The sequence below is a fragment of the Lysinibacillus sp. NPDC096212 genome (genome assembly GCF_044763105.1).
Lineage (GTDB): Bacteria > Bacillota > Bacilli > Bacillales_A > Planococcaceae > Lysinibacillus.
In genome coordinates this window covers 288,591-372,898 of record NZ_JBIWFQ010000001.1, presented here as the reverse complement: position 1 = coordinate 372,898, position 84,308 = coordinate 288,591, and the positions used below count along the sequence as shown (strand labels likewise).

The 84,308-nt window shown below is 38.1% G+C and carries 82 protein-coding genes, 1 pseudogene and 1 other annotated feature (1 of these 84 only partly in view); of the genes and pseudogenes, 70 read left to right on the top strand and 13 right to left on the bottom strand.

From position 1 onward, the window contains the following. The 3 genes and pseudogenes from ACIQ7T_RS01760 to ACIQ7T_RS01750 form a co-directional block, all read left to right on the top strand. A partial coding sequence (locus ACIQ7T_RS01760) for an RNA-guided endonuclease InsQ/TnpB family protein (RefSeq protein WP_402868265.1) occupies positions 1-543 on the top strand: 543 nt, incomplete at its 5' end. A 203-nt stretch (positions 544-746) separates the two neighbouring features. Further along, positions 747-1,118, top strand: a pseudogene (locus ACIQ7T_RS01755) (NAD(P)H-dependent flavin oxidoreductase); the annotation flags it as partial. A gap of 20 nt (positions 1,119-1,138) precedes the next feature. Continuing rightward, on the top strand, positions 1,139-1,426 hold the full coding sequence (locus tag ACIQ7T_RS01750) for a UPF0223 family protein (protein WP_370083138.1): 288 nt from the start codon (positions 1,139-1,141) through the stop codon (positions 1,424-1,426). A gap of 293 nt (positions 1,427-1,719) precedes the next feature. Here the strand turns inward: ACIQ7T_RS01750 and ACIQ7T_RS01745 are convergent, their stop codons facing one another. Further along, a complete protein-coding gene (locus tag ACIQ7T_RS01745; protein WP_370083136.1) occupies positions 1,720-2,346 on the bottom strand; it encodes a YktB family protein in 627 nt (208 codons plus the stop codon). Positions 2,347-2,469: 123 nt separating this feature from the next. Here ACIQ7T_RS01745 and ACIQ7T_RS01740 point away from each other — a divergent pair, with 123 nt between their 5' ends. Together ACIQ7T_RS01740 and ACIQ7T_RS01735 are read left to right on the top strand one after the other, a co-directional pair. Beyond that, positions 2,470-2,667: a hypothetical protein gene (locus ACIQ7T_RS01740; RefSeq protein ID WP_370083134.1), complete on the top strand. Its 198-nt coding sequence runs from the start codon at positions 2,470-2,472 to the stop codon at positions 2,665-2,667. Between the two features lie 190 nt (positions 2,668-2,857). Further along, positions 2,858-3,652, top strand: coding sequence for an inositol monophosphatase family protein (locus ACIQ7T_RS01735; protein ID WP_370083132.1), 795 nt, complete (start codon positions 2,858-2,860; stop codon positions 3,650-3,652). Positions 3,653-3,709: 57 nt separating this feature from the next. Here ACIQ7T_RS01735 and ACIQ7T_RS01730 read toward each other — a convergent pair whose 3' ends face one another. Beyond that, positions 3,710-3,895 (bottom strand): DUF5325 family protein, encoded by a 186-nt coding sequence (locus ACIQ7T_RS01730; protein ID WP_370083130.1) that lies wholly within the window; start codon positions 3,893-3,895, stop codon positions 3,710-3,712. A 138-nt stretch (positions 3,896-4,033) separates the two neighbouring features. On the opposite strand from ACIQ7T_RS01730, the gene typA reads away from it, so the two are divergent. The 5 genes from typA (at position 4,034) to ACIQ7T_RS01705 (ending at position 9,117) form a co-directional block, all read left to right on the top strand. Continuing rightward, complete coding sequence (typA, locus tag ACIQ7T_RS01725; RefSeq protein WP_370083128.1) at positions 4,034-5,878, top strand: translational GTPase TypA; 1,845 nt, start codon at positions 4,034-4,036, stop codon at positions 5,876-5,878. Positions 5,879-5,908: 30 nt separating this feature from the next. After that, complete coding sequence (locus ACIQ7T_RS01720; RefSeq protein WP_370083126.1) at positions 5,909-6,307, top strand: YlaH-like family protein; 399 nt, start codon at positions 5,909-5,911, stop codon at positions 6,305-6,307. 261 nt (positions 6,308-6,568) lie between these two features. Beyond that, positions 6,569-7,561, top strand: coding sequence for an ABC transporter substrate-binding protein (locus ACIQ7T_RS01715; RefSeq protein WP_402868261.1), 993 nt, complete (start codon positions 6,569-6,571; stop codon positions 7,559-7,561). A gap of 1 nt (position 7,562) precedes the next feature. Further along, a complete protein-coding gene (locus ACIQ7T_RS01710; RefSeq protein ID WP_370083122.1) occupies positions 7,563-8,330 on the top strand; it encodes an ABC transporter ATP-binding protein in 768 nt (255 codons plus the stop codon). Further along, entirely contained in the window at positions 8,323-9,117 is a 795-nt protein-coding gene (locus tag ACIQ7T_RS01705; RefSeq protein ID WP_370083120.1) for an ABC transporter permease, read from the top strand. The genes ACIQ7T_RS01710 and ACIQ7T_RS01705 overlap by 8 nt, the downstream gene beginning before the upstream one ends. 721 nt (positions 9,118-9,838) lie before the next feature. Here ACIQ7T_RS01705 and ACIQ7T_RS01700 read toward each other — a convergent pair. Continuing rightward, complete coding sequence (locus ACIQ7T_RS01700; protein WP_053483434.1) at positions 9,839-10,042, bottom strand: YlaI family protein; 204 nt, start codon at positions 10,040-10,042, stop codon at positions 9,839-9,841. An 11-nt stretch (positions 10,043-10,053) separates the two neighbouring features. Then, complete coding sequence (locus ACIQ7T_RS01695) at positions 10,054-10,554, bottom strand: molybdopterin-binding protein (protein ID WP_370083118.1); 501 nt, start codon at positions 10,552-10,554, stop codon at positions 10,054-10,056. A gap of 182 nt (positions 10,555-10,736) precedes the next feature. Here ACIQ7T_RS01695 and ACIQ7T_RS01690 point away from each other — a divergent pair, with 182 nt between their 5' ends. Genes ACIQ7T_RS01690 through pyc form a run of 3 tightly spaced genes read left to right on the top strand, consistent with a single transcriptional unit; the run spans position 10,737 to position 15,710 of the window. Continuing rightward, positions 10,737-11,018, top strand: a complete 282-nt coding sequence (locus tag ACIQ7T_RS01690) for an Fpa/YlaN family protein (protein ID WP_049668302.1) — start codon at positions 10,737-10,739, stop codon at positions 11,016-11,018. Positions 11,019-11,078: 60 nt separating this feature from the next. Continuing rightward, entirely contained in the window at positions 11,079-12,263 is a 1,185-nt protein-coding gene (locus ACIQ7T_RS01685; RefSeq protein WP_402868258.1) for an FtsW/RodA/SpoVE family cell cycle protein, read from the top strand. A gap of 12 nt (positions 12,264-12,275) precedes the next feature. Next, a complete protein-coding gene (pyc, locus tag ACIQ7T_RS01680) occupies positions 12,276-15,710 on the top strand; it encodes a pyruvate carboxylase (protein ID WP_402868256.1) in 3,435 nt (1,144 codons plus the stop codon). Between the two features lie 607 nt (positions 15,711-16,317). On the opposite strand, the gene ACIQ7T_RS01675 is transcribed toward pyc, so the two are convergent. Continuing rightward, positions 16,318-17,241, bottom strand: a complete 924-nt coding sequence (locus ACIQ7T_RS01675) for a COX15/CtaA family protein (RefSeq protein ID WP_370083112.1) — start codon at positions 17,239-17,241, stop codon at positions 16,318-16,320. A gap of 336 nt (positions 17,242-17,577) precedes the next feature. Between ACIQ7T_RS01675 and cyoE the strand changes: the two genes are divergently transcribed. From cyoE to ACIQ7T_RS01650, 5 genes are all read left to right on the top strand, one after another. Further along, complete coding sequence (gene cyoE / locus ACIQ7T_RS01670) at positions 17,578-18,495, top strand: heme o synthase (protein WP_370083110.1); 918 nt, start codon at positions 17,578-17,580, stop codon at positions 18,493-18,495. Positions 18,496-18,596: 101 nt separating this feature from the next. Further along, entirely contained in the window at positions 18,597-19,685 is a 1,089-nt protein-coding gene (gene coxB / locus ACIQ7T_RS01665; protein ID WP_370083108.1) for a cytochrome c oxidase subunit II, read from the top strand. Between the two features lie 41 nt (positions 19,686-19,726). Further along, on the top strand, positions 19,727-21,610 hold the full coding sequence (gene ctaD / locus ACIQ7T_RS01660; RefSeq protein ID WP_370083106.1) for a cytochrome c oxidase subunit I: 1,884 nt from the start codon (positions 19,727-19,729) through the stop codon (positions 21,608-21,610). Continuing rightward, on the top strand, positions 21,610-22,236 hold the full coding sequence (locus tag ACIQ7T_RS01655; RefSeq protein WP_132357625.1) for a cytochrome c oxidase subunit 3: 627 nt from the start codon (positions 21,610-21,612) through the stop codon (positions 22,234-22,236). The genes ctaD and ACIQ7T_RS01655 overlap by 1 nt, the downstream gene beginning before the upstream one ends. Before the next feature lies 1 nt (position 22,237). Continuing rightward, positions 22,238-22,582 (top strand): cytochrome C oxidase subunit IV family protein, encoded by a 345-nt coding sequence (locus tag ACIQ7T_RS01650; protein ID WP_053594672.1) that lies wholly within the window; start codon positions 22,238-22,240, stop codon positions 22,580-22,582. Between the two features lie 697 nt (positions 22,583-23,279). Here the strand turns inward: ACIQ7T_RS01650 and ACIQ7T_RS01645 are convergent. Continuing rightward, positions 23,280-23,519: a hypothetical protein gene (locus tag ACIQ7T_RS01645; RefSeq protein ID WP_402868252.1), complete on the bottom strand. Its 240-nt coding sequence runs from the start codon at positions 23,517-23,519 to the stop codon at positions 23,280-23,282. A gap of 239 nt (positions 23,520-23,758) precedes the next feature. On the opposite strand from ACIQ7T_RS01645, the gene ctaG reads away from it, so the two are divergent. Further along, on the top strand, positions 23,759-24,691 hold the full coding sequence (gene ctaG, locus ACIQ7T_RS01640) for a cytochrome c oxidase assembly factor CtaG (protein ID WP_402868251.1): 933 nt from the start codon (positions 23,759-23,761) through the stop codon (positions 24,689-24,691). 34 nt (positions 24,692-24,725) lie between these two features. Continuing rightward, on the top strand, positions 24,726-25,187 hold the full coding sequence (locus tag ACIQ7T_RS01635; RefSeq protein ID WP_370083100.1) for a DUF420 domain-containing protein: 462 nt from the start codon (positions 24,726-24,728) through the stop codon (positions 25,185-25,187). 129 nt (positions 25,188-25,316) lie between these two features. Here the strand turns inward: ACIQ7T_RS01635 and ytvI are convergent, their stop codons facing one another. Together ytvI and ACIQ7T_RS01625 are read right to left on the bottom strand one after the other, a co-directional pair. Further along, positions 25,317-26,381 carry a sporulation integral membrane protein YtvI gene (ytvI, locus tag ACIQ7T_RS01630; protein WP_370083098.1) on the bottom strand — a complete coding sequence of 355 codons (1,065 nt, stop codon included), beginning with the start codon at positions 26,379-26,381 and terminating at the stop codon, positions 25,317-25,319. 211 nt (positions 26,382-26,592) lie between these two features. Beyond that, the gene (locus ACIQ7T_RS01625; RefSeq protein WP_370083096.1) at positions 26,593-26,958 is read right to left on the bottom strand and encodes a YugN family protein; all 366 of its coding nucleotides are present in this window, start codon (positions 26,956-26,958) and stop codon (positions 26,593-26,595) included. Between the two features lie 145 nt (positions 26,959-27,103). Between ACIQ7T_RS01625 and ACIQ7T_RS01620 the strand changes: the two genes are divergently transcribed. Continuing rightward, complete coding sequence (locus ACIQ7T_RS01620; protein WP_370083094.1) at positions 27,104-28,228, top strand: CAP domain-containing protein; 1,125 nt, start codon at positions 27,104-27,106, stop codon at positions 28,226-28,228. Between the two features lie 332 nt (positions 28,229-28,560). Next, entirely contained in the window at positions 28,561-30,036 is a 1,476-nt protein-coding gene (locus tag ACIQ7T_RS01615; RefSeq protein ID WP_370083092.1) for a UDP-N-acetylmuramoyl-L-alanyl-D-glutamate--2,6-diaminopimelate ligase, read from the top strand. On the opposite strand, the gene ACIQ7T_RS01610 is transcribed toward ACIQ7T_RS01615, so the two are convergent. Further along, complete coding sequence (locus tag ACIQ7T_RS01610) at positions 30,017-30,517, bottom strand: PaaI family thioesterase (RefSeq protein ID WP_370083090.1); 501 nt, start codon at positions 30,515-30,517, stop codon at positions 30,017-30,019. The genes ACIQ7T_RS01615 and ACIQ7T_RS01610 overlap by 20 nt on opposite strands. Positions 30,518-30,604: 87 nt before the next feature. On the opposite strand from ACIQ7T_RS01610, the gene ACIQ7T_RS01605 reads away from it, so the two are divergent. The 3 genes from ACIQ7T_RS01605 to ACIQ7T_RS01595 all read left to right on the top strand — a co-directional run bounded on the left by ACIQ7T_RS01605 (position 30,605) and on the right by ACIQ7T_RS01595 (position 33,551). Next, positions 30,605-31,051 (top strand): YlbF/YmcA family competence regulator, encoded by a 447-nt coding sequence (locus ACIQ7T_RS01605; RefSeq protein ID WP_370083088.1) that lies wholly within the window; start codon positions 30,605-30,607, stop codon positions 31,049-31,051. A gap of 168 nt (positions 31,052-31,219) precedes the next feature. After that, entirely contained in the window at positions 31,220-32,272 is a 1,053-nt protein-coding gene (locus ACIQ7T_RS01600; protein WP_370083086.1) for a tartrate dehydrogenase, read from the top strand. Between the two features lie 712 nt (positions 32,273-32,984). After that, entirely contained in the window at positions 32,985-33,551 is a 567-nt protein-coding gene (locus ACIQ7T_RS01595; protein WP_370083084.1) for a hypothetical protein, read from the top strand. 170 nt (positions 33,552-33,721) lie between these two features. Here ACIQ7T_RS01595 and ACIQ7T_RS01590 read toward each other — a convergent pair whose 3' ends face one another. Beyond that, complete coding sequence (locus tag ACIQ7T_RS01590; RefSeq protein WP_370083082.1) at positions 33,722-34,621, bottom strand: glycerophosphodiester phosphodiesterase family protein; 900 nt, start codon at positions 34,619-34,621, stop codon at positions 33,722-33,724. A gap of 308 nt (positions 34,622-34,929) precedes the next feature. Between ACIQ7T_RS01590 and ACIQ7T_RS01585 the strand changes: the two genes are divergently transcribed. Continuing rightward, on the top strand, positions 34,930-35,202 hold the full coding sequence (locus ACIQ7T_RS01585; protein ID WP_132357596.1) for a YlbG family protein: 273 nt from the start codon (positions 34,930-34,932) through the stop codon (positions 35,200-35,202). A 2-nt stretch (positions 35,203-35,204) separates the two neighbouring features. On the opposite strand, the gene ACIQ7T_RS01580 is transcribed toward ACIQ7T_RS01585, so the two are convergent. After that, positions 35,205-35,594 (bottom strand): DUF7147 family protein, encoded by a 390-nt coding sequence (locus tag ACIQ7T_RS01580; protein WP_370083080.1) that lies wholly within the window; start codon positions 35,592-35,594, stop codon positions 35,205-35,207. 56 nt (positions 35,595-35,650) lie between these two features. On the opposite strand from ACIQ7T_RS01580, the gene ACIQ7T_RS01575 reads away from it, so the two are divergent. From ACIQ7T_RS01575 to coaD, 3 genes are all read left to right on the top strand, one after another. Beyond that, entirely contained in the window at positions 35,651-37,078 is a 1,428-nt protein-coding gene (locus ACIQ7T_RS01575; RefSeq protein WP_370083078.1) for an RNA polymerase II, read from the top strand. Positions 37,079-37,449: 371 nt separating this feature from the next. Continuing rightward, positions 37,450-38,010: a 16S rRNA (guanine(966)-N(2))-methyltransferase RsmD gene (gene rsmD / locus ACIQ7T_RS01570; protein ID WP_370083076.1), complete on the top strand. Its 561-nt coding sequence runs from the start codon at positions 37,450-37,452 to the stop codon at positions 38,008-38,010. Between the two features lie 46 nt (positions 38,011-38,056). Next, entirely contained in the window at positions 38,057-38,548 is a 492-nt protein-coding gene (coaD, locus tag ACIQ7T_RS01565; RefSeq protein ID WP_370083074.1) for a pantetheine-phosphate adenylyltransferase, read from the top strand. Positions 38,549-38,859: 311 nt separating this feature from the next. On the opposite strand, the gene ACIQ7T_RS01560 is transcribed toward coaD, so the two are convergent. Continuing rightward, positions 38,860-39,759, bottom strand: coding sequence for a hypothetical protein (locus tag ACIQ7T_RS01560; protein WP_370083072.1), 900 nt, complete (start codon positions 39,757-39,759; stop codon positions 38,860-38,862). A 118-nt stretch (positions 39,760-39,877) separates the two neighbouring features. On the opposite strand from ACIQ7T_RS01560, the gene ACIQ7T_RS01555 reads away from it, so the two are divergent. Next, positions 39,878-40,924, top strand: a complete 1,047-nt coding sequence (locus tag ACIQ7T_RS01555; RefSeq protein WP_370083070.1) for a SepM family pheromone-processing serine protease — start codon at positions 39,878-39,880, stop codon at positions 40,922-40,924. Between the two features lie 758 nt (positions 40,925-41,682). On the opposite strand, the gene ACIQ7T_RS01550 is transcribed toward ACIQ7T_RS01555, so the two are convergent. After that, positions 41,683-42,894, bottom strand: a complete 1,212-nt coding sequence (locus tag ACIQ7T_RS01550) for a nucleotidyltransferase (protein WP_370075333.1) — start codon at positions 42,892-42,894, stop codon at positions 41,683-41,685. A 197-nt stretch (positions 42,895-43,091) separates the two neighbouring features. On the opposite strand from ACIQ7T_RS01550, the gene ACIQ7T_RS01545 reads away from it, so the two are divergent. The 40 genes from ACIQ7T_RS01545 to carB all read left to right on the top strand — a co-directional run. After that, complete coding sequence (locus ACIQ7T_RS01545) at positions 43,092-43,625, top strand: YceD family protein (protein ID WP_370075332.1); 534 nt, start codon at positions 43,092-43,094, stop codon at positions 43,623-43,625. A gap of 24 nt (positions 43,626-43,649) precedes the next feature. Continuing rightward, on the top strand, positions 43,650-43,823 hold the full coding sequence (rpmF, locus tag ACIQ7T_RS01540; protein ID WP_010858320.1) for a 50S ribosomal protein L32: 174 nt from the start codon (positions 43,650-43,652) through the stop codon (positions 43,821-43,823). A 163-nt stretch (positions 43,824-43,986) separates the two neighbouring features. Next, complete coding sequence (locus ACIQ7T_RS01535; protein ID WP_402868243.1) at positions 43,987-44,754, top strand: enoyl-CoA hydratase/isomerase family protein; 768 nt, start codon at positions 43,987-43,989, stop codon at positions 44,752-44,754. Positions 44,755-44,864: 110 nt separating this feature from the next. Continuing rightward, positions 44,865-45,242: a transcriptional regulator gene (locus ACIQ7T_RS01530; RefSeq protein WP_132357574.1), complete on the top strand. Its 378-nt coding sequence runs from the start codon at positions 44,865-44,867 to the stop codon at positions 45,240-45,242. Positions 45,243-46,014: 772 nt separating this feature from the next. Beyond that, positions 46,015-46,917, top strand: a complete 903-nt coding sequence (locus ACIQ7T_RS01525) for a ketopantoate reductase family protein (protein ID WP_402868241.1) — start codon at positions 46,015-46,017, stop codon at positions 46,915-46,917. Next, positions 46,914-47,309 (top strand): DUF3397 domain-containing protein, encoded by a 396-nt coding sequence (locus ACIQ7T_RS01520; protein ID WP_402868239.1) that lies wholly within the window; start codon positions 46,914-46,916, stop codon positions 47,307-47,309. Before ACIQ7T_RS01525 ends, ACIQ7T_RS01520 begins: the two co-directional genes overlap by 4 nt. A 283-nt stretch (positions 47,310-47,592) precedes the next feature. Next, positions 47,593-49,209 (top strand): bacillithiol biosynthesis cysteine-adding enzyme BshC, encoded by a 1,617-nt coding sequence (gene bshC / locus ACIQ7T_RS01515; RefSeq protein ID WP_402868237.1) that lies wholly within the window; start codon positions 47,593-47,595, stop codon positions 49,207-49,209. Between the two features lie 253 nt (positions 49,210-49,462). Further along, positions 49,463-49,894, top strand: coding sequence for a division/cell wall cluster transcriptional repressor MraZ (gene mraZ, locus ACIQ7T_RS01510; RefSeq protein ID WP_402868235.1), 432 nt, complete (start codon positions 49,463-49,465; stop codon positions 49,892-49,894). A 36-nt stretch (positions 49,895-49,930) separates the two neighbouring features. After that, on the top strand, positions 49,931-50,881 hold the full coding sequence (gene rsmH / locus ACIQ7T_RS01505; RefSeq protein WP_402868233.1) for a 16S rRNA (cytosine(1402)-N(4))-methyltransferase RsmH: 951 nt from the start codon (positions 49,931-49,933) through the stop codon (positions 50,879-50,881). After that, entirely contained in the window at positions 50,882-51,250 is a 369-nt protein-coding gene (gene ftsL2 / locus ACIQ7T_RS01500) for a cell division protein FtsL (RefSeq protein WP_370075325.1), read from the top strand. It abuts the gene before it with no gap. Further along, positions 51,247-53,460 carry a penicillin-binding protein gene (locus ACIQ7T_RS01495; protein WP_402868231.1) on the top strand — a complete coding sequence of 738 codons (2,214 nt, stop codon included), beginning with the start codon at positions 51,247-51,249 and terminating at the stop codon, positions 53,458-53,460. Before ftsL2 ends, ACIQ7T_RS01495 begins: the two co-directional genes overlap by 4 nt. Before the next feature lie 58 nt (positions 53,461-53,518). Beyond that, entirely contained in the window at positions 53,519-55,435 is a 1,917-nt protein-coding gene (locus ACIQ7T_RS01490) for a stage V sporulation protein D (RefSeq protein ID WP_402868229.1), read from the top strand. A gap of 125 nt (positions 55,436-55,560) precedes the next feature. After that, entirely contained in the window at positions 55,561-56,535 is a 975-nt protein-coding gene (mraY, locus tag ACIQ7T_RS01485; protein WP_402868227.1) for a phospho-N-acetylmuramoyl-pentapeptide-transferase, read from the top strand. Further along, positions 56,532-57,881 (top strand): UDP-N-acetylmuramoyl-L-alanine--D-glutamate ligase, encoded by a 1,350-nt coding sequence (murD, locus tag ACIQ7T_RS01480; RefSeq protein ID WP_402868225.1) that lies wholly within the window; start codon positions 56,532-56,534, stop codon positions 57,879-57,881. Before mraY ends, murD begins: the two co-directional genes overlap by 4 nt. Positions 57,882-57,921: 40 nt before the next feature. Further along, positions 57,922-59,001: a putative lipid II flippase FtsW gene (gene ftsW / locus ACIQ7T_RS01475; protein ID WP_370075320.1), complete on the top strand. Its 1,080-nt coding sequence runs from the start codon at positions 57,922-57,924 to the stop codon at positions 58,999-59,001. Between the two features lie 21 nt (positions 59,002-59,022). Further along, positions 59,023-59,844, top strand: coding sequence for a cell division protein FtsQ/DivIB (locus tag ACIQ7T_RS01470; protein ID WP_402868223.1), 822 nt, complete (start codon positions 59,023-59,025; stop codon positions 59,842-59,844). After that, the gene (locus ACIQ7T_RS01465; RefSeq protein ID WP_370075318.1) at positions 59,822-60,550 is read left to right on the top strand and encodes a DUF881 domain-containing protein; all 729 of its coding nucleotides are present in this window, start codon (positions 59,822-59,824) and stop codon (positions 60,548-60,550) included. Before ACIQ7T_RS01470 ends, ACIQ7T_RS01465 begins: the two co-directional genes overlap by 23 nt. A 130-nt stretch (positions 60,551-60,680) precedes the next feature. Continuing rightward, on the top strand, positions 60,681-61,400 hold the full coding sequence (locus ACIQ7T_RS01460; RefSeq protein ID WP_370075317.1) for a DUF881 domain-containing protein: 720 nt from the start codon (positions 60,681-60,683) through the stop codon (positions 61,398-61,400). A 3-nt stretch (positions 61,401-61,403) separates the two neighbouring features. Further along, a complete protein-coding gene (locus ACIQ7T_RS01455) occupies positions 61,404-61,775 on the top strand; it encodes a small basic family protein (protein ID WP_370075316.1) in 372 nt (123 codons plus the stop codon). 96 nt (positions 61,776-61,871) lie between these two features. Continuing rightward, complete coding sequence (gene ftsA, locus ACIQ7T_RS01450) at positions 61,872-63,155, top strand: cell division protein FtsA (protein WP_370075315.1); 1,284 nt, start codon at positions 61,872-61,874, stop codon at positions 63,153-63,155. A 246-nt stretch (positions 63,156-63,401) separates the two neighbouring features. After that, positions 63,402-64,559 (top strand): cell division protein FtsZ, encoded by a 1,158-nt coding sequence (ftsZ, locus tag ACIQ7T_RS01445; protein ID WP_370075314.1) that lies wholly within the window; start codon positions 63,402-63,404, stop codon positions 64,557-64,559. 175 nt (positions 64,560-64,734) lie between these two features. Next, positions 64,735-65,046: a hypothetical protein gene (locus tag ACIQ7T_RS01440; protein ID WP_370075313.1), complete on the top strand. Its 312-nt coding sequence runs from the start codon at positions 64,735-64,737 to the stop codon at positions 65,044-65,046. 386 nt (positions 65,047-65,432) lie between these two features. Next, the gene (locus tag ACIQ7T_RS01435) at positions 65,433-66,266 is read left to right on the top strand and encodes a sigma-E processing peptidase SpoIIGA (RefSeq protein WP_370075312.1); all 834 of its coding nucleotides are present in this window, start codon (positions 65,433-65,435) and stop codon (positions 66,264-66,266) included. Positions 66,267-66,279: 13 nt separating this feature from the next. Then, entirely contained in the window at positions 66,280-66,987 is a 708-nt protein-coding gene (sigE, locus tag ACIQ7T_RS01430) for an RNA polymerase sporulation sigma factor SigE (RefSeq protein ID WP_049668349.1), read from the top strand. 114 nt (positions 66,988-67,101) lie between these two features. After that, positions 67,102-67,875, top strand: a complete 774-nt coding sequence (gene sigG, locus ACIQ7T_RS01425) for an RNA polymerase sporulation sigma factor SigG (RefSeq protein ID WP_142507543.1) — start codon at positions 67,102-67,104, stop codon at positions 67,873-67,875. 825 nt (positions 67,876-68,700) lie between these two features. Continuing rightward, the gene (locus tag ACIQ7T_RS01420) at positions 68,701-68,937 is read left to right on the top strand and encodes a PRC-barrel domain-containing protein (protein ID WP_049668351.1); all 237 of its coding nucleotides are present in this window, start codon (positions 68,701-68,703) and stop codon (positions 68,935-68,937) included. Between the two features lie 151 nt (positions 68,938-69,088). Continuing rightward, a complete protein-coding gene (locus tag ACIQ7T_RS01415; protein WP_370075311.1) occupies positions 69,089-69,793 on the top strand; it encodes a YggS family pyridoxal phosphate-dependent enzyme in 705 nt (234 codons plus the stop codon). Beyond that, positions 69,777-70,274 (top strand): cell division protein SepF, encoded by a 498-nt coding sequence (locus ACIQ7T_RS01410; RefSeq protein ID WP_370075310.1) that lies wholly within the window; start codon positions 69,777-69,779, stop codon positions 70,272-70,274. The genes ACIQ7T_RS01415 and ACIQ7T_RS01410 overlap by 17 nt, the downstream gene beginning before the upstream one ends. 20 nt (positions 70,275-70,294) lie before the next feature. Beyond that, positions 70,295-70,573: a YggT family protein gene (locus ACIQ7T_RS01405; RefSeq protein ID WP_370075309.1), complete on the top strand. Its 279-nt coding sequence runs from the start codon at positions 70,295-70,297 to the stop codon at positions 70,571-70,573. Positions 70,574-70,801: 228 nt separating this feature from the next. Beyond that, positions 70,802-71,590 (top strand): YlmH family RNA-binding protein, encoded by a 789-nt coding sequence (locus ACIQ7T_RS01400; protein ID WP_370075308.1) that lies wholly within the window; start codon positions 70,802-70,804, stop codon positions 71,588-71,590. A 95-nt stretch (positions 71,591-71,685) separates the two neighbouring features. Further along, positions 71,686-72,210, top strand: coding sequence for a DivIVA domain-containing protein (locus tag ACIQ7T_RS01395; protein ID WP_142507538.1), 525 nt, complete (start codon positions 71,686-71,688; stop codon positions 72,208-72,210). A gap of 90 nt (positions 72,211-72,300) precedes the next feature. Continuing rightward, positions 72,301-72,523: a binding site (T-box leader), on the top strand. Between the two features lie 343 nt (positions 72,524-72,866). Then, entirely contained in the window at positions 72,867-75,635 is a 2,769-nt protein-coding gene (ileS, locus tag ACIQ7T_RS01390; RefSeq protein WP_402868218.1) for an isoleucine--tRNA ligase, read from the top strand. Positions 75,636-76,779: 1,144 nt separating this feature from the next. After that, complete coding sequence (lspA, locus tag ACIQ7T_RS01385) at positions 76,780-77,259, top strand: signal peptidase II (RefSeq protein ID WP_370075304.1); 480 nt, start codon at positions 76,780-76,782, stop codon at positions 77,257-77,259. Beyond that, positions 77,256-78,167 carry an RluA family pseudouridine synthase gene (locus tag ACIQ7T_RS01380; RefSeq protein WP_370075303.1) on the top strand — a complete coding sequence of 304 codons (912 nt, stop codon included), beginning with the start codon at positions 77,256-77,258 and terminating at the stop codon, positions 78,165-78,167. The genes lspA and ACIQ7T_RS01380 overlap by 4 nt, the downstream gene beginning before the upstream one ends. Before the next feature lie 203 nt (positions 78,168-78,370). Next, on the top strand, positions 78,371-78,949 hold the full coding sequence (gene pyrR, locus ACIQ7T_RS01375) for a bifunctional pyr operon transcriptional regulator/uracil phosphoribosyltransferase PyrR (protein WP_402868216.1): 579 nt from the start codon (positions 78,371-78,373) through the stop codon (positions 78,947-78,949). A gap of 20 nt (positions 78,950-78,969) precedes the next feature. Beyond that, complete coding sequence (locus tag ACIQ7T_RS01370) at positions 78,970-80,280, top strand: solute carrier family 23 protein (protein ID WP_370075301.1); 1,311 nt, start codon at positions 78,970-78,972, stop codon at positions 80,278-80,280. 326 nt (positions 80,281-80,606) lie between these two features. Beyond that, entirely contained in the window at positions 80,607-81,485 is an 879-nt protein-coding gene (locus ACIQ7T_RS01365) for an aspartate carbamoyltransferase catalytic subunit (RefSeq protein WP_370075300.1), read from the top strand. Position 81,486: 1 nt separating this feature from the next. Next, positions 81,487-82,764 (top strand): dihydroorotase, encoded by a 1,278-nt coding sequence (locus ACIQ7T_RS01360; protein ID WP_402868213.1) that lies wholly within the window; start codon positions 81,487-81,489, stop codon positions 82,762-82,764. Then, positions 82,764-83,864, top strand: coding sequence for a carbamoyl phosphate synthase small subunit (locus ACIQ7T_RS01355; RefSeq protein WP_049668365.1), 1,101 nt, complete (start codon positions 82,764-82,766; stop codon positions 83,862-83,864). The genes ACIQ7T_RS01360 and ACIQ7T_RS01355 overlap by 1 nt, the downstream gene beginning before the upstream one ends. Next, positions 83,857-84,308: the beginning of a carbamoyl-phosphate synthase large subunit gene (gene carB / locus ACIQ7T_RS01350; RefSeq protein ID WP_402868211.1), read on the top strand. 2,746 nt of this gene lie beyond the right edge of the window; only the first 452 of its 3,198 coding nucleotides appear in the window; it begins with the start codon at positions 83,857-83,859; the stop codon falls past the right edge of the window. The genes ACIQ7T_RS01355 and carB overlap by 8 nt, the downstream gene beginning before the upstream one ends.

The following is an 84,308-nucleotide window of genomic DNA, read 5'->3' as shown; positions in this document are numbered from 1 at the left end:
ACCAAAGAAGTCAAACGATTAGAGCAAAAGTTAAAACGAGAGCAACGAAAACAAGCTCGTAAGCTCGAAGCCAACACGAAAGAGTATACTAAAAAACGAAAGCCAATCTATAAAACACCTTTAAAGAATATGAAAAATATTCAAAAACAACACACTGCAATCCGTAATTTATATAAGCGACTTAACGACATCCGAACAAATCATTTACATCAGTGTTCTAATGAGATTGTGAAAACCAAACCATCTCGTATTGTAATGGAACATTTAAATGTAAAAGGTATGATGAAAAACAAACATCTGGCGAAGGCGGTAGCCGGGCAAAAGCTATATGAATTCAAACGGCAAATTCAATACAAATGTCAAAAATACAGAATTGAATTTGTTGAAGCCGACAGATGGTTTCCATCATCAAAAACTTGTTCTAGTTGTGGACAAATCAAAACCGATTTGAAATTGAAAGACAGATTATTTATCTGTTCTTGTGGATTAAAGTTGGATAGAGATTTGAACGCAAGCATTAACTTAGCAAATTACTCAATCTAAGGAATTTAACTGACACTTAACCTTAGATGTGTACGCAACGATACTGCGGAATTTAAGCCTTTGGAGAGTCATACTAAATGGCAGTAGCTTTGGCGAAACCAGACTCAGAGAATAAGGAAGACACAAAATACGAAAGTCGGAAGATATAAGTTGTGTCACAGTAGAGATGTCTACATTTTTTAAGAAATGTATATGTTTTTCGTATCGGCACTCGTTTTATAGCGACAAAGGAATGTGTTGATGCCTCTGAGGCTTATAAAGAAGCCTTAATCGGAAGCACCGAGGCAGATACGACTGTTATAAAACGCTCTATAGGCGCACCGGCAAGAGCGTTGAGCAGTGAATTTACGGAAAAGATATTAGAAATTGAGCGTACTACACCTACGTATGAGGCATTAAAAGATTATATTAGCGGGAAAGCAAATAAACGTTTTATTTATGATGGCGAAAAAGATGAAGGAATTGGCTGGGCTGGACAAGTTACAGGAATGATCCACGATATTCCAACAGTCGAGGAGCTAATCACTCGAATGCTTGCAGAAGCAGAAAGTATCCGGGTAAAATGGTGTCAGTAAGATAAAGGTGGTTATGTCCAATGGAATACTCTTATCCATTTTCAACTGATTGGTCAACTGAGGAAATTGTTGATGTTGTCCAATTTTTTGAAGGAATTGAACAAGCTTATGAAAAAGGCATTAAGCGTGAAGTAATGATGACGAAATATCGTCGTTTTAAAGAAATTGTTCCTTCACAGTCCGAGGAAAAAACAATTTTCCGTGAGTTTGAAGAAGCAAGTGGCTATGTCAGTTACCCTGTTGTGAAACAAGCAAAAGAAGGAACTGATGGCACGATTATTAAAGTTGCCCCGAAGCAACGTCGATAAAAATGTGGACGTGAGAAATACTCACGTCCACATTTTTTATCTGCTAGCTTTACACTATCCCTGTGTTAAAAATAAGCGTATTTCATATACTACATAAACAATATAAAACATCCCAATTTTTTGAAAAGAAGAGAAAAAATAAATAATTTCCTCAAACCCTCATCCATAAGAATATTCCTCAAATAAATTTTCAATAGCTAGGAATAATAACGAAAATTTTCCACAATATATAAATATCATTAAAATTGTTTTAGTTATTATGTCACAAAGCTTGAAGCACAATCCGTCAAACTTTATTTTCCAACAATGATGTTATAAATAGGGAGTAAATGGCTAAAGGTTTCTTCCGTTAATTGATGAAGTTGGCTAGCTGACAGCTTGACAGCTTGATCTTTTGGAATATGGCGACCTACTAAAAACTCGCCTTTTTTAACATCACGTAAACGGATAAGTAATTCATCTAGCTTGTCTTCCTTTGCATCTTGCATGGAAATGGCTGCTGGAGACATGTGGTCCCCAGAGACAATGAAATCCTCAGGAAGCTGCTGCAGCATTGCTCTGTTGGCAATTAAACGTTCTGCCATCACATTTTTTTGTGGAGCTTCATAAATAATAGCTAAGACGATGAATAAATGTGTGCTCCAAAGTCCAATCTGAAAGTGAGGTAATGATTTATAACCTCTTTTGTACGGAGCGAAAGCAACCCAGCTGTCGTTTGGGGGATTTACTGTTCTACGCGCATGCTTCGCAACATGAGGATAAAATTCTTCTCCGAGATGACTCGAAAAGAAGGAAGAAAAATCCTCTCCAAGCAATTGGAATTTTGGACGTACACATACATTTAAAGCATCCATTCTCTGTTCTAAACCGTCTATTTGAAAAACATTGAAGTCTTTGTTAGTCCACTTTATTTTCGGCATTTTTATTAACTCCTTTCGATTTATAAGGTTTATTTTATAAGGAAAATGGGAAAAAATCTTATAACAAGCATTTTATCGAATGTGACAAGTTTTGTGAAAAAATAAAAAAAGGAAGTGATTTTTATGAAACCAATCGTAAAAATTATACGTAAAGTCGACATTGAAAAGCAATATGAACACATTTTGCAATTAGAATTAGATTATGAATTAGCCTCGCTATTCTCGGCAATGAATGAAAAAAATGAAATTGAAATTGAAAAAAGTAAAAAACGTCTTGGTGAAATTCAGCTGGAACTTGAAAGCTTGCACGCCTATGCGTAATAAAAATAATATTCCGATTTGAAAAATCACTTGCTGAATATTCCGACAGCAGGTGATTTTTATTGCTATAAAGGGTAAAATAGACAGTATATCATAATGGAAAGTTATATTTTCAGGGAAGAATTATGTGCTGCTTATTAAGTAGGCTAAAAGCATAGGACCTTTTCTTATAATCGAAGGGTGGGTTTTTATGGATTTACAACAAATTGATCAATTTGCGAAAAGTATTATATATGAAGCGGGTAGCCGTATTCGAGAGGCCTTTTCGTACAATCTAGTTATCGAGACAAAATCAAGTGCAAACGACCTTGTCACAAATATTGACCGTGAAACAGAATTATTTTTTATCGAAAAAATACGAGGTTTCGATCCAACCCACAAAATTTTAGGGGAAGAGGGTATGGGAGAGAAAGTTGAGTCGTTAGATGGTGTTGTATGGATTATTGATCCAATCGATGGCACGATGAATTTTGTGAAACAACATCGTCATTTTATGATTTCTATCGGTATTTTTGTTAATGGGGTAGGCAAGCTTGGTTACATATTTGATGTAATGCGTGAAGATTTATTTTATGCTATTGCAGGTGAAGGGGCATGGTACAATGACTCACCATTACGTAAATTGCAGTCAGTCAAAATAGAAGAATCGGTCATTGGTATAAACGCACACTGGGTAGCACCAAATCGACATATTCACAATGAAAAAGTAATTGAAATGGTTCGGAAAATACGTGGAACGCGGTCATATGGTTCAGCCGCAATGGAAATAGCGTTTGTTGTCAGTGGTAAATTAGATGCTTATGTATCAATGCGACTATCGCCGTGGGATATAGCTGGAGGTACGATTATCGCCAAGGAAGTTGGTGCTATTACCACTAATTTACACGGAGAGGGCTTTGATTTCTTGCATCAGGATACGTTTATTATTGCCAATCCTTCTATACACAAAGAGTTATTAGAAAAATATATTGTGCCTTATGAATAAAAAAGGAGCTGTCTATTTTTTAGACAGGCTCCTTCTTACATTAGCAATCAACTCTTATTAAAGTAAACCTTGCTCACGTAGTTTACGTTTCATTTTAAAGGCTGTCATGAAAATGACACAAGTAGCAACAATGCCTGCTATTATACCTAATACACTGTCAATTGCCACTGAATATCCGATAGAACACATTGCTAAAACAGCTGCTAATGCGTAAATGGCCATTACGAATTTTGCACGATTCATAGCCGAGCCTCCTATATTAAAAATTTGTAAATAAAATATATTTTTTAGAATGAGGAAAATTCTAATAAGGACATTTCTATCCTTCTTGTGCTATAATATCACAGTTAAACATTCGAAAAAAGAATATGGAGTGGAATAATGACAAACTTACGTCAAGATCTTCGCAATATCGCAATAATCGCCCACGTTGACCATGGTAAAACTACTTTAGTCGACCAATTACTAAAACAATCAGGTACATTCCGTTCAAACGAACGTGTTGAAGAACGTGCAATGGACTCTAACGATATTGAACGCGAACGTGGTATTACGATTTTAGCTAAAAATACAGCAGTAAACTATGAAGGAACTCGTATCAACATCCTTGATACGCCTGGACACGCTGACTTCGGTGGTGAGGTAGAACGAATTTTAAAAATGGTAGATGGCGTTGTACTAGTTGTCGATGCGTATGAGGGTTGTATGCCACAAACACGTTTTGTGTTGAAAAAAGCATTAGAACAACGTTTAACACCAATCGTTGTTGTTAATAAAGTAGACAAAGATTCAGCTCGTCCACTAGAAGTAGTAGATGAAGTACTTGAATTATTCATTGAACTAGGTGCAGATGAAGATCAATTAGAGTTCCCTGTTGTCTATGCTTCAGGTGTAAATGGTACAGCTTCTTTAGACGCTGATCCATCTAAGCAAGAAGCGGATATGAAATGTCTATTTAAGAAAATTATCGAAGCTATTCCAGCACCAATTGATAACTCAGAAGAGCCATTACAATTCCAAGTAGCTTTACTTGACTATAATGACTTCGTTGGACGTATCGGTATTGGTCGCGTATTCCGCGGAACAATTTCTGTAGGTCAACAAGTATCTCTTATGAAGTTAGACGGAACAGTGAAAAACTTCCGTGTAACGAAAATCTTTGGTTTCTTCGGCTTAAAACGTGAAGAAGTTGAGACAGCAAAAGCTGGTGACTTAATCGCCGTTTCAGGTATGGAAGACATCAACGTTGGTGAAACAGTTTGCCCTGTTGAGCACCCAGAAGCGCTAACGCCATTACGTATTGATGAGCCAACTTTACAAATGACTTTCTTAGTAAACAATTCTCCATTCGCAGGTCGTGAAGGGAAATGGGTTACTTCTCGTAAAGTAGAAGAGCGTTTACGTGCTCAATTACAAACAGACGTATCTTTACGTGTTGAAGATACTGATTCTCCAGATGCTTGGACAGTTTCAGGTCGTGGAGAGCTTCACTTATCTATCCTTATCGAAAACATGCGTCGTGAAGGCTTCGAATTACAAGTTTCAAAACCACAAGTAATCGTGCGTGAAATCGACGGCGTGAAATGTGAACCTTTCGAACGCGTTCAAATCGATGTGCCTGAAGAAAATGTTGGTTCAATTATTGAATCAATTGGTACACGTAAAGGTGAAATGCTTGATATGGTGAACAACGGCAGTGGTCAAGTTCGTTTAACGTTCTTAGTACCAGCTCGTGGATTAATCGGTTATACAACTGAATTCATGTCGATGACAAAAGGTTTCGGTATTATCAACCATACGTTCGATTGCTATCAGCCATTATTACCAGGAAGAATTGGTGGCCGTCACCAAGGTGTACTAGTTTCAATGGAAACTGGTAAATCAACAACTTATGGTATGATGCAAATTGAAGACCGTGGTACACTGTTCTTGGAGCCAGGTACAGATATTTACGAAGGTATGATCGTTGGAGAAAATACTCGTGACGCTGATATCACTGTAAACATCACAAAAATGAAACAAAAAACAAACATCCGTTCAGCAAACAAAGACCAAACGAATGTTATTAAAAAGCCACGTATTCTATCACTAGAAGAAGCGCTTGAATACTTAGGTGATGACGAGTACTTAGAAATCACACCAGAATCTATTCGCCTTCGCAAACAAATTCTAGATAAAAACGAACGTGAGAAAGCAGCGAAAAAATTACGTAACGCAGAACAATAATTTTCCGCTGACATGAAAGGAAGAGGAGTCTTGGATATAAAGTCCGCTTTATTGGGTGAACTAAATGTTATTCAAGTTGCTGCATCAACAAATGCAGAGGAAACAACAAAGGTTTATGAGAGAATGGCTGGTATAACAAGATTTTTATATGAAAATTTACCGAGCTATGACATTGCAGGCTACGTTGTATTTCTTCTTGTATTTGTACTTTCTGCTATTGTCTATAAATTAGGCTTTGCAAAGAAGTTAAAGCTATCTCAAAATATTGCCATTTATGTATTCCTGTTCCTAGGATGTATTATGTTGACATTTTTCGCGTTGTTCCTACCTATGATTGAGGGTCTCATCGTAGCGGCGTTAATTTTGATTGTATATAAAACACGTATGTGGCGTGAAAAAAGAGAAGAGCAACAAGCTGCAAATCGATGAGGGTAGCTTGGCTCCTATACCGTGAAACTTGTATTGAGTTTTTAAGTAATAAAACAGCCTTAGCATTAATTTGCTAAGGCTGTTTTATTTGGTATAGTAAAAAATTTTATCGTTTTAAGCCATCTACATATAAACGATTGGCTACGGAACCCATTTTCAATCGATTGTGTCTCTCAAACCTAAATTGATTGGCACCGAAATCTTCTAGTGTGAATAAGTTAATGTCGATAGGCTTATTTCATCAATCAAGGAGGAAATGGAATGCGGTGGCTTAAAAAAGGTTTACTATTTAGTGTTATTGCTTTATTATTCCTTTCTTTGACGGCGTGCAATAAAACAGAGCTTGAAAAAGTCAAAGTTGGGGAAGTGACGCGCTCGATTTTCTATGCGCCGCAGTATGTAGCACTTGAAAAAGGGTACTTCAAGGATGAAGGGCTTTCCGTTGAGCTACAAACAATTGCAGGTGGCGATAAGACAATGACAGCGTTACTTTCTAATGGCATTGATATCGCCTTAGTTGGATCGGAAACTTCTATTTATGTAACGCTCCAAGGCGCCAATGACCCGATTCAAAATTTTGCGCAGTTAACTCAAACTGATGGCACATTTTTAGTGGCGCGTAAAAAGATGGATAATTTTTCATGGGATCAATTAAAAGGCTCTACATTTTTAGGACAACGTAAAGGTGGAATGCCACAAATGGCTGGTGAGTTTGTCCTGAAAAAACATGGCATTGACCCTGCGAATGATTTAAAGCTCATTCAAAACATTGATTTTGCTAATGTTTCTACAGCCTTTGCTTCTGGAACAGGGGACTATGTACAGTTATTTGAACCACAAGCTAGTATCTTTGAGAAAGAAGGTAAAGGCTATATTGTCGCTTCATTTGGTACTGAATCTGGGCAATTACCTTATACATCATTTATGGCGAAAAGCAGCTATTTAAAAGACAATGCGAAGACAGTTCAAGGCTTTACAAATGCATTGAAACGAGCACAGGATTTTGTACAAAAAGCGAGTCCGGCCGAAATAGCGAAAATTATTCAACCATACTTTGAAAATGTCGATGTTGGATTAATTGAAACAGTGGTTGAGCGTTATAAATCACAAGGTTCCTATGCTACAGATCCTATTTTGGATAAGGGGGAATGGGATAACTTGCAAAAGATCATGGAGGAAGCAGGTGAACTTCCTCAACGGGTGGATTATGAAAAGCTTGTGAATACAACCTTTGCTAAAAAGGCAGCTGAGTAATATGGAAATTTTAAAAGTAGAAAATATTCACCATAGCTATTTTTCAAAAACGCAGGCTAAGGAAGTTTTACGTGATATAAATTTAGATATTCGTGAAGGTGAGTTTGTTTCTTTTATAGGGCCTAGCGGATGTGGGAAAACGACGTTATTATCAATTATTGCGGGCTTATTTGCGTCTACAGAAGGTAAGGTATACATTGATGGTGAGGAAATTTCATCACACAATCAGTCTCTCATTGGTTACATGCTTCAGCAAGATTATTTATTTCCTTGGAAAACTATAGAGGAAAATGTCACGATTGGTTTGAAAATCATGGAGCGAAGCACTAAAACGCATAAAGTAACTGCAAATGCACTTTTGCGAGAAATTGGTTTACCGCACGTAGGGAATAACTATCCGAGAGAGTTATCAGGTGGCATGCGTCAACGAGTAGCACTGGCAAGAACTTTAGCGGTGGACCCTAAAATTTTATTGCTAGATGAACCGTTTTCGGCACTTGATTATCAGTCTAAATTAAAACTGGAGGATTTGGTTGTTGAAACGTTAAAGGCCTATCAAAAAACTGCAGTTCTTGTAACACATGATATTGGTGAAGCCATTGCGATGAGTGAACGGGTATTTCTATTCTCGGCAAATCCGGGTACATTGCATAGAGTTTTTGAAATACCTTCGGAGTTACAAGAGCTTTCACCTTTTGATGTTCGACAGCATCCAGCATATTCAGATATATTCCAAACTATTTGGAAGGAGCTGGAGAGTCTTGGATAATGCTTTATTTAAACAGTATCTGCAAATGCTAAAAAAAGAAAAGCGCTATGTTCGATTATATCAGCTTATTATCTTACTCGTATTTTTTTGTGGGTGGGAGCTTCTTTCAAGATTTGGATGGATTGACCGTTTAATTTTTAGTTCACCAACGCAGGTATGGCACACATTAGTAGAAAAAGTGAGTGATGGTACGTTAACACTGCACGTTGGTGTAACGTTAATGGAAACAATCATTGGCTTTATTGCTGGTACATTAATAGGTACTTTAATAGCAATCGTATTGTGGTGGTCACCGATGCTATCAAAGGTGCTGGATCCATATTTAGTAATTTTAAACGCCATGCCGAAAGTTGCCTTAGGGCCAATTTTAATAGTCGCTCTTGGTCCGGGGTATTTTTCAATTATAGCGATGGGTGCGTTGATTTCAATCATTATTACAACCATCGTAGTTTATACAGCTTTTAAAGGGGTAGATCCAAACTACAGCAAAGTATTACAAACTTTTGGGGCAACTAGATGGCAAATATTTAGGGCAGTTATTTTACCTGCTTCGTTCCCAACGATTATTTCTACTTTGAAAGTAAATGTAGGACTTTCTTGGGTAGGTGTCATTGTAGGTGAGTTTTTAGTTGCTTCCAAAGGGTTAGGTTATTTAATTATTTATGGCTTCCAGGTGTTTAATTTTAATCTTGTGCTTATGTCACTTCTCATCATTGCTTTCTTTGCTACGATTATGTATCAGGTTGTCGAGTTAATTGAGAAGGCGATTGTAAAAAATAATGATTAGACGACGAAGGAGGTGTCTCAAAAATAATGAGACACTTCCTTCAGTTGTTGAAAAACTCTTATATTAATGAAATTAAGGTTTCCCATTATATAAAGTATGGCTCTTCGGCAAAGTGCGGGGGTTGATTTCCGTTCCGACAGGGTGCTTTCGCGCAGAGCAAAGCTTCCTAGGGGCGTCCGATGAGCCGCTTCGCTTCGCTGCAGGGTCTCGGGCCAACATGTCTTTTGCGCGAAAGCGTAGTGCTAACGAAGCGTCAGCAAAAGGGTTTCATTCTGTGCGAAAGCGTAGTGCAACGAAGCGACAGCAACAGCACGATGTTGGTCACGAGGGCGTTATCACAGGACGTGATGCTTTTAGCCTTCGTTCCTCTTTTGCTAATCCCCTAGGAGTCACCCAGCCTCCACTCCAATCAACCACTTCACATAGCGCGTATCTTCTGGCATGTTGCTCTAATTTATAGTGATAAACCAAAATTTCAGCAGCAAATGTTTTCTGTGCGAAAGCGAAGCGTAAGCAACAAATGTTTTCTTCGATGAAATGAAGTGTCAGCGGCCCAGGGTTACGATCGTATCACTGTTATAAGTCTTTCCATTCGATTAGAGAGCCTGGAATCACCTTTATCTAAAGCACCGCAACATTCACAAAAATGTCCTTGACCATTTTATTTTTCAACACTATAAAGGAGGTGTCTCAAATAATGAGACACCTCCTTCAATTGCTGTTAAAATTCTTTATCCATTTGTGGTGAAGTACGATAAAAACGGAAATTTCCTGTTTCAATGCGTGCAACGGTATTTTCTTCAATACGATCATGGCATGTGCCACACATATACGTATGAATTGGTCGATTGCGTAATTTTTTTGCTAACGGTAAATTATCATCTAAATTGTTAATTGTATCGCAAATAACGCATTTTACGCGCATTGCATTCCCTCCTACTCAGCACGAATTGCTACTATATTTTTGATAGGGTTGTCTACATTTGAACCGTCTCTAAATAGCACATGAACAGGGCCATCTTCCATTAATGGCTTGCCATCTTGGCTATATTTTAAAATTAATGTGTAAGCTTCTTCAATTGTAAATGAATATTCTTTGCCATCTTCACATTCAATGACGATTGTTGTTGCTTCAGGTTTAATCTCAGCATTTTTCAAGAAGTGACTTAATTCAATCCCGAAAGTACCTGTTTCCATCCCTTTGCGGTCAAATTTTCGTTCTGATTTCAATGTTGGTGGGAAAGTAGCTCCTTCCATAATCTCACGCGACCAGTGAGCACCTACCTCACGCATATATTTAATATCCGAATCTTCCTCAACTTCTTTTGTATCGAAGTACGTTTTTAAATCTAATTTACGATCATCGAAAATCCAAACAGTGGGATCTAATGTTAGTTGGAATGTAACTGCGCCCTTGATAGGAATTATTGTTTCCATTATAGAAATCCTCCTCAAATCTTGTATATCCATGAAATAGTATAACGCTAATGACTAGAGATAATAAAGAAATATAATTCGATTTCTCTATTTTCCAATGTAGACACTTGCATTTTTAACGACTAAAAGATAAACTTTATTAAGATAGAATCGAAGAAATATCAGATAATGGGGGCGTCCTCATGGATACTAAATCACAAACTTCTTTTCAGGAGAAGGCTTTGGAGCTTTTAGTTGCTGATGCAGACAAAATTGCTCGCCTCATTCGAGTACAAATGGATCATTTAACAATGCCACAATGCCCTTTATATGAAGAAGTATTAGATACACAAATGTTCGGCCTTTCACGTGAAATTGACTTTGCTGTGAAGCTTGGACTCGTTGATCGCGAAAAAGGCAAAGAAATTCTCGATTCACTCGAGAAAGAGCTTTCTGTACTACATGACGCGTATACAGACAAATAAAAAGAAAAAACTCAAACGCAATTTGCGATTTGAGTTTTTTTTCTAGAATGAGGTTTTCCGATGAAACAATATTTAAAACGTTATGCACAAAATTTTGATTACCCATTATTTTTTACTGTCCTATTTTTATGCTTATTTGGATTAGTAATGATTTATAGTTCAAGTATGATGGTAGCGATTGCAATAAAAGAAAAGGCGCCAGATTATTATTACCACAAGCAAGTAATCAATTTATCTGTAGCTTTTCTTGGATTTTTAGCAGCGGCATTTTTCCCGTATAAGCATTATGCAAATAAAAAAGTTATGTTGATACTTACCGCTGTATTAGTTGTACTATTTACTTGGGTAAAAATTGCAGGTAATGGTGATGAAGTAGGAATAGGGTCTAAAAGTTGGATTCATGTCCCTGGTTTTGGGAACTTTCAGCCTTCTGAATATGCGAAGCTATTTATAATTTTATATTTTGCTGCTGCTTTTTATCGGAAAGGACAAAAATATACACTTGAAAAGCTACAACCAAAAGAAATATTTTATCCAATATTTATCTGGATTATGGTTGTTGCTGGCGTAGCATTTGAAACCGATTTGGGAGCAAGTATTATTTTATGTGGAATTGCTGTTTCTGTTGTAGCAGCGAGTGGCATTCCATTTAAAACGTTTTGGAAGTTTTTTGGGGTATTGGGTGCGTTTGGAGGAGTCATCTTTGGTATACTAATGCTGTTTAAAGGAAATATGTTAACGCCAAACCGTATGGGACGTCTTCATTCTTTCATAAACCCGTTTGAGTATGAGAGTGGTAGTGGTCACCAAGTTGTCAATAGTTATTATGCCATTGGCGGAGGCGGTCTAGAGGGAAGAGGTCTCGGTCAATCGATTCAAAAATTGGGGTATTTACCTGAACCACAAACCGATTTTATTATGGCGATTATTATGGAGGAACTAGGAATTTGGGGCGTTCTTATCGTTTTAGGTGGTATAGGATTTATTGTATATAAAGGATTTTCGATTGCGTTGCGCACGAAAGATCCACTAGCACGTATGATTACGGCTGGTATTGCGAGCTGGATTGGCTGGCAAACGTTTATCAATCTTGGGGGTCTAACTGGGTTAATCCCGTTAACCGGTGTAACGCTACCTTTTATTAGCTATGGCGGGACATCTATAATTATTCTATCTTTAGCAATGGGAATATTAATCAATGTTTCTATGTTTGAAAAGGTAGAAAGGAGAAAGACACAATCATAAAGGGGGATATCAATGGAGTCAATCAAAAAAATTCTCGTAGCCAATCGAGGAGAAATTGCAATTCGTATTTTCCGTGCATGTACGGAGTTGAATATCCAAACAGTAGCTATTTATTCGCGGGAGGACAGTGGGGCTTTCCATCGCTTTAAAGCAGATGAGGCCTATTTAGTAGGAGCTGGCAAGAAACCAATTGATGCTTATTTGGACATCGAGGGCATTATTTCGATTGCCAAAGATGCTAATGTTGATGCGATTCATCCGGGTTATGGTTTTTTATCGGAAAACGTAGAATTTGCACGTCGATGTGAAGAAGAGGGGATTGTCTTCATTGGGCCGACTTCTCAGCATTTAAATATGTTTGGAGATAAGGTGAAGGCGCGTGAACAAGCAATTGCTGCAGGCATTCCTGTTATTCCTGGAACAGATGGTCCAGTAGATAATTTAGCAGAGGTAAAGGCTTTTGCTAGCGCATATGACTATCCAATTATGATTAAGGCAGCATTAGGCGGCGGTGGTCGTGGAATGCGTCTTGTTCATACAGAAGAGGAGCTAGCTTCCTCCTATGAACGTGCAAAATCAGAGGCGAAGGCAGCATTTGGCTCTGATGAGGTATATGTAGAAAAGGCTATTATTAAGCCAAAGCATATTGAAGTCCAAATTATTGGCGACCAACAAGGTAATATCATTCATTTATATGAACGTGATTGCTCGATTCAACGTCGTCATCAAAAGGTTGTTGAAATTGCACCATCTAATTCAATTTCGGAAGATTTAAGAAACCGAATTTGTGATGCAGCGGTTCAATTAATGAAAAATGTCTCATACATAAATGCAGGGACAGTAGAGTTTTTAGTCGCAGGCGAGGATTTTTATTTCATCGAAGTCAACCCTCGTATTCAAGTAGAGCATACGATTACTGAAATGATTACGGGTGTTGATATTGTGCATGCCCAAATTAAAGTAGCAGCAGGCTACGGACTGCATAGTGAGGAAATCCACATTCCACAACAGGCAGATGTTCCAATGATTGGCTATGCTATTCAAGCACGTGTTACAACGGAAGACCCTGCTAATGACTTTATGCCAGATACAGGGAAGCTTATGGTGTATCGTTCAAGCGGTGGCTTCGGCGTTCGATTAGATGCCGGAAATGGCTTCCAAGGGGCTGTAGTAACACCGTTCTATGATTCATTGCTGGTGAAAATTTCAACGACAGGGATGACGTTTAAAGAAGCTGCAGCAAAAATGGATCGAAATTTAAAAGAGTTCCGTATTCGTGGGGTGAAAACGAATATCCCATTCTTAAATAATGTCGTGACGCACGAGAAATTTTTAACAGGTGCATTTGATACAAGCTTTATCGATACAACACCTGAGCTATTCATTTTCCCTGAGCGCAAGGACCGTGGGACAAAGCTCTTAAGCTATATTGGTAATGTGACGCTAAATGGCTTCCCTGGAGTAGAGCAGAAAGCGAAACCAATTTTTATACAGCCGAGCATTCCGAGAGTCGATAAACTAATCGTTCCTCCAGCGGGGACGAAGCAAATTTTAGATGCCCAAGGAGCAGACGGGCTTGTGAAATGGATTCTAGAGCAAGAGGACGTGCTATTAACGGATACAACTTTCCGAGATGCGCACCAATCACTTCTTGCGACACGTGTACGTTCACAGGATATGTTCGAAATTGCAGATGCAACAGCGCGTATGATGCATGATTTCTTCTCACTCGAAATGTGGGGAGGCGCGACGTTTGATGTGGCTTACCGTTTCTTAAAAGAAGACCCATGGGAGCGCCTTGCCAAGTTGCGCGAACAAGTACCGAATGTGCTATTCCAAATGTTATTACGTGGTGCGAATGCAGTTGGTTACACAAACTATCCAGACAATTTAATTCGTGAATTTATCGCTGAATCAGCGGCATCAGGCATTGATGTTTTCCGTATTTTCGATAGCTTGAACTGGATTAAAGGAATGGAAGTAGCCATTGATGCTGCACGTCAATCAGGTAAAATTGCTGAAGCTGCGATCTGTTACACAGGAGATATTTTTGATGAAACAAGAGCGAAATATTCAGTTCAATACTACAAGGAAATGGCAAAAGAGCTGGAAGCAGCAGGTGCCCATATTTTAGCGATAAAAGATATGGCTGGATTATTGAAACCAGAAGCAGCATATCGTTTAATTTCCGAGTTGAAAGAGACGACAAGCCTACCAATCCATCTGCATACGCATGATACAAGTGGCAATGGTATTTATTTATATGCCAAAGCGATCGAGGCGGGAGTGGACATCATTGATACGGCGCTCGGTTCGATGGCAGGTTTAACGTCCCAGCCAAGTGCAAATTCCTTGTACTATGCAATGAAGGGCAGTAAGCGTGGGGTTCGTGCCGATATTGATGCGCTTGAAAAGTTATCGTACTACTGGGAAGATGTGCGTAAATATTATAAGGATTTTGAAAGCGGCATGATTAGCCCGCATTCAGAAATTTATGTCCACGAAATGCCAGGAGGCCAATACAGTAACTTGCAGCAGCAGGCCAAAGCAGTGGGCCTTGGGGACAGATGGGAAGAAGTGAAGCACATGTATTCCCGTGTAAACCTTCTATTTGGCGATATTGTCAAAGTAACCCCATCATCGAAAGTTGTCGGTGATATGGCGTTATTTATGGTACAAAATGATTTAGATGAAAATTCTGTACTGACAAGAGGGCAAACTATCGACTTCCCAGATTCTGTGATTGAGTTCTTCCAGGGGTATTTAGGACAACCGCATGGCGGCTTCCCAGAGGCACTGCAAAAGGTTGTGTTAAAGGATCGTGAAGCAATTACTGTACGTCCTGGCGAGCTATTAGGGCCTGTGAATTTTGAGCAACTAGAGGCGGTACTCGAGGAAAAATTAAATCGTGCCGTGACGAAACAGGATGTGCTAGCGTTTGCTTTGTATCCAAAAGTGTTTGAAGAGTATGCCAAAACAGTGAACTCCTTCGGTAATATTTCGGTATTAGATACGCCAACATTCCTATATGGGTTAAAACTAGGCGAAGAAATCGAAGTCGAGATCGAAAAAGGAAAAACACTGATTATAAAACTTGTTTCCATTGGTGAACCACAGCACGATGGTACGCGTGTTATTTACTTTGAGCTAAACGGTCAATCCCGTGAACTAGTCATTCAAGATATGACTGTCGAAGTAGATGGTAGCTTGGCATTGAAAGCTGATCCAAGCAATCCAAATCAAATTGGTGCAACGATGCCAGGTACGGTCTTAAAGGTAGTCGTATCAAAAGGAAGCCATGTAAAACGTGGGGATCACTTATTGATTACTGAAGCAATGAAAATGGAAACGACCGTCCAAGCACCGAAAGATGGCATCGTGAAAGAAGTTTACGCAAGTGCGGGCGACGCCATTTCAACAGGTGATTTGTTAATTGAAATTGAATAATTGATAAAAAAGAAGGTTATTAGATGGCTTTTATAGCATACTAATAACCTTTTTCTTTGCTATATTGATTCATCAGCATAATGTAGGATTGCTTTCCCGGGGGCGTCGGGGCAACAAGTCTGTGCGAAAGCGAAGCGACAGCAACAAATGTTTTCTGTGCGAAAGCGAAGCGACAGCAACAGATGTTTTCTGTGCGAAAGCGAAGCGGCAGCAACAAATGTTTTCTGTGCGAAAGCGAAGCGGCAGCAACAGGATGTTGGTTTTATCGGAACACTTTCAGGAATTATCGACCAACTTTTGAATTTTATCTACTAACTTTTACGTTTTATCTACTAACTTTCACGTTTTATCACCCAACTTTTAAATTTTATCGACATCCACCTTCCAGAGAGCAAAAAAGATTCACACACAAAACTTTATTTTGTCGCAACTAACATTTTCATATGACACGTTTTAATAAATGCCATTCCCAACTTTTGATGATGTACCTATAAATATTACTATTGTTTAATAATAAACTTGTTGATTTTTTGACATATTATTGAGATAGAAGCGTTTGAAAATAAAAAGATTCGCCATCGAAAATATGGCGAATCTTTTTCTACTATTATTTGTTTTTTTCATTATAATTGCTACGTGCAACTAGCATTACCATATAGCAAAGTAGACCAAATAGAATTGAAATAAATAATGAATGAAGTAATGCGACTGTTAAATTCAATTTAGTTAGAACTACTAGCATACCAGCAATTACTTGTAAAATTACTATCGTAAAGGCAATAATCCAGCCGTAGTAAATAACACGTTGATGTTTATATTCTTTTACAACGTGCCACGTTATGTATGCAATCCAAATGAAAAAGATAAGAACAGCTAGACGATGTCCCATTTGCACCCATTCATACATATTATTAAAAGCTGCGAATGGTGTGTCGTTATAGCAAAATGGCCAGTCAGGACATATTAAGCTAGAATCTGTATGGCGAACAAGCGCCCCTGTATAAACGACTAAATAAGAATAAATTGTGACAGCAATCGTATGCCAACGCAATTTTTTTCCAATAAAAACGTTATCGGCATCAAATTTCCGATCGACTTCAAATACAATCATAGAAAGAAGGAGTACAGCAGCAAAGGAAATAAGAGAAATCCCAAAGTGGAGCGCTAATATGAAATCACCTTGTCCCCACAACACTTGAGCTGCTCCGATAAGAGCTTGTGCGATTAAGAAAAACATCGCTAAGAAACCTAATAATTTTACTTCGCGAATATGACCGAGTTTACGCCATGTCCAAACTGTTAACGCAAGAATTGAAATAGATACGACCCCAGTTACAAGACGATGTGAAAATTCAATTAAGACTGCTGATGTAATTTCTTTTGGAATAAGAGAACCATTGCAATCAGGCCAGTTTCGACCACAGCCTAAGCCACTATCTGTTTTGGTAACTAGTGCCCCACCTAGTAAAACAAGGAGCATTCCAACTGTAGCGGCAACAGCAAACCATTTCATATACCTGTTGTGTTGCATAAAATGAGTCACCTACTTTATCTATGGACATTACATGAAAGTAATGTTTCTGCTACTAGATAATATCGAAAATACAATTAAAATACAACTTGTAATGAGTAGGGAGTATTAGATGTCGATTCCATTTCACAAATTGTTCATAATTTCGTACTCTAACCTTCACAATTCATTTTAGAAAATGATTTACTATAGATATGTTGTTTTTAATATATTTCTAGACAAAGCTAATTTTTACAACTTCATCTAAATTTCACTTAATGTCTAGAAATCAATCGCAAATTTCGCTATAGTAATTGGTAGCGGAATATGCTTACAAAAATGAAAGGAGAAGGTATCATGTCAAACGGTCGTGCACTGACGGCTACTAGAAATAATGGACCAGCATCTACATCTGTTGTAAAAGATTTCTTAGCACTAATAAAAATTGGAATCGTTAACTCGAATCTTGTCACAACGTTTACAGGGATGTGGCTGGCATTTCAATTTTCTAGTAGACACTTCTTGCAAGAGCTTGATGTCATATTGTTCACCATGCTGGGTGCGGCATTAATTATAGGTGGCTCAGGCGCAATGAATAACTTTATTGATCAGGATATTGATCCAATCATGAAAAGAACAAAGGGTAGACCGACAGTAACGGGTAGATTTAAGCCGAATTTTGTATTGACTATTGCCCTCTCATTTTTAATTGTAGGTGAAATTTTGTTATTTGCGGCATCGTTTGCTGCCGGCATGTGGGGACTAGTAGGGATATTTGCTTATGTCGTTCTGTACTCAATGTGGTCAAAGAGGAAGCATGTTAGTAACACGGTTGTAGGAAGTATTTCAGGGGCGATCCCACCAGTTATTGGGTTTGCAGCAGTTGAACCTGCATTAGGTCCTGGAGCACTTGCCCTATTTCTTATTATGTTTGCATGGCAACCACCGCATTTTTATGCACTTGCTATGAAACGTACTGAGGAATATCGTGCAGCTAATATACCAATGCTACCTGTAGTAAAAGGATTTAAACGTACAAAGTACTCAATGTTTTTCTGGATTCTTTTATTATTACCATTACCATTCCTTTTACCAGAGCTTGGGGTTGGCTTCTTAATTCTTGCCACTGCATTGAACTTGGGCTGGTTGATTCTAGCTTGTAAAGGCTTTACCACAAAAGATGATATGAAATGGGCAAATAAAATGTTTATCTATTCTTTGAATCATATGACCATACTATTTGTATCCATCATAATTTTTGCGTTGTTTAGCTAAATTTAGGAATTCTTTCTTTTCCTAAAGAATTCATATAGACAGAACTTATTTCCTAGGTACACATGAAAAATACAACAAAGAAAGAGGGGTTTAATTAAGCTATGATGAAAGGGCTTAAAAAATGGCGTCTTTTTTCACTACTAGCAGTGATGATGGTTTTCCTTTCTGGTTGTGGTGAAGAATATATTTCTGCACTGAAACCATCTGGTCAAGTAGGTAAAGAACAATTCAATCTATTAATGCTAGCTACTGGAATTATGACGTTAGTTGTAGTGGTAGTATCCGTTATCTATTTACTTGCATTCTTAAAATTCCGCCGTTCAAAAGTTGGCGAAAACGTTATTCCTAAGCAAGTAGAAGGAAGTCACACTCTTGAAATAATTTGGACAGTTATTCCAATTATTTTATTATTAATCTTAGCTGTACCAGTTGTTACGGCTACTTACAAATTTGCAGATGTTGCTGCGATGGAAGAAGTAGATGAAAACGGTGACAAAACAGCACTTACTGTAAATGTAACTGCACATTTATATTGGTGGGAGTTTGAATACCCTAACCAAGGTATTATAACTGCACAAGAATTAGTTGTACCAACAGGTCAAAAAGTTTACTTTAACTTAAAAGCTGCCGATGTTAAGCACTCATTCTGGATTCCTGCTGTAGGCGGTAAAATGGATACGAACGTTGATAACTTAAACAAGTTCTATCTAGAATTCGATAAAGAATCAAAAGACCTTAAAGACGGCGTGTTCTATGGTAAATGTGCTGAGTTATGTGGTCCTTCACACGCATTAATGGACTTCAAAGTTAAAGCATTGAGCCCGGATGCATTCGATGCATGGGTAGCTTCAATGAAAACAACAGATAAAAAAATGCCTGATAAAACTTCAGCTGATCTAGGCGAGGCAACATTTGCTAATAGCTGTATGGGTTGTCATGCTGTATCTGGTACAGGCGGTTCAGGTTCAGCGGGTCCTAACTTAGCTACATTTGGTGACCGTAACCGTGTCGCTGGTTTCTTAGATCATGATGAAGAAAACTTAAAAGCTTGGATTAAGAATCCTGAGCAATTCAAGCCAGGTAACTTAATGATGAACGCAGAAGGTACTGCGCCAGTTTATGGCGATTTAACTGACGAAGAAATTCAAGCTCTAGCAACTTATATCATGGGCTTATCTGTTGAGAAATAATTTTAACTTTTATGTAACAAACTTTGAGGGAGGTAAAAGTTGTGAGCTCATACACACAGAAAAAGGGCTTTGGAGCAACTGTCTGGGAATACATTACAACTGTTGACCATAAAAAGTTAGCAGTAATGTATTTATTAGCCGGTACATTGTTCTTCGCTATCGCTGGTTTTGAAGCGTTATTAATGCGTATTCAATTAATGAAACCAAATAACGATTTCGTCTCAGCTGGTTTTTTCAATCAATTATTAACAATGCACGGAACAACAATGTTATTCCTAGCTGCGACTCCATTACTATTTGCATTTATGAACATGCTTGTACCATTACAAATTGGTGCGCGTGACGTAGCATTCCCGTTCCTTAACTCTTTAGGGTTCTGGTTATTCTTCCTAGGTGCATTATTCCTTCACCTATCATTCTTTATGGGTGGCGCGCCTGATGCGGGCTGGACGTCTTATGCATCATTATCTTTATATTCTCCTGGACATGGTATTGACTTCTATGTTCTCGGTTTACAAATATCAGGGGCGGGTACATTAATATCAGGTCTTAACTTTATCGTTACGATTATTACGATGCGTGCTCCAGGTATGACATTCATGCGTATGCCATTATTCACTTGGACAGCTCTAGTATCAAGTGCATTAATTCTATTCGCATTCCCTCCACTAACAATTGGTTTATTAATGATGTTATTTGACCGTATGTTCGGTGGTAACTTCTTTGACCATTTAATGGGTGGTAATACAATTATTTGGGAACACTTATTCTGGATCTTCGGACATCCAGAGGTTTATATCTTAGTATTACCGGCGTTCGGTTTATTCTCTGAGATTATTCCAGCGTTCTCTCGTAAACGTTTATTTGGATACTCTTCAATGGTATTCGCAACAATTTTAATCGGTTTCTTAGGGTTCATGGTTTGGGCTCACCACATGTTTACAGTTGGTCTTGGGCCAACAGCCAACGCAATCTTTGCTGTTGCAACAATGGCAATTGCCGTTCCAACAGGTATGAAAGTATTCAACTGGATCTTAACTATTTGGGGCGGATCTATTAAAGTTACAACACCAATGCTTTATGCACTTGGTTTCATCCCGTCATTCGTTGCGGGTGGTGTTACAGGGGTAATGCAAGCATCTGCACCTCTTGACTACCAATTACACGATTCTTACTTTATCGTTGCTCACTTCCACTACGTAATCGTTGGTGGTATCGTAACAGCGTTATTTGGTTCAGCGCACTTCTACTGGCCAATTTTCTTCAACCGTATGTTAAACGAGACACTTGGTAAAATTACTTTCTGGGTATTCTTTATTGGATTCCATTTAACGTTCTTCGTTCAACACTTCTTAGGTCTAATGGGTATGCCACGTCGCGTATTCACTTACATGGAAGGTCAAGGTTGGGATTCGTTCAACTATATCTCTACAATCGGTGCATTAATGATGGGTGTAGGGGTTATCTTAATGGTAATCAACTGCTTAATGTCAATCAAAGGCAAACCAGCAGGTCGCGATCCATGGGGCGATGGACGTACATTAGAATGGTCAATTCCACAACCAATCCCATTCTATAACTTCCGTCAAACACCACTTGTTCGTGGTTTAGATCCATGGTGGATCGAAAAGCAAGAAGGTAATAAAGAAGTTACATTTGCTGAGCCAATCGGTGATATTCATATGCCAAACAACTCAGCTATCCCATTTGTTATTTCTATGGGCTTGTTTATCGCAGCATTCGGTGCTCTTTATAATCAAGATGCAGATAAACCATGGTCAATTTATATTTTAATTGGTGGTCTTGCAATTACATTTGGTGCTATGATTTTCCGTTCTGTTAAGGACGATCACGGTTTCCACTTACACAAAGAGGAAATTCTTGAAATTGAAGAACATCTTTACGGCAAAGGAGGAAATAAATAATGGATTTCAATACTAAATTTACTCCTCATACTTGGCCAGATCATCCTGAACAAGCGACGATGGAAGGGAAAAATAAAGTTGTTGGTTTCTGGATTTTCCTTGCCTGTGAAGTTGTACTTTTCGCAAGTTTATTCGCTACTTACCTAGCACTTAAGAACAAAGGGCCTGCTGGCATGGAGTTCACAACACAAGATTTATTTGAATTACCTTTAGCTTTTGCTATGACGATGTTATTATTAACATCTTCACTAACATCTGTTTATGCCATTTACCATATGCGTAACTTTAACTTTAAAGCTATGCAAACTTGGTTTGGTATAACATTACTTTTAGGTCTTGGATTCTTAGGTCTTGAAATCTATGAATTCAATCATTATGTAGGTCTTGGTTTTACATTTGACCAATCTGCATTCTCAACTGCGTTTTATTCATTAGTTGGTACACATGGTTTCCACGTAACATTAGGTCTTGTGTGGTTTGCTACGTTAATGCTTCGTAATGCTAAGCGTGGTCTTAACTTATACAATGCACCTAAATTCTTCGTGGCTGCTTTATACTGGCACTTTATCGACGTAGTTTGGGTATTCATCTTTACGGTAGTATACTTGATGGGAGTGATCGGATAATATGTCTTCACACGATACACCTATAGTTGCTAAGTCTCAGGCACAATACGAGTATGATCGTCATCATAATGCCGTTCATATGCGTAAACAAGTTATCAACTTTGCGATTATGATTTTCTTTACGTTTATCGCATTCGCAGTAGTTGCAGCTGATTTTTCTAAATACTTAATATTACCGCTTATTTTATTGCTTGCTGGTGTTCAAGTTGTTCTTCAACTTTACGCTTTCATGCACTTAGAAGACAAAAAAACACACTTCGGTGGTGTAATTGGCTTCTTCATGTGGATGGGTATTTTAATCGCATTTACATTCTTCTTAGCATTTTTAACAATTATTTGGTGGTAATCACCAAAAAAGCACGTTCTCTACTTCGGTAGGAACGTGCTTTTCTTTTTGGGTTCTATTCACGTTATAGTGATGAGCCGGTATGAATTAATATAATTCATGTGAGAATGATTTTCGTTCCAGGTTACTCGCGTTCCTGTGGGCGAGCGTCGAGCCGCTTCCTTCGCTGTTGTTGTTGCTGTCGCTACGCTTTCGGACAGATAAAACATTTGCTGCCGCTACGTTAGCACTACGCTTTCGCACAGAAAACATCCGCTCCGTGCAGGGTCTCGCCTGTCTCGCTTTCCCACGGGAGTCGAGTAGCCTTCCACTCCAATCAGCAATAGCGTAGAATTTTTATAAATTTTATTCATTTCAATAGTGGACGCTATGGATAACACACCATAATGAATAGAATAGACTTGTAACAGTGACGTAATTGTACATTTCTGTTGGTTTTACACAGACAAACCCTTTTGCTAAAGATACGTTTTCATTTAAATTAAGAGAATACATGCTATGTGAATCAGTTGATTGGAGTGGAGACTGGGCGACTCCTCGGGGATCAGCAATAGAGGAGCGAAGGCTAAAACCATCACGTCCTGTGATAACGCCTTCGTGACCAACATCGTGTTGGCCCGAGACCCTGGAGTGCAGTGAAGCGGCTCATCGGACGCCCCCAGGAAAGCGCCCAGTCGGAACGGAAATCAACCCTACGCTATGCTGAGGAGCTGGAATTTCCAATAAATTTGGGTACATCATTGAAAGTTGAGGATGACATTTTGTTAAAACGTATGTCATGTGAATCAGTTGATTGGAGTGGAGACTGGGCGACTCCTCGGGGATCAGCAATAGAGGAGCGAAGGCTAAAACCATCACGTCCTGTGATAACGCCTTCGTGACCAACATCGTGTTGGCCCGAGACCCTGGAGCTAGCAGCGCGAGTGAAGCGGCTCATCGGACGCCCCCAGGAAAGCACCCAGCCGGAACGGAAATCACCCCACGTTATGATGATGAGCTAGCAAAAAATAATATAATCCATGTTGGGTTTTTATACTCTGAATATTTTTTCTATAAATATGATAATCCTGTAAGAGAGGTAAACTATAGATAGTAATTTGTTCACCTTTCGTTCATTGCAGAATAAGTGTAAGCGTTCTATAATAGGGGTACTGAAGTTAAAGGAGTGCGTTCTGTATGCCACTTAGTATATTTGGTTTCCAAGCTTTATGGAGCCCATACTTAATAGGGGTTCTTGTTTTCATAACAGTCATCTATTTTCTAGTCACAACAAAGTGGCGCAAGGATTTTAAAGTAAGTGAGCCTTTGAAAAAGGAAGAGGCTATTTATTTTGTACTGGCAATGGTAACGATTTATATTATTAAAGGATCACCGATAGATTTAATGGCGCATATTATGTTTACGATGCATATGGTGCAAATGGCTATTTTATTGTTACTTGTACCGATTTTCATAATTAAGGGAATTCCTTGGTGGGTATGGAAAGTAGCGATTGAAGCACCGGTTGTTAAATCTTTATTTAAAGTATTTACACTCCCTGTCGTTGCGGTATTTGTGTTTATTGGTTTATTTTCTTTTTACCACTTACCTGCAGTATTAGACTACATTAAATTAACCGAAACTTTACATGGTACATATACGTTTGTATTATTTGTTTCTGCAGTTTTAATGTACTGGCCTTTGATTCAAAAGATGCCTAATCGTCCGCAAATGAAACCTTTGTATAAATTAGGCTATATCATTGCGAATGCGGTATTAATTACACCTGCGTGTGCGTTAATAATTTTTGCACCAAACGCTATGTATGAAACATATACAAATGGTGATGCATGGCTAAAGGCAATGGAACTTTGCGTACCAGTTTCCACATTATCTAGTTTATCTCTTTCAGGACCAGAGCTCTTTACAAATATGTCAGCTGTTGCCGATCAGCAACTAGGCGGTGTTTTAATGAAGATTTTACAAGAGCTTATTTTTGGGGTATTACTCGGATCAATCTTTATTAAATGGTATCGTTCAGAACAAAAGGATCCTGATAAAATTACTGCTGATGCATTAAAAGAACATCAAAAGAAATGGGAAAGTCAACAACAACAACATCAGTTGTAAAAAGAAACTTAAATTTGTATAAGGGGTTTTGTAAATGGAATTGCAAATTTTGCCTACTATAAGTACGTCATTCATCGTTATTAGTGCTGTACTTGTAGCTATTGGTTGGGGCTTAATTATAAAAGGAAAAGTAGAGGCACATAAAAAAGTAATGCTTGCAGCAGGAGTTGCAGCACTTATCTTCTTTATTATATATGCTACACGTACAGTCTTTATTGGTAACACGGCTTTTGGTGGCGGAGAAGATTTAAAGCCATATTATACTTTCTTCTTAATTTTCCACATTACTCTCGCAACAACTGGAGCAGTATTTGGAATTGTTAGTATTATTTCTGGTTTGAAAACTAATCTCAAGCTTCACCGTCGTATTGGACCGATTACAAGTATTATTTGGTTCTTCGTAGCTATTACCGGAGTTTTAGTATACATTTTACTATACGTAATGTTTGAACCAGGTGAAACAACATCTGTCTTTAAAGCTATATTAGGCATTTAACCTCTTTCGGCAGGTGTTTAAACATTTAGTACTACGCTTTCGCACAAAGAACATCTACCGGCCTAAACACAAAGCCAATTCAGGACGCAATTATGCTGAGGCATAATTGATAAAAAAAAATCTCCCTCCTTATTTTTGAGAAGGTGGGAGATTTTTTATGGATGTTTGATTAAATAGGGAAACGATGACAACAACGAGTAAAGGACCAATTAAAATACCGAAAAATCCAAACATTTTAAAACCGATAAACATGGCAATAAAGGTTGTTAGTGAGGAGAGTCCAACTTTATTTCCAATAACTCTAGGCTCAATCATTCGTCGAACTAAAAATTGTGCGATCGTAAGTATGACTAATATAAAAGCATAGATATATTCGCCTGTAAAGGCTTTGTATATTGCCCAAGGAATAAGTAAAATAAATGAATCTAAAAAAGGTACGAAATCTAAAATGACTAGTAAGAGTGCTAAAATAAATGGGAATGGTGTTTTAAGAAAATAAAAGGTTCCAAAAGCTATAGCAAAAATGCAAATACCAACTAAAAATTGTGCTTTTACAAAACCAAATAAAGCCAGTTTTACACGCTGTCCAATAAATAGTATTTTTTGATGATAGTGAAACGAAATAGGTGCTAACATTTTACGGTTAATATTCGGTAGTTCTAAAAGAAACATATATAGTACAATCCAATAAACAAAAATATCGAACAAACGAGAAGTTATATACGTAATTGAAGATGACCAAACATTTACATTTGTTAAAGAAAGAGCATATTTCTCGATTGAAGATAGAGCCCGTGCTATCATAAGTTGAATCTGTATAACAAGATCTAAGGGCAAGTGATAAGTATAGTTGGAAAGCTTGGATTGTGTTTGAATCCATATTGCTGATAGCTGATTGAGGTACTCTGGAATATGAATGATAAATGTTGAAAATTGTTTCCAACTTATAAATATAATGAGAATACATAATAGTAATGTCATGCTTGAAAAGAACAAGAAAAAAATAGATGCGACTATTTTGCGTTTTTTTCGGAACCGTTTACTAATTCGTATGATGACAGGTTCCAATAATAATGCAGTTACGTAGGCAAGCAGTATGGGTAATGACAGGGATATAAACCAGAGAATTGCAATTCCGATAGCTATAACGATGATCGGATGGCGAAAAAAGGGGTGTTTTAAAAATTGTAACATTTATCTCACCTACATCATGTAAAAGATATAGTTAGTATGAGGAGAAATAAAATTTTTACTCAAAATAAAAAAGACTGGACCACCAGTCTTTTCAGATTTAGCTATTGCACTGCATGCTACTGTTGCCGATTTACTGTTAACCCTAATAAAAAAATAAAATAATTTCGATGTTTAATCGACATGTATGCAAAGTGAAAATAACTATCTAAAATTATGCATGAATTTCAAAAGCTTCTAGGTCTAATTTAACCTTTTTTAAGATTTCTTCACATTTTTTTACAAGATGAGCTGGATAAACTTCATCATCACCATACTCAACACCGTGTGGATAGTAGTACTTACCAAGTGCTGGTTTCATTAATGTTAGAATTGCATCGTGTGCACCAACATCACCAGATTTAGCATATGAGAATACACGTAGATAATAACGACCTTCGCGAGTATCGAAACGCTTATCAAATGTCATACGTTCGTAATCCCAGCCGCCATCACATTCTAAACCGTTTTTTTTCATGACGCTTACAATAAGTTCTTGATCAGCTGTTAAATTTTCAAGGTTAGTATTTTCGAAATACATCTATAATCCTCCTTTAGGTTCTCGTACAAAGTATACGCTCATTTTTATAATAGAGCATATTCGACATTGTTGCAATGACAACATTGTGTCAACCCAATTACAATTGATATAGTAAATAGAATAATGTGATAAGAAGGAGTCATGTATGAAAGCTTTATTTCGCATTTTTATGGCATGTGCTGCAATTGCATTGATTGGCTTTATGTTTTTTAATACACCACCACGTGAAAATGAGCCATTAAAAGGCCCAAATGCCAATTCAAATATTATTCCCAAAACCGAATTAAAACAGCCTGAAATGGGAGCAACGACACGTCCGAAAAGCGGGATGTCGACATTAATCGGACAAGAAGCGAAGGTAGTTTTGGAGAAATATGGTGAACCAGCACGAAAGGAACCATCCTCCTTTGGATATGATTGGTGGGTCTATAACTCCAGTTCCTCTACATTTTTTATGGTAGGCGTTGACAATAATATTGTGACACAAGTTTACATTGCTGGTGAAGGTTTGGATGCTTCTCCTTTTAAGGTTGGTCAGAAGCGCGATGATATATACCGAATGACAATTATTGATTATGAAGTAACTGCGAATGTCGGTAAAAATATTTTCGTTTTCTCGATGAGTGAAGAAGATATGCAGACACGGCTGCTTGTAAAATTCGATGGGCTTTTTGCACAACTTTATATAGATAGAGAAACGGGTAAGCTACAAGGAATACGCTTTACTAATAGTAAAACCCTTGTTCTTCATCAACCGTATGAAATGACTTATCAAGGTGAGCTAGTTATACCAACACCACCATCTTCCTTTTTACAGCAGGAAATTAATGTAGCAAGTGCTGCACAGCTTGACGATTTAATAAATGTAACAAGAGTTCAACATGATTTAACACCATTAAATATTGATGATTCATTAGAAGAAGTTGCAAAAATGCATAGTGAAGATATGAAGGTTCACAATTTCCTTGCTCATGAATCACCAACAAATGGAGATTTAAAAAAGAGATTAGGAACACAGGGAATCGAATATAGTGAGGCGAATGAAAATCTTGCGACTGATTATTTTGATGCGATTGAAGCAATGCATGGCTGGCTTAATTCACCTGAGCATCGAAATGTCATTTTAAATGATAAATATACGACAGTGGGATCTGGAGTATTTTTAAACTATTATACGCAAATATTTTTAGAATCTTCTTCTCAGGGGCTGGATAGTGAGAATAAAGACTCTGAGGAACCAGTAGAAAATATTGATGAATCATCACCATAAATAGAAATTTGAGACTGAAGATAAACTTGGCGAAATCAAGTTTATTTTCAGTCTTTTTCATTTTTAACTTCTTTCAGCAATTGTATTGTATAGCGAAAGCGAAGCGTCAGCTACAAATGTTTTATGTAACGTAAGTGAAACGTCAGCTACAAATGTTTTATGTAACGTAAGTGAAACGTCAGTTACAAATGTCTTTTGTACCGAAAAGCGTAGAAAAGGTACATAAGACTCCCACCTCTATAGGTGAGATTAAGCACAATAATCGCCTACATTTTTCGTCACATCGTTACATACGCCGTCATATGATAGAGAACCGAAAGGGGGAATGAAGCTTGCAATTAGCGGAGCTATTAAAAGATTGGCCATGTAGCGTAACTGGAGGATCTATTCGCACAACTATTACAGGAGTCGAGGATTATGCTCAGGCAGTAAAACCTGGGGACATTTTTATTGTACGTAAAGGTAAGAAAACATCGGGAAGTCGTTTTGTAAAAGAAGCATTAGCTCGGGGTGCTGCCGCGATAGTATCAGAGGAAAGTATTTCAATGCCTATTACCGATCAAAATATTCCTTTTGTTTGGGTTCCAAATACATCCTTATTTTTATCGTATGCGAGTGCAAAGCTTTCAGCCTTTCCCGCAGAAGCATTAACAGTCATTGCGATTACAGGTACAAATGGTAAAACAACAGTGAGTCATTTTGTGAGCCAATTATTAAGAGCCCTACATAAAAACGTTGCAGTTATTGGAACTGTAGGATTTTTCATCAATGAACAGAAACAACAAACTGTGTATGAGCAATTAACTACATTACAGGCAAAAGAGTTGCATCCGATTTTAAAGCAATGTGTACGAAATGGTGTTACACATGTTGTTTTAGAAGCTTCATCAATGGGATTACAGCAAAATAGACTTGATCATTGTGATATCGATTGTGGTGTTTTTTTAAATTTATCGGAGGACCATTTAGAAGATCACGGAGGACTTGAGGCATATAAGCGTGCGAAAAAAAGGTTGGCAGATTTATCGAAAAAGCTAGTGCTAAATGGAGATGATAATTTTTGCCGTTCCGTCGGTATTTATGATAAGAAAAAATCCTGCTCATTTGGCTTTGATAATCATAATGATTTACATATCCAAATTGTCAGTGAATCATTTGGAAAAACGGTACTTTGTTTACAAACATCATCGACTGAGCATATTGTAGAAATCCCTTTTGTTGGTAAATATCATGTGCAAAATGCTGTAGCTGCGTTGATGACTTTATGGCGTCTAGGTTTCTCAATTGAAGAGATAGCAGAGCATATGTGGTTGTTAAGGCTACCAGAAGGAAGACTTGAGAAAATAGACAATCCATTTGGGATTGATGTGTATGTAGATTATGCACATACTGCAGAGGCATTACAGGCTGTTCTGCAAACTTTTGATCGCTCGAAAACCCTTTACCTTGTATTTAGCTGTGGGGGAAATCGAGATAAGGCGAAACGTTTTGCGATGGGAGCAGTAGCTAGTAAGTATGCGGATGTCATTTTTTTAACAACTGATAATCCGCGCGATGAAGACCCAATTTTAATTAATGAAAGTATTATTGCTGGTTTTACTGAGCAGCAATATTATGAAATCTATCTAGATCGGAAAGTTGCTATTCATCAAGCAATAGCAAAGGCAGAAAAAGGTGATATTGTACTTGTTGCCGGAAAAGGGCATGAACAGACCCAACAAATAAAAAATCAAAAATTCCCTTTTTCCGATCAACAATGTATTCGAGATTACTTTTTAAATCTTATGTCTAAGGACGGCGTTGAATGACAAAGAAAGAACCAGTCGCAATAGCAAGTTTTCGTCCTGTCTCATCCTCGATATCACATTCCATCACAAGTGTCTGACGCCCTTTATGTACGAAACGTCCACGAGCGATTAGTTCTTTATTAGTGGTTGTAGCAATATAAGAGATATTCATATTGGTTGTGACAACATTAAAGCCTTCTGGTACTGAACGTGAAGCAAGTCCTCCCATTGCTGCATCTGCAATTGTTGCAATAATCCCACCGTGTGGTACCTTAATGGTATTATGGATAACAGGTGTAATGGGAATGCGAACTTCGCTAACTTCAGGCTCAAATTTGCCAACCATGTGTAAAGCAGCATTAATATAACGTCGATGAATACCTTGTTGTTTATCGTGAAGGCCAGACAATAAATGTAGTAAAACTTCCTCATCTTCAGCTGTACTATGTTGTAAAATCTCTGCAAGTAATTGTTCTATTTCTTTTTTAGACGATGGTACCAATTTAAAAACTCCTTCTTTTAAAAATATCAATAATGTAAAATTACCATAAAATCTGTTATGATGGGAAAGAGATTGGGGGAATTAAAAATGATGATGACCTCTGACTGGGCAATCATTTTGGATGAGGCCGATGCGCTTTGTGAGATGATTCTTTCCTCTGAGCCTGCGAAAATGCTGCAGCAAGCATATGATGCTGTGTATAGCGATGTCCAAATAGTCGAAGCTATTTATGCATTTAATCGCATGAAAGAGCAGTATGAAGATGTACAACGTTTCGGAAAATATCATCCGGACTATCATACAATTATGAAATCGATTCGTCAGCAAAAGCGCGCACTCGATTTAAATGAAAAGGTTTCAGCTTTAAGAATTGCTGAGAACGATTTTCAAGATTTACTTGATCAAATAAGCTTACTTATAGGGAAAACTGTTTCAGAAGCGGTAAAAGTTCCTGTAAGTAATCCGTTCTTTGCATCAGGTTCTTCATGTGGTGGAGGATGTGGCTCAGGCGGTTCATGCTCTTGCTCTGCATAAACAAGGTAATACTTTTTTTAGACTGTATGTAAACTCGGGTGAGTTTCTATACAGTCTTTTTTATACTATGCTACAGTAGCGACAGCCATAAACATCAGAGTGTAATTACTGCAGAAAAATTGTATAGTAATTGTATAGGCGTTATGGAAATTAAAGGAGGATTAACAGATGAAGACTTATCGAATTGCCGTTATACCAGGAGATGGGATTGGTAAAGAGGTTGTACCAGCGGCGATAGAAGTTCTTGATAAAGCCGCTCAATTAGATGGCAGCTTTCAATTTGAATGGACAACATTCCCTTGGGGTTGTGATTATTATTTAGAGACAGGTAAAATGATGCCTGATAATGGTATTGAAATTTTGAAAGGTTACGATCAAATCTTTTTAGGTGCTGTAGGCATGCCAGATCTAGTACCAGACCACATTTCATTATGGGGGCTACTTATTAAAATCCGCCGTGAGATGAAGCAATCTATTAATGTGCGTCCAGCAAAGCTACTTCAAGGTTTGCCTTCACCTTTACGTAATCCAAATGGCTTTGATTTTGTTGTTGTACGTGAAAACTCAGAGGGAGAGTATGCTGAGAGTGGTGGCAGAATACATAGTGGACAGGATGAGGTTGCGATCCAAAATGCTATTTTCACAAGGAAGGGAACAGAACGTGCAATGCGATATGCATTTGAAATGGCAAAAACTCGACGCCAGCATGTTACAAGTGCCACAAAATCTAATGGAATTACATACAGTATGCCTTTTTGGGATGAAGTATTTGCAGAAGTAGGTAAAGATTACGAGAATATAGGACAAGTATCTAATCATATTGATGCTTTAGCTGCCTTTTTAGTAATGAAGCCAGAAAACTTTGATGTTATTGTTGCATCCAATTTATTTGGAGATATTTTAACCGACTTAGGTGGTGCAATTATGGGGAGTATCGGAATTGCTCCAGCTGCAAATTTAAATATAGAACGACAATATCCATCTATGTTTGAACCAGTCCATGGCTCTGCTCCTGACATTGCAGGACAAGGGATAGCAAATCCACTTGGACAAATTTGGACAGGCAAAATGATGCTTGATTTCTTAGGTTATCATGAGCTTGGCGCCAAAGTGCTAAATGCGATGGAAGCAACATTAGCTGAAGGTATTAAAACAGGTGATTTGGGAGGAAAAGCGACATTACGTGATGTAACGGATGCCGTATTACATCATCTACAATAAAGCAAAACTTTTGGAACAGTGGGGTTTTCTAATTTTGGGTAGGAATTATTAACACCAATCCCTAAATCTATTATAGAAACGAAGCGAGGTGTAAAATCAAAAGAGGCTGGGACAAAAAGAAATGTTAGACCTAGATATAATCGGTCTAACATTTTTTTTGATTTTAAATAGGGAATTCACTTTGGTGAAGCGAAAAATTATTATCTCTTTTTGTTATTTTTCAAAATAAACGAGTTCTGTCCCAGCCTCTATTTTTTCCTTAACAATGTATCCCCAAGAGGGATTCCAACCACAACAACCAAAACCGTTAGAATTACCAGGGCTTGAAAAATAAAATACGCAACTTGATCGAACATCGTATCTCTCCTTCTTTTTTTAATAATTCCTACCTTATATTCTGTAATTATCCAACCCTTGTTGAAGAGAAATAAAGCACAAAATCATTCGTGCTTTTAATAATATAGTTTACTTCATTACGACGTATGTATGCACTTTTTATATTTTGTGATCTTCAACAATAGGTCGCGATTGTTTAATATAAGCTTCGCTGTTCTTCTTAAATTAACGAGTTCTTTAGTAGCAGAACTTTGAGCTGTTCAGACAGCTCTTTTTTTATTCAACTTCGTGGTAGAATAATAAAAAGATAAGACAAATGAACAATTATTTAATAAACTAACGATTATATATTAACTACTTTTGTAGGAGGATTACTATGTTAAACTTAACGGAATATTTGTACAAAAAGATAAAACCGATTATTGAAAATTGGAATGAGGAAGGAATATATGCATTATCTTTTTTTGTATATACAAATGAAGCTTCAGATAATATCCCTATTTTTGTAATCAGTTATAATACCGAGGAAGATTGTGAGTATAGTTCACAGCTCAGTGAGCAAAGATGGAATTACGCCTTTTGGAGACAAGATGAAAATGAAATTATTGGCGATGAAGAATCGACAAACATATTATTACAATGGTTTAAGGAAAATGGCATAAAAGATATTGGGTACGAGGACGAAACATTAATGTATGATGAGGATTATAATTATATAGGAAAAGGACCAAACGGATATTTTGAGTTTTTACAGGTAGTTTCTAATGTAGCAAAAAGATTACACGACAATAAAGTTATTATACATACTTTTAACAGAGAAATACCCATAATTATTCACGATTTGGAGTATTCTTGGTTTTCAGAAGAAACAACGAAAAATGGAAACCCTAATGGGATAGCCGAGATATTTTTAGAAGCATTACGTCTAGAATTTCCAGAGTGAATTCTTGTATATAAGCTTTCTGTGTAGGTAAGAGAGTTAGATTTATCCCCGGTACCCAATAATTATATAGGTAGAGAAATTAATAAAAGGTAAGGGCTGTTAAAAGAAGGCCCTCACCAATCAATGTGTTAACCATAATAAAATGGAGATTAGGCTCCATTTTATTATTCTTATTTTTGTAGTAATTCTACAGCAATATCAGGTCGATCTGTAATAATACCTTTTGCACCGTTTTGAATTAGTTTATTCATTGTTGCTACGTCATTGATAGTCCAATAATGAACAGGGATGTTTAAATTGTTCAGAAACTGGATAAACTTTGGAGATTCTAGTGTGATTACTCCTGATTTAGGCGGTATCTGGAATACGTCTACCTTTGGATGATATAAGTGTCCAAACTGGCTTGAGAAAGAAGCAAATGCTTTACGAACATCTGATTCACCTGCACCGAGCGCTACTTGATTTTGTGCATATAAATTAAAGCGATCGATCTGTTCACCGTAAAAGCTTGTGACAACTACTCGATTCTCAGCACCAAGCTCTTCAATTAAACGCCATAGTTTAGATGGCATTAAACTTCCTTCATACGTATCTGGTGCATCTTTAATATCAATATTTACTAACAAGTTTGGATAAGTTTCTAATAGTTCACGTAATGTGACAACATCTATTTTTTCATCTCGATAAGGAAATTCCATATCTAAATCTTCAAATTGATAGCCGTGGTTTAGTGCATTTATTTCCGCTAAAGTCATGTCTGCAACAAGTCCATAGCCATCTGTCGTACGATCGACAGTATCATCGTGGAAAACGATAATTTCCTCATCTTTGGTTAAGCGAATATCTATTTCAAAGCCGTCAACACCTAACTGTGCGGCTTTTTCAAAAGCAGGCATTGTATGCTCAGGTGCTATATGAGCACCGCCACGATGTGCGAGAATAATTGGGTGATCAAATTGTAATGCTTGTTTACCTTCTCGTTGTTGAGGTTTAGAAATAGCTTTACTACCTGCCCAAGCCGCTGCACTTGCCGCTGCGATTGCAAGCGCAATCTTTGTTTTCTTACCCATATTCGTCCTCCTTAACAATTAAATTAATATAAATAGTACTGGCAATTTCACTTTTTAACTTTTTTTAGCAATTGTTTTTGTAGCGAAAGCAAAGCGTCAGCTACGATTATGCCGAGGCATAATTGTGAGCAAACAAAAGTTCTACGTAAACTAGTACTCTATAACTTGCATAAGTGAATATAAAACTCTAAGTCAACGTTGTATGCTTTACCATTATAACGGAAAATTGAGCGTTCTGTCAGCTAAACTCTGTTGCTATCATTTTCCGGTCTATGGTATTCTTTTATGTAAGAAATGAGGGGAATACTATGAACGAACGCCAAGGACTAATCGTTTACGTCCATCAATTAAAACATGCGAAGTCTCTTCGAAAATATGGTCATGTTCTTTATATTTCTCGGAGGCAAAAATATGTGGTGATTTATTGCGAGCGAGAGGAAATAGAATCAATGACAACAAAACTACAACGCCTTCCATTCGTGAAAGACGTTGTAAAATCTTATCGTCCATTTGTTAAAACTGAGTATGAAAATGCAAAACCAGATAAAGCGAAAGAATATGACTATAAAGCAGGTCTATAATACTATGTCAACGCCGGGATGTAGTGATGAAGTCTCATTATTCCAATCAGGTATTGATAAAATAGTTTTGATTCCGAAAATATAGAAGAGTGCTTTATTTCTACAACAACCGCTTTTCTATCTAGTCGTTTAATACTTTCTTCAAACATTTTTTGTCGCTGTGAAGGCTGCTCTTCATTATAAGGGATGCCTTCTCGACAAATATAAATCGGCATGAATTTACTTTCACCGACTGGTTTTAAAGCGACTGCTAAAGAGGCAACCTTTTTTTCTTCTTTAGTGGATGTTAGTATAAAGGCTTGGTGGAAGCGATCTTGGTTGGTTTTCACTATTTCAAGTAGCTCATAAACATCACCATAGCCCTCACCTAATTCTATAAATTGTTGTGGCATAAAAATTGCACATCCTTTCCAATACACATAGTATCATGCTGCGGGAGGTCAAGCACATGAAATTTGCAATGAGTTTTTTTTCCATTCTAGCACTAATCATTACCGGAACGTTATTTTTTCAGTACCATGCTTATTCGTCTGACTTAGAGACAGGCAATGGCGAATTCCGTTATTCACAAGAGATAGAAATTGTCTATCGAGAAAATAGCTTGGATATTCGTCAACATTTTAAAAATTTACCCAACCAAAAAGTGAAGATAGAGTGGCCAGAAAATGCGATAAATCCTAGTTGCTTTATCGATAACGAAAAAAGCTGTGATCGCTTATCAAAAGAAGTCTCATATTTTGAAAAAGGGGAGACTAAATCACAATCTGTTTCATACATAATTCCGATTAAGGGTGGCTTAAAAGATAAAATGCTCATCCAAAATGTTTTCGCCACATTAACGAATGGTGAATCATCTTATTCTGTTGTACATATTTCAACGGATAGTAAAATTGTTGGTCAGTGGATAACAGGCTTGCCTTTAGTAGGTCAGCAAAAACTATCACTTGTTAACTATACAATGTTTAGTGGTTATGGTACAGTTCGTGATATTTATTGGCAGACGGGTAATTTAAAAGTACAAGAGCAAACTCCTGTGTTGTCTATTTATGCCCCGGGAGCTATTTCGAAGGATTTCTTGAAATCATTGGAGAATTTTAAGTTTTTGAATGATCAACATATTGCTATTATTCAAGAAAAGAATCCAGTGAAAGAACATGATGACCGACTTTTATTTTTACCAGAGCTAACTGAACAAGCTGTTGAACAGGAAGTTATACTGTCACAAATAAAGTCGCAATATAAGTTTAAAGATTCACCGGCATGGTTGCCAGAAGTGGTGGCATCCTATTTAGTGAAGGATACGATTGGCTCAGATAAAGCAAAGAAAATCGTGAAGACGTTAAAAGAATATATGACGGCTAATCAAGAGTCGGCATGGCAGGAAGCTTTGAATAAACTTGGGGAAGAGCCGATTTCCCCTGCTTCAATGGACGATCTTTTATCCGAGGTATTAGATGCAAAAACGTCTTATTTTAAGTTGAATGCTGCCCAAGAAAGTGGCACATATCCACTATTATTTGAGGATGACCGAAGTATTTACGTGAATGATGTTTTGAGAGAAGATGTTCATGTGATACTTTATGAAGGGCAAGTATTATATAACGCTGATAAATTGTTACCTTATTTAGGTTATACTGCTGGTGAAGGTGAAAATGGATATTATATCAATAGTGATAATCGTACCTTCCGTTTCCCTAAAGAACCAGGATTTTATGTATTTAATCAACGTAGATATTCGACTATTTCAGAACCGCTTATTAAAATTGCCAATAATTATTATGTTGAAGAAGCTTGGCTACAACGATTATTTTTAGTAGAATTACAAAAAAGTGATGGTCGTATCAATATTAAGTTATTAACACAAGAACAAGAATAAATTTTTTGCAGCGGAGGTTCGTCTTTCGCTGCAAAAATGCTTTTATCTTCAATCAGCAGGTTGTTGTTGCAGAAACAACAGGGTTTTGTCTGTGCGAAAACGAAGCGACAGCAACAACAGGGTTTTGTCTGTGCGAAAACGAAGCGACAGCAACAACAGTTTTTTTGTCTGTGCGAAAGCGAAGCGACAGCAACAACAGTTTTTTTGTCTGTGCGAAAGCGAAGCGACAGCAACAACAGGTTTTTTGTCTGTGCGAAAGCGAAGCGACAGCAACAACAGTTTTTTTGTCTGTGCGAAAGCGAAGCGACAGCAACAACAATTACGCTAAGGCGAAATTGATTTATGGAAAAAGAAAGTACGGTGATTTGCCTATGAGAGTTGTAGCAGGAGAACGTAAAGGGATGCCTTTAAAGGCAATTGCAGGGAACACGACGAGACCTACAACTGATAAAGTAAAGGAATCCATATTTAATATTATTGGTCCATTCTTTGATGGAGGTATAGCGCTCGATTTATTTGCAGGGAGCGGTGGCTTAGGTATCGAATCTTTAAGTAGAGGGGCTGAACACGCCGTTTTCATTGAAAAGGATGCAAAGGCGTTCCAAGTACTACAGGAAAACATAAAAAAATGTCGTTACGAGGATTGCTCTGAGCTTTTTCGTATCGATGCGAAGCGTGCTGTGAAAGCGTTATTAAAACGTGATATTACGTTTAAATTAGTATTTTTAGATCCACCATATCATCTCAAAGAATATTATGACTTAGTGCAGATTCTTGTCGACAATGATAAAATTCAACATGATGGCATTATTTTATGTGAGCATGCAAAAGAAGTAGAATTACCACAGAGATTTGGGGATTTTGTATTAAAAAGACAAGAAACATATGGCGGAACGATTATATCCGTTTATCTTCATTCAGAGGGTGTCTAAACACCCGTGGAAATTGATCGTTGCATAGAGGGAGAGGGAGAATAAGTTGTCAGAGAAGATTGCTGTAGTTCCTGGAAGTTTTGATCCAGTGACATTTGGTCACTTAGATATTATAAAACGGGCGGCAGATGTATTTGACACAGTTTATGTTGCTGTTTTAAATAATTCATCCAAGCAGCCGTTATTTTCAGTAGAAGAGCGCATGGCTTTAATGGCGGAGGTTACTAAAGCATTGCCTAATGTACGTATTGAAAGTTCATCGGGGCTATTAATAGACTATGCTAAGGAAAAAAAAGCAAAAGCGATTGTTCGTGGTTTACGTGCTGTTTCGGATTTTGAATACGAAATGCAAATTACTTCGATGAACCGTTTTCTTGATGAAACCATTGAAACGTTTTTCATCATGACAAAAAATCAATATTCATTCTTAAGCTCAAGCATTGTTAAAGAAGTTGCGAAATATGGTAGTGATGTTACTGAGCTTGTTCCTGCTTGTGTTGTAGAAGCTTTAAAAGAAAAGTATGGGTTTGAAAAATAAACTAAAAAAGAGAGGCTAGGGCAAAACTGGCCAAAGCCTTGAAAAGCGCGAGAAATCAATTTTAGCAATGTTGATTTCTCGCGCTTTTTGGATGTGAATTTTTCCCTGTTTTTATTTATTTGACAAAAAATGGATTCTAGAATTATCATAATATTTTCTGCTATTTTATGTGGTTCTTCGGAGGGAAGTTATAAGAGTAGGGAAATGATTGAATTCCTCTGCTGTGCTTACTCCTAAGTCCGATCTTTACTCCTCGCTCCAATCAAAAAAACTTAAATGCTAAACCTTTTTTTACTCTAAAGAACGATTATTTATTTTAAGAAAAAAAGAGCATAAATAGTGGGTACAATGATTATGCTAAGTAGGCGGAATTTTATATAGGGTCGAACGGAAAGCTTGGCTGATTTCGCGATTACGAAAATTTGTAAGTGAATGCTTATACTTTGCATTGTTAACAACATAACAACTAGTAACGGTAAATATGGAAAGTTTGGAAAAGCTGAGACGGTCATTTTAAGACCATTTGTAACTTCAAGAATAGCGGCTATGGAAAGCTCAGCTGTATAGGGAAGTTTAGGTAGCAGTGAGTCTAAGCCTTGTTGGACAATCGTCTGGATGGTAGTGAAAAAAATTATTGTAGTTCCAACTAATAGTATTGTCGGTGCTGTTTCTTTAATGCTTTCAGAAAATGGTGCTGTATGCAAAGGTGTATTGTGTATGGAGATGCTAGGAGGATCTGTTTTACGAAATAAGAAGTAACCAGTTATTAAACAGCAAATATTAAAACTATGTAGTAAACATAAAAACATCCATCCGAACGTATTACTGTGTAATAAATCAAGGCTTACAAATCCTAGAACGAAAAGAGGACTAGGTGCGTGACATACGGCTAATAAAAAATTTGCTTCTTTTGGATGTAGTTGCCCACTGTTTTTTAAGTAAACAATCGTTGTTGCTCCAGATGGATACCCCCCGAGTGCGCTAATAATGTAGGCTTGTACGTATAGAGAAGCTCTTTTTGTTTTCGTTCGCATAGGAGCCGTTAAACGGAGAAGCCATTGCGTTAAAATAAGGTAAGGTAATAAATACGGGAAAAGGGCCTCCATAAATAGGTTTAAACCTAAATCAGTACCGTTATGAGCAGTTTGTGGGAATAACAAGAGTAATAGAATAAGAACTATGCAAATCGCTATTTGAATTATCGCATACATGTTATCATCTCGTTTCAACTTTTTGTCATTCACATAGGCAAATGCTAAAATCAATATATGTAAAAAAGGCAAAAACATGAACGTATGGTTTTGTGAGCGTCCTAGGAGGTGTTTTTCTTTGAAGAAAAAAATTAGTATTTATGCAGTGTTATTAGTCGTGATTTGTTTTTTAATGTTGTACCGACTAGACGCTTATATCATGAAGCCAGGAAGTGCTTATGATGTCAGTAAATTTGTTAACGTCGAAAATAGCCATACCGATGATAAAGGATCCTTGAGTTTAATGACGGTGGCTATGCAGCAAGCTACGCCTTTTTCATATGTATGGGCGAAAACTCAAAAATATCAAAAATTAATGGATATTGAACAAGTTCGAAATCCATTAGAGGATGAAGAGGAATATAATGTTCGACAGTTAAAATTAATGTCTGATTCTCAATTTAATGCAAAGTATGTAGCTTTTCAGAGGGCTGGCCTCCAAACAAAAATTCTCTTTAATGGTGTTTTTGTATTAAATGTATTAGATGGCGGTGCCTCGGATAATTTGTTAAAAGCTGGTGATGAAATTATTGAGGTTGATGGACAAAAAATTAAAAACCAACAAATGCTTGTAGACCTTTTAAAGCCGAAGCAACTTGGTGATAAGGTGACAATTAAATTTGATCGTAATACAAAAGAACAAGAGGTAACGATTGCATTAAAGGAAATCCCTGAGTCAGAAGAGAAAAGGGCAGGGTTAGGTATTACTTATACTGAAAGTAAATCTATTGAAACAAATCCAAATGTGTCAATGAAAACGGAGGATATTGGAGGTCCGTCTGCTGGGTTAATGTTTACCTTAGAAATTTTAGACCAACTTCTCGAAGAAGATTTAACGAAAGGTTATGCTATTGCAGGGACAGGGGAAATGCTGGTTGATGGCTCTGTTGGAAGAATTGGTGGAATAGACTATAAAGTCATTGCTGCTGATCGCGATGGTATGGAAATCTTTTTTGCACCAGATGATGAAATTACTCCAGAAATGAAAGCTAAATATCCTGAACTGGAATCTAATTATGCTACAGCAGTAAAGACTGCGAAAGAAATTGGAACAAAAATGAAAATAGTTCCGGTTAAAACTGTGGATGATGCGATCGAATATTTAAAACAGTTACAGCCGAAATAAAGTTTTTTCTGTAGCGTGGGGTTGATTTCCGTTCCGGCTGGGCGCTTTGTTGCTGACGCTTCGCTTTCGCACAGAGCAGAGCTTCCTGGGGGCGTCCGATGAGCCGCTTTTACGTTTTAACAAAATGACATCCAACTTTTTAGTTTGAGCGGGACCTTTTCAGGAATTATCGCCCAACTTTTAAATTTTATCTACCAACTTTCACGTTTTATCTACCAACTTCTGAATTTTATCTACCAACTTTCACGTTTTATCACCTAACTTTTAATTTTTATCGACATCCTCCTTCAGAAGAACAAAAAGGATTCACACACAAAACTGTGAGTGAATCCTTTTACTTTTTTATGTTGCCCAGTCTCGACTCCAATCAATTCATTAGTAAGTGACTTTTAGCATTTCACTCTTTAATTTATAGTGATAGTATGCAAAATGTTTGCGCAGCAGATGTACAATAACATTCTCTATTCTGTTTGATTATGGTAAGTGGCCATAGCGTTCATTCTTAATTGCATAAATTAAAAGTACTGCGCTATCATTGATTGGAATGGAAGGCTACTTGACTCCCGTGGGAAAGCGAGACAGGTGAGACCCTGCACGGAGCGAGTGTTTTCCGTGCGGCAGCAACGTAAGCGGCTCAACGGCGAGTAGCCTGGAATGGAAATCACCCTCATTTAAAGCGCCACGACATTTCTTGACCATTTTGTTTGTCAACAACATAAAAGGATGCTAGAAGAATTTCTGGCATCCTTTTTCGTTACTTAAAAACGAATCGGTGGTGTTTGATAATCTTTAGGAAGACTTTGCTCTTTTATTCCTTGTTCTATACTTAAATTGTATACCTCTGCAGCATGAATATCTACAGCAAGCATAGCATCATCCATAGCGGCTACACGACTGATTAAAGGTAAAGGTATATCTTTTTTATGCATGCCTAAATAGCCTTGTCCCTTCTTGCTCATACCAAGTAAACGTATACTAGATGGAGCGTCAAAGCTTTGCAATTGTTCCTTTGTAAACCCAGTATAAATGTGTGTGAGCATACGTTGAAGACGCGTCCAAGTATAGCGTTTTGATTTAATTTTCTCCATAAAACTACTGAATGAATGACTTGTTTTCGCTGCTTTAATTAGAGCATTCTCAATGCCTTCTGTTACTTCAGCATAGCGCGTAAGTTCATGAGGTGTGTGCCGAATAAGCGTAAACTGTAACAATGGCCAAAAAGTTTCCCAACTTGCAAATTCCCCATATTTTTCGTGCCAATCAGCTAAATAATCAAACGATGCTTTAGGGAGAAAATCTTCCACACTTTGTAGGGTGCTAGTTGTTGCTAGAGCCTTGCGAATTCCTGTGGCACTAGCAATAGATGCACCTTCTTGTAAAGCGTCATGGTAACCTGCAACGATGCGTGGGATTGTTAAAGGCTTAATGTTACTACTTAGCACTTTGGCAGCCTCAATATAATGAAAACCAAGTATATTGTTTGGCTGTCCCAAATCAATGTATGTTGCAGGGAATTTTTGAGAAAGCTGTTCATAGGCGTAATGTAGACTTTTAGGATAGCTTGCACCCGTTTTAAGGCTTTCTTTAATAAGAGTGTTATATTCAGTGCGATGATTATTAATGAGCTGAAACGTATTCATAAAGGGTTGAATGGAACCATCTTCGCTTCCAAAGGCAAAAGAATCGCAACCAATTGCTGATAATAAGGAAATTGCACCTTTTGCGAAATCGGTTGCAGGTGCGGTACTATAAACGTAGGGTAGCTCGATGACTATATCAACGCCACCTGTTAGAGCCATTTTTGTACGTGTCCATTTATCGACCATGGCTGGTTCACCACGCTGCAAAAAATCCCCGCTCATGATGGCGATGACAATATCCGCTTGTGCTACTTTTTTTGCCTGTTCCAAATGATAGGCATGTCCGTTGTGAAAAGGATTGTATTCAACAACTATTCCGACTGCTTGCAAATTTAAGCCCCCTTTTTCATTTGCTTCTCGTTCTTGTAAATTTGGAGCCTTTTGCTTATTATAGAACGATTTGGAGCAAATTCACTTAGTATAATATATAATTATAGGTGGGTTTTATTGTGGTGACAAGAAATTATCTTGACATCTATTTTTACACATTATATAATCAACATTGTTGTCTCGAGGTGATTAAACGAATGAAATGGTCAATTCATCAATTATCTAAATACCGCCAAAACGGGATGCCAATCGATGCCTATGTCCAGTTGGACGAGGTGATGGAGCGAAACCAGGATATTCGAGCAATTTCGCCCGTTCATGTAAAAGGGCTATGTACTTTCGGTGCATCGCAAATGACATGTCAGCTAACTGTGACAGCGACGTTAACACTACCATGTGCACGCACATGGGAAGATGTTGAGTTTCCTATCGAAGTTGAGACAGTTGAAATTTTCAGCTGGATTGACGAGGATAAACGAGGGGAAGATGACGGAGAAATTCACTATATTGATGGTGAAGTAATCGACATGAAGCCGGTTATCGAGGAGTTAGTGCTTCTTGAAATACCTTTGCAAGTGTTCAAGGAGAATACCGAAGGACAAGTGCAAGGTGGTAAAAACTGGTCTTACGCAACAGATGAAGACGTTGAACTACACAAAAAAGCTGACACACAAAAAGTGGATCCAAGACTTGCTAATTTAGCTAAGTATTTTGATCAAACAGACGAATAGACGATCTGTAAGGAGGTGCCATCAATGGCTGTACCATTTAGAAGAACTTCTAAAACTGCAAAAAGAAAGCGTCGTACGCATTTCAAACTATCTGTACCTGGTATGGTAGCTTGCCCAAACTGTGGGGAAGCAAAATTATCACACCGTGTTTGCAAAGCTTGCGGACAATACAAAGGTAAAGAAGTAGTAAGCAAATAATACAGTGTTTGCTCACTTAAAAGGCTAGTAGAGAGACCATGGCTCTTTACTAGCCTTTTTGTTAGTTTGAAGAGACGGAATTTTCCGGCAATAACGAAAAGATATATAGTACTATAATAATTGTATGATACAATTTATCCATCGGGACAAAGGGGGAAATAGTGTGGCTTACATAATTGATAACAAAGAAGGTATTATGACGTTTACGATTAATCGAGAAGAAAAACGGAATGCGGTTAATGATGAGGTTATGGATGGGCTCCAAGAAGTCATTACATATATTCGTAATCATGATGATGTTCGTTTCTTGGTCGTGACGGGCGCGGGGGATAAATCATTTTGCTCAGGAGGCGATTTATCTGAGTTTCATTCGCTTGAAACAGAGGATGAAGCGTTCGGGATGTTAGGTAAGATGGGTAAAATATTATATGACCTTGCAACATTGCCTGTACCTACGATTGCGTTAATTAACGGAACAGCGGTTGGTGGAGGTTGTGAAATTGCAACAGCTTGCGATTTTCGTCTAGTGGCAAGTCATGCGAAGTGCGGTTTTATACAGGGGACATTAGCAATTACAAGCGGTTGGGGTGGCGGTACATACTTATTCGAACGAGGATTACGCCATGATCGTGCGATGAAGATGCTAGTCGATGCGAAGCCTTATCCGGCGGAATTACTATATGAGATTGGTTGGGCAATGCGCGTTTTTGAAGGTTCAAAAGAAGCGGCATTGAACGATTTTATCGAACATATGCGTAAAATTCATCCTTCTGTTCATAAGGCTTATAAAGAAATTGAGCTTCGTAAGTGGCGTGAACGTAATATGTATGAACGTGTTATGGAGGAAGTTCGAACATGTGCGAAATTGTGGGAAAGTGAAGCTCACCACGAGGCAGTTGCTAATTTCCTAACAAAGAAAAACAATAAATAATGTATAACGGCAGTGATTATAAGAAAACATAATCACTGTCTTTTTTAATTCGATGATTCTATTTTGCTCGCTCACGCATATAGTAGTAAAAAATGCGAGGGTGATAGATTATGGAATTGAAAAAAAGAAAAGATCAATGGACAAAGGAAGACGATGAAAGATTAGCAGAAATTGTGTTGCATAATGTGCAAAATGGCAAAACACAGCTAGAAGCTTTTGAATTGGCTGCTGCTGAACTAGGTCGTACAAAACAAGCTTGTGGTTTCCGTTGGAATAAAACATTACGTAGTCAATATAGTCAGTCACTACTAGCTGTCCGAAATCAGCCACAACAATCGATGCGAAGCCATTTGAAGTTGGCATTAACAAGTTTTGATGAATTAACAGAAGCCTATCAAAGTCTCGAAGTAAGGCACCGCGAATTACAAAATGAGCACGATAAACTAGTGAAATGGTTGCAGCAAGGGTATTCTTTAATGAAAGATTAAAATAAGGAATCTGACGAAAGTTAAAAGTGCTGTAGAGTAAGGTACTTAGAAAAAATGTAAACTTGAATGAAAACATAATGCTGCGCTGAGTGTTTCAAAAAATATTTATCCCTCATTAACGGTCCGTAAAATTCCAATAGGTGAAGGCTGATAATTAGTGAGAAAAAACCACTGATGAAAGTTTCGCTTATTATATTATCGTAAACACTTAGTCAATCCTGTATAATAAAAGAAGCTGCATAGGAGGTGCCTTAGAGATCATTCTAAGGCACCTCCTTCTGTAGAAAGGGACGAAAAGGATCATTTAACTTCTTTCAGCGAATGTCTAATGTAACGTAAGTGAAACGGCAGTTACAAATGTCTTTTGTAGCGACAGGTACAGGTGTCCAAACATCTGCTGAAATAGAGGAACTCAGTCCGAACGTCACGTCCTGTGGCAATTTATCTGTACGAAAGCAAAGAGACAGCAACAAGTGTTTTCTGTGCGAAAGCGAAGCGACAGCAACAAATGTTTTCTGTGCGAAAGCGAAGCAACAGCAACAGGTGTTTTTTGTGCGAAAGCAAAGCGACAGCAACAAGTGATTTTGTGCGAAAGCGAAGAGTCAGCAACAAATGTTTTCTGTACGAAAGCGAAGCGACCACCAATCAATTATGCCGAGGCATAATTGATTGGTGGTCGGTAGCGGCTAAGATGTAATTGCGGTAGAACTGTTTAGGAGGGCGTTCTCTTATGTTAGATTGTCCATTGTATATATGGGAGGTGTGATGGATTGTGGATGTAGCGATTATTGGTGCAGGTGCTGTAGGTTTGTTAACGGCAAGTTTTTTAGCTGAGTCTGGTATGTCTGTAACGTTGGTTGCAAGAAGGCTGGAGCAGGTAGATGAACTTAATGCGAAGTATTTCACACGAGAGAATGTTGATGGAACGAAAACTGTGCAAAAAGTTGCTTCAACTACGAAATTAATGGAGTTACCACAGCAAGATTTAATTGTAATCGCTGTTAAGTATGGTCAATTACAAGAGCTATACGGACAATTATCTGCGTTACCAAGTACAGTTTCGTTGTTGTTTATGCAAAATGGTTTAGCGCATTTTGATGAAGCACTGCGTTTGCCACAAAAAAATATTGCCTTTTGTTCTGTGTCATTTGGTGCTCAAATGATAGATCAGGTAACCGTGCAACATAGGGGTGTAGGTCCTTGTAAAATTGCGATAGAGCGAGGGGGCAGTGATGCCTTTAACGATTTGTTACAAATTGAAAATTCCTTGTATCCAGTTGAATTGGTTGCTAATGCTGAACAAATGTTGTTTGAGAAAGCTGTATTCAACTGCTTGATTAATCCTTTAACGGCCATATTGCAAGTGAGGAACGGAGAATTAGTAACGAATAAGCGAGCATTTTTATTAATGCAAACTATCTATCAAGAATTAACAGATGCTTTTGAAGGCATAGAACAAGCTATACCTTTTTTCAAGGTGATAGAGTTATGTGAAAAAACAGCAAGTAATACATCATCTATGCTAGCGGATCGGATACATGGGAGAAAAAGTGAAATTGACACGATTGTAGGAGTGATATTAGAAAAAGCTCTAGCAAAAGGTCATGATTTGCCTACTTTACGCACTTTATACCACCAAGTACTTGCGATAGAGGAGAGCGGTGAAAGACGTTGAAAGATTTTTTACATATAATAATAAGTATCATTATTTTTTGTCCAATACTCCTTTTTGTGATCGTCTATTTAATTAGTCGAAAGGTTAAAATTCGAGGTACTCATGCTTTTGGAGTGGCATCTGACGTGACAACGGTCTGTTTGTTTTTTTCAGTACCACTAGCAATTGGTGTGCTGTGGCATGTCAATGTTAGTGCGCTATTAATAACGTTGGCGATAATGATGGCAATGATTTTTACATATATTGATTGGCGAACGAAAAAGGAAATTGAAGTGAAATCGCTACTTAGGAAAATTTGGCGCTTTCAATTTTTATTGTTAAGTACGGCGTATATTGTTATTTGTATAGTAGGTGTTATTCAATCTGTTATAGAATATTTACAGGCGGTCTAAGCATTTTCTTTTCATGTTGAAGCCATAAGCGTTAAAATAATAGCATTAAAGATTGTTTTATATTAATAACTCTATATGTGCAAAAAATTAAATAAAATTCCAATGTACGACAACGTTTGAGTATCTGGCAAAAATCGTATACTGTTTTTCTAAATATTTGTTGGGAATTGTCGGTTTGATAAACGTTCTAATTGCTTAGTAGTATAAAAAGGGATTTATTTTATTTCAAGTTTGCTTATGAAGAGTAAGAAGATGATTTAGTGAGTAGAGGAGTTTGTGTTAAATGAAACTGGAGTCAATCCAAGTACCCATAAAAAATCGTTTGCTAGCAGATTATTGGTCGTCGAATACTGCCATCCATGAGTTTTTTGAATACGCATATAACGATAAATCTTTTGAAAAACGAGCGCAATATTTAGATCAGCATGCATATGATCAAAAAGAATTAACAGCCATCATACGTCAATTTATGGAGCCGCTCGGTTTATCAAAGAAAGCGAATGAACATTTGCAGCAACTAGAGCAAGGGGCTGTTGCAGTTGTCGGTGGGCAACAAGCGGGTATCTTAACAGGTCCTCTTTTCTCAGTGCATAAGGCGATTTCGGTCATTGCATTAGCAAAAGAGCAAAGTGTAAAACTTCAACGACCGGTTGTTCCTGTTTTTTGGATAGCTGGTGAAGATCATGATTTAGAGGAAATTAACCATACGTATACAGTACGTGGTGAAGATATTAAAAAACGTGTTTACGGTGAACGTTCAAGACGTAAAACGATGGCTTCTGAAACAAGTATAAACAAAGAATCAATGACACAATTGATTAATACGATTGCGAAGGATATGGGCGAAACAGAATTCACTGAAATGCTTGTGAAACAATTAGTGGATACTCTTAATGAGTGTGAAACATTTACGGACTTCTTTGCGCAACTTATGAATCAATTGTTTAAAGATGAAGGTTTATTGATGGTTGATGCAGCAGACTTTAAATTCCGCCAATATGAGCGTGATAATTTTACCCGTATCATTCATAAAAATGAAGAAATTGCTAGAGTGGTGACAGAAAAAGAAGAGGAGCTTGAACGTGCAGGCTATGGCACTCCTATTTTGGCATCAAATGAAGCGGCCAATTTATTCTATGTAGAAGATGGGGAGCGTCATCTTTTAGAAAGAAAAAATCAGCAATTTGTAAATCTAGCTGCAAATATCAAGCTATCACGTGAGGAAGTTTTAGAAATTGCTGAAAAACATCCTGAGCAGTTAAGTAATAACGTTGTGACGCGTCCGCTAATGCAGGAAATGACATTGCCTGTGCTTGCGTTTGTTGGTGGACCAGGGGAGCTTGCATACTGGGCGACATTGAAAGATGCGTTTGCGGTATTAGGTTTACAAATGCCGATTTTTGCTCCGCGTCTTCATATCACGATTGTCACACGTCACGTAGAACAACTTTTGCGTGAATATCGTTTAAATGTTGCCGATGTTTGGGATGGAAAAGCGGTACAGCTTAAAGAACAGTTTATTGCTGAAATACAGGATACTGAAGCGAAGCATCAAATTCAGGTGATGCAACAAGATCTTTTAGAAAAGTATGAGGCTCTTCAACTTTATTTAGAAGAACAACAACTATTACTAGATAAAATTCTTGTGAAAAATAAAGAGAATCATCTAAAGCAATTTGAGTATTTACAGCAAAAGGTTGAACAAACTGTTCTAAACAAGCATGAAACGACAATTCGAAAATTTATGACGCTACAAAATGAGTTGTATCCAAATGAAGGATTCCAGGAAAGAACTTATAATCCTTATCAATATTTTAATGAGTTTGGACCTATGCTAATTACTGAAATGCTGAAACAAAATTATAGCATTGGCAATCACCATTATTTAATTTATTTATAATTCCAATGTTTGTAACTTTATACCTAATTAACAATTTAATACAATGTTAATTTGATGAACAATGACGACATAAATAGTAAATGGAGAGCTATCCTACTAAGGGTAGCTCTTTTTTTGTGTCATTTATCATGGGTTCAATAATTTGTTAAAGGTCTATTCACGTATTAAGTGTTAAAATGTCAAGTTTTTTTTAAAAAAAGTGGTGGAAAGTGGGGGGATGTGGTACATTATTTAATAAAGTGGGGTGAATAGCATGTTCATGGGAGAATATCAACACTCTGTTGATGCGAAAGGACGACTAATCGTGCCCGCAAAATTTCGTGACGCCTTAGGTGAAACGTTTGTTGTAACACGCGGACTTGATAATTGTTTATTTGGCTATCCTATGGATGAATGGCGAAAACTCGAAGAAAAATTAAAGGGCTTACCGATGACCAAAAAGGATACACGTGCATTTGCAAGGTTTTTCTTTTCTGGGGCAACGGAAGTAGAGATAGACAAGCAGGGGCGCATTAACATTCCTTCAACTCTTATGCAGCATGCACATCTTGTAAAAGAATGTATCGTGTTAGGAGTTTCGAATCGAATTGAAATATGGGCGAAAGATGCTTGGGAAGCTTACTTTAGTGAGTCGGAACAATCCTTTAATGAAATTGCAGAAAATATGATTGGCTTTGATTTCTAAATTTTTTTTAGTTAAGGCCAGAAGGGAGCGAGTGGTATGTTCGATCATACAACCGTGTTATTAAAAGAAACTGTTGATGGGTTGAACATCGATCCTGATGGTGTATATGTGGACTGTACGTTAGGTGGAGCAGGACACAGTGAATATTTAGTACAACAATTATCTGAAAAAGGGCGTCTAATTTGCTTCGATCAAGATATGACAGCTATTAACAATGCAAAAATTCGATTGGCGCCATATATTGAGCGTGTGACATTTGTTCATTCGAATTTCCGCTATTTAAAAGAAGAGCTATTAGCGCTTGGTATTGAGCAAGTTGATGGTGTTTTATATGATTTAGGCGTATCTTCACCTCAGCTTGATACACCAGAACGTGGCTTTAGTTATCACCATGATGCGCCTCTAGATATGCGCATGGACCAAACGGCACCACTTACAGCATTTCATGTTGTGAATGAATGGGCATATGAAGATTTAGTACGTATATTTTTCCGTTATGGAGAAGAGAAATTTTCCAAGCAAGTTGCTCGTAAAATCGAAGAAGCACGTAAGGTGGCACCGATTGAAACAACCGGCCAACTTGTAGAACTTATTAAAGAGGGTATTCCAGCAGCGGCTCGCCGTAAAGGTGGACATCCAGCGAAGCGCATATTCCAAGCAATACGAATTGCTGTTAACGATGAGCTAGGCGCGGCAGAGGATTCATTAGTCGATGCGATTGATATGATAAACGTAGGTGGACGCATTAGTGTCATTACGTTCCATTCATTGGAGGACCGCCTATGCAAGACTATTTTTAAGGAAGCGTCATCATTACCGGAATTACCACCGAATTTACCAGTGATTCCAGATGACATGAAGCCAACTTTAAAGCTTATCACGAGAAAGCCGACTCTTCCTTCTGATGAAGAATTGGCAGTAAACAATCGTGCTCGTTCAGCTAAGCTTAGAGTGGTGGAGAAAATTAACGACAAAGGGCGTGAGTAAATGGCAGCAGTTCGTGTAAGGCAGCACCAGCAACAACAAGTGCAACAACCGATAACACCCCCTAGTCCACAACCCACTATCATACGTCGCAAAAAAACGAACCAGAAGTTTGAAAAAACAATGCTAATTTTTTTAGTTAGCATTGTTGCTGTATTATCGGTACTAGTTTTGAACAAGCAAGCAGCAATTCAAACGACAAGCATGGACATTCAAAAAATCGAAACTGAAGCAGGAGAGATTGCAAAAAAGAATGTTGACTTGACAGTTCGTGTGAGTGAACTTTCTACATACGACAACATATGGAAAAAAGCTAAAGAACTCGGTTTAACTCAAAATGAGAAAAATGTAAAGGTAGTGCCGGGAGAATGAAAAAAAAGAGATTTCGATTCCAATGGGGAGCCTTTCTATTATTAATTTTTTATGGAGGGCTCTTTTTTCTATTATTCTCAAGAATGTTTATGTTACAGGCGACAGGTGAAGTGGAAGGACAAGAGCTTGCGGCAAGAGCAGCAGCGAAATATAGCAAAGAAAGTGCAATATCAGCAAGCCGTGGGAAAATTTACGATACAAATGGACAAGTTATCGCGGAGGATACACTTAGTTATCGACTAATCGCAGTCGTCAATAAACAAGCCACGACGGATGCAAAAAACCCTCGACATGTAGTAGATGCTGAAAAAACTGCGAAAATATTACATGAATATATTCCTTCTATGGATGAAGAAAAAATCTATAAGCAGCTTACTAGGTTGAAAAGTGATGGTACAAAGCCTTATCAAGTTGAATTTGGTAGTGCGGGTCGTGGAATAAGCCATGAGATTATGAGTAAAATCAAAGCGGAGAAATTACCGGGGATTTTATTTGTAAACGATTTAAAACGTTATTATCCAAATGGTATATTCGCCTCGCACTTAATTGGTTTTGCACTAAAAGAGGAAAATGAGGATGGTACGTTCACGACAAAAGGGAAAATGGGTCTTGAGCTTACTTATAACAAAGAACTAACCGGAAAAGACGGTAAGGTTGAATATGAGACAGATGCTTTCAGTTATTTATTGCCGAATAGTGAAAAAATGGTGACACCTGCGAAAAATGGTGATGACATTTATTTAACACTAGATAAAACTATTCAAAGCTTTTTAGAGGAAGCGATGACAGCGGTTGAAAAGGAATATAACCCTGAAGCGATGACAGCTATTGTGGCAGATCCGAAAACTGGTAAAATCCTTGGGATGTCACAGCGACCTACGTTTAACCCTGATACACGTGAAGGCGACAACATGAAATGGTTGAACGAGGCTATTGAAGAGACTATAGAACCAGGCTCGACGATGAAAACATTCACACTAGCCTCGGCTATTGATACAGGGGCGTGGGATCCAAATGCGTGGTATCAATCAGGAACATACTGGGTTTTTGGCGAGCCTATTAGAGACCATAATAATGGGAATGGTTGGGGTACGATTCAATATTTAGAAGGATTCCAGCGTTCATCCAATACTGCAATGGCTCACCTTCTAAAAAGAATTGGTAATGATGTCTTTTTTGACTATTTAGATCGATTTGGGTTTGGTAAAAAAACAGGTATTGATTTACCGAATGAAGCATCGGGAAAACTTTTATCGAGATATCCAGTAGAACGAGTGACAACAACGTTCGGTCAAGGTTCTACAGTAACGCCGATTCAGTTAATTCAAGCAATGACAGCGATTGCGAATGACGGGAAAATGATGCAACCCTATGTCATAGATCGTATCGTTGACCCTTCGACGGGAAAAACGATTAAAAAGCATGAGCCGATTGAAAAGGGACAACCAGTTTCAGCCGACACAGCGAAGCAAGTAAAAGAAATCCTTGCGTCTACGTTAACAGCTAAGTATGGTACGGCGAAGGATTTTACCCTTGATGAATATGAAGTAGCAGGGAAAACAGGTACTGCCCAAATTCCACTAGGAAATGGTAATTATTCATGGGGAGCAAATCAATTTCTGTATTCTTTCTTAGGGATGGCTCCTGCAGATAACCCTCAGCTCATCATGTATGTCTCTGTAAAGAGACCAAAGCTAAAGACAGGTGAACTCGGTTCTGTACCAGTTTCAAAAATATTTAACCCTGTTATGTTAAATAGCTTGAAGTATTTAAATGTTAATCCAGAAGATGTAAAGCATGTTGACGATACAAAAATACAAGATTACACAGGTCAAAGTGCTGAGGCTATACAAGTAGAGCTTGCGAACGATGGTCTACAGCCAGTTATTGTTGGTAGTGGCGGTAAAATTATTGATCAATATCCAAAAGGTCCTCAAAAACTTGTAAAAGGTAATTTTGTATTTTTAAAGACTGAGGGTGATATAACGTTGCCAGACTTCACCAATTGGTCGTTACGTAATGTACTTGCTTTTAAGACAATGGCAAATTTAGAAATTGAAGTTGTTGGAGAGGGCTTTGTAGATAGTCAAAGCGTCTCGGCAGGTACGGTAATTTCAGATAGTTCACCGATTGTCGTGAAGCTGAAAACGCCAGCTGAAAGCTTTAAGCAAGATGTAGAGACCCCACCTGAGGGTGAAACAACTGAATAAACCCTGAATAGAAGCCCACTTTATTTCATACGTTGTAAAAAACAAGGTGTGATGTCGAATGAAGTGGATTTCTATCCATTCTAAAAAGCGATTGCGTATTTTATATGTATTGTTTATGTTTGTAGCTGTTGCGGTTGTTATTAGGCTTGTCTTCTTACAAGTATTAGATCAAAAAGATCTGACAAAGAAAGCCGAAGAGAATTGGGACCGAGAAATTCCTTTCGCCAATGAGCGAGGGCATATTACTGACCGTAAGGGGAAAAATATTGTCACAAATAAGCTTGCGCCAACTTTATATTTCATGCCTTCGCAAAGTAAGGATATTGAAGGAGCGGCAGCGAAAATTGCACAAGTTTTGGGAGTAGATGAACAAAAGCTGTTAAAAAAAATGAAGGAAAAAGAATACTTAGTAAAGCTGGCACCTGAAGGAAAAAACATTCCCTATGAAAAAGCAGTAGAGTTACAAGGTATGCAGATTGAGGGATTATATAGTGGTGTCGATTATTCAAGGGATTATCCATACGGTACCCTACTATCTCGTTTTTTAGGCTTCACAGGTTATGATGCCCAAGGTTTAGCAGGAATTGAATATGAATACGATAAGTTGTTACAGGCTAATTCTTCTGCAATACGGATCTTTACAGATGCGAAAGGAAATAATTTACCGAACGTAAAGAGCGCCTGGAAGGCTGGTGAAGATGGTGCAACGATCGAGCTAACGGTAGACGTAGATGTACAACAGGTAGTCGAGCGTGAGCTGTCACAGGCAATGGAGCGTTATGATGCTGACCAAGCAATGGCGATTGCCATGAATCCAAACACTGGCGAGATTTTAGCGTTATCCTCATATCCAACTTTCAATCCGGCAGCATATCAAACGGTAGAGCCTGCTATCTACAATCGGAATTTACCAGTTTGGATGACATATGAGCCAGGGTCGACGTTCAAAATTATAACTCTTAGTGCTGCTTTAGAAGAAAATGTAGTGGATTTAGAGAAGGATACTTTTTATGATCCAGGCTATTCAATGGTTGCAGGAGCAAGATTGCGCTGTTGGAAGCGTGAAGGTCATGGTTCTGAAACCTTCCTTGAAGTTGTAGAAAATTCTTGTAACCCTGGTTTTATTGAATTAGGTCAGCGAATAGGTAATGAAAAACTACTACAATATGTTAAAGATTTTGGTTTTGGCCAAAAAACAGGTTCTAACATCGCTGGCGAATCTTCAGGGATTCTATTCTCCAAGGATTCTTTTGGACCAGTTGAGCAGGCCACAACTTCATTTGGCCAAGGTGTTGCCGTTACACCAATTCAGCAAGTGCAAGCAGTAGCCGCAGCAGTAAATGGGGGCAAGCTTTATACGCCATATGTTGTGAAGAAAATTATTAATCCTAATACTGGAGAAATTATAAAAGAGACTAAACCGGAAGTTAAAAAACAGGTTATTCGTGAGGAGACGTCTGCAAAGGTACGAGGTGCATTAGAATCTGTTGTAGCAAAGGGCTCAGGACGTCAAGCTTACCGAGATGGATTACGAATTGGTGGCAAAACAGGTACAGCGCAAAAGGTAGAGAATGGTCGTTATAAAGACGGTGAATATATTGTATCGTTTATTGGCTTCGCACCTGCGGATAATCCGCAAATTGTCGTTTATGTAGCAGTAGATAACCCGAAAAAGGGAACACAGTTTGGTGGTGTGATAGCAGCGCCAATCGTTGGTCAAATTATTGAAGACGTTGCACCTTTTGTTGGCATTGAAAAATCGAAGGAACAGCTTGAAAAGGATTATCGTTGGGGTGACCCAATCACTGTGAAGGTACCAAGTTTTATTGGTCAAACGAAGGACGATATTGCCAAGCAACAATATCCATTCCGTATTGAATGGCATGGAGAAGGAACTAAAATTGGCAATCAACTGCCTGAAGTGGATAGTGTTATTAACCAAGATGGCACCATTCACCTTTATTTAGAGAACTAATATAACTTTACCTTTAAAAAATGGGAAAGAACCACTATTATAATGAAGGGTAGTAATAAATACATGAAAGTTTGTGCTTTTTTCTTCAAGAAGAAAGTGAAACAAGATTTAAAGGAGATTTTTCAATGAAACTCGCAACAACACTTACCATTTTAGCTCTTGCTTTTATAGTAACAGTTATCCTGGCACCAATTAGTATTCCACTTCTTCGCCGATTAAAGTTCGGTCAAAGTATTCGTGAAGAGGGACCACAATCCCATATGAAAAAAGCTGGTACACCAACAATGGGGGGCATTATTTTCTTACTTGCCATTATCCTCACTACTGTTGGTGTAGGTAGCTTTTTAGATTTATTTACATCATATACCTTCATACTGTTATTAGTATTAGTAGGGTTTGGGGTAATCGGCTTGTTAGATGATAGCTTAAAGGTTGTTTTTAAACGTAACCTAGGACTAACATCACTTCAAAAGCTTATTGGTCAGATTGTCATTGCGGTCTTGGCCTATTTCTTACTAAATGTAGGATCGTTTGATACAACACTTGCTATACCATTTACAGATTGGACGATCGATCTTGGTATTTTCTATGTAGCCTTTTTAATTTTCTGGTTAGTGGGCTTCTCGAATGCAGTAAATTTAACAGATGGATTAGATGGACTTGTAGCAGGTACTGCATCTATTGCCTTTGCAGCATTTGGTGTTATTGCTCTGTTCCAAGATCAAGCTGATATCGCCTTATTTACATTTGCGGTAACGGGTGCATTACTAGGATTTTTACTTTTTAATGCGAATCCTGCAAAAGTATTTATGGGGGATACGGGTTCGTTAGCATTAGGCGGAGCTTTAGCCATGGTCTCTGTTTTAGAAAAAGCAGAATTCCTACTGTTATTAATTGGATTGGTGTTTGTTATTGAAACATTATCCGTTATTTTACAGGTAGGTAGCTTCAAACTTCGTAAAAAACGTATTTTTAAAATGAGTCCTATTCATCATCATTTTGAATTATCAGGTTGGTCAGAATGGAAGGTAGTACTTGTCTTTTGGTCAACTGCTTTAGCAGTAGCATTGATTGCAGTTTTATCGGAGGCGTTCTTATGAGAAACTTTTCAGATTTACAACATAAAAAAGTCCTTGTTTTAGGTCTAGCTAAAAGTGGTGTGGCTGCAGCTGAGATTTTACATGAGCTCGGCGCCTTTGTGACGGTCAATGATTCCAAACCATTTGATGAAAGTCCAGATGCACAAGGTCTATTGCAAAAGGGAATTACGGTTATTTGTGGCCGTCACCCAGAGGATTTACTTGATGAAGGCTTTGAAATAGTAGTGAAAAATCCAGGGATTCCTTATAGCAACAAAATAGTAGCAGATGCAATAAACCGTGGAATCCCCGTATGGACAGAAATTGAGCTTGCCTATTTAATTAGTGAAGCGCCGTTTATCGGTATTACGGGATCAAACGGTAAAACAACTACGACAACAGTAATTTTCGACATGCTGAATAACGGTGGTTTAAAACCATTAATTGCAGGGAATATAGGAACAGTCGCATGTGGTGTTGCAAGAGAAGCACAAAAGGATAATGTAATTGTTACAGAGTTATCATCTTTCCAATTAATGGGCACAAAAACTTTTAAGCCGAAAATTGCTATATTAACAAATCTTTATGATGCGCATCTTGATTATCATGGGACGTTTGACAACTATGCAGGAGCTAAGTTTGGTGTTACACGTAATCAAGATGAAAGCGATTATTTTATCTATAATGCTGATCAGCCGATTGTTGTTGGCTATGCAGCACAATCAAAAGCTAAAAAGGTACCATTTAGTTCTAATGGACGTACGGATGAAGGAATTAGTGCGGATGATACAACAATTTACTGGCAAGGCGAGCCTTATCTAGATCGAGCAAATATTGCTTTGCCTGGTAAGCATAATTTAGAAAATATTTTAGCGGCTGTCGCAGCTTGTATTTTAGTCGGCTGTGACAAAGCTAAAATGGAAGAAGTTTTAGCGAAGTTTGGGGGAGTTCGTCACCGTACTCAGTTCGTACGTGAATGGAACGGCCGCAAGATTTACAATGACTCAAAAGCAACAAACTGCTTAGCGACAAAAAGTGCTTTAGATGCATTCCAAGCACCAGTTATTTTACTGGCAGGTGGCTTAGATCGAGGACATTCGTTTGAAGAATTACGTCCATGCATGAGCCATGTAAAGGGTGTTGTTGCCTTTGGAGAAACAGGACTACGCTTTGTAGAATTTGCAAAATCATGTGGTGTACAACAAACTGTCATTGCCCAAAATGTTGAGGATGCAGTACATTACGCGGCGCCAATGTCAGCAGAAGGCGATGTTATTCTATTATCTCCAGCATGTGCAAGTTGGGATCAATATGACAGCTTTGAAATACGAGGCGATGTTTTTATTGATGCTGTAATGAAGCTGTAATGAGCTTGTAACTATTTTAGAATATACTTGACTTGGAAGGATGGCAATACTGAGAGGGAAAGAAAGCTATTTATTGCTCGTCACAACATTGATGCTTTCTATAATCGGCATTATTTTCGTCTATTCTGCAGGTACCTATTGGAGTGCCGTTCATTATAGTGGAAAAATGCCGTTTTATATGAAGCAAAGTCTATACTTTGCGGTAGCTATTGTAGTGTTTTTAATCACTATTCGATTAAATATTTTGAAAGAGCAGTCCTTTTGGAAAATGGCCTATATATTTTCGTTAATTTTACTAGTCCTCGTACTTATACCAGGAATTGGACTAGTTCGAAATGGTTCTCAAAGCTGGATTGGCTTAGGTCCTTTAACAATTCAGCCAGCAGAGCTAACGAAAATTACAGTCATTGTATACATGAGCCATATTTTAGCGCAGCATAAAACTGGTACGTCGATTATTAATTGGCGGCATGGATTGATTTTATTATTGCCTGTTGTACTTATTATGCTACAGCCTGATTTTGGGTCAGTTTTTATTCTCGTAGTGTCTGTGTTTTTATTGTTTTTTGTGGCAGGGTATCCTTTAAAGCTTTATGCGATGTTTATGGTTGTTGGGATTGCTGGATTAGTAGGCTTGATTGTCACAGCGCCATACCGACTAAAGCGGATTCAGGCATTTATCGATCCGTGGGTCGATCCTTTAGGTAGTGGGTTTCAGGCTGTACAATCATTAATGGCTATAGGTCCTGCTGGAATTTTCGGGCATGGTTTTGGACAAAGTAGGCAAAAGTTTTTATATTTACCCGAACCACAAAATGACTTTATCTACGCAATAATTCTTGAAGAGGTTGGATTGCTTGGTGGACTTGTTATTTTAGCACTTTTCGTACTGGTGATTTATGCAGGCTATAAATTTGCAGTGCGGGCTAAAACAAGAACATCATATTACGCAATCATTGGACTAGTAACAATGCTGGCGGTACAAGCATTTCTAAACATAGCAGTCGTGATTGGCTTAGTTCCTGTAACAGGTGTTACATTGCCTTTTATCAGCTATGGAGGAACATCTTTAGTAACAATGTGGCTAATAATAGGTATTATTTATCAATTAGCGAAATAAATATAAAGGAGGAGTACTTTTTTGGAGAAAGTAATTGACATAGAAGATCGCATACCTACGCTAAAAAAGCGACGAAAAAAGCGTACAAATCGGAAATTTATAGTGCTAATATTACTTTTCTTTATCGTGTTAGCAGTACTCCTTTATTTTCAATCTCCTTACAGTAAAATCAACAACATAACAGTCAACGGTGCTCGATTAGTAGAAGAACAATATTATATGAAGACAAGTACTCTTAAAACTGGGAAGTCGATGTGGGGATTTAAAGTAGAAGACGTAGAGGAAATATTACTAAAGGATAAATGGGTGAAAGAAGCACATGTTAAACGTAATTGGCTTCAAGGCGTGACAATAGAAATTAAAGAATGGAAAAAGGTTGCGTACTTAGCTGGTGACGGTACTTATTATCCATTGCTTGAAAATGGCAAGCGCTTTGAACAAGCTGGGGATGATATCCCGATTGATGCACCTGTATTTATCGGCATAACTGGCGAAAAGACAATTAAGAAGCTGGTCAAGCAATTAGCTCAATTAAATCCAGAAGTATTAGCATTAATTTCTCAAGTCAATACAAATAGTAATGAGACAAATCCTAATGCAATCAAGCTCTATATGAACGATGGCTACGAAGTTCGTGCTGTTATTCAAACTTTAGCAGAAAAACTAAATCATTACCCCTCACTTGTAGCGCAAATTCCAAATTTGGAAAAGGGGGTTATCGATTTAGAGGTCGGCTCGTATTATCGCCCTTTCAATAATGAGTACAACCAAGCAAACCTTGATATGGATAAAGATGCGGCCAACCAGGAAGTGAAAAAAGATGAACAACAAGAAAAAGAATAGCAAAGAAAATTTCTTTTCAAGAAAACAATTTCAGTTGCTTATCGTTTGTATAACTATGGGGTTTATCATTGGCTATTCCTACAACCAGGCAAAAGATAATCGAGATGCAGGTTCGACTAATAAGAAGCTTTTCGAACAAGAGGATTCTTATCGTGAGGAGTTAATTGCACAGCAAGAGCGCAATAAAGAATTATCAGAAGAGGCGAATGCTTTGCAAGAAAAAATTCGCAAGTATGAAAAATCATTTGTCGCAAGCAAAAAGGATTATACAAAGCTTGTTGAAGAAGCAGAGGATTTACGTTTATTGTTAGGCGATTTAAATTCAGAAGGAAAAGGGATACGTATTACCCTTCAAGATGGTGATTACAATCCAAAGTCCGCTAATCCTAATGATTATATCGTGCATGAAAGTCATATTTTTAAATTGCTCAATGAGCTTAAAATTTCTGGTGCGCAAGCAATTGCTATTAATGGTCAACGTGTTTTGGCGAATTCTTATATACGCTGTAATGGACCAGTCATCACTATTGATGGCAAGCAACATCCAGCTCCATTCGTCGTCGAAGCTGTAGGAGATTCAGCAACGTTAATAGCTTCCTTAAACTTAACTGGTGGCGTTGTGGATCAATTATTAAACGACAATATTGTTGTTTCATTAGAAGAAGATCAAAAGCTTACAATGCCAAAAGCAAAAGTAGAAAGTTAAACGATTACTAGTTAATATTTACAGATTAAATTTGGTTATAGCCTCTAGGTAGCTTATAGATAATTTTGCATAATTCAAGATCTAAGGCGTAAATCTGTGAGGGGTTACGATACGTCTAGGAGGGGCTATTTTGAAAAAAAATATGTTTACCCGAATAACGATCGTGCTATTTATTATCGGTTTGATGATAGCGGTACAATACAATACCATAAAGCAACCAGCTGAGCGAGATACACGAGATATTTGGGCCATAAGAGAGGAATTAGCAGAAGAGAAGCAAAGGCATTCCGCATTATTAGCAGAAATTCGCTCACTTAATGAAGTAGTGGGTCGCTATGAGCAATCTGAGAAAGCAAATTTACAGTCAGCATTAAATGAAACGCTGAATCGTTTAAAACTACAGGCCGGGCTAACAGAAGTCACAGGTCCAGGAGTTATACTTCGAGTTGAACCAGCACCCGAATTAGTTGAAATGGGGTTTGAAATCAAAGAAATTACACCTGATTTACTAACCCAATTACTAAATGCTCTGTTTAAAAACAATGCAGCGAGTGTCTCGATAGATGGAAACCGCGTTGTTCAGACGACAGCCATTCGAGACATAAATGGAAAGACTACAGTGAACAGTGTACCACTGTCCGCACCACCCTTTGAAATTTATGTTGGGACAAGCTCTTTTAAAGAAGCTCAAAAAATGTACAACTCGTTACAAGCTTCTACATTTATCGATTCCTTTTATTTGGATAACTTTAATTTAATAATAGAGGAACCAACTGAGCATTTAACAATCCCAGCATTTGAGCAGCCATTGACAAATGATTATTTAACAGAGGTGGAAAAAGGAGAATAATATATGTGGCTACCATTTTTAGGTTTGATATTTGGACTTGCCCTTGGCTTGTTAACAAATATACAAATACCCTCTATATATGAAAATTATCTGTCAATAGCTGTTTTAGCAGCTTTAGATACATTATTTGGCGGTATTCGTGCTCAATTACAGCAAGTATATGACGATAAAGTATTTGTGTCAGGATTCTTTTTTAATATAGCTTTGGCAGCGGGATTAGCCTTTTTAGGTGTGTATTTAGGGATAGATTTGTATTTAGCTGCTATTTTTGCCTTCGGAGTACGTTTGTTCCAGAATATAGCAATCATTAGGCGTATTTTACTAACTCGCTTAGATGAGAAACGTCACAAAAGGAACAAAAATTCCATAGAATGAGAGAAAAATTGAGCAAAATACTCGATTTGCTTAGACATTATGCCGAATTTACAATAGAATGAGAATAAGAGCATTTTTTCAAGGAGGTGCAGCTAATTGAATCAGCAAGATTTATATATTTCTCTTGATATAGGGTCTTCCTCTATCAAGGTATTAATAGGTGAAATGAGCGACGGCCAATTACATGTAATTGGTGTCGGAAATGTAAAATCGAATGGAGTTCGAAAAGGTGCAATTGTTGATATTGATGCAACAGTTCAATCGATTCGAAAAGCAATAGAGCAAGCTGAACGAATGACAGGGTATCAAATTAATGAAGTCGTTTTAGGGGTTCCTGCTAACCAGACGATGTTACAGCTAGTTAAAGGTGTTGTCGCTGTAAATAGTGAAAATAGAGAAATTACAGATGATGATTTAGATAGAGTGGTAGAATCTGCACAAGTCATGTCAATACCTCCTGAACGTGAATTAGTAAATATTATTCCAAGACAATTTATTGTGGATAATTTAGATGAAATCAAAGATCCACGAGGTATGATTGGTATTCGTTTAGAAATGGATGCCACAATGATCACAACTTCCAAAACACTTTTACACAATGTATTACGTTGTGTAGAACGTGCAGGTCTAAGTATTCGAGAAATCTATTTACAACCATTAGCAGCAGGTTACTTTGCATTAACAGAGGATGAAAAAAACCAAGGTACCGCTTTCATTGATTTAGGAGGCGGTTCAACGACTATCACAGTATTCGAAGAAGGACTGTTAACTCATACGGGTGTCATTCCAGTTGGTGGCGATCATATTACGAAAGATATTTCAATCGTCTTAAAAACCCCAACAGAACAGGCAGAACAAATTAAACATCAATTTGGACATGCCTTTTATGATGACGCATCAGATGATGAACTCTTCGAAGTACCGGTTGTAGGGACAGATTCAACAGATCAGTACAGTCAGCGCTTTATATCAGAAATAATTGGCGCTCGTTTGGAAGAATTATTTGAGTTAGTCATCGACGAGTTAGCCCGTCTAGGTGTTAGAGATTTACCAGGCGGTGTTGTTTTGACAGGAGGCGTTGCAAAGCTTGAGGGAATTGCTCAACTGGCACGCCAGATTCTGCAAACACGTGTTAGAATATATACACCTGACTATATTGGCGTTAGAGAGCCTTCATTTACGACGGCAGTTGGACTTATTCGTTACGCCTATTTAGAAGATGATTTTTATGGAAAAGGTACTAATACGCAGCCTATTGAATATGCAGTTGTAGGATCCCCTACAGCCACACCTAAGAAGCAAGAATATGCTGCACCTTCAGAATCAAAAGGAAGCGTAATCGGAAGAGCAAAAAAATTATTTGATAAATTTTTTGATTAACTTCTTTCAGCAGAAGTCTCCCACCTCTATAGGTGGTGAGAGATGAATGCGGATTTAAGCTACTTTTCAGCAGATGTCCAAACACCTGCTGAAAGAAGTTAATGCCTCCGGCGGATGTCACGGAATCGGAAAGGAGTTCTTTGTGCCAGCACAAAGCCGATTCCGGACGCAATTATACCGAGGCATAATTGATCTTGAATGCGTAATGAATGATACAGAGTCGAGTTACCGTGGGAGGAAAAAGAAATGTTAGAATTTGATACAAGTGTTGATCAACTTGCAGTAATAAAAGTCATTGGTGTTGGTGGCGGCGGTAACAACGCTGTCAACCGAATGATAGAACATGGTGTACAAGGTGTTGACTTTATCGCAGTAAACACAGATGCACAGGCGCTAAATTTATCGAAAGCAGAAATAAAGCTACAAATTGGTACAAAACTTACACGTGGATTAGGTGCAGGTGCAAATCCTGAAGTAGGGAAAAAAGCTGCTGAAGAGAGTCGTGAACAATTAGAAGAGGTTCTACGTGGGGCAGATATGGTATTCGTTACAGCTGGAATGGGCGGAGGAACTGGTACCGGTGCCGCGCCAGTAATCGCACAAATTTCTCGCGATTTAGGAGCTCTTACAGTCGGTGTTGTAACGCGTCCATTTACGTTTGAAGGTCGCAAACGACAAACACAAGCTATCGGTGGTATTGGTGGCATGAAAGAGTCTGTTGATACTTTAATCGTCATTCCGAACGACAAGCTATTACAAATTGTCGATAAATCTACGCCAATGCTAGAGGCCTTCCGTGAAGCAGATAATGTTTTACGACAAGGTGTACAAGGTATTTCAGATTTAATTGCAACACCAGGTCTTATTAACTTAGACTTTGCAGACGTAAAAACTATTATGTCTAACAAAGGTTCAGCGTTAATGGGTATTGGTATTGCTACAGGTGAAAACCGTGCTGCAGAAGCAGCTAAGAAAGCTATTTCAAGTCCTTTACTTGAATCATCAATTGATGGCGCTAAAGGTGTCCTCATGAATATTACTGGTGGCTCAAATCTTAGCCTATTTGAAGTACAAGAGGCTGCAGATATTGTAGCATCAGCATCAGATGAAGAAGTAAATATGATTTTCGGTTCTGTTATTAACGAAAATCTAAAGGATGAAATTATTGTGACAGTAATTGCGACTGGTTTCTCAGAGGAAGCTCTACAGCAACAGCGTAATGTTACAAGACCGACGTTAAATGCAAATAGAAATGCTGCACCGCAACAGCAAGCTCCGATTCGTGAGCAACGTCAAGAGGTGCACGTACAACAAGAGCAACCACGTCAAAACCAACAAAATTATGTACAGGATGACACGCTTGAGGTACCAGCATTTTTACGTAACCGTAAAAATCGCGGATAAATCAGCATCCAACCTTCTAAAAAGCTCGTATTTTACATTATGTGAAATACGAGCTTTTTGTGTTGATATGAAACATTAAATAAAGTATGGCTTTTCTGCAAAACGAGGGGTTGATTTCCGTTCCGACTGAGCGCTTTGTGCTTTCGCACAGAGCAGAGCTTCCTGGGGGTGTCCGATGAGCCGCTTTGTTGCTGCCGCTACGTTAGCACTACGCTTTCGCACAGAAAACATTCGCTTCGCTGCAGAGTCTCGGGCCAACAGATGTTTTTTGCGCGAAAGCGAAGCGGCAGCAGCACCGATGTTGGTCATGAAGGCGTTATCACAGGACGTGATGGTTTTAGCCTTCGTTCCTCTATTTGATGATCCCCAAGGAGTCGCTCAGTCTTCACTCCAATCAACCAATTCACATGACATACCTTTTAACAAAATGACATCCAACTTTTTAGTTTTATCGAAACACTTTCAGGAATTATCGCCCAACTTTTAAATTTTATCGACTAACTTTCACGTTTTATCAACCAACTTTTAATTTTTATCGACATCCACCTTCAAAAGAGCAAAAAAAGGATTCATTATGTAGCCTAGTCGGAACGTAAAGCAACTGATTCACATGGCAACAGCAATAGTGGAGGAAACGGCTCGACGTCGCCTCTCAGAAAAGCGGCGAATAGCCTGAACAGAAATCATCCTCATATAAAACGCTCCAACATTCGTAAAAATCTCCCTGACCATTTTCAACGTCTAAAAAATTAATTATGTTCAAATGTGTAAGGAAAAGATGTATTTTGTCAAAACATTTTAATGAAATGATGCGATTGTTTGACAATATTTGTGGGAGTAACATGCTAACTTTGTATGTAGGAGGCGGCTGTTATGTATGGAGAATGGCTGGTGCTCATTAATACACTTTTTAATCTAGCGATACTCAAGTTTACGGCAAAAGTAACAGGGGTTTTTGTAAAGAACACGAGATTATTAATGAGTTCTATTTGTAGTAGTTTTGTAGCTGTAATAGGTGGACAAATGCTGTTGACGACGCTACTGAGCTTTATCTTACTGATTGGACTAGCTTTTCGCTTCAAGATTCGAAGCTTTCAAAAGCAAGGACCGATCGTTTTAACAGCAACAATTATTATTGGTGGATTATTAACAGCATTACAACCGTATTTAAAGAATCTTTCTGTTGTCCATTTTATAATTATTTGCCTACTATTAGCTGTTGGTAATCTTGTAGCTTTTTATAAGCAATGGGGATTTGTAAAGCTTGAGCGGTTAAGTGGTCAGTTTGTGTTTGATACAACGTTAAAAATTTTTGATGTAAAGATACCGCTTTCTGCATTTGTGGATACGGGAAATCAAGCGATTGAGCCACTTTCAGGAAAACCTGTTCACTTTGTCTCTTATTCAGCATTACGTCCACATTTACCTGCAGCATTTAGCAAATCATTGTTAGAATGGCAAGAAACTGATCCGTATAATGTATCCATGTTTTCAGAAGATTATCAGCGTTACATTCGATTTATTCATGTCAATACAGTACAACAGCAATCGGTTGTATTAGGTTTTCGCTTTGAAGAGTGGCATATAAAGGGGGAGCACTCACAAGTGAAATCGAATGAATATATCGTTTTAACAAAAAAGGCTAAAAATTTTCCACATAGCACAGCAGCAATTTTACATTTTTCAGCGCTTTCAAATAACTCATAGAGGGGGAGAACTATTGCTTCTTAGGCTACTTGCTAGCTTGAAAAAATTTTGGAGTAAGTTTCGGAGTCGTGAAACGTACTATATAGGGGGAAATGATTCATTGCCAGTGCCATTAAGTCGAGAAGAAGAAGTTACAGTCATTGCATCCTTTATGAATGGTGATTTACGTGCTAGAGATACACTAATTGAACGTAATTTACGTCTTGTTGTTTATATTGCTAGACGTTTTGATAATACGGGTACGCCGATTGAGGATTTAATAAGTATTGGCTCTATCGGTTTAATAAAGGCGATTGAAACGTTCAATACAGATAAAAATATTAAGCTTGCCACATACGCATCTCGTTGTATTGAAAATGAGATTTTGATGCATTTACGTAAAACAAGTCGCATGAAGGGTGAAGTTTCACTAGATGAACCATTAAACTCTGATGCTGATGGAAATGAGTTGTTATTGTCTGATATTTTAGGAACGGAAGAGCATATTATTTTAGACAATGTAGAGAAGAAAATTGAGCGTCAACATATGTTTCATGCCATAAATTTACTAGGTGCACGTGAACGATATATTATGGAATGTCGTTTTGGTCTCAATGGAAAAATTGAAATGACTCAAAAAGAAGTTGCTGATCATTTAGGCATTTCGCAATCTTATATTTCCCGATTAGAGAAGAAAATTATTCAAGATTTACGTGAAAATCTGAATCAGCCAATATCTTAGGGAGGGAAATTTAACCTACCTAAAATTGGTCGTAGCTTTTGTGCATATTCTCGTTTCTCTCGGACAAACTGATGTAACGGTTTAGTCAGAGAATAACATCCGGAGGAATCGAATATGCGAACTAAAGTTGATCTTTGCGGCTTAGATACATCGACTTTGCCAATTTTAAAGCACGAGGAAATGAAGGAACTATTCATTCGTTTACAAGCTGGAGAAAATGAGATTAGGGAAGAGCTTGTAATGTGCAATTTAAGGTTAGTGCTCAGTATAGTCGGTAGATTTGCCTACAGGGGTGAACAGGCAGATGATTTATTTCAGGTAGGCTGTATTGGCCTCATGAAAGCTATTGATCATTTTGATTTGAAGCATAATGTACGATTTTCAACATATGCTGTTCCAATGATCATTGGTGAAATTCGTCGCCATCTGCGTGATCATCATGCATTGCGCGTTTCTCGTTCTCTAAGAGATATTGCATACAAGGCAATGCAGGCAAAAGAACAATGGATAACCGATAATTTACGAGAGCCAACAATTGAAGAAATTGCTGAGATGATTGACATGAAAAAGGAAGATGTTTTATTTGCTTTAGATGCCATTCAAGACCCAGTTTCCTTACAGGAACCCATTTATTCAGACGGTGGAGACGCTGTTTATATGATGGACCAATTACGTGATGATGATGTATCAGAAGATCAATGGGTTGCCTACGTGTCAGTGAAGGAAAGTTTGCAAAAGTTAGATGATCGTCAACAAATGATTGTTGCAAAGCGTTTTTATTACGGTGAGACACAAACTGAAATTGCAAAAGAATTGGGGATTTCTCAAGCGCAAATTTCACGTCTAGAAAAAAATGCAATCGAAACAATGCAGAAAGATTATAAGTAAAAAAACAATGCGCATCCGAATTCAGGGTGCGCATTTTATTTATATCAATGGTATAAATTAAGTAGGGCAGGGGTTGATTTCCGTTCCGACTGGGCGCTTTGTAGCTGCCGCTTCGCTTTCGCGAAGAGCAAAGCTTCCTGGGGCGCCCGATGAGCCGCTTTTACGTTTTATCTACCAACTTTTAAATTTTATCTACCAATTTTCATGTTTTATCTACCAACTTTTAAATTTTATCTACCAACTTTCACGTTTTATCACCTAACTTTTAATTTTTATCGACATCCTCCTTCAGAAGAACAAAAAGGATTCACACACAAAACTGTGAGTGAATCCTTTTACTTTTTTATGTTGCCCAGTCTCGACTCCAATCAATTCATTAGTAAGTGTCTTTTAGCATTTCACTCTTTAATTTATAGTGATAGTATGCAAAATGTTTGCGCAGCAGATGTACAATAACATTCTCTATTCTGTTTGATTATGGTAAGTGGCCATAGCGTTCATTCTTAATTGCATAAATTAAAAGTACTGCACTATCATTGATTGGAATGGAAGGCTACTCGACTCTCATGGGAAAAGCGAGACAGGTGAGACCCTGCACGGAGCGGATGTTTTCTGTGCGAAAACAAAAGCGGAGGAAGCGGCTCGACGCTCGCCCACAGGAAAGCGAGTAGTCTGGAACGGAAATTACCTCTTCTTTTTGCCAAAGAGAGATTCCTTAATCAATTCATGTTCATTTAAACAACAATAAACACATAAATATAAAGAGAAAACATAGTTTGTTGAGATAAAACGATGTTGAGAGTAATTGATTTAGGGAGGGATAAAATGCGTTTCTCAATGTTACAGCAAAAAGAAGTTATTGAAGCAGGCAATGGACGCTTTTTAGGATTTGTGGTAGATGCAGAGGTATCCAAAGAAACAGGCTATGTAACGGCTTTTATGATTGCTGAACCCCGTAAATATCTAGGCTTTTTTCGCGGAGAAGAATCTGTTAGGAAAGTGTATATGAAAGATGTACTTGTAGTGGGGAAAGATGTAATTTTAGTAAAAGCATTATCCTAAAGAGAAAAATATTTTGCATATTAAAATATTTAAGCAATTTTAAAGCATAGGTAGGGTATAAGGACTTTCACATAGGTCAGGCTATTCATTGATAATTCAAGCATTGCTTGTTACAATAAAAGAAACTATTGTTGTAAAGTTGGGAAAAACATTGACAAAAATCTTAGCAAATTTGAAGAAAATTAATGATCTTATACAAACAGCAAAAAAACGTGCAAATCGTGAAACAGAAAAAGTCCAAATTATTGCAGTGACAAAAGAAGTTTCTGTAGAAAGAACACAAGAAGCAATTGATGCAGGGCTTATACATTTAGGTGAGAACCGTCCTGAAGGCTTAAATCGTAAAATTGAAACGATTCAAGCTGATGTACATTGGCATTATATCGGGTCTTTACAAACACGTAAGGTCAGACAAGTTATTAACAGTATTGATTTTTTACATTCATTAGATCGTTTAGGTTTAGCGCAGGAAATTGAAAAAAGAGCAGACAAACCTGTCAAATGTTTTGTACAAGTTAATGTATCTGGCGAAGAAGCAAAACATGGTTTATCGATTGAAGAAGTTCTGCCTTTTATTGAATCATTAAAGGATTTTACAAAAATTCAAGTTGTTGGTTTAATGACAATGGCACCAAACACAGATGAGGATACAATTATTCGCTCTGTTTTTAAGCAATTAAAACAATGTCAACAGCAAATAGCCGAGCAAGGATTCGCGCACGCTCCTTGTACCGAGTTATCAATGGGCATGTCTAATGACTTTGAAATTGCGGTAGAAGAAGGGGCTACATTTGTTCGAGTTGGAACGGCTCTTGTTGGAAATGAAAGAAGGGAACAGGATGAGCATGAAAAATAAAATTAAAAATTTCTTTTATCTTGAGGAAGAACTAGAAGAAGAAATCACGCAAGCTCCTATTCAACAGCAACAACCCGTACAACAACAGCAACAGATTCAATCTGCGAAGCCTAAAAAAATGATGAAGGAGCGTAAAGCACCGGTTCAGGAAATTTTTCCGCAAAGTACAACACCTACAAACAACATAGTAAGTTTGCAGGCAGCCATGAATTCTAAAGGCGCAAAAGTTGTCTTAGTTGAACCTAGAGTTTATGCCGAAGCTCAGGATATTGCGGAACACTTAAAAAATAAGCGTGCAACGATTGTCAATTTACAACGTATTGAGCGAGAACAAGGTGTACGGATTATTGATTTTTTAAGTGGCACAGTTTATGCGCTTAGCGGTGATATTCAAAGAATCGGTAAAGATATTTTCCTATGCACACCTGATAATGTAGAAGTGTCTGGCGAAATTTCGAATTTTATTTTAGACGATAATTAATAGCGAGGATTGTAGTTTATATGGATTTATGGATAATTCTAGGTTATATATCATTAGCATTTAACGTGTATTCTTATATGTTAGTTGGATATGTTTTAATGTCATGGGTGCCTGCTGTACAAGATTCAGCAATTGGCCGTTTCCTTAAAAAAGTATGCGAGCCTTATTTGGGGATTTTCAGGAAATTCATCCCTCCAATCGGGATGATTGACATTTCACCAATTGTGGCAATTTTTATGCTTAATTTTATTAAAAATGGGCTTTTTATTGTAATTCAAAAAATATACTTTATGTTTTAATATAAGAAATCCTCACGAATGGTGGGGATTTTTTATTTATGGGGAATACTTAATTTAAACAATTTAGTGGTGATCCCCTAGAATTCCTAAGCGTGAGTAGCGAGACCCTGGAGCGAAGCGAGGCGGCTCGTCGGACGCCCCGTGCCCCCTGTGAGCCTATTTTTTAGATAACCTTAAAATACCAATGAAATTGTACAAATAAAAGAGTGATAATAGAGGTGAAGTTATATGGAGCATTTAATACAGCATTTTAGAAAAGATGAACAGCCTTTCATTGAACAGGTTATGGGCTGGCAGCATGAGGTAGAGGATCGATATGCTCCAAAGCTTACGGATTTTCTAGATCCTCGACAGCGCTTTATTGTAGCATCGATAATTGGACAGTATGACACATTAAAAACAGCTAGTGCTGGGCTCTTTGATGAAGCAGAAAGACAACGCATGCTGATTTATCCTACTTATTATGAGCCTATGGAGGAAGATTTTCAGCTTACAGTATTTACGATTCAATATCCTGTGAAATTTGTCCAATTAGGACATCCAGATGTCCTTGGAGCTTTGTTATCTTTAGGATTGGATCGTGGCAAATTCGGTGATATTCGTGTCAATGACCATCTTGTACAATTTGTAGTAGCGATTGAGGTAGCTGATTATGTACGCTTACATTTAACAGGCATCGGCAAGGTAAAGGTACATGTAGAATCGATTAAAGAGACGGAGTCATTGCTACAAAACGAGGATGAGTGGCTAGAAGAATCTCATACGGTTTCTTCTATGCGTTTAGATGTGATTATCTCAACGGTTTTAAAAATTTCTCGTCAGAAGGCACAAGCATTAATTACAGGTAAAAAGGTACGTGTCAATTGGACTGAACGGGATACAGTTGCTTTTGAATTACAAGAAGGAGATATTTTATCTGTACGCGGAAGCGGTCGAATAAAAATGATGATGACTGAAGGTCGTACAAAAAAAGATAAAATTCGTTTACAAATCGGTCGATTGACCCAAAAAAGCTAAAAATCAAGTAAATTTCATTAATTTTTACTGCTAAGTTGTTGGAACAATTGTATAATAGAAAGTACGAATGTACATGTAAAGGAGAGAAGGATCGTATGCCATTATCACCTATTGATATACATAATAAGGAGTTTACTAAATCTTTCAGAGGTTATGCTGAAGATGAAGTAAATGAATTTTTAGATCAAATTATCAAAGATTATGAAATTTTGTTACGTGAAAAAAAGGAAGTAGACAGACAACTAGAAATTTCCTTAGAACAAGCGAGACATTTTAACACATTAGAGGAAACGTTACAAAAATCAATTGTTGTTGCACAAGAAGCAGCTGATGAAGTACGAAGAAATTCTCAAAAAGAGGCTAAACTCATTGTGAAGGAAGCAGAAAAAAATGCTGATCGTATTATCAATGAGGCTTTAACAAAGGCTCGTAAAGTAACAATTGAAATTGATGAGCTGAAAAAGCAATCAAAGGTATTCCGTAATCGTTTTAAAATGCTTGTAGAGGCACAACTGGATTTACTAAATGCAGACGATTGGGACCATTTGCTACAATACGATATTGACCTTACTGAAATTCAAGCATCTGTTGAAGAAGCACAGGAAGCCGATCAAGTTTAATCCTATATTAGGTAGCAATAAGTGAAACTTGACGTGATTGTATGATTTTCATATACTAATGTAATAGTAATTATTTTGAACACATATGCAAAACAGGCAGAGACGAAGACAGTATTTGTTAGGCGTAGTTAAGCGATTTGGGGATAGTGTGAGCCCGAACAAGCAAATAACAATGAACATCACTTCTGAGCTAAAATAACTGAATGTAGTAAGTTATTTCGTGATGCACAACGTTAACGTGCTTTAAGAGTGGTAGTACAATTTTGTGCTACAATTAGGGTGGTACCGCGAGTATAAGCTTCTCGTCCCTTTGAGGGATTGAGAGGCTTTTTTATGTTCAAATGGAGGTAACTTATACTTCTGTTGTTAAAACGTGTTGATTTTGCCGATAAATAGAACTTGAGGATGGTATTTCACAAAACGTATGTCATGTATATAAGTTGATTGGAGTGTAGGCTGGGCGACTCCTTGGGGATTAGCGTCACAGATGAGACCCTGCAGCGAAGCGAAGCGGCTCATCGGACGCCCCCAGGAAAGCGCCCGGCCGGAACGGAAATCAACCACACGTTATAATGATAAGCCTAATAACTGTCGTAATTGTATGAGCGCCTAAGTGCATATGTTCTTTGTTTGTAAAATAAAGGAGGAATTGAAAAATGGTTGAGTACAAAGATACTTTATTAATGCCAAAAACAGATTTCCCAATGCGTGGGAACTTACCGGCAAATGAACCGAAGATGCAAGAAAAATGGAATGAAATGGACGTTAATAAATTACAAATGGAGCGTACAGAAGGATGCCCTGAGTATGTGTTACACGATGGACCTCCATATGCGAATGGTGATATCCATATCGGCCATGCTTTAAATAAAGTACTGAAAGATATGATTACGCGTCATCGCTCTATGACTGGCTACCATGTAAACTATATTCCAGGTTGGGATACACATGGTTTACCAATTGAGCAAGCACTTACGAACAAAGGTGTAAAGCGCAAAGAAATGTCTGTTGCTGAATTCCGTAAATTATGTGAAGAGTATGCTTACGAGCAAATCGACAACCAACGCACACAATTCCGCCGTTTAGGTGTTCGTGGTGATTGGGAAAATCCATATATTACATTAAAGCCTGAATTTGAAGCTCGTCAAATTGAAGTTTTCGGAAAGATGGCTGAAAAAGGCTATATTTATAAAGGGTTAAAACCAGTTTACTGGTCTCCATCATCTGAATCTGCACTTGCAGAAGCAGAGATCGAATATAAAGATATTAAATCGCCTTCGATTTATGTAAGCTTTGCGCTTAAAGATGCTAAAGGTGTTGTCCCAGCGGATGCTAAAATGATCATTTGGACAACAACACCTTGGACAATTCCAGCAAACCTAGGGATTTCTGTGAACCCTGAATTTATCTATGTGGTTGTTGCAGTTGCAGATAAAAAATTCATTATTGCAAAAGAATTATTAGAAAAAGTTGCTAACGAACTTGAGTGGGAAGCATACGAAGTTGTTCAAGAAATTAAAGGTGATGCATTAGATCGAATTGTTGCACAGCATCCATTCTATGACCGTGAATCTCTTGTGATGGTTGGAGAGCACGTAACTGCTGAAGCGGGTACTGGCTGTGTTCATACAGCACCAGGACACGGGGAAGATGACTATCATATTAGTAAGCAATATGGTCTACCAATTCTTAGCCCTGTTGATAATAGCGGCTGCTATACAGATGAAGCACCTGGTTTTGAAGGTGTATTCTACAATGATGCAAACAAATTAATCACAGAAAAATTAAAAGAAGTCGGTGCTTTAGAAAAGCTTAACTTCTTTACACACTCTTATCCACATGACTGGCGTACGAAAAAACCAGTTATTTATCGTGCAACACCACAATGGTTTGCGTCAATAGATGCATTCCGTGATGAGTTACTAGACGCAGTAAAATCAACGACATTTACACCTGCTTGGGGTGAAACTCGTCTTTATAATATGATTCGTGACCGTGGAGACTGGGTAATTTCACGTCAACGTGCATGGGGTGTGCCAATTCCAATTTTCTATGCTGAAAATGGAGAGCCAATTATTACACCAGAAACAATTGCCCATATCTCAGCATTATTCCGTGAGCATGGATCAAATATTTGGTTCCAAAAAACAGCTAAAGAATTATTACCTGAAGGCTTCACACATGCAAGTAGCCCGAACGGTGAATTTACAAAAGAAAACGATATTATGGACGTTTGGTTTGACTCAGGTTCTTCTCACCAAGGTGTGCTAGTAGAACGTGGTATGAAATATCCAGCTGATCTATATTTAGAAGGTTCTGACCAACACCGTGGATGGTTTAACTCATCATTAATTACTTCTGTAGCTATTAATGGCTATGCTCCATATAAGGGACTATTAACACATGGTTTCGTGCTGGATGGTGAAGGTCGTAAGATGAGTAAATCTTTAGGGAATGTCATTATCCCGAAAAAAGTTATGGATCAATATGGAGCAGATATTCTGCGTTTATGGGTTGCTTCTGTAGATTATACAGCCGACGTTCGTATCTCAATGGATATGTTAAAGCAAGTATCTGAGGTTTATCGAAAAATCCGTAACACATTCCGTTTCTTACACGGAAATGTAGCTGATTTCGATGTAACGAAAGATCGAGTAGCATATGAGGATCTTCGTGAAATGGATCAGTACGTTTATATGCGCTTACAGGATGTATTAAAAACTGTACGTGCTGCATATGATCGCTATGATTTCGCAGCTGTTTATCATGCAGTGAATAACTTTGTAGCAGTTGAATTATCTTCATTCTATTTAGATATTGCTAAAGATGTTGTGTACATCGAAGGCCATGACAACAAAGATCGCCGTGCGATGCAAACAGTTATTTATGACACATTAATGACATTAGTAAAAGTCATGTCACCTATTATCCCTCATACAAGTGACGAGATGTGGTCTTACTTACATGCTCAAGGTGTTGTAGAAGAGGTATCTGTACAATTAACAGACTTCCCAGAGGTAGATGAACATGAAAACTTCGAAAGTCTACGTGCAAAATGGGTAAAAATTATTGATGTTCGTGATGATATTTTAAAAGCATTAGAGGAAGCTCGTAATGCAAAAACAATCGGTAAATCACTTGAAGCGAAAGTGACAGTTTATGCGAAAGAAGATGTGGCGGCATTATTAAATGATGCAAGCATTAATTTTGCACAACTTTCAATCGTTTCTGCTTTTGAAGTAGCGTCAATTGAAGCTGCACCTGCAGATGCATTAGCTCTAGAGCATGCATCGATTGTTGTTGAAAAAGCAACAGGTGAAAAATGTGAGCGTTGCTGGTCTATTTCTGAAACAGTCGGTTCAAATGAAGCACAACCAACAGTATGTGCGCGTTGTGCAGAAGTTGTTGAGAAGTATTACGCGTAACATAAATAAACACGTATAAAAATAAGAATCTACATTCTATGTAATTAATAACGCAAGTCTCCTTAGTAATGGGGGCTTGCGTTTTTTTGAAGGTCGAGAGCGACGGAAAGAAGATCAAAAGCGACGGATAGAAAGACGAAAGTGACGGAAAGAAGAGCTGAAGCGACGGATAGGAAGTCCAGAGCGACGGAAAGAAGAGCCGAAGCGACGGATAGGAAGTCCAGAGCGACGGAAAGAAGAGCCGAAGTGACGGAAGAAAACCAGAGTGACGGAAAGAAGAGCCAGAACGACGGATAGAAATGCCAAAGCGACGGAAGAAGAGCTGAAGTGACGGATGAAAACCAGAGCGACGGAAAGAAGAGTCAAAACGACGGATAGAAATGCCAAAGCGACGGAAAGAAGAGCCAGAATGACGGATTGAAACCAGAGTGACGGAAAGAAGAGCCGGAACGACGGATAGAAAGGCCAAAGCGACGGAAAGAAGAGCTAAAGTGACGGAAGAAAACCAGAGCGACGGAAAGAAGAGTCAAAACGACGGATAGAAATGCCAAAGCGACGGAAAGAAAAGCCAGAATGACGGATTGAAACCAGAGTGACGGAAAGAAGAGCCAGAACGACGGATAGAAATGCCAAAGCGACGGAAAGAAGAGCCAGAATGACGGATTGAAACCAGAGTGACGGAAAGAAGAGCCGGAACGACGGATAGAAAGGCCAAAGCGACGGAAAGAAGAGCTAAAGTGACGGAAGAAAACCAGAGCGACGGAAAGAAGAGTCAAAACGACGGATAGAAATGCCAAAGTGACGGAAAGAAAAGCCAGAATGACGGATTGAAACCAGAGTGACGGAAAGAAGAGCCAGAACGACGGATAGAAATGCCAAAGCGACGGAAAGAAGAGCCAGAATGACGGATTGAAACCAGAGTGACGGAAAGAAGAGTCAAAATGATGGATAGAACCACCAAAATGATGGATAGAACCACCAAAGCGACGGATAGCTCAACAAACATCCGCAGGAAAGCGCTTGGTCGGAATGAAAATCAACCCCACACAATGGTATTGATCCATATTTTCATGCTATATTAGTTATTCTGAGATGGGCTGTTATGGTAGAATAGGTTAGATGTTGAGCGAACGGAGGAGTGTCTGTGTATAAATATTATGGATTGGCCGCATTCGTGATTCTTTTAGATCAATGGACGAAATGGCTAATTGTGAAAAATATGGAGTTACGCGAACGAATTTCAGTATGGGATCCGTGGTTTGGGATATTGTCTCATCGAAATAAAGGAGCAGCATGGGGAATGTTAGAAGGCCAAATGTGGTTATTTAGCATTGTCACGATAGGTGTTATTTGTGCCATCCTATATTTTTATCATAAAGAGGCTAAAGGTAAACCTATTTTTCAAGTGGGCTTAATGCTTTTATTAGGCGGAGCTGTAGGGAATTTTATTGACCGTATATTTAGAGGTGAAGTGGTCGATTTTGTAAATGTATTAATTCCAGTAATTAATTATGATTTCCCAATCTTCAATATTGCGGATGCAGCTTTAACAATGGCGGTAGTAATATTAATGATTGGCATAATCATGGAAGATAAAAAAGGAAAGAAACAGGTGAAAGAATGACGCAAGTATCATATACAATGGAAGAACAACAACAGGGAGAGCGCATTGATAAGGCGCTTTCGGGTGTGCAATCAGAGTGGTCCCGTACACAAATCGGGAATTGGATTACTGATGGTATTGTCAAAGTAAATGGAGAGACTGTCAAGGCGAAGTATAAGGTAAAAGTAGGGGATATTGTAGAAATTGATGTACCCGAAGCAGAGCCATTAGATGTCATTCCTGAAAACTTAGATCTTGATATTGTTTATGAGGATGCAGATGTCCTTGTTGTGAATAAACCAAAGGGCATGGTTGTCCATCCAGCGCCTGGACATATGACGGGTACACTAGTGAATGGTTTAATGCATCATTGTAAGGATTTGTCGGGTATCAATGGCATTATGCGACCAGGAATTGTGCATCGTATTGATAAAGATACATCAGGATTATTGATGGTTGCTAAAAATGATGCAGCTCATGAATCGTTAGTGAATCAGCTAGTCAATAAAACAGTGACACGTAAATATACGGCGCTAGTTCACGGGCATATTGCACATGATAAAGGCACAATTGATGCACCGATTGGACGCGATCAAAAAGATCGTCAAAAACAAGCAGTTGTCGATAAAGGGAAGCATGCAGTAACTCACTTCCAAGTTATCGAACGCTTTGGTGAATACACTCTTGTAGAATGTCGTTTAGAAACAGGACGAACTCATCAAATTCGCGTGCATATGAAATATATTGGCTACCCTCTTGTTGGTGATCCAAAATATGGACCAAAAAAGACAATAGACTTTAATGGACAAGTATTACATGCAGGAATTTTAGGATTCGATCACCCTACATCAGGCGAATATATGGAGTTCGAAGCACCACTTCCTGCTGATTATGAACAATTATTACTAGATTTAAGAAATAAGCATTGACGTATAGGAAAAGAAGGTCTATACTAACGAAAGTGAATGAACAACTTAACTAAATATTCACCTTTAATGACAGTCCAGAGAGGCTGAGAAGGTACATGTGAATGTGTTGTAAAAAATTTGTGCTGCAAATTTTTCAACATACTATTTAAACACGTATATAACCCTCTCAGGCCATTCGCCTTGAGAGGTTTTTTTATGGACACATGACCACAATAAATAAAAGAGAGGAGGAAACTTACATGGCACAAAATGAGCTATTAGATGGCCCATCTATGGCAAGAGCGTTAACACGCATTGCACACGAAATTATTGAACGTAATAAAGGAATCGATGAATGTATTTTAGTTGGTATTAAAACACGAGGTGCCTTTCTTGCAAGACGCCTTGCAGAACGAATTGAAAAAATTGAAGGCAAACCAATCCGTACGGGGGAGCTAGACATCACCCTCTATCGAGATGATTTAACGACAAAGCATGATAATGAACAGGCACATGTTGAACAAGTAGATATTGATGATGTGGTCGTTAATCAAAAAATTATTTTAGTCGATGATGTACTTTATACAGGACGTACAGTACGCGCAGCACTTGATGCAGTAATGGATTTAGGACGACCTTCACAAATTCAACTTGCAGTCCTGATCGACAGAGGACATAGAGAACTACCAATAAGAGCTGATTATGTTGGCAAAAATGTACCAACATCTGGAACAGAGCGTATTGTCGTAAATTTACAAGAGGTAGACGGAGAAGATTGCGTCATCATTTTTAAAGAAGACTAACTATAAAGTGAGGAAACATTATGTCAAATGCAGTATTAGATATTAAGGATAAACCGACCCCAGTCCAACTAGTGACATTAAGTTTCCAGCACATGTTTGCCATGTTTGGGTCAACGATCTTAGTTCCTCAGTTGGTTGGTCTTAGTCCAGCGATTGCCCTTTTAACAAGTGGGATTGCTACACTGTTCTTCTTATTAATTACGAAATTTCAAGTGCCAGCATATTTAGGTTCATCCTTTGCTTTTATTGCCCCGATTTTACTTGTCGCAGGTGGTTTAAATAAAGATGGTTCAAGTGTTAATCCAGGTCATGCGATGATTGGTGCAATGGCAGTCGGGATTACATATGGTATCGTATCCCTAATCATCTGGAAAAGCGGCTACAAATGGATTATGAAAATTTTACCACCGATTGTGGTAGGACCTGTTATAATGGTAATTGGTCTTGGATTATCAGGGACAGCGGTAAGTATGGCGATGAATGTTGATGGTAAATATAGCTTTTTACACTTCTCAGCAGCGTTAGTTACATTATTTACAGCTATTATTTTCACGATTTTCTTTAGAGGTATTTTAAGCACAATGCCAATCTTAATTGGCTTAATCGTGGGATATATTTACTCAATGATGATCGGAATTGTAGATTATTCACCAATTGCCAAAGCAGATTTCTTTGCAAAGCCTGAGTTTTTAATCCCAGGTGTTCATTACGACTTTGAAATCACAACAAAGCTACTCCTAACAATGGTACCAATCGTTATCGTCACTATTTCAGAGCATATCGGTCACCAGTTAGTATTAGGGAAAGTTGTTAATCGAGATTATATTAAAGAGCCAGGGTTACATCGTTCGTTATTAGGGGACGGAATTGGAACATTTATTAGTGCATTAATCGGTGGTCCACCGAAAACAACTTACGGTGAAAATATCGGTGTCCTTGCAATCACGCGTGTTTACAGTGTGTATGTCATTGCAGGTGCAGCAGTCGTAGCAATTTTACTATCATTCTTCGGGAAAGCAATGGCAGTTATTGCAACGATTCCAACAGCTGTACTTGGTGGGGTTTCCATCTTGCTCTTCGGTATCATTGCAGCAAGTGGATTACGAATGTTAGTTGATAATCATATCGACTTTGGGAATAGTCGTAACTTGGTCATTGCCTCTGTTATTTTAGTCATTGGCATCGGTGGTGCGAAGTTCGTTATTTCGGAATCACTAAGTATCGAAGGTATGGCATTAGCAGCGATTATCGGTGTTGTTTTAAATGCCATTCTACCAGGTAAAAAAGAAGCAGATATACCAGTACCGTACAATCAAAATAAAAATTCATAGAAGTACCTTTTAATGAATTGTCCAGAGAGGCAAAAAAAGGGAAGTTGTAGATAAGCTTGTAGTAGGAATGTATCCTGCTGTAGTTTGTCACGCCTCCTTATGCCTCGTTGATGACATCAACGGGGCTTTTATTATCTTCATGCATCCCACCTCTGAAGGTGAAATGTATGAAGGTAAAGCCTCCGGCGGATGTCACGGATTTTGAAAGGAATGAATTGTGCTCGTACAATTCAAAATCCGGACGCAATTACGCCAAGGCGAAATTGATTTTATAAAACGTTAGTTATACATAACGTTCATGAAACACAACCCAGTGGAGGTACATGATGAAGAACTTATTATCGATGGAACATTTAACAATTGAAGAGATTAACAACATTCTAGATCGTGCGCAAGCTTTTGAGAATGGTGAAGCATCATCATTATCTCGCCCACACAACGTCGCAAATTTATTTTTTGAACCAAGTACACGCACGAAAACAAGCTTTGAAATGGCAGAGCGCAAAGTTGGTTGTATCGTTATCCCATTTGACGGTAGCTTTTCGAGCGTCTCTAAAGGGGAGACATTGTACGATACGGTAAAGACGCTAGAAATGATTGGTATGGATGCAGTAGTCATTCGCGCAAAAGAAGATGCGTATTACAATGAATTACTTGAAGGCATCAATGTGTCAATCATTAATGGAGGTGACGGCACTGGTCAGCATCCGTCTCAATCATTATTAGATCTTTATACAATCAAAAAAGAGTTTGGTTCTTTTAGAGGGTTGAATGTGACAATCGCTGGAGATATATGCCATAGCCGTGTAGCGAAATCGAATGCGTTAGCGTTACAGCGCTTAGGGGCAAATGTTCATTTCCTTTGTCCGGAAGAGTGGGAAGGCAGTTTCGAAGCGCATCATTCTTGGGATGATTTAATCGAAATAAGCGATGTGATTATGTTACTTCGTGTGCAACATGAACGCCATAAGGTAAATAAAAGCTTCTCAAAAGAGAGCTATCATCAAGAGTACGGTTTAACAATTGAACGTGAGAAACAAATGAAGGAAAAGGCAATTATTATGCATCCAGCACCGGTCAATCGTGATGTAGAAATTGCGTCAGAGCTAGTAGAATGCGAGCGTTCTAGAATTTTCGAGCAGGTTCGTAATGGTGTCTATACACGGATGGCTATAGTTGAAACAATTTTAAAGGGGAGAGAGTAACATGACAAAGGTTCTTCAAAATGTACAAATGCTAAATGAACAAGGTGAGCTACAAACAGTAAATATCGCTATGACAGATGGCAAAATTACTGCAATAGGTCAAAATGTAAATGTAGCAGGCGCAGAAATGATCGAAGGAAATGGTTTAGTTGTTGCACCAGGCTTTGTCGATGTTCATACACATTTACGTGAGCCAGGCTTTGAACATAAAGAAACAATTGCTACAGGGTCAGCATCAGCAGCAAAAGGCGGCTTCACAACAATTTGTGCGATGCCAAATACAAAACCAGTGCCAGATTCAATAGAAAATATGCAGTTGATAAATGGTCTTATTAAAGAAAGTGCAGTTATTCGAGTACTTCCATATGGCTCATTAACAAAAGATATCTCAGGTGAGGTTCGTACAAGTATTGAAGAATTAAAAGCACATGGGGCTGTCGCATTTTCAGATGATGGTGTTGGGATCCAGCTTGCTTCAACAATGTATGAGCAAATGAAAGATGCAGCACAGCACGATGTGGTTGTTGTCGCACACTGCGAAGATAACTCATTAATTTACGACGGAGTGATGCATGAAGGGAAGCGTAATCAAGAGCTTGGTTTACCAGGAATTCCATCGATTTGTGAATCTGTTCAAATTGCACGAGATGTACTACTGGCAGAAGCAGCTGGAGCACGCTACCACGTATGTCACGTATCAACGAAGGAATCTGTACGTGCAGTACGTGATGCGAAAGCAGCGGGTATTCGTGTCACTGCAGAAGTTTGCCCACATCATTTATTACTTGAAGAAATGGATATCCCATCAGATGATGCGAACTGGAAAATGAATCCTCCATTACGTGGAGCAGATGATAAAGATTCACTTCACGCAGCTATGCTGGACGGCACAATCGATTGTATCGCTACAGATCATGCTCCACATACAGTAGAAGAAAAATGCTGTGGTATGGTTGGTGCTCCGTTTGGCATTGTAGGCTTTGAAACAGCGTTCCCACTGCTTTACACACAGTTTGTAGAAACGGGGAAATGGTCGTTAAAACAGTTGATTGACTGGATGACTGTCAAGGCAGCTCAAATTTTCGATTTACCATATGGCACATTAGAAGTTGGTGCTTCGGCAGATATGATTTTAATTGATTTAAATAAAGAGCAAACAATTGATGCAGAAGGCTTTGTATCAAAAGGACGCAATACACCATTCAATGGTTGGGTTGCAAAAGGCTGGCCGGTTCTAACAATTTTTGAAGGCAATATCGTATACCAGGAGGCAGAGTAATGAAAAAACGTTTACTTATTTTAGAAGATGGTACAGTATTTACAGGCACAGCGTTCGGTAGTGAGAGAGCTTCACAAGGTGAGGTTGTATTCACGACAGGGATGACAGGTTATCAGGAAACAATTTCAGATCCTTCATTCTACGGACAAATCGTAACGTTAACTTACCCTTTAATCGGTAATTACGGTATTAACCGTGATGACTTTGAATCAATCACACCAGCTATCCGTGGGTTTGTAGTTCGTGAATTAGCAAAAACCCCTTCAAACTTCCGTTGTGATTTAACGGTAGATGAGTACTTAACTTCAAAGGATATTCCGGGCATTGAAGGAATTGATACACGAAAATTAACACGCATTATTCGCAGTAAAGGGTCAGTAAAGGCTATTTTAACGGCGGCTGATGAAGAAGTGAATGTGGATGAAGTCGTAGCAAAATTACAGGCAACACCAGCGATTACACATCATGTTCGTGAAGTATCACCGAAAGCAGCCTACCCATCACCAGGTCGTGGCAAACGAGTAGTATTAATTGATTATGGTATGAAGCACGGTATTCTTCGTGAGTTAAATAAACGTGATTGCGATGTGCTTGTAGTACCTTACAATACATCAGCAGAAGAAATTTTAGCTTGGCATCCAGATGGAATTATGCTGTCAAACGGTCCAGGTAACCCTGAGGACGTAGTTGAAGGCATTGAAACCGTACGTAATTTAATCGGAAAAGTGCCAATGTTCGGTATTTGCTTAGGTCACCAAATCTTCTCGCTAGCATGTGGTGCACAAAGCTTCAAATTACCATTCGGTCACCGAGGTGGTAACCATCCGGTAAAAGATTTACGTACTGGTCGTACAGACTTAACATCTCAAAACCATGGTTATGCAATCGATATTGATTCATTAAAAGATACAGATTTAGAAATAACACATATCGCATTAAATGATGGCACTTGTGAGGGTGTACGTCACAAGAAATATCCAATCTTCACGGTGCAATATCACCCAGAAGCATCACCAGGTCCAGAGGATTCAAATCACTTATTTGATGAATTTATCGAAATGATGGAAGTAGAAGCAGGGAAGGGGAAACAACATGCCTAAACGTACAGATATTGAAACTATTTTAGTAATCGGATCAGGTCCAATCGTAATCGGACAAGCAGCAGAATTTGACTACGCAGGAACACAAGCTTGTCTTTCATTAAAAGAAGAAGGCTATCGCGTTATCTTAATAAACTCAAACCCTGCAACAATAATGACAGATACAGAAATTGCTGACAAAGTATATATTGAGCCAATTACACTTGAGTTCGTATCACGAATTCTACGTAAAGAGCGTCCAGATGCAATCCTACCAACACTTGGTGGTCAAACAGGTTTAAACATGGCCATTGAATTAGATAAATCAGGAATTTTAGATGAGCTTGATATTGAAATTCTTGGAACAAAATTAGAAGCGATCCATAAAGCAGAAGACCGAGATCTATTCCGTAATTTAATGTATGAGCTAGGTGCTCCAGTACCTGAATCAGATATTATTCATAA

What these genes read in the sequence shown, in the direction of transcription:
- ACIQ7T_RS01690 (WP_049668302.1), top strand. Translation starts at nt 10,737, where the DNA reads ATGGATACTAAATCACAAACTTCTTTTCAGGAGAAGGCTTTGGAGCTT.
- ACIQ7T_RS01645 (WP_402868252.1), bottom strand. Translation starts at nt 23,519, where the DNA reads ATGAGCCGCTTCACTCGCGCTGCTAGCTCCAGGGTCTCGGGCCAACAC.
- pyc (WP_402868256.1), top strand. Translation starts at nt 12,276, where the DNA reads ATGGAGTCAATCAAAAAAATTCTCGTAGCCAATCGAGGAGAAATTGCA.
- rsmD (WP_370083076.1), top strand. Translation starts at nt 37,450, where the DNA reads ATGAGAGTTGTAGCAGGAGAACGTAAAGGGATGCCTTTAAAGGCAATT.
- ACIQ7T_RS01575 (WP_370083078.1), top strand. Translation starts at nt 35,651, where the DNA reads ATGAAATTTGCAATGAGTTTTTTTTCCATTCTAGCACTAATCATTACC.
- ACIQ7T_RS01580 (WP_370083080.1), bottom strand. Translation starts at nt 35,594, where the DNA reads ATGCCACAACAATTTATAGAATTAGGTGAGGGCTATGGTGATGTTTAT.
- ACIQ7T_RS01465 (WP_370075318.1), top strand. Translation starts at nt 59,822, where the DNA reads ATGAACAACAAGAAAAAGAATAGCAAAGAAAATTTCTTTTCAAGAAAA.
- ACIQ7T_RS01440 (WP_370075313.1), top strand. Translation starts at nt 64,735, where the DNA reads ATGAGCCGCTTTGTTGCTGCCGCTACGTTAGCACTACGCTTTCGCACA.
- ftsZ (WP_370075314.1), top strand. Translation starts at nt 63,402, where the DNA reads ATGTTAGAATTTGATACAAGTGTTGATCAACTTGCAGTAATAAAAGTC.
- ACIQ7T_RS01745 (WP_370083136.1), bottom strand. Translation starts at nt 2,346, where the DNA reads ATGCCGAAAATAAAGTGGACTAACAAAGACTTCAATGTTTTTCAAATA.
- mraZ (WP_402868235.1), top strand. Translation starts at nt 49,463, where the DNA reads ATGTTCATGGGAGAATATCAACACTCTGTTGATGCGAAAGGACGACTA.
- ACIQ7T_RS01710 (WP_370083122.1), top strand. Translation starts at nt 7,563, where the DNA reads ATGGAAATTTTAAAAGTAGAAAATATTCACCATAGCTATTTTTCAAAA.
- ACIQ7T_RS01560 (WP_370083072.1), bottom strand. Translation starts at nt 39,759, where the DNA reads ATGTATGCGATAATTCAAATAGCGATTTGCATAGTTCTTATTCTATTA.
- ftsL2 (WP_370075325.1), top strand. Translation starts at nt 50,882, where the DNA reads ATGGCAGCAGTTCGTGTAAGGCAGCACCAGCAACAACAAGTGCAACAA.
- pyrR (WP_402868216.1), top strand. Translation starts at nt 78,371, where the DNA reads ATGACCACAATAAATAAAAGAGAGGAGGAAACTTACATGGCACAAAAT.
- ACIQ7T_RS01595 (WP_370083084.1), top strand. Translation starts at nt 32,985, where the DNA reads ATGTTAAACTTAACGGAATATTTGTACAAAAAGATAAAACCGATTATT.
- bshC (WP_402868237.1), top strand. Translation starts at nt 47,593, where the DNA reads ATGAAACTGGAGTCAATCCAAGTACCCATAAAAAATCGTTTGCTAGCA.
- cyoE (WP_370083110.1), top strand. Translation starts at nt 17,578, where the DNA reads ATGTCAAACGGTCGTGCACTGACGGCTACTAGAAATAATGGACCAGCA.
- ACIQ7T_RS01545 (WP_370075332.1), top strand. Translation starts at nt 43,092, where the DNA reads ATGAAATGGTCAATTCATCAATTATCTAAATACCGCCAAAACGGGATG.
- ACIQ7T_RS01685 (WP_402868258.1), top strand. Translation starts at nt 11,079, where the DNA reads ATGAAACAATATTTAAAACGTTATGCACAAAATTTTGATTACCCATTA.
- rpmF (WP_010858320.1), top strand. Translation starts at nt 43,650, where the DNA reads ATGGCTGTACCATTTAGAAGAACTTCTAAAACTGCAAAAAGAAAGCGT.
- ACIQ7T_RS01635 (WP_370083100.1), top strand. Translation starts at nt 24,726, where the DNA reads ATGGAATTGCAAATTTTGCCTACTATAAGTACGTCATTCATCGTTATT.
- ileS (WP_402868218.1), top strand. Translation starts at nt 72,867, where the DNA reads ATGGTTGAGTACAAAGATACTTTATTAATGCCAAAAACAGATTTCCCA.
- ACIQ7T_RS01455 (WP_370075316.1), top strand. Translation starts at nt 61,404, where the DNA reads ATGTGGCTACCATTTTTAGGTTTGATATTTGGACTTGCCCTTGGCTTG.
- ACIQ7T_RS01435 (WP_370075312.1), top strand. Translation starts at nt 65,433, where the DNA reads ATGTATGGAGAATGGCTGGTGCTCATTAATACACTTTTTAATCTAGCG.
- typA (WP_370083128.1), top strand. Translation starts at nt 4,034, where the DNA reads ATGACAAACTTACGTCAAGATCTTCGCAATATCGCAATAATCGCCCAC.
- ACIQ7T_RS01410 (WP_370075310.1), top strand. Translation starts at nt 69,777, where the DNA reads ATGAGCATGAAAAATAAAATTAAAAATTTCTTTTATCTTGAGGAAGAA.
- ACIQ7T_RS01730 (WP_370083130.1), bottom strand. Translation starts at nt 3,895, where the DNA reads ATGAATCGTGCAAAATTCGTAATGGCCATTTACGCATTAGCAGCTGTT.
- ACIQ7T_RS01655 (WP_132357625.1), top strand. Translation starts at nt 21,610, where the DNA reads ATGGATTTCAATACTAAATTTACTCCTCATACTTGGCCAGATCATCCT.
- ACIQ7T_RS01675 (WP_370083112.1), bottom strand. Translation starts at nt 17,241, where the DNA reads ATGCAACACAACAGGTATATGAAATGGTTTGCTGTTGCCGCTACAGTT.
- ACIQ7T_RS01590 (WP_370083082.1), bottom strand. Translation starts at nt 34,621, where the DNA reads ATGGGTAAGAAAACAAAGATTGCGCTTGCAATCGCAGCGGCAAGTGCA.
- ACIQ7T_RS01405 (WP_370075309.1), top strand. Translation starts at nt 70,295, where the DNA reads ATGGATTTATGGATAATTCTAGGTTATATATCATTAGCATTTAACGTG.
- ACIQ7T_RS01400 (WP_370075308.1), top strand. Translation starts at nt 70,802, where the DNA reads ATGGAGCATTTAATACAGCATTTTAGAAAAGATGAACAGCCTTTCATT.
- ACIQ7T_RS01420 (WP_049668351.1), top strand. Translation starts at nt 68,701, where the DNA reads ATGCGTTTCTCAATGTTACAGCAAAAAGAAGTTATTGAAGCAGGCAAT.
- ytvI (WP_370083098.1), bottom strand. Translation starts at nt 26,381, where the DNA reads ATGTTACAATTTTTAAAACACCCCTTTTTTCGCCATCCGATCATCGTT.
- ACIQ7T_RS01585 (WP_132357596.1), top strand. Translation starts at nt 34,930, where the DNA reads ATGAACGAACGCCAAGGACTAATCGTTTACGTCCATCAATTAAAACAT.
- ACIQ7T_RS01750 (WP_370083138.1), top strand. Translation starts at nt 1,139, where the DNA reads ATGGAATACTCTTATCCATTTTCAACTGATTGGTCAACTGAGGAAATT.
- ACIQ7T_RS01355 (WP_049668365.1), top strand. Translation starts at nt 82,764, where the DNA reads ATGAAAAAACGTTTACTTATTTTAGAAGATGGTACAGTATTTACAGGC.
- coxB (WP_370083108.1), top strand. Translation starts at nt 18,597, where the DNA reads ATGATGAAAGGGCTTAAAAAATGGCGTCTTTTTTCACTACTAGCAGTG.
- ACIQ7T_RS01360 (WP_402868213.1), top strand. Translation starts at nt 81,487, where the DNA reads ATGACAAAGGTTCTTCAAAATGTACAAATGCTAAATGAACAAGGTGAG.
- rsmH (WP_402868233.1), top strand. Translation starts at nt 49,931, where the DNA reads ATGTTCGATCATACAACCGTGTTATTAAAAGAAACTGTTGATGGGTTG.
- ACIQ7T_RS01365 (WP_370075300.1), top strand. Translation starts at nt 80,607, where the DNA reads ATGAAGAACTTATTATCGATGGAACATTTAACAATTGAAGAGATTAAC.
- ACIQ7T_RS01620 (WP_370083094.1), top strand. Translation starts at nt 27,104, where the DNA reads ATGAAAGCTTTATTTCGCATTTTTATGGCATGTGCTGCAATTGCATTG.
- ACIQ7T_RS01530 (WP_132357574.1), top strand. Translation starts at nt 44,865, where the DNA reads ATGGAATTGAAAAAAAGAAAAGATCAATGGACAAAGGAAGACGATGAA.
- ACIQ7T_RS01380 (WP_370075303.1), top strand. Translation starts at nt 77,256, where the DNA reads ATGACGCAAGTATCATATACAATGGAAGAACAACAACAGGGAGAGCGC.
- ACIQ7T_RS01625 (WP_370083096.1), bottom strand. Translation starts at nt 26,958, where the DNA reads ATGTATTTCGAAAATACTAACCTTGAAAATTTAACAGCTGATCAAGAA.
- ctaG (WP_402868251.1), top strand. Translation starts at nt 23,759, where the DNA reads ATGCCACTTAGTATATTTGGTTTCCAAGCTTTATGGAGCCCATACTTA.
- ACIQ7T_RS01370 (WP_370075301.1), top strand. Translation starts at nt 78,970, where the DNA reads ATGTCAAATGCAGTATTAGATATTAAGGATAAACCGACCCCAGTCCAA.
- ACIQ7T_RS01495 (WP_402868231.1), top strand. Translation starts at nt 51,247, where the DNA reads ATGAAAAAAAAGAGATTTCGATTCCAATGGGGAGCCTTTCTATTATTA.
- ACIQ7T_RS01650 (WP_053594672.1), top strand. Translation starts at nt 22,238, where the DNA reads ATGTCTTCACACGATACACCTATAGTTGCTAAGTCTCAGGCACAATAC.
- ACIQ7T_RS01695 (WP_370083118.1), bottom strand. Translation starts at nt 10,554, where the DNA reads ATGGAAACAATAATTCCTATCAAGGGCGCAGTTACATTCCAACTAACA.
- ACIQ7T_RS01700 (WP_053483434.1), bottom strand. Translation starts at nt 10,042, where the DNA reads ATGCGCGTAAAATGCGTTATTTGCGATACAATTAACAATTTAGATGAT.
- sigG (WP_142507543.1), top strand. Translation starts at nt 67,102, where the DNA reads ATGCGAACTAAAGTTGATCTTTGCGGCTTAGATACATCGACTTTGCCA.
- ACIQ7T_RS01735 (WP_370083132.1), top strand. Translation starts at nt 2,858, where the DNA reads ATGGATTTACAACAAATTGATCAATTTGCGAAAAGTATTATATATGAA.
- murD (WP_402868225.1), top strand. Translation starts at nt 56,532, where the DNA reads ATGAGAAACTTTTCAGATTTACAACATAAAAAAGTCCTTGTTTTAGGT.
- ACIQ7T_RS01395 (WP_142507538.1), top strand. Translation starts at nt 71,686, where the DNA reads ATGCCATTATCACCTATTGATATACATAATAAGGAGTTTACTAAATCT.
- ACIQ7T_RS01605 (WP_370083088.1), top strand. Translation starts at nt 30,605, where the DNA reads ATGATGATGACCTCTGACTGGGCAATCATTTTGGATGAGGCCGATGCG.
- ACIQ7T_RS01715 (WP_402868261.1), top strand. Translation starts at nt 6,569, where the DNA reads ATGCGGTGGCTTAAAAAAGGTTTACTATTTAGTGTTATTGCTTTATTA.
- ACIQ7T_RS01740 (WP_370083134.1), top strand. Translation starts at nt 2,470, where the DNA reads ATGAAACCAATCGTAAAAATTATACGTAAAGTCGACATTGAAAAGCAA.
- mraY (WP_402868227.1), top strand. Translation starts at nt 55,561, where the DNA reads ATGAAACTCGCAACAACACTTACCATTTTAGCTCTTGCTTTTATAGTA.
- ftsW (WP_370075320.1), top strand. Translation starts at nt 57,922, where the DNA reads ATGGCAATACTGAGAGGGAAAGAAAGCTATTTATTGCTCGTCACAACA.
- ACIQ7T_RS01490 (WP_402868229.1), top strand. Translation starts at nt 53,519, where the DNA reads ATGAAGTGGATTTCTATCCATTCTAAAAAGCGATTGCGTATTTTATAT.
- ACIQ7T_RS01600 (WP_370083086.1), top strand. Translation starts at nt 31,220, where the DNA reads ATGAAGACTTATCGAATTGCCGTTATACCAGGAGATGGGATTGGTAAA.